At 59.6% G+C, this 97,245-nt stretch carries 98 protein-coding genes, 4 tRNA genes and 1 riboswitch (1 of these 103 cut by a window edge); of the genes, 45 read left to right on the plus strand and 57 right to left on the minus strand.

Translation table 11 applies throughout. From position 1 onward, the window contains the following. Positions 1-2,662, plus strand: the 3' portion of a protein-coding gene (gene rne / locus JFU58_RS01885; RefSeq protein ID WP_201139752.1) for a ribonuclease E. It extends 587 nt beyond the left edge of the window; the window shows 2,662 of its 3,249 coding nt (coding positions 588-3,249); the start codon falls outside the window, past its left edge; its stop codon occupies positions 2,660-2,662. Positions 2,663-2,729: 67 nt separating this feature from the next. Here the strand turns inward: rne and JFU58_RS01890 are convergent, their stop codons facing one another. The 10 genes from JFU58_RS01890 to JFU58_RS01935 all read right to left on the minus strand — a co-directional run bounded on the left by JFU58_RS01890 (position 2,730) and on the right by JFU58_RS01935 (position 11,296). Continuing rightward, the gene (locus tag JFU58_RS01890) at positions 2,730-3,317 is read right to left on the minus strand and encodes a nucleotidyltransferase family protein (RefSeq protein ID WP_063027922.1); all 588 of its coding nucleotides are present in this window, start codon (positions 3,315-3,317) and stop codon (positions 2,730-2,732) included. After that, complete coding sequence (locus tag JFU58_RS01895; RefSeq protein ID WP_201139753.1) at positions 3,314-4,300, minus strand: XdhC family protein; 987 nt, start codon at positions 4,298-4,300, stop codon at positions 3,314-3,316. The genes JFU58_RS01890 and JFU58_RS01895 overlap by 4 nt, the downstream gene beginning before the upstream one ends. A gap of 151 nt (positions 4,301-4,451) precedes the next feature. Continuing rightward, on the minus strand, positions 4,452-5,471 hold the full coding sequence (gene murB, locus JFU58_RS01900) for a UDP-N-acetylmuramate dehydrogenase (RefSeq protein WP_201139754.1): 1,020 nt from the start codon (positions 5,469-5,471) through the stop codon (positions 4,452-4,454). Then, entirely contained in the window at positions 5,468-5,932 is a 465-nt protein-coding gene (locus tag JFU58_RS01905; protein ID WP_017475823.1) for a low molecular weight protein-tyrosine-phosphatase, read from the minus strand. The genes murB and JFU58_RS01905 overlap by 4 nt, the downstream gene beginning before the upstream one ends. Then, positions 5,932-6,696 (minus strand): 3-deoxy-manno-octulosonate cytidylyltransferase, encoded by a 765-nt coding sequence (gene kdsB, locus JFU58_RS01910; protein ID WP_201139755.1) that lies wholly within the window; start codon positions 6,694-6,696, stop codon positions 5,932-5,934. Before kdsB ends, JFU58_RS01905 begins: the two co-directional genes overlap by 1 nt. Further along, complete coding sequence (locus JFU58_RS01915) at positions 6,693-6,878, minus strand: Trm112 family protein (RefSeq protein WP_003174668.1); 186 nt, start codon at positions 6,876-6,878, stop codon at positions 6,693-6,695. The genes kdsB and JFU58_RS01915 overlap by 4 nt, the downstream gene beginning before the upstream one ends. A 24-nt stretch (positions 6,879-6,902) precedes the next feature. Beyond that, positions 6,903-7,913 (minus strand): tetraacyldisaccharide 4'-kinase, encoded by a 1,011-nt coding sequence (gene lpxK, locus JFU58_RS01920; protein WP_201139756.1) that lies wholly within the window; start codon positions 7,911-7,913, stop codon positions 6,903-6,905. Next, complete coding sequence (locus JFU58_RS01925) at positions 7,913-8,341, minus strand: ExbD/TolR family protein (RefSeq protein ID WP_004371361.1); 429 nt, start codon at positions 8,339-8,341, stop codon at positions 7,913-7,915. The genes lpxK and JFU58_RS01925 overlap by 1 nt, the downstream gene beginning before the upstream one ends. Continuing rightward, positions 8,338-8,973, minus strand: coding sequence for a MotA/TolQ/ExbB proton channel family protein (locus JFU58_RS01930; protein ID WP_063033914.1), 636 nt, complete (start codon positions 8,971-8,973; stop codon positions 8,338-8,340). Before JFU58_RS01930 ends, JFU58_RS01925 begins: the two co-directional genes overlap by 4 nt. A 31-nt stretch (positions 8,974-9,004) precedes the next feature. After that, a complete protein-coding gene (locus JFU58_RS01935) occupies positions 9,005-11,296 on the minus strand; it encodes a DNA internalization-related competence protein ComEC/Rec2 (protein WP_093207261.1) in 2,292 nt (763 codons plus the stop codon). A 147-nt stretch (positions 11,297-11,443) separates the two neighbouring features. On the opposite strand from JFU58_RS01935, the gene JFU58_RS01940 reads away from it, so the two are divergent. After that, the gene (locus JFU58_RS01940) at positions 11,444-11,959 is read left to right on the plus strand and encodes a DUF2062 domain-containing protein (protein WP_017475829.1); all 516 of its coding nucleotides are present in this window, start codon (positions 11,444-11,446) and stop codon (positions 11,957-11,959) included. A gap of 3 nt (positions 11,960-11,962) precedes the next feature. Here the strand turns inward: JFU58_RS01940 and JFU58_RS01945 are convergent, their stop codons facing one another. Further along, positions 11,963-13,333, minus strand: a complete 1,371-nt coding sequence (locus JFU58_RS01945; RefSeq protein ID WP_063027912.1) for a sensor histidine kinase — start codon at positions 13,331-13,333, stop codon at positions 11,963-11,965. Next, positions 13,320-14,048 carry a response regulator transcription factor gene (locus tag JFU58_RS01950; protein ID WP_017475831.1) on the minus strand — a complete coding sequence of 243 codons (729 nt, stop codon included), beginning with the start codon at positions 14,046-14,048 and terminating at the stop codon, positions 13,320-13,322. The genes JFU58_RS01945 and JFU58_RS01950 overlap by 14 nt, the downstream gene beginning before the upstream one ends. 205 nt (positions 14,049-14,253) lie before the next feature. Between JFU58_RS01950 and JFU58_RS01955 the strand changes: the two genes are divergently transcribed. The 4 genes from JFU58_RS01955 (at position 14,254) to JFU58_RS01970 (ending at position 19,069) form a co-directional block, all read left to right on the plus strand. After that, entirely contained in the window at positions 14,254-17,007 is a 2,754-nt protein-coding gene (locus JFU58_RS01955; protein WP_063027910.1) for a response regulator, read from the plus strand. 159 nt (positions 17,008-17,166) lie between these two features. Continuing rightward, the gene (locus JFU58_RS01960) at positions 17,167-18,156 is read left to right on the plus strand and encodes a 2-hydroxyacid dehydrogenase (protein WP_201139757.1); all 990 of its coding nucleotides are present in this window, start codon (positions 17,167-17,169) and stop codon (positions 18,154-18,156) included. Positions 18,157-18,227: 71 nt separating this feature from the next. Beyond that, positions 18,228-18,668 carry a hypothetical protein gene (locus tag JFU58_RS01965; protein ID WP_004371378.1) on the plus strand — a complete coding sequence of 147 codons (441 nt, stop codon included), beginning with the start codon at positions 18,228-18,230 and terminating at the stop codon, positions 18,666-18,668. After that, positions 18,665-19,069, plus strand: a complete 405-nt coding sequence (locus tag JFU58_RS01970) for an META domain-containing protein (protein WP_004371380.1) — start codon at positions 18,665-18,667, stop codon at positions 19,067-19,069. Before JFU58_RS01965 ends, JFU58_RS01970 begins: the two co-directional genes overlap by 4 nt. A 115-nt stretch (positions 19,070-19,184) precedes the next feature. Here the strand turns inward: JFU58_RS01970 and JFU58_RS01975 are convergent, their stop codons facing one another. After that, positions 19,185-19,646 (minus strand): TlpA disulfide reductase family protein, encoded by a 462-nt coding sequence (locus JFU58_RS01975; RefSeq protein ID WP_004371382.1) that lies wholly within the window; start codon positions 19,644-19,646, stop codon positions 19,185-19,187. 115 nt (positions 19,647-19,761) lie between these two features. Between JFU58_RS01975 and arsC the strand changes: the two genes are divergently transcribed. The 3 genes from arsC to JFU58_RS01990 are packed head-to-tail and all read left to right on the plus strand — an operon-like array spanning position 19,762 to position 21,129. Continuing rightward, positions 19,762-20,115, plus strand: a complete 354-nt coding sequence (arsC, locus tag JFU58_RS01980) for an arsenate reductase (glutaredoxin) (protein ID WP_093207235.1) — start codon at positions 19,762-19,764, stop codon at positions 20,113-20,115. Next, positions 20,112-20,726: an NAD(P)H:quinone oxidoreductase gene (gene wrbA, locus JFU58_RS01985; RefSeq protein WP_017475837.1), complete on the plus strand. Its 615-nt coding sequence runs from the start codon at positions 20,112-20,114 to the stop codon at positions 20,724-20,726. The genes arsC and wrbA overlap by 4 nt, the downstream gene beginning before the upstream one ends. After that, positions 20,710-21,129 carry a DUF2069 domain-containing protein gene (locus JFU58_RS01990; protein ID WP_063027902.1) on the plus strand — a complete coding sequence of 140 codons (420 nt, stop codon included), beginning with the start codon at positions 20,710-20,712 and terminating at the stop codon, positions 21,127-21,129. The genes wrbA and JFU58_RS01990 overlap by 17 nt, the downstream gene beginning before the upstream one ends. 107 nt (positions 21,130-21,236) lie before the next feature. Here the strand turns inward: JFU58_RS01990 and JFU58_RS01995 are convergent, their stop codons facing one another. After that, positions 21,237-21,908, minus strand: a complete 672-nt coding sequence (locus JFU58_RS01995) for a DNA-3-methyladenine glycosylase I (RefSeq protein ID WP_063027900.1) — start codon at positions 21,906-21,908, stop codon at positions 21,237-21,239. 67 nt (positions 21,909-21,975) lie between these two features. Beyond that, the gene (gene ttcA, locus JFU58_RS02000; RefSeq protein WP_177025734.1) at positions 21,976-22,800 is read right to left on the minus strand and encodes a tRNA 2-thiocytidine(32) synthetase TtcA; all 825 of its coding nucleotides are present in this window, start codon (positions 22,798-22,800) and stop codon (positions 21,976-21,978) included. 362 nt (positions 22,801-23,162) lie between these two features. On the opposite strand from ttcA, the gene JFU58_RS02005 reads away from it, so the two are divergent. Both JFU58_RS02005 and JFU58_RS02010 read left to right on the plus strand, forming a co-directional pair. Then, entirely contained in the window at positions 23,163-23,765 is a 603-nt protein-coding gene (locus JFU58_RS02005) for a Yip1 family protein (protein WP_063027896.1), read from the plus strand. Between the two features lie 128 nt (positions 23,766-23,893). Further along, positions 23,894-24,388, plus strand: a complete 495-nt coding sequence (locus JFU58_RS02010) for a SprT family zinc-dependent metalloprotease (protein WP_026077778.1) — start codon at positions 23,894-23,896, stop codon at positions 24,386-24,388. A gap of 123 nt (positions 24,389-24,511) precedes the next feature. On the opposite strand, the gene JFU58_RS02015 is transcribed toward JFU58_RS02010, so the two are convergent. Beyond that, on the minus strand, positions 24,512-25,693 hold the full coding sequence (locus JFU58_RS02015) for a CaiB/BaiF CoA transferase family protein (RefSeq protein ID WP_063027894.1): 1,182 nt from the start codon (positions 25,691-25,693) through the stop codon (positions 24,512-24,514). 149 nt (positions 25,694-25,842) lie between these two features. Then, on the minus strand, positions 25,843-27,177 hold the full coding sequence (locus JFU58_RS02020) for a dicarboxylate/amino acid:cation symporter (protein ID WP_017475844.1): 1,335 nt from the start codon (positions 27,175-27,177) through the stop codon (positions 25,843-25,845). A 338-nt stretch (positions 27,178-27,515) separates the two neighbouring features. Between JFU58_RS02020 and JFU58_RS02025 the strand changes: the two genes are divergently transcribed. Further along, positions 27,516-28,514: an AraC family transcriptional regulator gene (locus JFU58_RS02025; RefSeq protein WP_063027892.1), complete on the plus strand. Its 999-nt coding sequence runs from the start codon at positions 27,516-27,518 to the stop codon at positions 28,512-28,514. Positions 28,515-28,643: 129 nt separating this feature from the next. Here JFU58_RS02025 and JFU58_RS02030 read toward each other — a convergent pair whose 3' ends face one another. Genes JFU58_RS02030 through JFU58_RS02040 form a run of 3 tightly spaced genes read right to left on the minus strand, consistent with a single transcriptional unit; the run spans position 28,644 to position 30,991 of the window. Further along, on the minus strand, positions 28,644-29,990 hold the full coding sequence (locus tag JFU58_RS02030) for an ATP-binding protein (RefSeq protein ID WP_093207214.1): 1,347 nt from the start codon (positions 29,988-29,990) through the stop codon (positions 28,644-28,646). Next, positions 29,987-30,664 carry a response regulator transcription factor gene (locus JFU58_RS02035; protein ID WP_003214228.1) on the minus strand — a complete coding sequence of 226 codons (678 nt, stop codon included), beginning with the start codon at positions 30,662-30,664 and terminating at the stop codon, positions 29,987-29,989. The genes JFU58_RS02030 and JFU58_RS02035 overlap by 4 nt, the downstream gene beginning before the upstream one ends. A gap of 18 nt (positions 30,665-30,682) precedes the next feature. Beyond that, entirely contained in the window at positions 30,683-30,991 is a 309-nt protein-coding gene (locus tag JFU58_RS02040) for a hypothetical protein (RefSeq protein WP_177025732.1), read from the minus strand. Positions 30,992-31,170: 179 nt separating this feature from the next. Between JFU58_RS02040 and JFU58_RS02045 the strand changes: the two genes are divergently transcribed. Next, positions 31,171-31,896, plus strand: coding sequence for a 4'-phosphopantetheinyl transferase family protein (locus JFU58_RS02045; protein WP_177025731.1), 726 nt, complete (start codon positions 31,171-31,173; stop codon positions 31,894-31,896). 87 nt (positions 31,897-31,983) lie between these two features. On the opposite strand, the gene JFU58_RS02050 is transcribed toward JFU58_RS02045, so the two are convergent. Then, positions 31,984-33,600, minus strand: a complete 1,617-nt coding sequence (locus JFU58_RS02050; protein WP_063027886.1) for an ATP-binding protein — start codon at positions 33,598-33,600, stop codon at positions 31,984-31,986. Further along, positions 33,597-34,322 carry a response regulator gene (locus JFU58_RS02055; protein ID WP_177071175.1) on the minus strand — a complete coding sequence of 242 codons (726 nt, stop codon included), beginning with the start codon at positions 34,320-34,322 and terminating at the stop codon, positions 33,597-33,599. The genes JFU58_RS02050 and JFU58_RS02055 overlap by 4 nt, the downstream gene beginning before the upstream one ends. Positions 34,323-35,051: 729 nt before the next feature. Here JFU58_RS02055 and JFU58_RS02060 point away from each other — a divergent pair. Further along, positions 35,052-37,949, plus strand: coding sequence for a ribonucleoside-diphosphate reductase subunit alpha (locus tag JFU58_RS02060; RefSeq protein WP_063027882.1), 2,898 nt, complete (start codon positions 35,052-35,054; stop codon positions 37,947-37,949). A 93-nt stretch (positions 37,950-38,042) separates the two neighbouring features. Here JFU58_RS02060 and JFU58_RS02065 read toward each other — a convergent pair whose 3' ends face one another. The 7 genes from JFU58_RS02065 to JFU58_RS02095 all read right to left on the minus strand — a co-directional run bounded on the left by JFU58_RS02065 (position 38,043) and on the right by JFU58_RS02095 (position 44,314). Beyond that, positions 38,043-39,140, minus strand: a complete 1,098-nt coding sequence (locus JFU58_RS02065) for a hypothetical protein (protein ID WP_201139758.1) — start codon at positions 39,138-39,140, stop codon at positions 38,043-38,045. A 172-nt stretch (positions 39,141-39,312) separates the two neighbouring features. Next, positions 39,313-40,635 carry a flagellar hook protein FlgE gene (gene flgE / locus JFU58_RS02070; protein WP_063027880.1) on the minus strand — a complete coding sequence of 441 codons (1,323 nt, stop codon included), beginning with the start codon at positions 40,633-40,635 and terminating at the stop codon, positions 39,313-39,315. 31 nt (positions 40,636-40,666) lie between these two features. Further along, on the minus strand, positions 40,667-41,395 hold the full coding sequence (flgD, locus tag JFU58_RS02075; protein ID WP_063027878.1) for a flagellar hook assembly protein FlgD: 729 nt from the start codon (positions 41,393-41,395) through the stop codon (positions 40,667-40,669). 16 nt (positions 41,396-41,411) lie between these two features. Then, the gene (flgC, locus tag JFU58_RS02080) at positions 41,412-41,864 is read right to left on the minus strand and encodes a flagellar basal body rod protein FlgC (RefSeq protein ID WP_017475856.1); all 453 of its coding nucleotides are present in this window, start codon (positions 41,862-41,864) and stop codon (positions 41,412-41,414) included. A 3-nt stretch (positions 41,865-41,867) separates the two neighbouring features. Continuing rightward, on the minus strand, positions 41,868-42,275 hold the full coding sequence (gene flgB, locus JFU58_RS02085) for a flagellar basal body rod protein FlgB (protein ID WP_003214246.1): 408 nt from the start codon (positions 42,273-42,275) through the stop codon (positions 41,868-41,870). A 235-nt stretch (positions 42,276-42,510) separates the two neighbouring features. Next, complete coding sequence (cheR, locus tag JFU58_RS02090; RefSeq protein WP_010165768.1) at positions 42,511-43,338, minus strand: protein-glutamate O-methyltransferase CheR; 828 nt, start codon at positions 43,336-43,338, stop codon at positions 42,511-42,513. Between the two features lie 43 nt (positions 43,339-43,381). Continuing rightward, on the minus strand, positions 43,382-44,314 hold the full coding sequence (locus JFU58_RS02095; protein WP_063027876.1) for a chemotaxis protein CheV: 933 nt from the start codon (positions 44,312-44,314) through the stop codon (positions 43,382-43,384). 80 nt (positions 44,315-44,394) lie between these two features. Between JFU58_RS02095 and flgA the strand changes: the two genes are divergently transcribed. From flgA to JFU58_RS02115, 4 genes are all read left to right on the plus strand, one after another. After that, positions 44,395-45,159 carry a flagellar basal body P-ring formation chaperone FlgA gene (gene flgA / locus JFU58_RS02100; RefSeq protein WP_063027874.1) on the plus strand — a complete coding sequence of 255 codons (765 nt, stop codon included), beginning with the start codon at positions 44,395-44,397 and terminating at the stop codon, positions 45,157-45,159. Between the two features lie 142 nt (positions 45,160-45,301). Further along, the gene (gene flgM, locus JFU58_RS02105) at positions 45,302-45,625 is read left to right on the plus strand and encodes a flagellar biosynthesis anti-sigma factor FlgM (RefSeq protein WP_003214254.1); all 324 of its coding nucleotides are present in this window, start codon (positions 45,302-45,304) and stop codon (positions 45,623-45,625) included. Positions 45,626-45,673: 48 nt separating this feature from the next. Next, positions 45,674-46,141, plus strand: a complete 468-nt coding sequence (flgN, locus tag JFU58_RS02110; RefSeq protein WP_063027872.1) for a flagellar protein FlgN — start codon at positions 45,674-45,676, stop codon at positions 46,139-46,141. A 95-nt stretch (positions 46,142-46,236) separates the two neighbouring features. Beyond that, positions 46,237-46,986 carry a flagellar brake protein gene (locus JFU58_RS02115; RefSeq protein ID WP_017475861.1) on the plus strand — a complete coding sequence of 250 codons (750 nt, stop codon included), beginning with the start codon at positions 46,237-46,239 and terminating at the stop codon, positions 46,984-46,986. A gap of 60 nt (positions 46,987-47,046) precedes the next feature. On the opposite strand, the gene JFU58_RS02120 is transcribed toward JFU58_RS02115, so the two are convergent. Next, positions 47,047-48,429, minus strand: a complete 1,383-nt coding sequence (locus tag JFU58_RS02120) for an MFS transporter (RefSeq protein WP_177071172.1) — start codon at positions 48,427-48,429, stop codon at positions 47,047-47,049. A gap of 513 nt (positions 48,430-48,942) precedes the next feature. Between JFU58_RS02120 and JFU58_RS02125 the strand changes: the two genes are divergently transcribed. Continuing rightward, entirely contained in the window at positions 48,943-50,154 is a 1,212-nt protein-coding gene (locus JFU58_RS02125) for a site-specific integrase (protein WP_201139759.1), read from the plus strand. 3 nt (positions 50,155-50,157) lie between these two features. Here JFU58_RS02125 and JFU58_RS02130 read toward each other — a convergent pair whose 3' ends face one another. After that, on the minus strand, positions 50,158-50,652 hold the full coding sequence (locus JFU58_RS02130; RefSeq protein ID WP_201139760.1) for a hypothetical protein: 495 nt from the start codon (positions 50,650-50,652) through the stop codon (positions 50,158-50,160). Between the two features lie 185 nt (positions 50,653-50,837). Between JFU58_RS02130 and JFU58_RS02135 the strand changes: the two genes are divergently transcribed. From JFU58_RS02135 to JFU58_RS02145, 3 genes are all read left to right on the plus strand, one after another. After that, positions 50,838-51,041 carry a helix-turn-helix domain-containing protein gene (locus JFU58_RS02135; protein ID WP_065950537.1) on the plus strand — a complete coding sequence of 68 codons (204 nt, stop codon included), beginning with the start codon at positions 50,838-50,840 and terminating at the stop codon, positions 51,039-51,041. A 118-nt stretch (positions 51,042-51,159) separates the two neighbouring features. Beyond that, positions 51,160-51,396: a helix-turn-helix domain-containing protein gene (locus tag JFU58_RS02140; RefSeq protein ID WP_242488183.1), complete on the plus strand. Its 237-nt coding sequence runs from the start codon at positions 51,160-51,162 to the stop codon at positions 51,394-51,396. A 157-nt stretch (positions 51,397-51,553) separates the two neighbouring features. Continuing rightward, entirely contained in the window at positions 51,554-52,312 is a 759-nt protein-coding gene (locus JFU58_RS02145) for a hypothetical protein (protein ID WP_342215200.1), read from the plus strand. A 105-nt stretch (positions 52,313-52,417) separates the two neighbouring features. On the opposite strand, the gene JFU58_RS32140 is transcribed toward JFU58_RS02145, so the two are convergent. Then, complete coding sequence (locus JFU58_RS32140) at positions 52,418-52,783, minus strand: hypothetical protein (protein ID WP_242488185.1); 366 nt, start codon at positions 52,781-52,783, stop codon at positions 52,418-52,420. A 496-nt stretch (positions 52,784-53,279) separates the two neighbouring features. Between JFU58_RS32140 and JFU58_RS02155 the strand changes: the two genes are divergently transcribed. The 4 genes from JFU58_RS02155 (at position 53,280) to JFU58_RS02170 (ending at position 55,543) form a co-directional block, all read left to right on the plus strand. Then, the gene (locus JFU58_RS02155) at positions 53,280-53,528 is read left to right on the plus strand and encodes a YodC family protein (protein WP_242488187.1); all 249 of its coding nucleotides are present in this window, start codon (positions 53,280-53,282) and stop codon (positions 53,526-53,528) included. Further along, complete coding sequence (locus JFU58_RS02160; protein ID WP_201139762.1) at positions 53,528-53,794, plus strand: DUF6953 family protein; 267 nt, start codon at positions 53,528-53,530, stop codon at positions 53,792-53,794. Before JFU58_RS02155 ends, JFU58_RS02160 begins: the two co-directional genes overlap by 1 nt. Before the next feature lie 84 nt (positions 53,795-53,878). Beyond that, positions 53,879-54,541 carry a DUF4145 domain-containing protein gene (locus tag JFU58_RS02165; protein WP_201139763.1) on the plus strand — a complete coding sequence of 221 codons (663 nt, stop codon included), beginning with the start codon at positions 53,879-53,881 and terminating at the stop codon, positions 54,539-54,541. A gap of 54 nt (positions 54,542-54,595) precedes the next feature. Next, positions 54,596-55,543 carry a toll/interleukin-1 receptor domain-containing protein gene (locus tag JFU58_RS02170; protein WP_201139764.1) on the plus strand — a complete coding sequence of 316 codons (948 nt, stop codon included), beginning with the start codon at positions 54,596-54,598 and terminating at the stop codon, positions 55,541-55,543. 316 nt (positions 55,544-55,859) lie between these two features. On the opposite strand, the gene JFU58_RS02175 is transcribed toward JFU58_RS02170, so the two are convergent. Then, entirely contained in the window at positions 55,860-56,720 is an 861-nt protein-coding gene (locus JFU58_RS02175; protein WP_201139765.1) for a restriction endonuclease, read from the minus strand. 756 nt (positions 56,721-57,476) lie between these two features. On the opposite strand from JFU58_RS02175, the gene JFU58_RS02180 reads away from it, so the two are divergent. From JFU58_RS02180 to JFU58_RS02215, 8 genes are all read left to right on the plus strand, one after another. Beyond that, complete coding sequence (locus JFU58_RS02180; protein WP_201139766.1) at positions 57,477-57,848, plus strand: hypothetical protein; 372 nt, start codon at positions 57,477-57,479, stop codon at positions 57,846-57,848. 706 nt (positions 57,849-58,554) lie between these two features. Continuing rightward, entirely contained in the window at positions 58,555-58,971 is a 417-nt protein-coding gene (locus tag JFU58_RS02185; protein WP_017529439.1) for a DUF5681 domain-containing protein, read from the plus strand. After that, on the plus strand, positions 58,968-59,399 hold the full coding sequence (locus tag JFU58_RS02190) for a hypothetical protein (protein ID WP_201139767.1): 432 nt from the start codon (positions 58,968-58,970) through the stop codon (positions 59,397-59,399). Before JFU58_RS02185 ends, JFU58_RS02190 begins: the two co-directional genes overlap by 4 nt. Next, the gene (locus tag JFU58_RS02195; RefSeq protein ID WP_201139768.1) at positions 59,386-59,604 is read left to right on the plus strand and encodes a hypothetical protein; all 219 of its coding nucleotides are present in this window, start codon (positions 59,386-59,388) and stop codon (positions 59,602-59,604) included. Before JFU58_RS02190 ends, JFU58_RS02195 begins: the two co-directional genes overlap by 14 nt. After that, positions 59,601-60,434: a hypothetical protein gene (locus tag JFU58_RS02200; protein WP_084379470.1), complete on the plus strand. Its 834-nt coding sequence runs from the start codon at positions 59,601-59,603 to the stop codon at positions 60,432-60,434. Before JFU58_RS02195 ends, JFU58_RS02200 begins: the two co-directional genes overlap by 4 nt. A gap of 68 nt (positions 60,435-60,502) precedes the next feature. Then, the gene (locus JFU58_RS02205; protein ID WP_193864088.1) at positions 60,503-60,847 is read left to right on the plus strand and encodes a hypothetical protein; all 345 of its coding nucleotides are present in this window, start codon (positions 60,503-60,505) and stop codon (positions 60,845-60,847) included. Between the two features lie 8 nt (positions 60,848-60,855). Next, positions 60,856-61,452: a tail assembly protein gene (locus JFU58_RS02210; protein ID WP_201139769.1), complete on the plus strand. Its 597-nt coding sequence runs from the start codon at positions 60,856-60,858 to the stop codon at positions 61,450-61,452. After that, the gene (locus JFU58_RS02215; RefSeq protein WP_201139770.1) at positions 61,449-62,033 is read left to right on the plus strand and encodes a tail assembly protein; all 585 of its coding nucleotides are present in this window, start codon (positions 61,449-61,451) and stop codon (positions 62,031-62,033) included. Before JFU58_RS02210 ends, JFU58_RS02215 begins: the two co-directional genes overlap by 4 nt. Before the next feature lie 10 nt (positions 62,034-62,043). On the opposite strand, the gene JFU58_RS02220 is transcribed toward JFU58_RS02215, so the two are convergent. Beyond that, the gene (locus tag JFU58_RS02220) at positions 62,044-62,736 is read right to left on the minus strand and encodes a hypothetical protein (RefSeq protein WP_201139771.1); all 693 of its coding nucleotides are present in this window, start codon (positions 62,734-62,736) and stop codon (positions 62,044-62,046) included. Between the two features lie 148 nt (positions 62,737-62,884). Here JFU58_RS02220 and JFU58_RS02225 point away from each other — a divergent pair, with 148 nt between their 5' ends. Continuing rightward, positions 62,885-63,502 carry a recombinase family protein gene (locus JFU58_RS02225; protein WP_201139772.1) on the plus strand — a complete coding sequence of 206 codons (618 nt, stop codon included), beginning with the start codon at positions 62,885-62,887 and terminating at the stop codon, positions 63,500-63,502. Between the two features lie 29 nt (positions 63,503-63,531). Further along, the gene (locus JFU58_RS02230; protein ID WP_201139773.1) at positions 63,532-64,176 is read left to right on the plus strand and encodes an HNH endonuclease signature motif containing protein; all 645 of its coding nucleotides are present in this window, start codon (positions 63,532-63,534) and stop codon (positions 64,174-64,176) included. Positions 64,177-64,343: 167 nt separating this feature from the next. On the opposite strand, the gene JFU58_RS02235 is transcribed toward JFU58_RS02230, so the two are convergent. Next, positions 64,344-64,420: transfer RNA gene (locus JFU58_RS02235), tRNA-Arg, on the minus strand. A gap of 337 nt (positions 64,421-64,757) precedes the next feature. Here JFU58_RS02235 and JFU58_RS02240 point away from each other — a divergent pair. The 3 genes from JFU58_RS02240 (at position 64,758) to JFU58_RS02250 (ending at position 65,949) form a co-directional block, all read left to right on the plus strand. Next, positions 64,758-64,985, plus strand: a complete 228-nt coding sequence (locus tag JFU58_RS02240; protein WP_063027868.1) for a hypothetical protein — start codon at positions 64,758-64,760, stop codon at positions 64,983-64,985. A gap of 20 nt (positions 64,986-65,005) precedes the next feature. Then, positions 65,006-65,185 (plus strand): PA3371 family protein, encoded by a 180-nt coding sequence (locus JFU58_RS02245; protein WP_017475886.1) that lies wholly within the window; start codon positions 65,006-65,008, stop codon positions 65,183-65,185. Between the two features lie 437 nt (positions 65,186-65,622). Next, positions 65,623-65,949, plus strand: a complete 327-nt coding sequence (locus JFU58_RS02250; RefSeq protein WP_003193592.1) for an Arc family DNA-binding protein — start codon at positions 65,623-65,625, stop codon at positions 65,947-65,949. A 109-nt stretch (positions 65,950-66,058) separates the two neighbouring features. Here JFU58_RS02250 and mgtE read toward each other — a convergent pair whose 3' ends face one another. From mgtE to ltaE, 8 genes are all read right to left on the minus strand, one after another. Beyond that, complete coding sequence (gene mgtE, locus JFU58_RS02255; protein WP_063027866.1) at positions 66,059-67,501, minus strand: magnesium transporter; 1,443 nt, start codon at positions 67,499-67,501, stop codon at positions 66,059-66,061. A gap of 339 nt (positions 67,502-67,840) precedes the next feature. Next, positions 67,841-67,917: transfer RNA gene (locus JFU58_RS02260), tRNA-Arg, on the minus strand. Positions 67,918-67,989: 72 nt separating this feature from the next. Beyond that, a tRNA-Arg gene (locus JFU58_RS02265) sits at positions 67,990-68,066 on the minus strand. Positions 68,067-68,174: 108 nt separating this feature from the next. Beyond that, a tRNA-Ser gene (locus JFU58_RS02270) sits at positions 68,175-68,265 on the minus strand. A gap of 62 nt (positions 68,266-68,327) precedes the next feature. Beyond that, entirely contained in the window at positions 68,328-68,516 is a 189-nt protein-coding gene (csrA, locus tag JFU58_RS02275; RefSeq protein WP_002554426.1) for a carbon storage regulator CsrA, read from the minus strand. Positions 68,517-68,701: 185 nt separating this feature from the next. Next, entirely contained in the window at positions 68,702-69,943 is a 1,242-nt protein-coding gene (locus JFU58_RS02280) for an aspartate kinase (protein WP_003214308.1), read from the minus strand. Between the two features lie 95 nt (positions 69,944-70,038). Beyond that, positions 70,039-72,657, minus strand: a complete 2,619-nt coding sequence (gene alaS, locus JFU58_RS02285; protein WP_063027864.1) for an alanine--tRNA ligase — start codon at positions 72,655-72,657, stop codon at positions 70,039-70,041. A 146-nt stretch (positions 72,658-72,803) separates the two neighbouring features. Continuing rightward, complete coding sequence (gene ltaE / locus JFU58_RS02290; protein ID WP_032899380.1) at positions 72,804-73,808, minus strand: low-specificity L-threonine aldolase; 1,005 nt, start codon at positions 73,806-73,808, stop codon at positions 72,804-72,806. A 190-nt stretch (positions 73,809-73,998) separates the two neighbouring features. Further along, positions 73,999-74,168, plus strand: a riboswitch (FMN riboswitch). Positions 74,169-74,279: 111 nt separating this feature from the next. On the opposite strand from ltaE, the gene JFU58_RS02295 reads away from it, so the two are divergent. Further along, positions 74,280-74,789 carry a 6,7-dimethyl-8-ribityllumazine synthase gene (locus JFU58_RS02295; protein WP_017475890.1) on the plus strand — a complete coding sequence of 170 codons (510 nt, stop codon included), beginning with the start codon at positions 74,280-74,282 and terminating at the stop codon, positions 74,787-74,789. 146 nt (positions 74,790-74,935) lie between these two features. Here JFU58_RS02295 and astE read toward each other — a convergent pair whose 3' ends face one another. The 14 genes from astE to acs all read right to left on the minus strand — a co-directional run bounded on the left by astE (position 74,936) and on the right by acs (position 91,161). After that, positions 74,936-75,940, minus strand: coding sequence for a succinylglutamate desuccinylase (gene astE / locus JFU58_RS02300; protein ID WP_201139774.1), 1,005 nt, complete (start codon positions 75,938-75,940; stop codon positions 74,936-74,938). Between the two features lie 11 nt (positions 75,941-75,951). Beyond that, positions 75,952-76,242: a hypothetical protein gene (locus JFU58_RS02305; RefSeq protein WP_003214319.1), complete on the minus strand. Its 291-nt coding sequence runs from the start codon at positions 76,240-76,242 to the stop codon at positions 75,952-75,954. A 23-nt stretch (positions 76,243-76,265) separates the two neighbouring features. Continuing rightward, a complete protein-coding gene (gene astB / locus JFU58_RS02310) occupies positions 76,266-77,612 on the minus strand; it encodes an N-succinylarginine dihydrolase (protein ID WP_063027858.1) in 1,347 nt (448 codons plus the stop codon). Between the two features lie 177 nt (positions 77,613-77,789). Continuing rightward, complete coding sequence (astD, locus tag JFU58_RS02315) at positions 77,790-79,256, minus strand: succinylglutamate-semialdehyde dehydrogenase (protein ID WP_177071169.1); 1,467 nt, start codon at positions 79,254-79,256, stop codon at positions 77,790-77,792. After that, positions 79,257-80,282, minus strand: a complete 1,026-nt coding sequence (gene astA, locus JFU58_RS02320) for an arginine N-succinyltransferase (RefSeq protein WP_003214325.1) — start codon at positions 80,280-80,282, stop codon at positions 79,257-79,259. It lies immediately after the preceding gene. A 49-nt stretch (positions 80,283-80,331) separates the two neighbouring features. Beyond that, on the minus strand, positions 80,332-81,351 hold the full coding sequence (gene aruF / locus JFU58_RS02325; protein ID WP_063027854.1) for an arginine/ornithine succinyltransferase subunit alpha: 1,020 nt from the start codon (positions 81,349-81,351) through the stop codon (positions 80,332-80,334). Between the two features lie 245 nt (positions 81,352-81,596). Continuing rightward, complete coding sequence (locus JFU58_RS02330; RefSeq protein ID WP_088426877.1) at positions 81,597-82,817, minus strand: aspartate aminotransferase family protein; 1,221 nt, start codon at positions 82,815-82,817, stop codon at positions 81,597-81,599. 309 nt (positions 82,818-83,126) lie between these two features. Continuing rightward, a complete protein-coding gene (locus JFU58_RS02335) occupies positions 83,127-84,107 on the minus strand; it encodes a GlxA family transcriptional regulator (RefSeq protein WP_003214334.1) in 981 nt (326 codons plus the stop codon). 246 nt (positions 84,108-84,353) lie between these two features. Continuing rightward, the gene (locus JFU58_RS02340; RefSeq protein WP_003214336.1) at positions 84,354-85,118 is read right to left on the minus strand and encodes an ABC transporter ATP-binding protein; all 765 of its coding nucleotides are present in this window, start codon (positions 85,116-85,118) and stop codon (positions 84,354-84,356) included. A gap of 27 nt (positions 85,119-85,145) precedes the next feature. Then, the gene (locus JFU58_RS02345) at positions 85,146-86,258 is read right to left on the minus strand and encodes a succinylglutamate desuccinylase/aspartoacylase family protein (RefSeq protein WP_201139775.1); all 1,113 of its coding nucleotides are present in this window, start codon (positions 86,256-86,258) and stop codon (positions 85,146-85,148) included. Position 86,259: 1 nt separating this feature from the next. Further along, positions 86,260-86,958 (minus strand): ABC transporter permease, encoded by a 699-nt coding sequence (locus tag JFU58_RS02350; RefSeq protein WP_010165618.1) that lies wholly within the window; start codon positions 86,956-86,958, stop codon positions 86,260-86,262. Then, positions 86,955-87,644, minus strand: coding sequence for an ABC transporter permease (locus tag JFU58_RS02355; RefSeq protein WP_003214341.1), 690 nt, complete (start codon positions 87,642-87,644; stop codon positions 86,955-86,957). Before JFU58_RS02355 ends, JFU58_RS02350 begins: the two co-directional genes overlap by 4 nt. 91 nt (positions 87,645-87,735) lie before the next feature. Beyond that, positions 87,736-88,521 (minus strand): ABC transporter substrate-binding protein, encoded by a 786-nt coding sequence (locus JFU58_RS02360; RefSeq protein ID WP_063027848.1) that lies wholly within the window; start codon positions 88,519-88,521, stop codon positions 87,736-87,738. A gap of 684 nt (positions 88,522-89,205) precedes the next feature. After that, positions 89,206-91,161, minus strand: a complete 1,956-nt coding sequence (acs, locus tag JFU58_RS02365; protein WP_177025723.1) for an acetate--CoA ligase — start codon at positions 91,159-91,161, stop codon at positions 89,206-89,208. Between the two features lie 394 nt (positions 91,162-91,555). Between acs and JFU58_RS02370 the strand changes: the two genes are divergently transcribed. The 5 genes from JFU58_RS02370 to JFU58_RS02390 form a co-directional block, all read left to right on the plus strand. Continuing rightward, complete coding sequence (locus JFU58_RS02370; protein ID WP_008435250.1) at positions 91,556-91,825, plus strand: DUF2790 domain-containing protein; 270 nt, start codon at positions 91,556-91,558, stop codon at positions 91,823-91,825. A gap of 133 nt (positions 91,826-91,958) precedes the next feature. Next, positions 91,959-92,822, plus strand: a complete 864-nt coding sequence (locus JFU58_RS02375; protein ID WP_063027846.1) for a helix-turn-helix domain-containing protein — start codon at positions 91,959-91,961, stop codon at positions 92,820-92,822. A gap of 128 nt (positions 92,823-92,950) precedes the next feature. Next, a complete protein-coding gene (locus JFU58_RS02380) occupies positions 92,951-94,207 on the plus strand; it encodes a DUF1479 domain-containing protein (protein WP_201139776.1) in 1,257 nt (418 codons plus the stop codon). A gap of 37 nt (positions 94,208-94,244) precedes the next feature. After that, positions 94,245-95,528 carry an ABC transporter substrate-binding protein gene (locus tag JFU58_RS02385; RefSeq protein WP_063027842.1) on the plus strand — a complete coding sequence of 428 codons (1,284 nt, stop codon included), beginning with the start codon at positions 94,245-94,247 and terminating at the stop codon, positions 95,526-95,528. Positions 95,529-95,998: 470 nt separating this feature from the next. Continuing rightward, a partial coding sequence (locus JFU58_RS02390) for a ribonucleotide-diphosphate reductase subunit beta (RefSeq protein ID WP_201139777.1) occupies positions 95,999-97,245 on the plus strand: 1,247 nt, incomplete at its 3' end.

The following is a 97,245-nucleotide window of genomic DNA, read 5'->3' on the forward strand; positions in this document are numbered from 1 at the left end:
CTCCGCGCCGTTCCTGATCTATCAGGAAAGCAACGTGATCATCCGCGCCATCCGCGACTACCTGCGCCAGGACATCGGCGAAGTGCTGATCGACAGCGTTGAAGCCCAGGACGAAGCCCTGACTTTCATCCGCCAGGTGATGCCGCAGTACGCCAGCAAGATCAAGCTGTACGAAGACAGCGTTCCGCTGTTCAACCGTTTCCAGATCGAAAGCCAGATCGAAACCGCTTTCCAGCGCGTAGTCGAACTGCCTTCCGGCGGCTCCATCGTGATCGACCCGACCGAAGCCCTGGTGTCCATCGACATCAACTCGGCGCGCGCCACCAAGGGTAGCGACATCGAAGAAACCGCCCTGCAGACCAACCTGGAAGCGGCTGAAGAAATCGCCCGCCAGTTGCGCCTGCGTGACATCGGCGGCCTGATCGTGATCGACTTCATCGACATGACCCCCGCCAAGAACCAGCGCGCCGTGGAAGAGAAAGTCCGCGAATGCCTGGAAGCTGACCGTGCCCGCGTACAGGTCGGCCGCATCTCGCGCTTCGGCCTACTGGAAATGTCCCGTCAGCGCCTGCGTCCATCCCTGGGTGAAAGCAGCGGCATCGTTTGCCCGCGTTGCAACGGCACCGGCATCATCCGTGACGTTGAATCGCTGTCCCTGGCGATCCTGCGCCTGATCGAAGAAGAAGCCCTGAAAGACCGCACTGCCGAAGTGCGCGCCCAGGTGCCGATCCCGGTGGCTGCGTTCCTGCTCAACGAAAAACGCAACTCGATCACCAAGATCGAACTGCGCACCCGTGCCCGCATCGTCATCCTGCCGAACGATCACCTCGAGACGCCGCACTTCGAAGTGCAGCGCCTACGGGATGACAGCCCGGAAGCCCACGTCAATCAGTCCAGCTACGAAATCGCTGCTGCCGCTGCCGAAGTGGAAGAAGTCCAGCCAGCCGCCGCGACCCGCACCCTGGTTCGCCAGGAAGCCGCCGTCAAGACCGCGCCTGCCCGTGCCAACGCACCGGTTCCGGTTGAAGCTGCCGCGCCGGTTGCCGCGCCTGCAGCCCTGCCTGAGCCAAGCCTGTTCAAGGGCCTGGTGAAGTCGCTGGTCAGCCTGTTCGCCACCAAGGAAGAGCCAGTGGCTCCAGTTGTGGTCGAGAAGCCTGCCGCTGAACGCCCTGCACGCAATGAAGAGCGTCGCAACGGTCGCCAGCAGAGCCGCAATCGCAACGGTCGCCGTGACGAAGAGCGCAAGCCTCGTGAAGAACGTGCGCCACGCGAAGATCGCGCCCCACGTGAAGAGCGCCAGCCGCGCGAAGCCCGTGAAGAAACGCCAACCGTAGCCCGTGAAGAGCGTGCACCACGGGAAGAACGTGCGCCGCGCGCTCCACGCGCCCCGCGTGAAGACCGCAAGCCACGTGGCGAGCGTGAAGAACGCGTGCGTGAACTGCGCGAGCCGCTGGATGCCGCTCCAGCCGTAGCCGCTGCTGCTGCCACCACTGCCGTTGCTGAAGAGCGTCCAGCTCGTCAGCCCCGTGAAGAACGCGCGCCACGCCCTCCTCGTGAAGAGCGTCAACCACGTGCCGAGCAAGCGGCTCCAGCCGGTGAAGAAGAAGAGCTGCTGTCCAACGAAGATCAGCAACAGGAAGACGGCCAGGACAACGCCGAAGGCGATCGTCCACGCCGCCGCTCCCGTGGCCAGCGTCGTCGCAGCAACCGTCGTGAGCGTCAACGTGATGCCAACGGCAACGAAATCGAAGGCTCGGAAGAGACCGGCGAAGCTACCGCGACTGGCGAACCGACTGGTGCCGAACTGGCTGCCGGCCTGGCCGTGACCGCTGCTGTTGCCAGCTCGGTCATCAGCGCACCTGCTGAAGCCCAGGCCAACGAGCAAGCTGAAGCCGCTACCGCTGCCATTCAGGAAACCCCTGTTGTAGAGACGCCTGCCGTCGAAGCACCTGTGGTTGAAGCGACGACTCCAGTCGAAGCCCCGGTTGTTCCGGAAGTGGAAGTAGCGCCAGCTCGTCACGTGCGTGAAGTTCGCGAAGTTCGCGAGCCTAAGCCTGAAGCTGAAGTGGTTGCCGAGCCTGCCGCTGTTGTTGAACAACAGCCCGTGGTTGAAGCCGCCGTTGAAGCACCGGTTGCCGAGCCGACCCCTGAAGTGCGTGAAGTTCGCGAAGAACAGACCGCCTTCCAGTGGACTGCCGAACCTGCCCCAGTGGTCGAAGCGGTTGAAGCACCAGCGCCTGCTCCAGTGGTCGAAGAAGCTCCAGCGCCAGTCGCTGAAGTGGTTGTCGCCCCTGAACCTGTAGCCGTGGTTGCCGAGCCTGCTCCAGTGGTTGAAGCACCAGTGGTTGCCGAAGTGGCAGCACCGGTGGTTGAAGCCGCTCCGGCCAGCGCCCTGACCGAAAACGGCCGTGCGCCGAACGACCCGCGTGAAGTGCGTCGCCGTCGCAAGGAAGCTGAAGCGGCCGCCGCTGCTGCCAAGGCCGCTGCCGAAGCCGCTCCAGCCGTCGCTGAAGTGATCGAAGCAGCCCCTGCTCCGGTCACCGAAGCCGTGGTTGAGCACACTGCCCCTGCTATCGACGAGAACCAACGTTCCGTTGAAGAAGTGGTAGAGCACCACCCTAAGGCCCTGGAAGAAGAGCACGAGCCTAAACCCCTCGTCTGATTCCATCTGCCACTAAAAAGCCCCGCCTGAGTGATCAGGCGGGGCTTTTTTATGCCTGCGCTATCCGCTAGCGGAAGTTCAACAACGCCGGCACATCCACATCCCACAACACGCCGGGATCATCGACTGCTACTTCCTGCACCGAAGCCAGGGCCAACAATGGCTTTGCTCCACGATCTCCCGTGAGCGCCATCAAGGCAGGGCCGAATGAACGGCCAAATCCCACGGGATGCCCATACTGACCGGCATGCACCGGGACGCTGATACCGTCGATCTCAAGGCCTGCCATCACCTGCTCGATACTCGCAGGCAGGATGAACGGCATATCCCCCAGCACCACCAGCCAGCCATCGGACGTGCCACTAGCCGCCACTGCCGCCGCGATGCTGTCACCCATTCCAGGCGAGCGCAGCAAGAGCACTTCACAGCCATGCAACTGCGCCAGCCGAATAACTTCGGTGCGATCCGGCGACGTCACCAGCCAGCGCTTGGCAACCGCCGCCGGAAAATTCACCAATACCTGCTCAATCACTGGCCGTGTGATGCCATCCCGACCCACGCAGGGCGCCAGCAACTTATCCTGATCCACACCTGCTTCGGCCCGAAAACGACTGCCCTGCCCCGCCGCCAGGATGATCGCGGTGATGCTCGTCAACTGACCGCTGCCTGCAACGGCTTTTTCTGCAACAGATCAATCCCGTTCTTGATGGCAACGATTTCCGCCATCAACGACAGGGCGATCTCCGCTGGCGTATGGCTGCCGATATGCAGGCCAATCGGCCCATGCAGCCGCTCAATGGCCTCCGCACTCAACCCCAGCGCCGCGAGATTTTCCCGGCGCTTCTGGCTGTTGGCCCGCGAGCCCAAGGCACCAATGTAGAACGCCCGGGAGTTGAGGGCCGTCAGCAGCGCCATGTCATCCAGGCGCGGGTCATGGGTGAGCGCGACAATAGCGGTGCGTTCATCGGTCTGGATATTCAGCACGGCCTCATCGGGCATGCCCGGCACAAAGCGCCCATGCTGTTCTTCCCAGCCGTAGACAAACTCCTGGCGTGGGTCGCAGATCAGCACTTCGAAATCCAGCAGCCGGGCCATTTCTGCCACATAGCGTGACAGCTGGCCTGCGCCGATCAACAGCAAGCGCCAGCGCGGACCATAAATCGCCCGCAAGCGCTCGCCGTCGAAGCTGACCACATCGGTCTTGCTCGCACCGCTTAACTCCACTTTACCGGTGGTCAGGTCCAATTCACGGGCGACAATCTCGTGAGCCTCGCAGCGCGCCAGCAGTTCAGCGACCCAACCTGGATCACCCACCCGCTCTTCGGTCAGGCGCAAGGTGCCGCCGCACGGCAGACCAAAACGCGCCGCTTCGTCCCGGGTGACGCCATACGTTACAAGCTGCACCGGCGGCCCGTCTTCTGGCAACCGGCCATCCTGCAAACGGGCGATCAAGTCGTCCTCGATACAGCCGCCAGACACCGAGCCAATCACCACCCCGTCGCCGCGCAAGGCCAGCATGGCCCCCGGCGGACGCGGCGCACTGCCCCAGGTCTGGACCACGCTGTACAGCACCACCCGCTGCCCGGCGCGGCGCCATTCCAGCACGCTGCGCAACACATTCAGATCAACACTGTCCATCAGGCCTTCGCCTCCTGCCAAACACGTAGCTGGTTTTGATAAACAGCATCTATGAGTTGATTAAAAAATATCGGTAGTCAGCTAAGTTAACTCAGCGGCAATAAAAAAGCCCCGCTATGCAGGGCTTGGTGCGTCAAAAAACCAGCTTAGTTCAATAGCGGTTGGGCTCCATCTCCAGCACAACCTTGAAACGCTTTTCGATGTCCTGCTGGATGCGTAGCGCGAGCCCGGCAATCTCCTGGCCGGTGGCCGCGCCATAGTTCACCAACACCAGCGCCTGCAAGCGATGCACACCGGCATCGCCATCACGAAAGCCTTTCCAGCCCGCCTTGTCGATCAGCCAGCCGGCGGCCAGTTTCATCTGCCCGTCAGCCTGGGGGTAAGCCACCAGGTCCGGGTATTCCAGCTGCAATTCGGCGGCCAGCGCCTGGGACACCAGCGGATTCTTGAAGAAACTGCCGGCATTGCCGAGCACCGCCGGGTCGGGCAGTTTCTCGCTACGAATGCTGCAAATCGCCCGACTGACATCGCTGGGAGTGGCCTGCACGATGCCTTGCTCAGTCAGGCGCTGTTGCACCGGCCCGTACTCAAGCTTCAGGTGCACGGCGCGACTCAAGGCAAAACGCACCCGCAGGATCAGCCAGCGCCCGACTTCATGCTTGAACAGGCTGTCGCGGTAGGCAAAGTTGCATTCGGCCAGGCTGAAATCCCGCAGCTCGCCGGTGTGGCGATCAAGGGCGGTCAGGCCGGCGAACACGTCCTTGATCTCCACACCGTAGGCGCCAATGTTTTGCATCGGTGCGGCGCCGACCGTGCCAGGAATCAGACTGAGGTTTTCCAGGCCGGAAAAGCCCTGGGCCAAGGTCCACAGCACAAACGGATGCCAGGCTTCGCCAGCTTCGGCCTCCACCACCACATTCACGCCATCATCATGCACTACCCGGATGCCCTGGCTGGCCATGCGCAGCACCAGCGCGTCGATATCCTGGGTCAGCAACAAATTGCTGCCGCCACCAATCACCAGCAACGGCAGTTGTTGCCCGGCGGCGTAGGCCAAAGCCTCACGCACGTCAGCGTCGTTGCGGGCCTCGGCAAACAGCCGGGCACGCACGTCGATGCCAAAGCTGTTGAACGGTTTGAGCGAAACCTGTGCCTGCACCTGCAATGTCATAACCGGCCCTTCAATTCAATCACCAACAGGTCACAGGCGCGCTCGATCAGGTCGAGCACGGTTTCGAAGCCCTGGTCGCCTTCGTAATAGGGGTCCGGCACTTCATCCACCACCGAGTCATAACGGCGCAGGAACAAGTCCAGGTCCGCCTTACCTTGAGCCGGCTGCATGGCCTTGAGGTTGCGCAGGTTGCTCTGGTCCATGGCGAGGATCAGGTCGTAACGGGAAAAGTCGGCACGGGACACCTGCTGCGCACGCTGGGCCGACAGGTCGTAGCCCCGTTGCAGTGCTGCCCGCTGGCTGCGCTTGTCTGGTGGATTGCCAACGTGCCATTCACCGGTGCCGGCGGAGGCCACCTCGACCCGATCAGCCAGGCCGGCTTCACGCAGCTTGTGGCGCAACACACCTTCAGCCGTCGGGGAACGGCAGATATTGCCCAGGCAGACAAACAGAACCTGCATCAGGCCCCCAGCAGGCGACGGACGCGCTCGAGGTCTTCAGGCGTGTCAACACCCGCCGGTGGCGCTTCCAGGGCATCGCCCACATGAATGCGCACGCCGTGCCACAGGGCACGCAGTTGTTCCAGGGATTCGGTGTTCTCCAGCCAGCACGGGCCCCAGCTGACGAAGTCATGCAGGAACCCGGCACGGTAGGCGTAGATACCGATATGGCGGCGATAAGGCACGCCCGCCGGCAGTACGTCGGGCTGCTTGGCGAATGCATCCCGCGCCCACGGCAAGGTGGAGCGGCTGAACGTCAGCGCCAGGCCATTGATGTCGCTGACCACTTTCACCACGTTGGGGTTGAACAGGGTCTCGATGTCTTCAATCGGCTCGGCCAGGGTTGCCATGCCGGCTTCGCCATGGGCCGCCAGGTTGGCCGCCACCTGGTCGATCACGCTGGGCGGAATCAACGGCTCGTCGCCTTGCACGTTGACCACGATGGCGTCCGCCGCCAGCCCCAGTTTGGTGGCCACTTCGGCCAGGCGGTCGGTGCCGGAATTGTGGTCTTCACGGGTCAGCACCGCTTCGGCGCCAAAGCCTTTGCAGGCCTCGATAATGCGCGGATCATCGGTGGCCACCACCACCCGTTCGGCGCTGCTTTTGCAGGCCTGTTCCCACACCAGCTGGATCATCGGCTTGTTGCCGATCAGCTGCAGCGGTTTGCCGGGCAGGCGGGTGGAGGCGTAGCGGGACGGGATGACGACGGTGAAGGCAGTGGTCATTTATCCAGGCGCTCGTCGGTGGTCAGGGTACGGGCTTCGCTTTCGAGCATTACCGGAATGCCGTCACGGATCGGGTACGCCAGGCCGGCGCCCTTGCTGATCAGCTCGGTTTTGTCGGCGCTGAGCTTGAGCGGACCTTTGCAGATCGGGCAAGCGAGGATATCGAGCAGTTTGGTGTCCATGAGTATGTCCTGGAGAGCAGCGTTTTAAGGCAAAAGGCGAGCGGGCAGCAAACGCATTAACTGCGTGTCGAACCAGGCGATAAACGCCGGTGACGGTGCCGCGTCCACCGCAAGGTACCACCAGTCGGGCCTGGCAAAGGCGCGGCACTTCACCGCGTCCTTTTCAGTCATGACCAACGGCAGCGCCGGTGTGAAATTCAAGACCTCGGCGCTGTAGGGCGCGTGGTCGGCAAAAGCATGAGGTATTGGGCGCCAGTGTAGCGTCTCGAGGGTATTGAAGAAACGTTGCGGGTTTCCGATGCCGGCCACCGCATGCACCTGCTGACCTACCGGGAAGTGGTCGACAGGTTGGCGCTCGCCGGTGTGCAGATTGACCAATGCGGTGGGCAGCAGGCGGAAGGCAAAGCCATCCTCACGGTCTGAACCGGCGCCGTTATAAAGCAGCGCATCGACGCTTTGCAGACGCTCGACCGGCTCGCGCAACGGGCCCGCCGGCAAGCAGCGATGGTTGCCGAGCCCACGGGCGGCATCAATCAATACCAGTTCCAGGTCTCGGGCCAGGCGGTAATGTTGCAGGCCGTCGTCGGAGAGAATCAGGTCCAGGGTTTCGCTGGCCAACAACGCCTTTACGGCGCGGCTGCGGTCAGGGTCGATCATCAGGGGTACGCCGCTGCGTTGCACGATCAACAAGGGTTCGTCCCCCGCCTCCGCAGCGGTGTGACTGGCTTCGACACGCCACGGAAACTCCGGCGGTTTGGCGCCATAACCGCGGCTGACCACTCCGACGCGCAAACCGCTGCGCTGGCAATGGTCGATCAGCCAAAGAATCAAGGGGGTCTTGCCGGTGCCTCCGACGGTGATGTTACCGACGACCACGACCGGCACCGGCGACTGGTAGATCTCGCCCTCGCCCGCCAGGAACCGCGCGCGCTTGCGCTGCACCACCCGGCGATAGAGGGATTCCAGCGGCTGCAACAACGCAAGCGCCGGATGGCCTTCGTACCAGGCCTTGAGCAAACGATCAGTCATGGCCATCAGGGTTGGCTCGCCGCCTCGACCGTGGTCATGCGCAAATGGCTGAAGCCGAGCTTGCCGGCAGCGTCCATCGCAGTGATCACGGCCTGGTGCTTGGTGTTGCCATCGGCGCTGATGGACAGTGGCAAGTTAGTGTCGCCACCGGACTCCTTCTGCAGTGCTTCCATCAGGCTGGCCAGGTCGTTTTTCTCCAGCAACTGGTTATTCACCGAGAACACGCCATCGGCGCTGATGGCGATGTCCAGCTGCTTGGCCTGCTGGTCTTCCGCCGGAGAGCCGCTTACGGCTTCCGGCAAGTCGACGCGCAGCTGGGTTTCCCGGGTAAAGGTGGTGGTGACGACAAAAAACAGCAGCAAGATAAACACCACGTCAATCAACGACGCCAGGTTGATATCGACGTTTTCCCGTTGCTTGCGGCGAAATTTCACGCTTTGCCCTCAACCAGGTCCACGTCACGGTCGCCCTGCACCACTTCCACCAGCTTGATGGCTTCCTGCTCCATGCCCACCACCAGCTCGTCGATGCGCCGTTGCAGAAAACGGTGGAAGAACACCGACGGAATACCGACCATCAGGCCCGCCGCCGTGGTGATCAACGCCTTGGAAATACCACCGGCCAGCACCGCAGCGTTGGTGGTCATGCCCGAGCCCATGAAGGAGCTGAAGATATCGATCATGCCCAACACCGTACCGAGCAGGCCGAGCAACGGTGCCATGGCGGCAATGGTGCCCAAGGCATTGATGTAGCGCTCCAACTCATGGATGACCCGGGCGGCGGCCTCTTCGATGCATTCCTTCATGATCTCGCGACCATGCTTGGAGTTGGCGAGGCCGGCGGCGAGGATTTCACCCAGGGGCGAGTTGGCGCGCAGTTCCTTGAGCTTTGCCTTGTCCAGTTGCTTGTTCTTGATCCAGCCCCAGACCTGGCCCAGCAGGTGGTCAGGTGTTACACGGCTGGCACGCAGGGTCCACAGGCGTTCGGCGATGATGCCGAGTGCGGCGATGGAACTCAAAATGATCGGCAACATCATCCAGCCGCCGGATTTGACCAATTCCCACACAGTGAATGTCCCCTCGAAAAAGTGCGCCACTTTACCATAAGGGTCCGGCGGAAGGGCTGGCCGGCCCCAGAGCATCCTGTCGCAGGAGCCAGTCTTTGGTAACGCTGTTTTGCGGCGGGGGCTCGCGCCAGAAACGCCGCTGGCTGCGCACGGCCTGCGGCGGCTGGAAGGTGCCCAGTTGCAGACGGAGTGCGCCTTGCTCGGCGCTGTCATAAATCAGGCTGCCCACGGCCTGGTAACGCTCCAATACGTGGGGATGGGGATGGCCGAAGGCATTGCTGCGGCCACGGGAAATCAGCACTGCCTTGGGTGCAAGGCGCTGGAGAAACGGCCAGGACGACGAGCTGCGGCTGCCATGGTGCGGCGCCTGCAACCAATCGACAGGAGCCCCCAGGGGGGTGGCCAGCAATGCCCGCTCGGCTTCACGGTCAATATCACCGGTCAGCAGCAACCGTTCGCCATTGGCCTGCACCAGCAACACACAGGACATCTGATTACCGTCCGTCGCATCAGGCCATTGCCACAGCTCGAAGGTCACGCCATCCCAATGCCACCGCTCGCCACTGACGCAGGCTTGAGTACCGAGTGCCGCCGGCAGCCGTTCGGTCTCGCCGCCCACCACGCGCTTGATCGGCAGCCCGTGGGCAACCGCCAACGCACCACCGGCATGATCGGCATCGGCATGACTGAGCAGCATCATGTCCAGCCCCGCGACACCCAGTTTGCGCAACGCAGGCAATACCACGCGCGCGCCAAGGTCGAACTCACCGGAGCGCGGCCCGGCGTCATAGAGCAGAACGTGGTTGCGGGTACGCAGGATGATCGCCAACCCTTGGCCCACATCCAGTTGCACCACCTCGACGCGTCCGTGAGGGATCGACTCCCGAGGCGGAAACACCGCCAGCAGCAACATCGGCCAGCCCAGCAGCCGAAACGGCACGCCCTTGGGTAGCAATAACAGCACCGCCCCCAGCAGGCTCACCAGCCAATAGCCCATGGGCACGTGCGCCGGTATCCAGGCCGGCACGTACTGCGCCAGCAACGCCAAGGCCTTGAACAGCCAGTCCAGTGTGCCGCCCGCCAGCCATAACAAACCTTCACCTATATAAGGCAGCGGCAATAACACCGTACCCAGCAAGGCCAGGGGCAACACCACCAGGCTGATCCACGGCACCGCAACCAGGTTGGCCAGCGGCCCGCTCAGGCTGATGGGCAAACCGAGCACCAGCAGCAGCGGAAACAGGCCGATGGCAATCAACCACTGGGCCCGGGTCCAGGCCTGCCAGGCACGCCAGGGGCCCAGTCGGCCACTGAACGCCAGGATCAGCACCGCCACCGCCGCAAAGGACAGCCAGAACCCCGGTTGCAGGCTGGCCAGCGGTTCGAGGATGAGCACCGCGTTCAGCGCCAGCAACAGCGGCCACCAGATCCCCAAGTGACGAAACCGCAGGCGCCATAGCAGGACCAATCCCACCATCACGCAGGCCCGTTGCACCGGCACTTCAAAACCGGCCAGCAAGCCATAGCCCAGCGCCGCAGCAAACCCCAGGCCGCAGGCCCAGGGCAGCCACGGTAAGGGTTTCGGCCAACACCCGAAGCGCGCCAGGCCGGCGACCAGGCCATAGATCAACCCTGCCAGCAGCCCAATGTGTTGCCCGGAAATCACCAATAAATGCACGGTGCCGGTGTCTTGCAGAACCCGCCAATCCTCGGCGGCCAGCCCGGAACCATCCCCGAGCACCAGCGCCGCCAGGCCCGCCTCTCGCCCTTGGGCATCCACTGCCAACAGCCGCTGGCGAATTCCGTCGCGCCAGGCATGCCGCGCAGGCGCCAGCTTCTGGCCATCCTTGACCGAACCCGTGGCGCCAATCCGCTGGGCCAGCAGCCAGGCTTCATAGTCAAACCCCTCGGCATTAAGCAAACCGGAGGGACGCTTGAGGGTCACGGCCAACCGCCAGCGCTCACCGCTCTGAACCGCTGGCCCGCCACGCCAGGACACACGGATGCGCTTCGGAAGCAGGTCCTTGCGTGACCGGCTGTCGGTCAGTTCAAAGCGAACACCGTCGCCTGTCTGCTGCGGCAACCCGCTGACACGCCCCTCCACCCAGCGGGTCTGGCCATCCAGACGCGGTGCCAACCGGTCGTCCAGCGCCCACTGCGCACTCAGGCACGCCCAGCCCAGCCCGAGCAGGAAAAACGCCAGCGGATAGGTGCGAAAAGGCAGCAGCATCAGGGCCAACACCGGCATCAGCAGCAGCCAGCCGCTGGACGGCAACGCAGGTAAAAAACGCAGGGCGAGCAGCCCCAGCGCGAGTGCGAACATCCCTGTTCTCATGGCTCGTTCCTTGAAAGCGACCCGTTGAGTCTTAGCCGGGCTACCGACGCGGCCTATTATTATTTGTCACAAAGTCTGAATTTACCGTTCTTGGAATGCGGGCATACTTGCCCCTCGAACTGACCTGGACCCCTTATGCCACGGCGCTTATTCAAACGGTACATGCCCGATCCGACCAGCATCCGGGAACACAAATCCTTACGCTTTCTCGGCAAGTTGCTGCATGACCCGAACCTCTGGCACCTCAATCGCCACTCGGTTGCCCGGGCGATGGCCGTTGGTCTGTTCGCGGCATTTATCCCCATTCCCTTGCAGATGCTGCTGGCGGCGATCCTCGCCATCAGCGTGCGCGGCAACATGCCGATTGCCGTGAGCCTGGTGTGGCTGACCAACCCGATCACCATGCCGCCGGTGTTCTTCTGCACCTATATGACCGGCGCCTGGCTGATGAACGTGCCACCCCGCAGCATGCCCGACGAGTTGACCTGGGAATGGATCAGCGGGCAGTTGTCGACGTTGTGGCAACCCTTCCTGCTGGGTTCGGTGGTACTGGGGCTGGTGATGGCAGCGCTGGGGTATTGCCTGACCATGGGCTACTGGCGCTGGTGGGTGGCCCGCCAGTGGAAGAAACGCAAACAGCGCAGGTTGTAGGCGTCAGCGGGCCAGCAAGCGCATGTGCACGCGCAAACCCTGGCCGGTGTTTTCCGCCCACAAGCTGCCGTCCTGACGCTGCACAGCGTTGCGCGCAATGCTCAAGCCCAGGCCAAAGCCACCGTCGCCGGGCCGTGAGCCGTCCAGCCGGGTGAATGGCGCAAAGATCCGTTCCAGCTCCCCCTCATCGATCCCGCCGCCCTGGTCTTCCAGCCACAAGTGCCAGTGATCCCCCTCACGCTGCCCGCCCAATTGCACTGTGCCGTATTGCGGAGAGTGCCGGATGGCATTGCGCAGGATGTTTTCCAACGCCTGGGCCAGCAGGTTCAGATGCCCACGCACCCAGCAGTCAGCCCCCAGCTCGCACTGCAAACGTGAAGCCGGCCAGCCACTTTCAAAACAGGCGTTTTCCCGCAGCATGTCCCACAGCGCCTGCACCTGGATGTCTTCCTTGGGCAGCGGCGCACGTTCAGTGTCGAGCCAGGCCAGTTGCAGGGTGTCTTCCACCAGGCGCTGCATGCCGTCGATTTCCCTTCCCAGGCGTTCGCGCAGTTGGATCAGGTCCTGCTCGCTGTCACAGGCGACGCGCAAACGGCTCAGCGGTGTGCGCAGCTCATGGGACAAATCCCGCAGCAGTTGCTGTTGCAGCGCCACGGTGCCTTGCAGGCGTTCCGACATCTGGTCAAACGCGCGGCCCAACTCTCCCAATTCATCCTGGCGGCTGGTGGTGTCGAGGGAAAGCCGGGTACTCAATTGATCGGCACGCCAGGCGTTCGCCTGCTCCCGCAGGTGGTTGAGGGGCATGATCAACAGCCGGTAAAGGCCGATGCAGAGCAACAGGGTGAACAGGCCGGGAATCACGCCATTGGTGACGATCCGCCAGAACAGCTGGTTTTGCCCAGGCATGAAACGCCGGGGCAATTCGATCACCAGGGACCCCGCCCCCGGGTCGAGCGGGAACGGGATTTTCAACCACGGCAAGCCCTTGGCGTGCCGGCTGACGGGCCAGTCCAGGCCACGCAGGAAGGTCAGGCGCTGGCTTTCCTTGTCCGTCAGCGGGTAGCTGCTCAGGGATTGCAGGTCGTTACCGATAACACCCACCCAGGTGCGCTCGCGCTGGCCCAGGGTGTGCAGCCATTCGTCCACACCGGCGTTGCCGCCCTTGTTCCAGGCCAGCTCCGCACCGGCTGCATAACCGCTCAAGGTGGCGCGAGCCTCGTTGGACAGAAAGGCATTCTGCTCTTCCATGTACCGGCCCCAGGACCAACTGAGCCAGATCATCAACAAACAGAAAGCGATCAGCAGGCACGCCAGTTTCCAGAATAACGAATGCTTGCCCGGCAGCCGTGTGAGGGCGGCCCTAAAGCCCGTCATCGTGACCGCTCAACACATAGCCCTTGCCCCACACCGTGCGCACTTCCCGCTCGCTGTAGCCGATGGCCTTGAGCTTGCGACGAATCTGGCTGATGTGCATGTCCAGGCTGCGGTCATGGGGCGCGTAGCCGCGCTGAAAGACATGCTGATAGAGGAAAGCCTTGCTGAGGACTTCTTCGCCGTTGCGGTGCAGGGTTTCCAGCAGGCGATACTCGCTGCGGGTCAGGCCGGCCCACTGCTCCCGGTGAAACACATCACACTGCTCATCATCGAAACGCAGGCTACGGGCATCGTCGCGCACCGCCGCCAGGGCCGGCAAAGGCCGCCGATCCAGGGCGACCCGGCGCAGGATCGCCTCGATGCGCACCCGCAACTCGACCATGCTGAACGGCTTGGGCAGGTAATCGTCCGCCCCCAGGCGAAAGCCGCTGATGCGGTCGGCTTCAGCCCCCAGGGCCGACATCAGAATCACCGGGATCGAATGGCTCTGGCGCAGATGCGTGAGCACCGACAAGCCGTCCATGCCCGGCAACAGAATGTCCATCAACACCACGTCGAAGCGTTGATCGCGGGCCATTTGCAGGCCCTGCTGGCCGTTCTGGCACCAGGTCACCTGGAAGCCACAGCGGCCCAACTGCTCATGGACATAGGCGCCAAGCACAGGATCGTCTTCAATCGCCAGGATACTGGGTAAGCCAGGTGCTACAGGATTCATTAGCGTCTGCAAGTCATTCTCAATGACTGATTATTCAAGATTGCCCCCCTATGAGCAACCGCCGCCGGGCGTCCAGGGGCCCAAGGTTTGCCTCAGGTCATTAATTTTGCAAGATTCCACGCCGCGCAAATGGCTACACTGCGCAGGTGGCGCGGGCCGGATGCCTGCGTGGAATTCGACAACAGTGTGGTAGCAGGAGAGTGGCGTGCTTACGAAAATGGGAATAAAAGGCCGCGTACTGTTGCTGACCTTATTGCCTACCAGCCTGATGGCGTTGCTGCTGGGCGGCTATTTCACCTGGATGCAGCTGTCGGAGTTGCAGTCGCAATTGCTGCAACGGGGCGAGATGATCGCCGAGCAGCTGGCACCGTTGGTCGCCCCGGCCCTGGGCACCAAAAACACCGACCTGTTGGAGCGCATCGCCACCCAGTCCCTGGAGCAAACCGACGTACGCGCCGTGTCATTCCTGGGGCCTGACCGCACACCCCTGGCCCACGCCGGCCCGACCATGCTCAATCAACCGCCGATCGGCAACAGCTCACACCTGTTGCAGCGCACCGGCAATGACGCAACCCGCTATCTGCTGCCGGTATTCGGCCGCCATCGCAACCTCGCCGGCGAACTGATCCCGGACGAATCCGACCGCCTGCTGGGCTGGGTCGAATTGGAGCTGTCCCACAACGGCATGTTGCTGCGGGGCTACCGCAGCCTGTTCGCCAGCCTGCTGCTGATCGCCATCGGCCTGATCTGCACGGCGGCCCTCGCCTTGCGCATCAGCCGTACGATCAACTCACCGATTGGCCTGATCAAACAGGCCGTGGCGCAGCTCAAGGACGGCAACCTGGAAACCCGCTTGCCACCGCTGGGCAGCCAGGAACTGGATCACCTGGCCTCGGGCATCAACCGCATGGCCGAGACCCTGCAAAACGCCCAGGAAGAATTGCAACACAGCATCGACCAGGCCACCGAAGACGTGCGGCAAAACCTGGAAACCATCGAGATCCAGAACATCGAGTTGGACCTGGCCCGCAAGGAAGCCCTGGAAGCCAGCCGCATCAAGTCGGAGTTTCTGGCCAACATGAGCCATGAGATCCGCACGCCGCTGAATGGCATCCTTGGCTTCACCCATTTATTGCAGAAAAGCGAGCTGTCGCCCCGGCAGCTGGATTACCTGGGCACCATCGAAAAATCCGCCGACAACCTGTTGGGCATCATCAACGAAATTCTCGACTTCTCGAAAATCGAGGCCGGCAAGCTGGTGCTCGACAGCATCCCGTTCAACCTGCGGGACTTGCTGCAAGACACCCTGACCATCCTCGCCCCGGCCGCCCACGCCAAACAGCTGGAGCTGGTGAGCCTGGTCTACCGCGATACACCGCTGTCCCTGGTGGGTGACCCGCTGCGGCTCAAGCAGATCCTCACGAACCTGGTGAGCAACGCGATCAAGTTCACCCGCGAAGGCACCATCGTTGCCCGCGCCATGATTGAAGACGAACAGGAAGACAGCGTGCAACTGCGCATCAGCGTGCAGGACACTGGCATCGGCCTGTCGAACCAGGATGTACGGGCGCTGTTCCAGGCCTTCAGTCAGGCGGACAACTCGCTGTCCCGCCAACCCGGTGGCACCGGCCTGGGCCTGGTGATTTCCAAGCGCCTGATCGAACAGATGGGCGGTGAGATTGGCGTCGACAGCACGCCGGGAGAAGGCTCGGAATTCTGGATCAGCCTGAACCTGCCAAAAACCCGTGACGATATCGAAGACCTGCCCTCCGCGCCGCTGCTGGGCCGGCGCGTGGCTGTGCTGGAAAACCACGAGCTGGCGCGCCAGGCCCTGCAACACCAGTTGGAAGACTGCGGCCTGGAAGTCACGCCGTTCAACAGCCTGGAAAGCCTGACCAATGGCATCACCAGCGCCCACCAGACCGAACAGGCCATTGACCTGGCGGTGCTGGGCATCACCGCCAACGACATCCCGCCGGAGCGTTTGAACCAACACCTGTGGGACCTCGAACACCTGGGCTGCAAGGTACTGGTGCTGTGCCCGACCACCGAACAGCTGCTGTTCAACCAGTCGGTGCCGAACCCCAACAGCCAGTTGCAGGCCAAACCCGCCTGCACCCGCAAACTGCGCCGTGCCCTGGCCGACCTGATCAGCCCGCGCCCGTTGCGCAGCGAACCGGGCGAGCCACTGTCCAGCCGCGCGCCGAGGGTGCTGTGTGTCGACGACAACCCGGCCAACCTGCTGCTGGTGCAAACCCTGCTGGAAGACATGGGCGCCAAGGTCCAGGCGGTGGAAAGCGGTTACTCGGCCATCGAAGCGGTAAAGCAGGAAGCCTTCGACCTGGTGCTGATGGACGTGCAGATGCCCGGGATGGACGGCCGCCAGAGCACCGAGGCGATCCGCACATGGGAAAGCGAACGCCATGGCACACCGCTGCCCATCGTCGCGCTGACTGCCCATGCGATGGCCAACGAAAAACGCGCCCTGCTGCAAAGCGGCATGGATGACTACCTGACCAAGCCCATCAGTGAACGGCAACTGGCCCAGGTGGTGTTGAAATGGACCGGGCTGGCCCTGCGCAACCAAGGCCCGGAACGCGGCACCGAAAGTTTTGGGCACGCCGCGCAATTGCCGGTGCTGGACCACGAAGAAGGTCTGCGCCTGGCAGCCGGCAAGGCTGATCTGGCAGCGGACATGCTGGCGATGCTACTGGCTTCGCTTGAGGCCGACCGTGAAGCGATTCGCGTCGCCCGGGACGCCAACGACCGCAACGCCCTGATCGAGCGGGTGCACCGCTTGCACGGCGCCACCCGGTATTGCGGCGTGCCGCAACTGCGCGCGGCCTGCCAACGGGCCGAGACCCTGCTCAAACAGGACGACGCCAAGGCCATGCCGGCCTTGGATGAACTGGACATGGCGATTGCCCGGCTGGCCAGCGAGGCGCGGGTCAGCGCGTAAACTTTCGAGGTAATGTGGCGAGGGAGCTTGCTCCCGCTGGGCTGCGCAGCTGCCCCAAAATCCTGGGAGCGCTTCGCACTCCAGCGGGAGCAAGCTCCCTCGCCACAGCAAGCTCCCTCGCCACAAAATCAGCTTTCCATCATCAAGAAGGAATATTTGATGCGCATCATCCTCTTCAGCAGCCAGACCTACGACCGCGAGAGCTTTCTCGCCCAACCGTTGCCCGACGGTATGCAACTGCAATTCCAGCCGGCCCGGCTGAACCTCGACACCGTGGCCCTGGCCGAACACCACGAAGTGGTCTGCGCCTTTATCAACGATGACCTCAGCGCCCCGGTGCTGGAGCAGTTGGCCAACGGCGGCACCCGCCTGATCGCCCTGCGCTCGGCCGGTTACAACCATGTCGACCTGTCCGCCGCCAAACGCCTGGGCCTGACTATCGTGCGGGTGCCGGCCTATTCGCCCCATGCGGTGGCCGAACATGCGGTCGCACTGATCCTGGCCCTCAATCGCCGCCTGCACCGCGCCTACAACCGTACCCGCGACGGTGACTTCAGCCTGCATGGCCTGACCGGTTTCGACCTGGTGGGCAAGACCGTCGGCGTGGTCGGCACCGGGCAGATCGGCGCCACATTCGCCAAGATCATGGCCGGGTTTGGCTGCCAGTTGCTGGCCTACGATCCTTACCCCAACCCGCAGGTCGAGGCCCTTGGTGCCCGGTATGTGAGCCTGCCGCAGTTGCTGGGCGAATCGCAGATCATCAGCCTGCATTGCCCGCTGACGGCGGACAGCAAACACCTGATCAACGCCCAAAGCCTCGCTCATATGCAGCCCGGCGCGATGCTGATCAATACCGGGCGCGGCGGCCTGGTGGACACCCCGGCGCTGATCGACGCACTCAAGGACGGCCAGCTCGGCTATCTGGGGCTGGATGTGTATGAAGAAGAGGCCCAGCTGTTTTTCGAAGACCGCTCGGACTTGCCCCTGCAAGACGACGTATTGGCGCGCCTGCTGACCTTCCCCAACGTGATCATCACCGCCCACCAGGCCTTCCTGACCCGCGAGGCCCTGGGGGCGATTGCTGGCACGACCCTGGCCAACATCGCGGCGTGGGCTGGCGGGCAGGCGCAAAACCTCGTCGAAGGATGATCAGCGGTCACATAGCCGCGCCATGATAGGTGGCGGCCCGTGATAGGATGCCGCGCCTATTTGGAGGATCCATGGCCGAACACGATTTCCGCTTCAGCTTGCTGAGCCCGCAACACACCCTGATCGAATGCCGCGCCCTGGTGCCGGGCCGTTATCAAGTCACCGGCAACGGTGGCTCGATCAAGAACGGCGACGTTCTGATCGTCACTCTGCGCGGCAGCAAAACCCTGTCGATGCGCCTGACCGTCGAAGGCGATGCGCGCTACTCCATCCGCCCGGCGGGCCAGTGGGTCGCCATGGCCCAGGGGCCGAAGTTCGGCGAGTTGGAGATTCACACTTGGAAGGTCAACTGCGACAGCTGCGACAACGTGCTGGAGTTTGAATTCGCGGTGGAAACCAAGCTGACCAAGGAACCGCTGCAACCGGCCGCCACTGCGCGGGTCACCGAGTTGGGCTGGGCCACCCTGGGTGACAAACACCGTTGCCCTAAATGCCAGCAGGCTGCGCAATGAAAGCCCTGCTGATGCTGGCCGTGCTGGGTGCAGGCCTTGCGGGCTGCGCCAGCGACGAGGTCAAGCTCAAGCAGGATCACAGCTACGTGGTGGAATGGATCGGTGAGCGGCCGCTGATGGATTACGCCCACCTGACCGTCACCCTCGGCGCCGATGGCCGGGCCTACGGCAATGGTGGCTGCAACCATTGGTTCGCGCCCTATACCCTGGATGGCGACAAGCTGAGCTTCGGCAAGGTCGGCAGCACCCGCAAACTCTGCGCCGAAGCGCTGATGGAGCAGGAACACCGCTTCTTCCAGGCCCTGCAAGGCGTGCAGCGCTGGGACATCTCGCCGATCGAACAGACCCGTTTCTGGCCGGCTGACGGCAAGCCGTTGCGGTTGTGGCTGGAAGAAGGCTGATCCAGCCGTATGGCAATCCGGCTCTTCTGTGGGAGCTGGCTTGCCTGCGATTGTATCGCCTCGGTCTGGCTGACAGACCGAGTTGCCCGCATCGCAGGCAAGCCAGCTCCTACATTTAACCGCGCAACGCTTTGAGCTTGGCCAACACCCCTTCCGCCGTCTGCTCACCCATCAGTTGCTCGCGCACCTTGCCCTTGTCATCAATGATGTAGGTCACCGGCAAGGCTTCACTGCGGGGAATGTCGAAGATCCCGTCCGGGTTCTGCGCCAATACAGTGAACTTGATGCCCAGTTTCTCACTGGCGCTCTTGAGTTCTTCACCCTGGACGTTGTCGAAGTTCACGCCGAACACCCCCACCGACTGGCCCTTGAGCTGTTCAGCCAAAGCGTTGAGTTCAGGGATTTCGGTACGGCACGGGCCACACCACTCGGCCCAGTAGTTGACCACCAGCCATTGCTTGTCCAGGCGTTCGGCGGCCACTTTCTGACCGTATTGGTCAACGCCATAATCATTGCCACAGCCACTGAGCAGCAGTGTGCCGATGATTGCCAATGCGCCTAACAGTCGCCTCGTCATGGGGTAATCCTTCGTAAAAATGAACATTGGCTGCGGCCTATCGCCTCTCATGGTTTAAGGACGTGACGCAGCGCGGGTAGAATACCCGCCACCTTACGCAAGATGCGACCCGCACATGACCGATCTGACGCTTTATCACAACCCGCGCTGCTCGAAATCCCGCGGTGCGCTCGAATTGCTGGAAGCCCGTGGCCTGACACCCACCGTAGTGCGCTACCTGGAAACCCCGCTCGACGCCGTGCAATTGCAGGCCTTGCTGGGCAAGCTGAAGCTCAGCGCGCGGCAACTGCTGCGTACTGGCGAAGACGAATACAAAACCCTCAATCTGGCTGACACCCGCCTCAGCGAAGCGCAACTGATTGCCGCCATCGCCGCTCATCCGAAACTGATGGAACGCCCGATCCTCGAAACCGCCGACAAGGCTGTGATTGGCCGCCCGCCAGAGAACATCCTGGAGCTGGTTTCGTGAGTGCGCCGTATGTGCTGGTGTTGTATTACAGCCGCAACGGCTCGGTGAGCGAAATGGCCCGGCAGATAGCCCGGGGCGTCGAGCAAGCCGGGCTTGAGGCGCGGCTGCGCACCGTGCCGGCCATCTCCAGCGAGTGCGAAGCCGTGGCGCCGGACATTCCGGTGGACGGCCCGCTGTACTGCAGCCTCGACGACCTGAAGAACTGCGCCGGCCTGGCGCTGGGCAGCCCGACCCGTTTCGGCAACATGGCCGCGCCGCTCAAGTACTTTCTCGATGGCACCAGCAACCTGTGGCTGACCGGCGCCCTGGTCGGCAAACCGGCGGGTGTGTTCACCTCCACCGCCAGCCTGCACGGTGGCCAGGAGACCACGCTGATGTCGATGCTGCTGCCGCTGCTGCACCACGGCATGCTGATCACCGGCCTGCCCTACAGCGAACAAGCCCTGCTCGACACCAAGGGCGGCGGTACGCCTTATGGCGCCAGCCACCATTCCGGTGCCGACGGCAAGCGCGCACTGGATCAACATGAAATCGCCTTGTGCCGCGCCCTCGGCCTGCGCCTGGCGAAGACCGCCGCGCTACTGGAGAACGGCCGTGGCCAGGAAGCCTAAGGTACTGCCGCCCCAGGCGTGGCTGGAGCCACGGGTCAAGGCGGCGCGGGTGTTGAGCCTGCTGGCGTTTTTGGGTTTGGTGGGGTTGCTGTGTGCCTACTACCTGGTGTTCGCCGACCTGCACGGCGCCCGACCGTGGGTGATTCTGCTGATCGAGCTGGTGCCGCTGCTGTTGCTGGCGCCGGGGATGATCCTGGGCAGCGCGCGCGGGCATTCGTGGATGTGCTTTGTGGTGAACTTGTACTTCATCAAGGGCGCACTGGCGGCGTATGACCCGAACCGGCAGTGGTTTGGTGTGCTGGAGATGCTGGCGAGCCTGGCGGTGTTCTGCACGGCGCTGATGTATGTGCGTTACCGGCATCAACTGAATCGGCGGTTGGCGGGGGAAGGTTTGCCTGCCTGATGCTTTTGTAGTGCCTGACCTGCCGCTATCGCAGGCAAGCCAGCTCCCACAGAGGAATGCATTCCACGTGTGGGAGCTGGCTTGCCTGCGAAGGCATCAACCCGGTATCAATGATTCACGGTGTAAGCCAACATCATCGACAACTGGCACATCGGCCGCCCGCTCTCGGCATGCCACTGGTTGAACGCGCCTTGCACCGTGGCCAGGTCCCGCAGGCTGGTGGGTACCTTGTCGACAATCTTCTGCGCATTCAGCGCCGCCACCACGTCATAGCTCGGCACGAACGTGTCCTTGCCCACCATCCGCAAAAAGCGCGGCGCCGACAGGCCGCCCAACTGGTGGCCGTGCTTGCTCAGGTATTTCCACAGGCCGACGATATCGGTCACCGGCCAGTCGGCAATCAGCGCACCGAAGCTGCCTTTTTCCTTCTCGATATCCAGAATCATCTGCGCATTGCGCGGCACGCTTTTGAGCTTGCCCAGGTGGCGGATGATGCGTGTGTCCTGCATCAGCCGCTCCAGGTGCTCGGCGCCCATCAGCACGACTTTTTCCGGGTCAAAGCCAAAGAACACTTGCTCGAACGCCGGCCACTTGGCGTCCACCACACTGTGTTTGAGCCCGGCGCGAAACACTCGCAGCGACAGGGTCGACAGGTAACGGTCATCGCTGATCTTGCGCAGTTTCGCCGGGGTCAGGGGCACAGGCAGGTGGGCTTCCAGCTCGGCCGCCGAACCAAACCGGTTCAGACAATATTCGTGCAGCCACTTGTAATCGCGCATGCCCTCTCCTAAGGATTGAAATGAAAACGGCGCCCAGGAGCGCCGTCTGTCAGAGCAGTGAAACGGCTCAGAGGTTCACTACGTTGACGAAGCGCGACGCCGCACTTTCGTCGATACGCAGGCTGGTGAAGTCGAACAGGTTACGGTCAGCCAACTGCGACGGCTGCACGTTCTGCAGACTGCGGAAGATGCTGTCGACGCGGCCCGGGGTCTTGCGGTCCCAGTCCTGGAGCATGTCCTTGACCACCTGGCGCTGCAGGTTTTCCTGGGAGCCGCAGAGGTTGCACGGGATGATCGGGAATTGCTTGAGGTCGGAGTACGCCTGGATGTCCTTCTCATGGCAGTAGGCAAGTGGGCGGATCACCACGTTGCGCCCGTCATCGGCCCGCAGCTTGGGCGGCATGGCCTTGAGGCTGCCGTTGAAGAACATGTTGAGGAAGAAGGTTTCGACGATGTCGTCGCGGTGATGACCCAGGGCCATCTTGGTCGCGCCGATCTCGTCGGCAAAGGTGTAGAGCGTGCCACGGCGCAGGCGCGAACACAGCGAGCAGGTGGTCTTGCCTTCCGGGACCAGTTCCTTGACCACCGAGTAAGTGTCTTTCTCGACGATGTGGTACTCGATCCCCAATGCCTTGAGGTAGGCCGGGAGCACATGCTCGGGAAAGCCCGGCTGCTTCTGGTCCATGTTCACGGCGACAATGTCGAACTTGATCGGCGCGACCTTTTGCAGGTGCATCAGCACGTCGAGCATGGTGTAGCTGTCTTTGCCGCCAGACAGGCAGACCATGACCTTGTCGCCCTCTTCGATCATGTTGAAATCGGCGACTGCCTCACCGGCCTGGCGACGCAGGCGTTTTTGCAGTTTGTTCTGGTTGACCGTAAGAGTGCCCATGGCGCTTGGATCCGCGAAAGGTGTGTGACGAAAAGCCGGGTATTTTACCGGGATGGACCACCGAGTTCCAATGTGGGAGCGGGCTTGCTCGCGAATGCGAAGTGTCATTCGCCAGGTATTTCGCTGACCCACCGCATTCACGAGCAAGCCCGCTCCCACATTTGACCGCAATCCAATCAACAGACCCCGCCGCGATTAAGCCCAATGTTTACAGCGCAATTTGCTCTAAAGCCCCACACTTTTTCCGGTCATGACTTCCTATACTGCGACATAAGGTCGCACATATATCCAGACCTTTCAGGCCAATTGGCCCGTGGGCGCTCCACTGGGGGGCGATGGTAATAACGACAGGAGTGACTGGCATGATCCATCACGTCGTGGGACTTTTCACCCACCCCGATCAGGAATGGCGGGAAATTCGTGGCGATAAAGAAGAAAGCATCGGCCATATGTACCTCACCCACACGCTGATTCTCGCGGCGATCCCCGCTGTATCAGCGTTTATCGGTACCACTCAGGTAGGTTGGGTCATCGGCAGCCGCGCGCCGGTGATGCTGACGGTGGAAAGCGCGTTGTGGATGACCATCATGTCCTACGCGGCGATGCTCGGCGGCGTGGCGGTGATGGGCGCTTTCATTCACTGGATGGCACGCACCTATGACGCCAACCCCAGCATGGCGCGCTGCGTGGCGTTTGCCACCTATACCGCGACACCGCTGTTTGTCGGCGGGCTGGCGGCACTGTACCCGCACATGTGGCTGGGGATGGTCGTTGGCACGGCCGCCATTTGCTACACGGTGTACCTGCTGTACGTAGGATTGCCGACCTTCATGAACATCCACCCGGACGAGGGCTTCCTGTTTTCGAGCTCGGTACTGGCGGTAGGCCTGGTGGTACTGGTGGCGATCATGGCCTTCACCGTGATTGTCTGGGGGCTGGGCGTAGGCCCGATCTACACCAACTGACGCGGTTTACCCGCAGGAAAAGCCACCGCAAGGTGGCTTTGTGCGTTATGCATGACCATTCGGCGCCTGACAGATTCGGATACACCCTTGTTTGCGGCATACTGGACGTCTCTGGAGATATGTACAGCATGCCCGAGCAACTCAATACCCGCGTCGAAGATTGTTTCCTGCAAGCCGAATCCTTTTTCAAACGAAGCTTCAAACGCCCCCAGGTCAGCCTCAAGCTGCGGGGCCAGAAGGCCGGTGTCGCGCATTTGCACGAGAACCTGCTGCGCTTCAACCCGCAGCTGTACCGTGAAAACAGCCAACACTTCCTTAAACAGACGGTCGCCCATGAAGTGGCGCACCTGATTGCCCACCAATTGTTTGGCGAGCGCATCCAGCCCCATGGCGAAGAATGGCAGTTGATCATGCGTGGGGTTTACGAACTGCCGCCGGATCGCTGCCACACCTATGAAATCCAGCGGCGGCGCGTGACGCGGTATATCTACCGCTGCCCGTGTGCGGACAGTGACTTTCCGTTTTCGCCACAGCGTCATGGGCTGGTGAGCCAGGGGCGGCGGTATTTGTGTCGCAGGTGTCGGCAGACTTTAGTATTTACCGGGGAAACCCGCGTCGAGTGAGGTTTGTGGTGCTTGTAAGGCCCTCTTCGCGAGCAAGCCCGCTCCCACATTTGACCGAGTTCCACCTTTGGAATGCGGTTGAATGTGAGAGCGGGCTTGCTCGCGAAGGGGCCGGCCCAGGCGCTACTGAATCACCTTGGCACGCCGCAAATCATCTATCTGCTGAGCACTGAAGCCCAACTCCACCAACACCTCATCCGTGTGAGCGCCCACCGCCGCGCCTATATGCCTGGCCGCCGGCAAGCCCTCGGAAAACTTCAGCGGGCAGGCGATTTGCGCCTGGCTGGAACCATCGCCCCGCGGCACCTGGCTGACCAGCTCCCGGGCTTTCAACTGCGGGTGCTCAACGGCCTCGCTCAGATTCAGGACCGGCTCGACACACGCATCAAGCCCGGCAAACAGCTCACACAGCTCATCAAAGCTGCGTTTCTCGAACTCGACCTGCAGCGCCAGCTTGAGGGCTTTCTGCTGCTCGAGTTTGGGCGACAAGCCCTGCGCCGCCAACTCGGGGCACCCAAGGGCCGTACACAGCTGCTGCATAAAGCCCGGCTCCAGGCTGCCCACCGACAACCACCGCCCTTCCCGCGAGCGGTAATAGTCATAGAAGCTGCCGCCATTGAGCACCTGGTTCTCCCACGCCGGCTCCACGCCGCACGCCAGGTAACCCGCGCCGGCCATGGCATTCAGGCTGAAGGCGCAGTCGGTCATGCTCACGTCCAGGTATTGCCCCACCCCGCTCTGCTGCCGGGCAATCACCGCCGCCAGCAAGCCGATCACCGCATGCAACGAACCTCCGCCCACGTCGGCCAACTGCACGCCCAGGGGCAACGGCCCGCTGTCCTGGCGCCCGGTGTAACTGGCGACACCCGCAAGGGCCAGGTAGTTGATGTCATGGCCGGCACGGTCCTTGTAGGGCCCGGTCTGGCCGTAGCCGGTAATGGAGACGTAGATCAGCTTCGGGTTGATCGCCCTCAATGCCTCGTAACCCAGGCCCAGGCGCTCCATCACCCCGGGCCGAAACTGCTCAAGGACGATGTCATGGTCCGCCACCAACTGCCGCACGATCGCCACCGCCTCGGCCTGCTTGAGGTCCAGGGCCAGGCTACGCTTGTTGCGGTTGAGGTAGGCATGGCTGGCCGACACGCCCTGGTCATGGGGCGGCAATACCCGCAGCAGGTCCATGCGCGTGGGGGATTCGATGCGCAACACCTCGGCGCCCATGTCGGCCAGCAGCAACGAGGCGAACGGCCCCGGCAGCAAGGTGGAGAAATCCAGTACTTTGAGGGACGCCAAGGGACCTGACATGGGGACTCCGATTCCGATTCGATTGGCCACAGAGTAGGCAAACCTGGCGCTCAGCAGCAATCACATAAACCATCATCCGGAGTGACTGATGTTTTGCGCAGGCATAAAAAAACCCATCCGAAGATGGGTTTTTCACACAGGGTGCAGCCTTACTTGACGGCGGTTGGAGCCGGGCCTTCGGCCACGCCCAGATCGTCTTCTTCACGGGTGTCGGAGATACCGCGACCACCGGAAGCCAGTTCGACTTGCAGCTTGTCTTCGTCCAGTTCCTTGACCCACTTGGCCACAACCAGGGTGGCAACCGCGTTGCCTACCAGGTTGGTCAGTGCGCGGGCTTCGGACATGAAGCGGTCGATACCCAGGATCAGCGCCAGGCCGGCAACCGGCAGGTGGCCAACAGCCGACAGGGTAGCGGCCAGTACGATGAAACCACTACCCGTCACGCCAGCAGCGCCTTTGGAGGACAGCAGCAGTACCAGCAACAGGGTGATCTGGTGGGTGATGTCCATGTGGGTGTCAGTCGCCTGGGCGATGAACACGGCGGCCATGGTCAGGTAGATCGAAGTACCGTCCAGGTTGAAGGAGTAGCCAGTCGGGATAACCAGGCCGACGACCGACTTTTTGGCGCCCAGGCGTTCCATTTTGATCAGCATGCGTGGCAGTGCGGATTCGGACGAGGAAGTACCCAGTACGATCAGCAGTTCTTCACGGATGTAGCGGATCAGTTTCAGGACGCTGAAGCCGTGTGCGCGGCAGATGGCGCCCAGCACCACGACCACGAACAGGATGCAGGTGATGTAGAAGCAGATCATCAACTGACCGAGCTGCACCAGCGACCCTACGCCGTAGGCACCGATGGTGAACGCCATGGCGCCCAGGGCACCGATTGGCGCGAGCTTCATGATCATGTTGATGATGTTGAACATCACGTGGGCAAAGCGATCGATGAAGTCCAGCACCGGCTTGCCGTAGGCACCCAGGCGATGCAGGGCGAAACCGAAGATCACCGAGAACATCAGGACTTGCAGGATGTCACCGGTCGCGAACGCACCGACGATGGTGTTCGGGATCACGTTCAGCAGGAAGCCAACGATGCTCTGGTCTGCACCGGCAGTCACATAGGCAGCGACTTTAGAGGCGTCCAGGGTAGCCACGTCGATGTGCATGCCGGCGCCCGGTTGCACAACGTTGACCACGATCAGGCCGATCAGCAGGGCAATGGTGGAGACGACTTCGAAGTATAGCAGCGCGTAGCCGCCGGTTTTGCCGACCGATTTCATGCTTTGCATGCCAGCGATGCCGCTGACAACGGTGCAGAAGATGATCGGGGCAATGACCATTTTGATCAGCTTGATGAAGCCGTCACCCAGTGGCTTGAGGGCCACGCCGGTCTGCGGGTAGAAGTGACCGAGCAAAATACCGATAACGATTGCAACGATCACCTGGAAATACAGGGATTTGTACAGTGGCTGACGAGTCGTCATTGCAAAGTTCCTCAATCGTCCCGTGTGGCAAATATCCGCCATTGCCCACGACACTTGAATTGCGAACCCTCCTGCACTGGAGGGATTTGTTGTTTGAGAGCCCGCTCAAGGCCGGTCTCCCTGCGCTCTCTATCGCAAGCGTCGTGCCACTTTTACTGAAAACCGCTGAAGGCCTTTAGACATCAGCCCTTGGGCGATTTTCATTTTGAGACAACGCCTACAGACAGTGGCGGATTTCCGCCTACTCATCTGATCTCGTCCTACAATTTGGCGGATATCCGCCTTGTTGCACCCCCACAGGATGGCTAACATCCGCCACTCAATGGACGAGGCCCCTCATGCGTGAACGTACCATCGCCAGTCATTACGCCCGGGCCGCTCTAGGCGGTGCTCGTCGAGCCGGCTACGACTATTCGGGCCTGCTGCAGCAAGTGGGCATTACCCCGGAACTGCTGAGCGAACCCCGCGCCCGCATCGCCCCGGAGCAATTCACCCGGCTGTTGCAAATGCTGTGGCTGGCGCTGGATGACGAATACCTGGGTTTCGCCGAAGGCCCGAGCAAGCGCGGCACCTTCGCCATGATGTGCCACGCGCTGATTCACTGCCGCACCCTCGAGAAGGCTCTGGAACGCGGCTTATTATTTTATAGCCTATTCCCGCAGGGTCCGCGCTGGCGCCTGACCCGTGAAGGGGAAATGGCCCGCTTGAGCCTGGACGACTCGCAGCTGTGGGACCCGGATCACTTCCTCAGCGAATGCCTGCTGGTAATCTGGCATCGCCTCGGCAGTTGGCTGATTGGCCAGCGCATCCGCCTGGACCAGGCCACCTTCAGCTACCCGATGCCGCCCCACGCCGGTGAGTACGACTTGCTGTTCCCCTGCCCACAGGTGTTCGCCGCGCCCACCAGCAGCCTGGTATTTCCCAGTCGCTACCTGAGCCTGCCGCTGCTGCAGGACGAACGCACCCTCAAGCACTTCCTTGAACGCTCACCGGCCGACCTGCTGTCACGGCCGGATGAAGGCGACAGCCTGAGCAGCCAATTGCGCCGCTTATTGAGCCGCGACCGCACGCCGTGGCCCGACCTGGAAGCCGTCGCCCAGCACCTGCATATCAGCCCGCAGACCCTGCGTCGGCATTTGCGGGAGGAAGGCACCAGCTTTCAGGCGCTCAAGGATGAATTACGCCGGGACATTGCGATTTACCATTTGGGGCGGGCGGATTTGTCGTTGCAGGAGATCGCCGAGCAGCTGGGGTTTTCCGAGCCGTCGGCGTTTCATCGGGCGTTCAAGAAATGGACCGGGCTGACGCCGGGGGCCTATAGAGCGCAGGAAAGCTAGGTGTGTATTGATGCGACTGGCCTCTTCGCGAGCAAGCCCGCTCCCACATTTGACCGAGTTCCACCTTGGGAATGCCATCGAATGTGGGAGCGGGCTTGCTCGCGAAGAGGCCGGCACAGCCAATAAAGATCAAACAGCCGGGAAGTGGATCTTGAACGCCGCGCCACCCAGCGGTGAATCCCCAAGGGTCAACCGTGCGCCGTAGCTTTCAATGATGTCCTTGACCACCGCCAGGCCAATGCCCTGCCCCGGATGCTGGCGGTCCAGGCGTTCGCCCCGTTGCAGGATGCGCGCACGCTGGTCCGGTGGCACGCCGGGGCCGTCGTCTTCAATGCACAGTTCGGTGCCTTCCAGGCTTTCCTGCAAGGTGATGCGCACTTCGCTCAGGCACAGGCGATAGGCGTTTTCCAGCAGGTTGCCGAGCAGCTCCAGCAAGGCCCCCTTCTCAATGGGCACGTCGCATTCTTCCGGCAGTTCAAAGGCGACCTTCACACCCTTATCGCGGTAAACCTTGTCCAGCGTGTCGCACAGGCTTTGCAGCACCGGTTCCAGCCGCACCTGGTGACGCACCAGGCCGCTTTTACGCAGGCTGGCGCGCTGCAATTGGTAGCTGATCTGCTGGCTCATGCGCTCGATCTGCGATTGCAGCACCCAGGCCTGGTCCCGATCTTCGGGGCGCTGGGCCATGTCTTCGCTCACGCCTTGCAGCACCGCCAACGGAGTTTTCAGGCTGTGGGCCAGGTCATCCAGGGAATCGCGGTAACGGGTGCGTTGCTCGCGCTCGCTGTGGAGCAGACGGTTGAGGGAGCCGGTCAGACGCAAAAGTTCGCGAGGATGTTGTTCACTGAGACTTTCCCGCGTGCCGCCTTCGATTTCATCCAGTTCCTGGCTCAGCCGCCGCAACGCTTGCAGGCCCCAGGTCAGGCCCAGCCACAACAGGGTCAGCAGCACCAGCAAGGCGGCGCCGAAGCCCAGGTAGAGGTTTTCCCGCAGGCCTTCGAGGGTCAGTTGGTATTCGCGCACCGGTTGCAGGGCGACAATACTGAACGCCGCGCTCTTGCCGCCCAGCAGCTTGACCTCGACGTCGTAGACAAAAAATTCCTGGCCGTTGGCCTCGCGGATCCGTGCAAACTCGTTGCCGCGCCCGTCATAGCGCGGCTTGTAGTTGATGTTCTCTTCCTGGGTCGCGCGCGAACGCCAGACCAGATGGCCTTCGCGGTCATAGATGTAGCCCAGCAAACGGCTGTCGGTGAGGTTGAAGCGCTCATCCGGCAACTGCGCAGGCATCAACAGGCGATTGTTTTCAACCCGGGCCGCCGAAATCAGCGTGGTGACATCCGACGCCAGGCGCTGCTCGATGGAGTCCTGCAGAGCCAGGCTGAAGGCGCCCTGCATGGCGGGCAACAAGGCCAGCATAAACAGCACGGCCAGAGTGGTGGCCGCGAGCATCAAACGCACACGTAACGAGCGAATCAACGGCAGCGCTCATTAAACAGGTAGCCCAGACCGCGCACGGTGTCGATCGGCTTGAACCCCGCCGGGCCTTCCAGCTTGCGGCGCAGGCGGCCTACCAGCACTTCGATGACGTTCGGATCGCGCTCGTCGTCATCGGGGTAGAGCTGTTCCATCAGGCGGTCCTTGGCAACCACCTGTTGATGGTGACGCATGAGATATTCGAGGATGCGGTATTCGTAGGCGGTCAGCGCCAGCGGCTGTTCGTCGAGGGACGCCTGCTTGCGATTGAGGTCCAGCAGCAAGGGCCCGGCGACGATGGTCGACTGGGTGAAACCGCTGGAGCGGCGCAGCAGTGCGTTCATCCGCGCTTCCAGCTCTTCGAACTGGAACGGCTTGACCACATAGTCGTCGGCACCCGCAGCCAGGCCTTCGACCTTGTCCTGCCAGTTGCCGCGAGCGGTCAGGATCAGGATCGGGAACGTCTTGGCCTGGGCGCGCAGTTGGCGGATCAGGTCCAGGCCGCCCATACCGGGCAGGCCCAGGTCGATGATCGCCAGGTCGTGGTTGAATTGCCCGGTCTGGTACAGCGCCTCTTCGGCGTTGGCGACGGCCTCGACCACGTGACCGCTGTCGGTGAGGCGGGTCAACAGGTGATGACGCAGCAACGCCTCATCTTCGACAACCAGCAATTTCATAAAGCTCTCCAAGGCAAATCAACTTTCCAACTGGGGTATATCATAGCGGCCTTGCAGGTCTTGCTGGCGCAGTTTACTGCCGTTGAAGTGACCTGACAGGTTTTCATTGCCCACGCGATAGTCCGACTGCGGGCTGTGCTGGCCCAGGGACTGGCCCCATGGAGCCGCCTGCTCGCCGGCATCCTCGAAGCTCACCCGCTGGAGAAGGCTGTAGGGCTTTTTGCTCTTCTCTTTGGAGAAACCCGCGAAGCTGGCATCAGAGGCCTGGACGCCAGCAGTGGCGCTGAGCATGGTTAACGCCAACATCAGCTTCTTGATCGCAGTCATGGTCTACCTCATACGCTTTGGCTTTGGGTACGGGGCCAGACTACGCAGCCCCCGCTGAACTCCCCCTGAACACTCTCTGAACCTGGGCTGAACCGAGGCCGGCTACTGTGTAAAGAGTTATTTACGTATCCCCCGCCCCAGGCTATCCAGCGGCCCTCCAACTCGGCAAAATACCTGGCATGAATTCCCTACCCGCCTGCTGCACCCCACTTGATGCCCATTGGCCGCTGCCCGTTGCCTTGCCCGGCACGGTCTTGCTGAGCACCCGTTTTGACCCGGCGCTGCTGGCCATCGGCGACTTCCAGCGCAGTGCCGTGTCGCCGCCCGCGAGCATCCAGCGGTCGGTGGCCAAGCGCCAGGCGGAGTTTCTGGCCGGTCGCCTGTGTGCCCGCGCGGCCTTGCAACAGTTGGACGGGCTGGATTGTGTGCCGGCGATCGGCGAGGACCGCGCGCCGATCTGGCCTGCCAATATCAGCGGCTCGATCACCCACAGCACCGGCCACGCGGCAGCCATCGTCGCCCACAAGACACAATGGCGCGGGCTGGGGATGGACCTGGAGAACCTGCTGACCCTGGAGCGCGCGGAGCGCCTGGCCGGGGAAATCCTGACACCGGATGAATTGCAGCGCATGGGCGCCGGCCCGCGAGAGCAGATCGCGCAACTGGTGACGCTTACGTTTTCGGCCAAAGAGAGCCTGTTCAAGGCGCTCTACCCGATCGTGCAGAAGCGCTTCTATTTTGAGCATGCCGAGTTGCTGGAATGGTCGGATACCGGCCATGCGCGGCTGCGGTTGCTGACAGACCTGTCGGCAGAGTGGTGCCATGGCAAGGAGCTGGAGGCGCAGTTTGCGGTGGATGATGGGCAATTATTGACCCTGGTGGCCGTAGCAGCTGTCGAGCCTTAGCGAGGCTGCGTCGGGAGCGCCGCCGATGTAGAGCCAGGCGCGAAACCGAGTTGGGGCCAACGCAGCCTCGCCAGGGCTCGACAGCTGCTACGGGCGGGGTTTCTCTTGGTCCCGTGGCCAACTCAGACTGAAACACGCGCCACCCAGGTTGTTGCTCTTGCTGATCAACGCCCGGCCGCCGTGCCAATAAATGATCCGCCGCACAATCGACAATCCCAACCCGTGCCCACCCGACGCGCGAGTACGGCTGTCATCCAGGCGCAGGAACGGGGTGAAGATCCGCTCCCAGGCGCTTTCCGGTACGCCCGGGCCGTCGTCTTCCACGTCGATGCGGCAACGCACCTGACCCACCTGGTAACTGATCAGCACCCTCCCCTGGGCATGGCGCATGGCGTTGCTCACCAGGTTTTGCAGCGCTCGATGCAGGTAACGCGGTTCGGCCTCCACCCACGCATCATCCCAATGGGCAGAAGACAGGCAGATGCCCCGCGCCACGTTGATTTCCGGGCGCAGCGGCGACAGTTCATCAATCACCTGATCAAGCAACGCGCTGAGGTCGACCCGCTGGAAATTCAGTGCCGGCGAACCCTGCTCCAGTCGCGCATAAGTCAGCATTTCATCTACCAGGCCGTCAAGGTCCTGGATGTCGCTGTCCATGCCTTCCATGTACTTGCGCCGCGCTTCAGGCGTGGCCGCGTCGCCAATCATCTCCAGACCGAACCGCAGGCGCGCCACCGGGGTGCGCAACTCATGAGATACCGCGCGCACCAGTTCGCGCTGGATCGCCAACAGACGTTGCAGGTGTTCGGCCATGCCATTAAACGCCGCCGCCAGGCGCCCCACCGAATCGGCGCCCCGGGCCGGCACCCGCACTTCCAGGCTGCCCTTGGCGATGCGCGTGGCGGCAGCTTCCAGGCCACTCAAGCGCCGCTCCAGTTGGCGCACCAGTAAATAGACGATCAAGCCGATCAGGGTCAGGCTGATCAACGCGATCAGGATCAGCCACTGCGGTGGGTACGGGTTCATCTGGTACAGCGGGCCGATTTCCAAGACCCACGGCGTGCCGACCATCCCGGCAAACACCCGGATCGAATCACCGCCCTTGCCCAGGGCCATCACCGTATCGCCCTCGGACACGCGGCGGCGCTGGTCTTGGTCCATGTCCGCCTGATCGAGCATCACCAAGTGCATCTCGAAACCAAAGCCCTTGGCCTCTTTCAGGTCCGCAAGTTTTTGCGGTTGCTCGGCCACCGGGAAACGCACCAGCTCATCGGCCAGCAGGTAAATGGTCGCACGGGCCAGTTGTTCGCTGATTTGCTGGACTTCGCCGGTGAGTAACAGTTGCTCCTGATCACTGACCAACCGCAGCACCCTGGCCGCGTGGGGGCCGGTTTGCTCCACCAACACCTGGCCGCGTTGCAGTCGGGTGCGCTGGCTCAGGTCCAGATGCGCCTCGGCCACGGTCTGCAATTCCAGCGGGATGCCCAGCAAGCGCTCCCACACTGCCAGGGCGCGGCGGCGTTCGATGGCGCTCATGGGTTGCAGGTTGTCGCCCATCAGCGCGAAGGTGCCATGGGCCAGGCGCTCGCGGTACTGGCCGCTGCGCACTTCATTGAGCAGGTGCAGGGCCAGTACGCCGAGCAACGCCACCAGAATCAGCGCCGCGCACATGCCGCCGTAGATGCGCAGGAAGATCGAGTTCACGGCGTAAGTTCAGCAGCGGCTTCGGGGACGAACAGGTAGCCTTTGCTGCGAATGGTCTTGATCAGGCGCGGGTGGATCGGGTCGTCGCCGATTTTCGGGCGGATCCGCGAGATGCGCACGTCGATGGAGCGGTCCTGGCCGTCGTAGCCAATACCGCGCAAGGCAGTGAAGATTTCTTCCCGGGACAGGATCCGGCCGGCATTCGCCACCAGCAGCCACAGCAGGTCGAATTCGGCGCTGGTCAGTTCAATGCCACCGTCGTGCAACCAGGCTTCACGCAGGGCGTTGTCCACCACCAGCGGGCCGAATTGCAGGCGCCGCTGTTTTTCGGGGATGGCCGGTTCAACGCTTTCGCTGCGCCGCAGCAGGGCCTGGATGCGTGCCAGCAACAGACGCGGGCGTACGGGTTTGCACACGTAGTCGTCGGCGCCCATGTCCAGGCCCAGCACCTGGTCCATGTCGTCGGTGCGCGCAGTCAGCATCAGGATCACCCCGTCGTAGTCCTCGCGCACCTTGCGGCAAATGCTCAGGCCGTCTTCGCCGGGCAACATCAGGTCGAGGATCACCAGGTCCGGCTGTTCGGCAATAATCCGCGCGGCCGCCAGGGCCCCGTTACCCTCCACCGACACCCGCAGGCCGTTGCTCTCCAGATAGTCACGGGTCAACTCGGCCAATCGCTCGTCGTCCTCGACAATCAATACCTGCCAGGCTTCATGCTCCACGGGTGACCTCGATGTCCATATAGAAAGGAAGATGCCCCCCGTATTTTTGTCATGTTGGGGGTGCATAACACAGCGTGTATCCGGGCCGATTGTAGCAACGGGCCAGCCCTCTGGCACAAGCGCGCAAATGCGTTCGGACATCGTATTTTTTTGTGATAGGGTTCGCGCCCGCAAAAATCCAACCGGATGTTTTTACCTCGGAATATTCGGTGACAAACGGCGCGATGCAGCAGTACTGCGGCCTACACGCCTGTTCCACGTTTCATACACATTTTACCCACAGCGTTATCCACAGGTAGTGCGTTGCCATACCCCCGAAAACGCATTATCTTGTAGGTCGTCGCCAAAAAAACCCTACATGTAGGGTTTTTGAGCGAAAAGACCAAACACAAATCAGACAAGAAACTCAAGTTCTTTCTTGCTCCTGTTTGGTTGAACTTAAGCCTTTTTCAGAAGACCAAACCGCGCACGCGGATGGCAGCCGTTTTTAGCCCCGATCAGGCAGAAACGGTACGGGTGTTGCAGTACGAAGCAGTCACCCACCAGGAATACGGTAAAGAGCCCCAAGCTTGTACCGAAGACTTCGGCATGGAAGCGGCGCGAACAGCTCCCTTCCTCCTGTCCCGAAGTTGTTATGCCAGGCCCTTGGCCTGTTGTAAGTGCTTCAGGACGGAACGGTGGGCACCGTGATGGTGCCCAAATAAATATAGAATGTGGAGACAACCCCCCATGCAAACCGACACAACTCGCGAGAACCCGCAAGGCTCCGTGCCGCAGGCCGCCGATTCGAACCTGGATCTGTCCGCCACCGCGCCCGGCCAACTGCGTGTGATCAAGCGTAACGGCACTGTCGTTCCTTACACCGATGACAAAATCACCGTCGCGATCACCAAAGCGTTTCTTGCAGTTGAAGGCGGCACCGCTGCTGCCTCGTCGCGCATCCACGACACCGTTGCGCGCCTGACCGAACAGGTCACCGCAACGTTCAAGCGTCGCATGCCATCGGGCGGCACCATCCACATCGAAGAAATCCAGGACCAGGTCGAACTGGCCCTGATGCGTGCCGGCGAGCAGAAAGTTGCCCGCGACTACGTGATCTACCGTGACTCCCGCGCCAAGGAACGTGCCGTACGTTCCCCGGCTGAAGAAGCTGCCGTACAAGCTCACCCGTCGATCCGCATCACCCTGGCCGACGGTACGTTTGCACCGCTGGACCTGGGCCGCCTGAACACCATCATCACCGAGGCCTGCGAAGGCCTGGAAGAAGTCGATGGCGACCTGATCCAGCGCGAAACCCTGAAGAACCTGTACGACGGCGTGGCCCTGACCGACGTCAACACCGCCCTGGTGATGACCGCCCGTACCCTGGTTGAGCGTGAGCCGAACTACTCGTTCGTGACCGCGCGCCTGCTGATGGACACCCTGCGTGCCGAAGGCCTGGGCTTCCTCGGCGTCGCCGACAGCGCCACGCACCACGAGATGGCCGACCTGTATGCCAAGGCCCTGCCGGCGTACATCGCCAAGGGTATCGAATTCGAATTGCTGAACCCGATCCTGGCCACCTTCGACCTGGAAAAACTCGGCAAGGCGATCAACCACGAGCGCGACCAGCAGTTCACCTACCTGGGCCTGCAAACCCTGTACGACCGTTACTTCATCCACAAGGACGGTATCCGCTTCGAACTGCCGCAAGTGTTCTTCATGCGCGTGGCCATGGGCCTGGCGATCGAAGAGAAGCAGAAAGAAGACCGTGCCATCGAGTTCTACAACCTGTTGTCGTCCTTCGACTACATGTCGTCGACCCCGACCCTGTTCAACGCCGGCACCCTGCGTCCACAGCTGTCGAGCTGCTACCTGACCACCGTGCCGGATGACCTGTCGGGCATCTACCACGCGATCCACGACAACGCCATGCTGTCCAAATTCGCGGGCGGCCTGGGTAACGACTGGACGCCGGTGCGTGCACTGGGTTCCTACATCAAGGGCACCAACGGCAAGTCCCAAGGCGTTGTACCGTTCCTCAAAGTAGTGAACGACACCGCTGTAGCCGTGAACCAGGGTGGCAAGCGCAAAGGCGCTGTGTGTGCCTACCTGGAAACCTGGCACATGGACATCGAAGAGTTCATCGAACTGCGCAAGAACACCGGTGATGATCGTCGTCGCACCCACGACATGAACACCGCCAACTGGATCCCAGACCTGTTCATGAAGCGTGTCTTCGATGACGGCCCGTGGACCCTGTTCTCGCCATCCGAAGTGCCCGACCTGCACGACCTGACCGGCAAGGCCTTCGAAGAGCGTTACGAGTACTACGAAGCCCTGTCCCAGTACCCAGGCAAGATCAAGCTGTTCAAGACCATCCAGGCCAAAGACCTGTGGCGCAAAATGCTGTCCATGCTGTTTGAAACCGGCCACCCATGGCTGACCTTCAAAGACCCGTGCAACCTGCGCAGCCCGCAGCAGCACGTGGGCGTGGTCCACAGCTCGAACCTGTGCACCGAGATCACCTTGAACACCAACAAGGACGAGATCGCCGTTTGCAACCTGGGCTCGATCAACCTGCCGAACCACATCGTCAACGGCAAGCTGGACACCGCCAAGCTGGAACGCACCGTGAACACCGCCGTTCGCATGCTCGATAACGTTATCGACATCAACTACTACTCGGTACCACAGGCGCAGAACTCCAACTTCAAGCACCGTCCGGTCGGTCTGGGCATCATGGGCTTCCAGGACGCGCTGTACCTGCAGCACATTCCTTACGGTTCGGACGCTGCAGTCGAGTTCGCCGACAAGTCCATGGAAGCGGTCAGCTATTACGCGATCCAGGCTTCCTGCGACCTGGCCGACGAGCGCGGCGCCTACGAGACGTTCCAGGGTTCGCTGTGGTCCAAAGGCATCCTGCCGCTGGATTCGCAACAGATCCTGATCGAGCAGCGTGGCCAGAAGTACATCGACGTTGACCTGAACGAATCCCTGGACTGGGCACCGGTACGTGCCCGTGTACAGAAAGGCATTCGTAACTCCAACATCATGGCCATCGCACCGACCGCGACCATCGCCAACATCACCGGCGTATCGCAGTCGATCGAACCGACCTACCAGAACCTGTATGTGAAATCGAACCTGTCGGGCGAATTCACCGTGATCAACCCGTACCTGGTTCGCGACCTGAAAGCCCGCGGCCTGTGGGACTCGGTGATGATCAACGACCTGAAGTACTACGATGGTTCGGTGCAGCAGATCGAGCGCATCCCGCAAGAACTCAAAGAGCTCTACGCGACTGCCTTCGAAGTGGACACCAAGTGGATCGTCGACGCCGCCAGCCGTCGCCAGAAGTGGATCGACCAGGCTCAGTCGCTGAACCTGTACATCGCCGGCGCATCGGGCAAGAAGCTGGACGTGACCTACCGCATGGCTTGGTACCGTGGCCTGAAAACCACTTACTACCTCCGTGCCCTGGCCGCCACCAGCACCGAGAAGTCGACCATCAACACCGGCAAGCTGAACGCTGTTTCCAGCGGCGGCAACCACGGTGATGATTCGGTTCTCGCCGCACCTGCCGGTCCAGCGCCAGTGCCAAAAGCCTGCGCGATCGACGAGCCGGATTGCGAAGCTTGCCAATAAGCTGAGCCGGTCCCGGGCTTGAATGCCCGGGATTGAAAAGCCCGATAAACCCCGACTGCATAGGGTTTATCGGGCTTTTTTCGTTTATCGCCCTTAAATAAAAGCGTATGCAATACCCTGCTTTGGCGAGCCGCCTCGCCGCCCCCACAACTCGACTTGCCCACCAATCACCGCCATTGAATGACGATCATAGGCGACGACACCCAGCTTGCCGCTCGCCAGCTCACTGCTTGAAGAGTTCCTATAGAGCCCCTTCAGCCCAAGGCGATCCAGCGCCTCGTGGGGCATTTCGCCATTGTTCAGGCTCTGCATCGCATGGGCAAAACTTCTTTGCGCCTCACCTGGCCTGTCGTCCAGACCATTTCCTTCAATCTGTGCACGCTTGGCACTCGCTGCGAACATGAAATTGGCATCCGTCAGCATCGCCGGATCATCGCCTTTAAATCGTGCATATTTGGCCGCATCCTCGAGGTCCTTCTTAGACAGGTCAAGCTCAAAGCCGTCACGCATTTTCACGTGATAGCCGTCCCCCGTCTCTTTCACTTCCTTGAAAACGTCCGTGGGTTTCTGACCGTAACGCATCATCGCCCCCTTTATCGCGGAAACGGTGACGCAGTTACCATCAGGGCCCTGGCTGAAGCCACTCCAGATATTGTCCGGCTTCTTTCCAGGATTGCTGTTGTCGGGCTTGTAGTTGAAATGCCTTGAACCTTCGGTCAGCGGCTTGTTGTTCATGGGCTCGCTGGGGCCAAAATCATTTCTATTGGCCCCACCACCACCACCACCACCACCACCACCACCACCACCACCTGGCGATGGTGGTGGTGGTGCCGGGGATGGCGCAGGAGAGGGCGGCGTGTCGTCCGAGTCCGGAAACAATATCTTCAGCAATTGTTTGAGGAACTCAAGCCATTGCCCGGAAGCCTCTTCAATCAGCTTGCTGAGGATTTCCTTGAATTTCTCGTCACCGATCTCCCCTCGCACTTCGTTGAGCTTGTCTCGCAGATCCTGCGCGAGCTGGCTCTTGGAGGTTTTCTCGGCATCATCCAACGCCGTGAGCAGTTTTTTGAGCGTTTCCTCGTTAGAAACACCCTTGTTTTTTCCATCGCCCAGCGGATCCGACGTCGCAACACCCCGACCTGAAAAAACCGCGCCCCCGATGACACCACCTGAAACCGCCACACTCGCCATAGCCTGCTCTCCACCCGTTGACCTCAGCCTTCTTGGCTTCGTAGGTGGAAAAACAGGCGTAGGGCGTTCCGCCAAAACCATGTCATCCAGTGACTGCCCTGGACAATCGACAGGCAAAAAAAAGCCCCTCGACCGAGGGGCTTTTCCAGTGATGCGGCTTAAGGCGACAACATCAGGTCATCTGAATGATGGTCTGCATGATGGTGCTTTGGGTGGAGATGGTCTTGGCGTTCGCCTGATAGTTGCTCTGGGCCTTGATCAGGTCCACCAGCTCGTTGGTCAGGTTGACGTTGGAGTTCTCCAGGGAGTTGGCCACGATCGAACCCAGGGTCCCGACTTGCGGGGTATCAAAACCCGGCTGGCCCGACGCGAAGGTTTCTTTCCAGGTGGTGCCGCCCGCTGGCTGCAGGCCCTGCTCGTTGTTGAAGCTGGCCAGGGAGAGCTGGCCGATGGCCTTGCTCTGCTGGTTGCTGAAAGTGGCGAACAACACACCGCTGCCGTCGATTTTCAGCCCGGTGATTTGACCGGTGGCGTAACCGTCGGTGGTGGGCGGGTTGCGGTAGGTAGCCGAGTTGAACTGGGTGATGTTCGCCATGTTGACGGCCACGCCGTCTGTGTTGGCGGCCGCGCCGTTAGACGTCCAGACACCATTGACCAGGGCGCCCGGCTTCCAGTCGGAAATGGTCAGGGTGGTGTTCGAAGCAGTGGCTGGCGGGGTGATGATGCCCGAGAGCTTGCCGGCGGTGTCAAACGACAGCGTCGAGGCAACAGGTGCCTTGACGTCAGTACCGGTGCCACTGATCGGCGAGCCGTCAGGATTGCGCCCATCGATCAGGGTGTAGGACTTCCAGGTGTTGGAGTCCGTCTTCACCAGGTACTGCACCATCGGATGCGCGTTGCCCTGAGTATCGTAGAGCGTGGTGGAGTATTGAGTGGTGAAGGTCTCCGACTTGGTCGGATCAAACGGGGTCTTGGTCTGGTCGATCACCGGCGAGGACGAGTTCAGGTTACTGGTGGAGTCCACCTTGCTCGAAGCCTTCGGCGGCAGGTACGACAGGTTGAGCTGAAGGTCGGTCAAGGCGCCCTTCTGGATGTTGCCATCGGCGTCCGCCGCGTAGCCTTGCAAGCGCGAGGTGCCGGTGTTGTTGGTGATGTAGCCGTCTTTGTCGGCACGGAAGGCACCGTTACGGGTGTACTCCAGCGAACCGTCGCTGCCCTTCTGCACGAAGAAGCCGCCGCCCTGGATCGCCATGTCCAGCGTGCCGCCGCTGTTGTTGACGTCACCCTGGGTGAACTGCTGGGACACTGCCGCCAGGTTTACGCCGTTGCCGATGCTGTTCTGGCCGGTGCCCAGCTTGGACGCCGCGTAGATATCCGAGAATTCGGCACGGGACGATTTGAAGCCGGTGGTCGCGACGTTGGCGATGTTGTTGCCGGTCACGTCCAGTTGTTTGTTGGCCGCATAGAGGCCGCTAAGGCCGATGTTAAAAGACATTGTTCTCTCCTTTTGCCGTATTTAGCCGGCTCTATGTACCGATAGTCTGAATTTGCGACAGCTTGATACTGCCCATGCCGCCCGCCAGGTTGAGCAGCATTTCGCCGCCGGTCTGGCTCAGGGTCACGCTGGTCACCGTTGCCGGCAGCGAGGTGAGCAGGGCAACCGAGTCGCCCTTGTCATTCTTGGTGGTGGCATTGAAGGTGTAGGTGCCGGGAGCCGCCGTCTCGCCCGCATCGTTCTTGCCGTCCCAGACAAAGCTGGAATTGCCGGCGCTCTGGGCGCCCATGTCGATGGTGCGAACGACGTTGCCGTCCTTGTCGGTGATCTTGACCGAGACGTTGCCCGTTGCCGCCGTCACCGCCACGGAACCGGTCATGCTTTTGCTGGTGTCGACCATGGCCTTGTCGGTCTGGGTGATCACCGAGCGGCCCACCAGCGACGACGCCTGCAGCGCCTGGGAAGAGCTGAAGTTGCTGGAGATCGCATTCACCGAGTCGTTCAGGGTGTTGATGCCTTCCAGGCTGCTGAACTGAGCCAGTTGTGCCACGAACGCGCCGTTGTCCTGAGGCGACAGCGGGTTCTGGTTTTTCAGCTGGGTGACCAGCAGTTGCAGGAACGCGTCCTTGCCCAACGACTGGTTGCCCGTCGCCGACTTGGCTGCGTCGCCGACGCTGCTGTTATCTGTCGCCGTCTTGACCTTGGAATTGAAAAGGTCCTGGACCGCGGTGTTCGTCGAGCTGGTATCAACAATGGCCATTATTTGGCGCCCCTTATCACTGACCCAGGGTCAGGACCTTCTGCATCATGGTTTTGGCGGTGTTCATCATTTCCGCGTTGGTCTGGAACGAGCGGCTGGCGGAAATCATGTCTGCCATTTCCTCGACCACGTTGACGTTGGGGTAGTACACGTACCCTTTGGCATCAGCGGCGGGATGATTCGGCTCGTAGCGGGCATCCAGGTTGCTCTGGTCTTCGACCACACCGAGCACCTGCACGCCCTGGCCCGCGGCATCCTGGTTCTGGAACAGCGAATCGCCGCTACCGCTCTGGCCGCCTTGGCCGCCCTGGAACATGGTGGCGAACACCGGGTGGCGGGCACGGTAGGTCTGGTCAATGCTCGAGGACACGGTCTCGGCGTTGGCGATGTTACTGGCGACGGTGTTGAGGCGCGTGGTCTGGGCGCTCATGCCACTACCGGCAATATTGAAAACACTGGCGAGGGACATGGCTTATTCTCCACGCAGGGCTGACATCAGCCCTTTGAATTTGCTGTTGAGCAGGGTGAAGCTGGCCTGGAAGTTCACCGAGTTCTCGGCGTAGGCCGATTGCTCCAGTTGCGCGTCCACGGTGTTCTGGTCGATCGACGGTTGCATCGGCGTGCGATACAGCAGCGACTCGTCACCATTGCCCAGGCCTTGCGCTTCGATATGACGGCTGTTGGTCATGTTCAGGGCGAAGGTGCCGTTCTTGGTCTTGTCTTGCTGTGCGGCGAGCACGGCAGAGAAGTCCAGGTCCCGAGCCTTGTAGTTCGGGGTGTCGGCGTTGGCGATGTTGTTGGCCAGGACTTCGGCACGCTGGGCGCGGAAGCCCAGGGCTTGTTCGTGGATACCGAGCGCTTTATCGAAGCTGATGCTCATGGCGGAAACCTTTAGGGGCTGACCTGCTTTTCGTAACTAGGATTTAGCAAGGGCCATGCCAAGTTGCTTGGGCGCCGTAAATCAAGGGGTTGCGGGGCAATTGCCGGCGGCAATGCCAGAAAAGCGGCAAAGGGTTTCCGCGAAACGCCAGTAAAGCGGCAATGCGGGCTTGCCGCTTTGCGGCCATAAAAAAAGGGAGGCCTGTGCAGGCCTCCCTTTTTTGCTCAAGCATTCATCACTTGGCCTGGTAAATGATCCCAGGGCTGCACTGCACCATTTGGTAATGATCCGGCAAACCGTTCAACGCCTCGGAAGCACCCAGGAACAGATAACCACCGCGCTTGAGGGTGCCGTGGATGCGCAACAGAATGTCCTTCTTCACCTCGGCCGAGAAGTAGATCAGCACGTTGCGGCAAAACACCATGTCGAATTTGCCCAGGCTGGCATAACTGTCCAGCAGGTTGAACGAGCGAAACTCCACCCGGCTCTTGATCGGCGCCTTGACCGCCCAGCGCCCCGCGCCCTTAGGATCGAAGAAACGCTGCAAGCGCTCCGGAGACAACCCCCGCCCCAATGCCAGGCTGTCGTACTCACCGGTCTTGCAGTTGGTGAGCATGGTGCCGGACAAATCCGTGGCCACAATTTGCGCCCCGGCCTTCAACTGGCCCATGTTGGTCCGCTCGAACTCATCGATGGACATCGAAATCGAATACGGTTCCTGCCCCGACGAACAGGCCGCCGACCAGATGCGCAGGCGCTGTCCCGGTGCGGCCTTGATCGCCTCAGGCAGCACCTTGTTCTTGAGCACTTCAAACGGATAGGTATCGCGAAACCACAAGGTTTCGTTGGTGGTCATGGCATCGACCACCATCTCCTTGAGCCCGCTGCGCGGCTGACCCTGGATCCGTTGCACCAACTCCCCGAGGGACTTGATGCCTTGCTGCTCCATCAGTTTGTTGAGACGGCTGGATACCAGGTACTGCTTGTTTTCACCGAGCAATATGCCACAGGCTTTTTCCAGGAAGACCCGGAACTGTTCGAAATCCAAATTACCCGTAGACAATGATACCGCCTCTTAAATCGTGTGACCGCCAGGGAAAAGGCCCCTAGCCGTGATCTGCTGCCTTGATCCGGTCGACTACCCGGGATGCCAGGTCATCAGGGCGGAATTTGGCCAGGAAGTCATCGGCACCGACCTTCTTGACCATCGCCTGATTGAATACACCCGACAACGAAGTATGCAGGATGATATGTAGTTTTTGCATGCGTGGGTCGTTGCGTATCTCGGCCGTGAGGGTGTAGCCGTCCATTTCCGGCATCTCGATGTCGGAAATCATCATCAGGAATTCTTCTTCCGGCTTCTTGCCCTCATCCACCAGCTTGCGCAGGTAATCCAGGGCCTGTCGACCGTCATTGAGCGCCACCACTTCAACGCCAACCGTCTGCAGGCAACGGGACACCTGTTTGCGCGCCACCGAGGAGTCGTCCACCGTCAGCACCCGCAGCGAGATCGCCTTGTGCGCAGTTTCGGCGTCTACCACGCCCACCGATATTGCCTCCGAGGTCGGAGCCACTTCGGCGAGGATTTTCTCCACGTCGATGATTTCCACCAACTGGTTGTCGACCCGCGTCACTGCCGTGAGGTAGTGATCGCGGCCGGTGCCCTTGGGCGGCGGATGGATCTCTTCCCAGTTCATGTTGACGATGCGTTCCACCGAGCGCACCAGGAAACCCTGGGTCTTGGTGTTGTACTCGGTGATGATCACGAACGGACTCTCGCGATCCTGCAAACCCGACGAGCCGGTGGCCATGGCCAGGTCAAGAATCGGGATGGTCGCGCCACGGATATTGGCCACACCGCAAACCACCGGGCTGGACTTGGGCATGATTGTCAGCTTGGGGCACTGCAGTACTTCCCGAACCTTAAAGACGTTAATCCCGTAAAGCTGCTTGCCGTCCAGACGAAACAGCAGCAACTCCAGGCGATTCTGCCCCACCAGCTGTGTGCGCTGGTTCACTGAATCCATTACACCGGCCATGCACAGACTCCTACGCTAAAACTTAGGGGTACGACGCGTACCCAACACTAAACGGCACGAGCTTTGCTTTTTTATTGGCCATGGACATCAAAACGACAGTTTCCCGACGCCTCCGATCCCCACAGTACCGCAGATTGCTCTGCGTCTCGATGGCGTTGCTTGCCTTGGCTACGGGCCAGCCGGCCCGCGCCGATAACGTCACCTTGCCTGATCTACTTATCGGCGTCACTCAAGGCTTTCTTGAGTTCACTGTAGAAGATTATCTGGCGACGACGCAGACACCGGGCCGCTATGAAATCCAGGTCAACCAGTTGGATCCGCGCCTGCGCATGCCCATGTGTGACAGAGAATTGACAGCTTCGCTGGAAAGTCCTGCCCAGCCCATCGGGCGCGTGACCGTGAAGGTGCGCTGTGAAGGCGCCTCGCCCTGGACGGTGTTTGTGCCGGCCCAGGTCAAATTGTTCCGCGATGTCGTGGTGGTGACACGCCCGCTGAAACGCACCGGAATCATTGGTGATGAGGACATTGCGATGCGCGAGCGGGACATCAGCCTGATCAATCAGGGCTATCTCACGTCCCTGGATCAGGCGCTCGGGCAGAAACTTACCCGACCAATGGTCACCGACCAGGTGATTACCCTGGTCCATCTTGAACAGGCCGAAGTGGTGCGCAAAGGTGACCAGGTGGTGATCTCCGCCAGCAGCGGCGGCCTGAATGTAAAAATGCCCGGGGAAGCCCTCTCCAATGGCGGCATGAGTGAACAGATTCGCGTGAAGAACCTCAACTCCAACCGCGTGATCAAGGCCCGGGTGACGGCGCCGGGGCAAGTTGAGGTGGCTTTATAGATCACTGGCATCGGACGCCGGCTTTTCCTACACTGTGTGCAACGCGGCATCGCGTATAGGTTTATTGTCAATCGAGCCTAAAGTTTGTCCGGGTATGGCCGAAAACATGGCAAGCGTCCAAATACCCAGAGGTTTTTTTAACATGGTCATCGATTTCAGTCGTTTGAATAACGCCCTGCCAACGCCCGGTTCTTCGCGCACCAACGGTGCCAAAGACAGCGTTGAAGCCAAGTCCCAGCCTCTGCCTGCCAAGACAGAACAGGCCGGCGCGAGCCAAAGCGGGGAATCGGTACACCTGAGCAATGAGGCTCAACAGTTGCAGAAGGTCACTGACTCGCTGAGCGATCAGCCAGTTGTCAATAAAGCCCGCGTGGCTGAATTGAAGCAGGCGATTGCGGATGGCAGCTATAAGGTCGACAGCAACCGTGTAGCCAGCAAGCTGCTTAACTTCGAAGCCGAGCGCTAGGCAAAGGCCTGCGCCAGGCTTTTGGACGCTTAAAACCCAAGGCCAGCCATGCACGACGAAAACTTGCTACAACTGATCATTGAAGACCTGCCTCCCGCACAGCAGTTGCTGGAGCTACTTCGGGAAGAGTCCCTGGCCCTGTTCGGGCGGGACATGCGCATGCTGGAAGAAATTCTGGCGCGCAAGCAATCGCTGATCGTCCTGCTGGAACAGCACGGCAAGAAGCGCAGCCAGATTCTCGTCAGCCTGGGCCTTTCGGCCGACCACAAAGGCCTGGAGCAACTCGCCAGCCACTCTACGGTGGGCGACCAGTTGCTGGCCCAAAGCAAAGAACTCAACCAATTGCTGACCCTGTGCCAGGAAACCAACCTCCTCAACGGCCAGGCGATCCAGCTGCAACAAGCCACCACCGCCAACCAGTTGCGTATCCTCCACGGCGGCGAGCCTCCGGCCCTCTACAACGCTCAAGGCTCCACCTCACGCCTGGCCAAGCCAAGCACCCGCAGCCAAGCCTGAAACCAGCTCACGCGCGCCCTATCCAAGGCGCGTCACATGCTGGCAAAATGAAAGCACTTGCGTGTAGTCGTATTTTGTCTGGAGATGGAAGAACCGTGTTCAACGCCCCTAACGCGGAAGATGCTCCGCAGCCACCCAAGGTACTTACCACGCCGCTGGAAATCGCGGGCACCTTGCGGATGCTACAAGAGAGCCATGATCCGCTGATCATCACCTTCCACGAACGCAACCAGCGCTTTCAAAGCTACCTGGTGGAAATCGACCGCGACAGCAAGACGCTAGCCCTGGACGAAATGATCCCGCGGGACGGCGAACGCTACCTTGAGAATGGCGAAGCTTTCCGTATCGAAGGTTTCCACGATGGCGTGCGAGTGGCCTGGGAAAGCAACGGCACCCTGACCATCGACGAAGCTGGCGGCCACCGCATCTACCGCGGCAGCATGCCCGACGAAGTGATCTACCATCAGCGTCGCAATGCCTTCCGCGCCGCCCTGAAGCTGGCGCAACTGGTCAGCGTCGAACTGGGTGGCGAGAAACTCAAGGCCCCCATCAGTGGCAAGTTGCTGGACATTTCCGCCACCGGCTGCAAATTGCGTTTCGAAGGGGACATCTCCGAGCGCCTGCAACTGGGCCAGGTCTACGACCGGTTTATCGCCGCCCTGCCCTTTGGCAGCATGACCACCTCGGTGGAACTGCGTTACCTGCACTTCGAAGAAAGGATCAACACCACCTTCGCCGGCGTACGCTTTCATAACATGAGCGGGCTGGTGCAGCGTCAGGTCGAGCGGTTTGTGTATCAACTGCAGCGTGAAGCTCGCCGCTTCGACAAGGACGATGATTTTTAAACACTAAAGATCGCGATAGAAAAACGGGCAGTTCCTCAAGGGAACTGCCCGTTTTTGCTTTCAGGGGCGCGCCCTGCTCAAGTCGTGAGGGTGATCATCCGGGTCCGGATGCTCCGGGGGCTCGGTGACGGGTGATGGCTCCTCCACCTCGGGATCGACTTCAGGCTCAGGGTCCGGAACCGCGGTCTGCATCTGCTCCTGCACCACCTGCTCGTCCACTCGCGGGTCGAGACACGCCACCAGCGGCGAACTGGACATGCTGTCAGGCATCGCCACGTGATGCAGCGGTGCATCGTCCACCTGATGCAGGTTGGTGACGGCCTTGGGCCGGATGCGCCACACCAGGATCAACGCACACAGGCTGAAAAACGCATACAGCATGTGGCTGCCGAACAGCTTCATCACCACACCGGCCAACAGCGGGCCGACACTGGCGCCGATACCGTAGGTCACCAGCAACATTGCCGTAAGCGACACCCGCCGATCACCCTCGACGTGGTCGTTGGAAAACGCCACGGCCAGCGGGTAAAGGCAGAACTGCACCAGAGAACAGAGAAAGCCTGCGACAAACAGCACTTCCAACGGCACCTGGGTCATGATCGCCAACGGCAACGCAGCCACCGCCAGGCACAAGGCAAAGCAGCGAATCAACAGCGCGCGGTCATACCGATCGGACAACCAGCCCAACGGCCACTGCACCAGCAGCCCGGCGAAAATACAGCTACCCATGAACAGACCGACCTGCTCCGTAGTCAGCCCCTGCTGGGACGCGTAAAGCGGCGCCAAACCATAGAAGGAACCCACAATCAGCCCGGCCCCCAACACCGTACTGAGGGACTGCGGCACCCGCTTGATAAAGAAGCGCGGCTCCATCGGCGCCGGATGCAGAGGTGCCGGGTGAATACGGCGAGTCATGGCCACCGGCACCAGGCACAGCGCAAAACACAGCGCGACCAGCATCAGCAACTCAAGGCCCAACTCAGGGTGCATCACAAGGATCAGTTGGCCCAGCACCAGGCCCAGGTACGACGCAATCATATAGCCGCTGAACACCGCACCGCGTTGCTTGGCTTCAGCCTGCTCGTTAAGCCAACTTTCGATGACCATGTACTGGCACATCATGCCCAGGCCGACAATCATCCGCAGCACAATCCAGGCTGGCAGCCAGTTGATCAGCCCGTGGCCCAACACCGCCGCGCCGACGATCCCTGCACAGGTGGCGTAGGCACGGATATGCCCGACGCGGCCAATCAGGCGGTGACCGATCTTGCCCCCCAATACCAGGCCAAAATAGTTGGCAGCCATCAACGCACCCACCCACAGGCTGTCGACGTGATCTGCCGCCAAGCGCAAGGCCAGGTAAGTACTGAGCAGGCCAGAGCCGATCAGCATCATCAGGGAAGCAAAATAAAGGGCTCGAAAAGGTTTCCAGATCTGGCGCATCGGCGTTCCGAGCGGCTCCTTGCAGTGGGTGTCAGGACTACCGGAATGATAGTCCCGGGTCGTCGGGTCCGGACAGCCAAAACACGCGGTTGCCGGGGAATATTTTGCTCATGCCAATTGGCTACGTGTCAGACGCTCGACAGTGACCTGCGAGGTACACGATGCAGACGAATACCTGCTCCGCCCCACCCATGCCTCCCGTGTGAACCTCAAACGCGGGCAAGGTTCGGTTGGTGTTTGAAAAGACTGCCGCACTCAAACGCCCGGCCACAAAAAAGCCCCGCCAGATAAATCTGATCGGGGCTTGCTGACGTTCCGGCCGCGGGGGCAGGAACGATTATGTGGTGTCCCAGGGCCGGTTCGAACGGCCAACCTTCCCCTTAGGAGGGTCAATTTAGACCCAATAGGTACAGCCACAAGCCCAGTATTACTGGGCCTTTTAGTCCCATTGAGTCCGTGAACATCGAGCGGTATAGTGCGTTTTGCTGCCACCCCGCTGTCACGGACGAACCCTTGAAATCCAAAATCACTCAGAAGCTAATTGGCAGCCTAGCCGCCGAGGCGAAAGCATACCGCGTGCATGACACCGTGCAACCCGGCTTCTTCATTCGCGTGCTGCCCAGCGGTCACAAGTCCTACATGGTCACTTGGGGCCGAAACAAAAACGCCACCCTCGGGCGTGTCGGCGTGCTTACTCTAGACCAAGCCCGAACCGAGGCCGCCCAGTACTTAGCCGATGCGCACGCCCACGGCGAGCCCCTGGCCATCGCCCAGGGCCGCAAGGGGTCAGCCCTGCCCTCGCTGCGCGATTTCATCGACGACACCTATATGCCGTGGTTCAAAGCTCATCACAAAGGCCACGAGAAGACACAACACACCCTAAGCAATAACTTTGATCCAATCATGTCCCAGCGCCTGGACGCGATCACCGGGCGAGACCTGGAGCAGATCCGCACCGGATGGATGCAAGCCGGCAACAAGGCATCGACGGTGAATCGAAAAATGGGCTCGATCAGTGGTGTTTTCAGTCGCGCCGTTGAATGGGAGTACATCGACACACACCCGCTGGCCAAGCTGAAACAGCTCAAAGTCGATTCAAAGGGGGTGATTCGCTACCTGGCTGCTGACGAGACCAAGCGCCTGCGCGACGCCCTGGACGCTCGACAGGATGAAATGAGAGCTGAGCGCGAGAGTGCAAACACCTGGCGAACGGACCGCCATAGAGAGCCGATGCCAAGCCTGCTGGAACTGCCCTTTACCGATCACCTGAAGCCAATGGTGTTGATATCGTTGAATACCGGCATGAGGCGCGGAGAGCTGTTCGACCTGAAATGGTCAGCGGTGAACTTCGATACAAAGACAATCACAGTCGCCGGGGCCACCGCCAAGACAAGCGATACGCGCCACATCCCGATGAACAAGGAGACCATCGGTGTGCTGGAAGCCTGGAAAAAGCAGGTGAGCGAGTCGCCGTATGTCTTCCCTGGCCAAGGCGGCGGTCGTTTTGAGGACGTGAAAAGCGCCTGGCTCAAATTGCTTGAGCGGGCGCAGATCGTCGGGTTCCGCTGGCACGATATGCGTCACGACTTCGCTTCACGCCTGGTAATGGCTGGCGTACCGCTCAACACGGTGCGGGATCTGCTGGGGCACGCCGATATCAAAATGACGCTGCGCTACGCGCACTTGGCGCCAGGCACCAAGGCGGCGGCGGTGGAGCTCATTTAGACTCTAGAACGGAATATCAACGATGATGTCATCGGGCGTCATCGCAACTATTGTTGGAGATGACTTATGTTTTTCAACATGATCCAAAGTCTCTTTCCAGGCCCCCCTGACACGGGATAAGACCAATCGGTTGAAGTCATTTCCAAAAGAACCGTCCGGGTAGGTGTGCCAGAAATAATCGGAGGCCTTAATTGTTTCCCAAATCCTGAGCTCGTCATAAGTGAGAGCCTCAGGTAGGTGGTGAGCGAGCATTACCAGCCTTGCAGACTCGTCGGTAGACCAGACCTTATCGAGAACAGAGGACAGAGTATTGCCGTCGAAATCCAAACTCTGCTGAGCAATAGCGTTCGATATTGCCCACTCAATCACTGCAGTAAGCGAGCGCTTCTGTAGGCGCCCCATGATATCCAGCGCGAACTTAATTTTAGGGTCAATCCTAATGCCCACGGCTACCGTGGTGCTCGATTCGCCAGTCCGCTTACTTGTCTTAGTGGCCATACATTTCCATCTACTCTGATGAGGTCAGCCTGACTGACCTGATTGCCACAGCTTGCGCGACGCGCAAACCCCTGTCAATCCATGCGAGTACGAGTCAATTTAGCTTTTGCTTGCAAATATAGTTTTGTGCGATGTAGGCTAGCGAAACACGACGCCTCTCTGGCTTCGTTTTTTGGGAGACCACCATGGAACAAGCACAGCAACAAATGGCGCCGCTATCGGTGAGCGTCGAAGAATCTGCCCGCATTCTAGGTATCTCGCGCTCGGCCACCTACGAGCTGATCGCTCAAGGTGAACTCAAAACTTTCAAAATCGGCCGCCGACGCCTGGCACTGGCATCCGAGCTGAAGGCTTTTATCGAGCGCGCAGCAAAGGTCGGCGCACGGTGAAGTGCGAAAAGAATAAGGATTGGGGGTTGCGCAGGGCTGCGCGGAAGATTGCCAAGGCGGTGTTCGAGCACCGCCTTAGCGAAAACACACTGGATAGCACCAACGTGAAGGGCAAACTATGACACGTCATTCTTCAACAGAGCAAGACTGCAAGATGATGGAGGCCCTGCGAAACGGGCCGGTATCGACCATCGAAGCCGCCAAGGACCTGGATATCGTCCAGCCCCCCAACACCATCCGCCGCCTCAGGAAAAAGGGTCATGAGATCCGCACCTATTGGACGCACGAGTCCACCGAGCCAGGCCGGCCACCTCACCGCGTGGCCAAGTACATCCTGATGCGCGAAGCGTCGTAATCCAGAGTTCGCAGAGGTCTCCGCAGTTTTGCGGCGACCTCTTGCGTCTTCCTGTGAGCTGCTTGTGGGCTTCGGCCCGCTGGTTATCCAGCAGAGTTACGCTGAGGTCGATTCAGTGGAATGCCTAGCCACAAAACTACTTCGCCGTGGCGACGCGGTGAGCATTGAGCGTGGGCAGCTCGCCATTCAACCGGCGAGCGGCAAGCCCGTGCCGGCTGAGTGGATGAATGCCAATGCGCGAGAGATCTGCCGATCGGTATTGGTTGCGGCCGGCATTGACGCCTACGAGTACGTGGGACACCGCACTGGTCACTACGGGAAGCGCAGAGCTGCGGGCCTGACTCTAATTTTCGCATCGGTGATCACAGGTGAACCCGCATACGCCATCTTCAACGTGGACCTGGCTCGAAAGCGGACCACGGCGGGCGGCAAGGCCGGTGATCCTCTTCCTGCTGGCGAGTTCCGCGTAGGTGAGCGGAGCCACTTCTACAAGTTCTGGGCGTCCATGGGTTTGCAGATGCCAGATCGGATGCAGCGGTTCCACAAATGCATGGGCAAACTATCCAGTTTCTTACTGACGGGCAGCGTAACCAATGAGCGCCTTGATGTGCAGTCAATCCGGCACGTGACCATCGCTGCTGATCAAGCTCGATCGGCGATTCTAGGGCACAAGGAGGGCACAACTAAGTCACAAGGAGGGCACAAGGAGGGCACAATCTCAGGGCACAAGGAAACTGCTACAGACCACGAGCTACAAGGGTTTCAGCCGAATTCAACTACGTGCGCTGAAAACCACGGAAACAAGGTAATAAGGGAGTACGGTAATAAGATAAGTATTTGCTCCCCCATACACACCCTTAAGCCACCCCAGGAGCAAAGTGTTGATGAGTGGTTGGAGGCATACAGCTCCACATGATCTACCTTGCCGAAAAGGCCCCCGCCGCCAGCAAATGAAAAAAGGGCACCACCCTGTTTCGGGGTAGTGCCCTTGATGCTGCGAAGGTTTCGTAGTTTGCCAGCCCTACTCCAGCACCACCGCGCGGTATTGCTGATCGCCGCCCAGGTCATCCGATCCGAACAAAGCCTGATTGACAGCTTTCCTACTCTCAAGCAGACGGTCATGCTCATCATGAGTGCCAATGTCCGCCGCAACCCACTCAGGGAGCTCCTTACGCCGCCGCAACTCGCTTAGGTGTGTCCACCACCGGGTAGCGTGACGGCGCTCTGCCAGGATTAGCTCCATCACCAAGGTTCGCTGGTTCTCGGTGAAGAAAGGCAAGTCTACGGAGCTAGAGCCGTACACCTCAGTGCCTACCGCCCCCTCCCCTTCAGATTCGGACTTATCTTGGCCTTTCAGGGCGTTACTGATATTTTGGTAAAGTTGCATGACGTCTACCTTCAAGTTTCGTCGTGTGATCGCCAGGCCGCTGTTAGCGCAGCGGCTTGGCACCTCTTCTGAGATGGCCCAAATCTGGACCATCGAACCGATCGGCTAAATTTTCAGCCGATTGCTGGGGTAAACAATCAGTTCACCTACTGCTTACCCTTCTCGCTTATCCAGCCTGCCGCCCAGCTCAAGGGGTCTTTCGACTCCATCGGCTCAAGTGGCTTTCCTGCCCTTGCCGCTCTGATCCCCTCCTTTGCTGTCTCTTCGTGAATCCAGACAGTTGTCCGTTTGTATCCTGCTGTTTTCTGCCGCTCCGCGAATTCTCGCTGCCGGTCCGCCCCGGTTCGCTTGCTTGGCGCGCTGCCCGAATCTTCCATATCACCCTCCTGTTAGTGCTGACACAAAAAGATAATGTCACGCTGTTAGTGCTGACGCAACAGAGAGTGAAAAATAATTGCAGGCCCATCGACTGCAGCCATGAGTCACTTGAAAGCAAATGGCCAGCCCCCATATCGAAATCACAGGGATGCCCCCTGCCTACGAGGATTTGGAAATCATGGCTACAGGAAAAGAATTTAAGGTCGGCGACATCGTCAAATTGAAGTCAGGCGGCCCTGACATGACAGTGGAAGGCTGGAGTGAGTACTACAAAAGCTACGATTGCCAATGGTTTGCAGGAAAAAAACTGGATACGGGACGCTTCAAACTCGAGTCTCTAGAGCTCGTAAAACCCGAGAAAAGCTAATGGATACTGACTCTGTTGCTCAGTGGATGCTAGCTGAGATCGAACGAGATTCGTGCATCTATCAAGACGACGTTGTGGACTTTCTTGTCAAATCAGGCCGGGAAGATTTGCTGGTTGAAAACTCCGACGGTAACCAGGTGATTGGCAAGGCCGTGCTGGCCGCCTTTCGTAAGTTAACGCCGGAAAATGTGGTTTGGGTAAAACCAGATCGGTATTGGCGTTTCCGGGTAGCTGAGGATGAACCAGGGCGAGACGCTAGAGGTTAATATCACGCGACAGGCCGCCGGCGATCGGTGGCCTGTTTCCACTTGCAGCGTGTCAAGCCAAACGATTAGAAAAAGGAATTCGAAATGACGAAGCTTTTCGATAAGCGATTCGCCGAGCTTGTAGCCCAGGTTGAGAGTATCGCCTCCGCTAAAACGACCTCCAGAAACGCACTGACTGGCCGTCAAGCCGACTACGTCGACCAGAATGACTTACTCAATTGGCAGATCAAAGCAAAGACCCTATTGCTCGGGGTGTGCGGGGAAAAATCTCACCATCTGGAAAGCTTGAAAAACGCTGTTAACGTAGCGGGCGGAAACACAAACTACGACATTCTCAAACGGCAACGAGCGATATTTCTGGCGGCGAAAGATGATTTTGAAGGCGGCTACCTCAATACGGTCCGCAATCTTGTTCAGGCAGAGCTGTTCACCATAGAACTAGAGCAATCGGAAGAGCTCCTCAAGTCGGGTTACGCAACAGCTGCGGCAGTTATTGCTGGAGTTGTGCTCGAAACCACTTTGCGCGATCTGTGTACTACCCATGAGCTAGAGCACGGTAGCCTCAACAAAATGAACGATGACCTGGCTAAGGCCGGCGCATATAACGCCAGTCAGAAAAAACGGATCACCGCTTTGGCTGCAATCCGCAACAGCGCCGCGCATGGTAAACCAGAGGAGTTCACGGCTGGGGATGTGAAAGGCATGATTGATGATGTGGAGCGTTTCCTTGCGATGACTCTCCAATGATACGAGTTAACATTTTAAGAAATGCCATTTGATTTTGACTTACGGAAAACATCAATGAAAAAGGAAGGCAATATCTTCATCTCTTATGCGTGGGGCGGCACACTAGAAAAAAAGGAGTGGATGAGAAACAATATAATTTCTCACTTATCTTGGCAGTACGAAGTATTCTGGGATAGAGATAGTATTCCCTACGGAAAAACTATTGACAGCACGATATCTAAAGCACTCAGCAAAAGACCAATAACAATATTTTGCATTTGCGACAATGAATATATAGTCTCATCACAAAAAGTTGACTCCGGCCTATACCGAGAGCTTTCTATGATGGATAACCTTGCAGATGATGACGAAGTAAATATAGTTCCAATCATAATCGACGCCGACTGCAAAAATAGCCTACCTAAACTACTCAGCAGCAGGACTTACTTAGATCTATCTGACCACCACCGAAGAGGCCTCACACTTGGCCCTGTCATACTTCAGGTGGCGAATGGTGCTACTCAAGCTGATATTACACTTTGTCTGGCGGAGCAAATCAGAGTTGCAAACATCCGCGACAGAGCAGAGTCATACTTTAGTGATTTACCTATGACACTAATCGGCAACGCCAGCACCCACGAAGTGCTTGACCCGTTAAGAAAAGCACTTACCCCGCCGCAGTGGATGTGGGATAGCAAAGAATGGGGGTATATGCTGGGCGACGAAAACGAAAACGAAACATACTGCCCTTCCAAAGGGATCTGGCATTGGGATCATTGGTCACCTTCTAAAGGGATGCGCGCGCTAGGAACGGCGGCTTTAGCCGCATTCTTCCCCCACCGAACAGACATTGATCATATTGAGGCAATTGAACAAGGTGGAGCAATAATAGCGAAGAACTTTTTTGCCATGACAAAAAAAACGGAATTCTTTATCTTTGACGCGAACGACATTATCGTTTCATTATTCGCAAACGAATATGGAATCAAAGTACTAGATACATTGCTTCCACCGAAAGGTTAGTTGCACTAAACCCCATCGACACTCTGAGCCAGCTAGCAAATTTGTCTCAAACTCTAGATAAGGGTCGGATCTCAACTCTGCCCCTCCGAGTTCAAATCCAGAAAGTGAGACTGGCCGAAACTAGGCCAACGTCGGAGGACTTAAACTTGAATGCACTAGATCTTTTGGCAAGATGCGAGCGGTACTGCGCGCATCTGGCTAACGCCCACAGCGATATTCCGCGCCCATAGTGAAATGTTAAAATACGTGTAGTTTTGGTCTCGCTGACTGGAATAGTTTGCAGGATCGGTAAATAAACACTCTCTTTCGAGCTCCCCTATTTCCAATCCCTTACTATTTTATCCCTAAAAATCGCAGTCGAAGACCCTTTATGTATATATTCAATCACCCCAATCAGCTCTTTTGAAAAGTCAATTTCCACTAACTCACTATGTGGTTTAGACCTTTGATAATCCACCTCATAGGAGACCAACTTCATCCTAAGGCCGTCGTTAATAAAATAAGCTTCCTCAAAAACCTCAGCATACATTAAAGCACCATATTTACCGTCTGCCTTCCCATCCAGTCGGTATGCGAGATCATATAGCGAGTAAGTTTCACCACGAAAAACATCTTCTATGAAAATATCGGTATTCAAACCAGTCGTAGTGAGTTTAACCCCTTCAGCAAAGTCCAAATTCTTTTTAAGCCATGCACCGTCGACCCTAGGCCTAAAGTCGGTAATCCTTGGGCAAGACTCCACATCTATATTGATATTCACCATTCGAATAAGAGAATTTCCGTCTTTATCAACCCAGTCATCATCTCTCTGCTCTCGAACAATCAACAGATCAATGCGATTGTTTTTAGCCTTTTGCTCGGCACCACTTTGATAGCCCGTACGAGTCGCGAAGACTGGCTTTAAATCTGGTATATCTCGAATTTTCCCAATTAGAGCATCTATTTTCTCTATTGATACTCTCGACGCATAATCCTTGCATTCAATTACGGTCTTATATAAAACCCCGGCGAGCTCATACTCCCAATACAGGTCAAACTCCCGCACAATACCAAAATTATCTTCTATTTTTTTATTGCGCTCGATCTTTATAGTCTTCTGATCAGAAAACCGCTCAGAATCCAGCATGGCTTGCTGAAGGCTCTGAACAAAAACCTCATAAGCTTTCCCATCGGACATCAACGAAACTCCTAGAATTAGTATGGGCGCTTGAATCCCACCCTTCCGGCGTAGAATTTTTAGCCATCGAAGACGGCAGTAATTTATAGCCCCATATGCCGTTTCATCATCTGCAAATCAACTCCGGCACACTCACAGCCTTGAGTTGTGACTACGGCGCATTTGGAGCTCTTGGTAAGGGTAGCCCACCCACAACTTCAGGTGACATCAAATTGATAGCCTTCGGCAATGAGGAGCAAATTGATAAATGTGCCGAATCTCTCTCACTGAGACGATTTGGTCTCACTGAGCATGGCGGAAAGGCCACAAAGTGTGGACAACAATAGACGGAGGGGTGGTCAACATCACCATACCTTTGCCGCAAGCCCAGGGACGGCGCCCTCTCCCTTTCCCTTCGAGACAGACCATATGAGCCGAATCGGACCGTACGGCCTAACTGCGGGACGATCCAAAAATGGCGACTCCGCAAAAAGTGTGGAGCCAGAAGTGTCGGATATCCCGACAGATCCTCGGTAACGCTCCTAACGTTAGTTCGCCGTTACCTAACGTTTCAGGGCGGGGCTTGGAGAGGCGGTGCCGCAGAGTGATGGTCATCATGACCACGCCCTCGAAACCTGACAGCAGGCCGGAGCAGGTGTTCGCCGGGAGGTGCCCCACTTGTAGAAGATGCGCTTAAAACTGCGCGCATCGGCACTCGGTGCCAGCTGTGGGAAAGCTGATAGTCTTTCGAATCGATTGGGCATATGGAGGCCTGAAATGAGTAAAATATTTGAAACGAACGGCAAAACTTACGAGATTGAGATCGAGGATGACACGCACAAAATTCATGTGAGAGAAGCTGGTGCACTTGTAGGCACGATCGAACTTGATGAGCGGGAGGACGACTATTCGGGCACAACTTACTTCCACATTTGCCATCTAGCGTTAGATGCTTGCAAGGGTCAGGGCATTGGACAAGCCTGTCTTGAGTACCACAAAGAAGTTTACGGAGCCCCGTTAACCGCAGCCAAGCCGAACAGTGGAACGTTGCCCGACGGAAGTCACCTCACCGGTGACGGCGTACCTTTCATAGCACGAATGCGTGCGAAGGGAATTGTCGCAGCTGCTGATAGTTGGCAGGATGAATAGGCAGTCCTGCGTTAGGGTTGAAGCAGGTAGTAGGGATCCTGGCTCACCTGTAGGCGGTGAGGTGGTGAAGCGCCGCCTCATGCAATTCTGTCCGTAGGCCAGAGTTGAGCCAGGCCAGCACAAGCCTCCCAAAGCAGGAAATCCTGCTTTCACAAATGCCCGTAGTCAGAGGTATTGCCCCGTTTGGGGAAGATCGGTCCAAATTTGGACACATTGAATCCGCGCCACGTTTTCAAATCTCGCAAAACGTGGCACGGAAACCCGACATACCGAAACGGTAGGTCAGCCCTCCCCGCCCCACCCTCAATCTGAGGCCGGACTGAGCTGAAATCCCAGCCCTGTATCACTTTGACTATCCTCGATTTACTGCAACAAAAACACCCTCTCCAATCCCGCCAAAACCAACTATTTCAATCCCGTTTAATCCGGTTATGTGTATCACCTAGAGTGCACCTAAAAAGCACTGGATAAATGATCAGATCATGCCTAATGTGAGTTTTTGAGCCACTCAAAACCCATTCGAGGCAGCACCTATGAACACAGCTAAGCCCGCCCGAGGACGCCAGCACAAACCAACTCGCTCCGAAGTTGCTGCCGCCTGGGGCCGCCTTCGCGAAGCCGCAGCAGACGGAAGCGTTCAAGCATCCGCCCTGCTAATAGCGCTCGCTGAAAACAAACCGGTCATCGCTATGGAATCGCCCGCCGCATGACTGATCGCGATAAAGCCGGCAAATGGAAGCCCGGACAGTCGGGTAATCCCGGCGGCCGATCCGGCCAGACGCAAGAGCTGCGCGCCCGACTCGCGGAAGGTGCAGACGCCGTGACAAAGAAGGTTCTGACAGCAGCCAAGAAGGGCGATATGCAGGCTTGCCGGCTGATCCTTGAGCGCCTGGTGCCGCCAATCAAGCCAACTGCCGAGACAGTGTGCTTCGACCTGGACGACACCGACTTGCCCAGCGCAGCCAAATCAATCCTTCGCGCAGTTGCCGCCGGCGAGCTACCGCCCGACCAGGGCAAGGCATTGATCGAAGGGCTAGGCGCTGTTGCCCGAGTCATCGAGGTTGCCGAGCTACAGAAGGCCGTCGAAGAACTCCGCGAACAGATGGAGGGAATGCGGCAATGAGCATTAAGTGGATGCGGGCCGAGCTCAAGCGAATTGCAGAAAAGATCGGCGCCGACGACGAAGAGACAGTTCTCGTTATGTTGACGGTGGTGGACTGCAGGGTTGACGCGGTTGAGGACGAGATGGACTACCCAAAGACCGTGGGCCATTCATTCAACTATCCAGTCCTGGGCGCGCAAACGGTGATGCACTTCCCACTGTGCACCATGAATAGCAACGACGCGGCCAATCTGGCAGAGGCGTTCATTCTCCACGTCCGCTCAACTGAAAGCCTCCGCCGCCCCGCTCCGGTAGGTGTGATGGATATGCGGCCATTCCCAAGTTCTGGTGCCTGGATCTTCCCGCCGCTGGCTGATGGGCAAAACATCAAAGAGCACGTCGCAGAACAGTACCAACTGATCATCGAGGCCCGGCATGAACATCCGTAACCAGGTGGCAAAGCTGCGTCAGCAATCCGGGCTCACTCAGTTCAATCGAGACGTGCAAGAGATAAGCGCCCTTATGGACGAGTTGCACGCCGCAGCAGCCGGCGGCGGCAACCAAGAGAGCGTGTCCCTATTCGAGATCCTGAGCGAAGCCTCAGACCAAAAAACGGCCGAACCACGGCCAGACAATCAAAAGGTAACCCAATGAAAATCGGCAAACGATCCGTCCTCAAAGTTGGCTTGGCCAACCTCCATTACTCCGAATACGAGCACTCCCAGGTAGAGGCAAGAACATTCAATATTCAGCGACCCGATGGCACCAAAGGCACCTGGCAGGCCGGTGGCTTGCTGAAGTCTGTTCGCCATTTGCAGGGTTTGTCGCTAGAGGCGTTCAAAGACCTCGGAGAGGAAATTCTCTCGATTCGCGAGAACAAGGACCTCAACGCCGCTGCCATTGAGCGCAAGGGCAAGGAGCAGATTGATGGAATCATCCCCGCCCTGATGCCGGCGATGGAGAAGGCAGCAAAAGATATGCTCACGTTGGCCCAGACAGTGGCCAGCGGCTTCGCAGCGGTCACGCCGCGCGCTAGCTCGGACGTTGTTGGTTTCCTGGCTGATCAGGAGCTGCGAGCCATCGTGCGAGGCCTCAAGCCGGAGGAGCGTCAGCGCCTAGTGGCTGAAGCGCGCGCAGGCAGTCACCCCGACGTTGTAGAGGCGGTGCTCAGGGCAAACCCAATGCTCTCCGGGTTATCGCCAGAGGCGGCTGACAGCCTTTCGCGCGCAGGCATTGCCGCGTCGCGCGCCGAAGACATTGAAGGGCTCAAGCAGATGCTAGCAATCTACGATGACGTGCTGGCCACGGCCTCCAATGCCGGTGTTGCACTGAGTGGCATGGTTGCCAATTCGAATGGGTACACCGGCCGGTTTGAGAAGTGGAGATCGGGCTGCGAAGGCTCCGAAGCGCTTCGCGAATGGCTGGCGAAAATGCCCACTCGCACCACCGCAAAAGCGTCTCCTGATCAATCCGAAGCGGCCTAACTGCCCCTCCGTGCGCTACGCAAGTATTGGTAGCGCCGATCAACGGCAGACTCTGTGAGTGTGAAGACATGACCTTTCAAGAGCGTTTTACCGAAGCGTGCAAAACGCAGAAATTCAAACCCTACGAACTGATCCAGGGGCCGGACGCCGGCTACACGGTGTGGGAGGTCCAGCACGTCAGTGGTGGCCAACAAGTGACAGTCGACGGCCCCTTCTTCACTGAGGAAGAGGCCAGGGTTTCCGCCGACCTGCTGAGGGGGACATTCCGAGGCGCCCGGGCCAGCGATGCGATCTACAACCGGGTGTGGAACTACGACCCGCGCCAGGAGCAGTTGACCATCGATCAGGCGCATATGTCGCGCGCAGTGCTCGCCATTCGCCTTGGGCTTCCAGCCCCGTCCACCAATCCATAGGAGGCTCCATGGCCGCTACAGCAATCGAATACGCCCCGCTCACCACCATCAAACTGTACGGGCAGCTACGGCAGTTCGGTAAGTCCTACCAGTTCTCCGTCCGCACGACGGCCGAGGCCATCAAAGCACTGTCAGTGCAGATCCCAGGGTTTGAACGGTTTCTGTCTAACGCAAAGTCTCGCGGACTCGTGTTTGCCGTGTTTCGAGGCAAGAAAAATATCGGGGAGAGCGAGCTCACCTACCAAGGACAAGGCGACATCATCATCGCGCCTGTGATCGTTGGCAGTAAGCGCGCTGGGGTTTTGCAAACGGTCGTCGGTGCGCTGCTTATAGCTGCTTCATTCTTCACGCTCTGGGCGCCTCCAGTATCAGCCGGCCTGTTTGCATCTGGCGTGGGTATGGTCGCCGGCGGCGTAATCCAAATGCTCAGCCCCCAGGCTGGCGGCCTCAAGATGAGCTCAGCGCCAGAAAACACGCCGGGATATGCGTTTGGCTCCGCTCGGAATACCACAGCCTCCGGCAACCCGGTACCGCTTTGCTGCGGCCACCGCCGCTGGGGTGGCGCGATCATCAGCGCTGCTATTTACGCTGAGGATCGGGTATGACTACCATCGAATATGCACCGCGCACGACCATTCTGCTCAGTGGCTCACTGGCCAAAAAATACGGCCGTCGACACACCTATGCCCTATCCGCTCATGGAGACACCAGGGAGGCACTTAGGGCAATCGATGTGAATCACCCGGGATTCCTGAGCGACATCGCGCGAGCAAGGTCTATCGGCCTGGAGTTCGCAATTTTCCGCAACAGGAAGAACGTCGGCGAATCCGAATTGACTCTCGGCGGAGCCAGGGAAATACGGGTGGTTCCAGTGATCACCGGAAGCAAGCGCGCCGGGATACTCCAGACCATCGTTGGTATCGTATTGATCGTGGCCAGCGCATTTACCACCGGCGCAACGCTTGCCCCGGGGATTGCGCTTGTTGCTGGCGGCGTTATCCAAATGCTCAGCCCGCAAGCCGGCGGCCTCAAGACCAGCGCGGCACCGGAGAACACCCCGGGCTATGCCTTCGGCAGCGCCAAGAACACCACGGCATCCGGTAACCCGGTACCGCTGTGCTACGGCAAGCGGCGGGTGGGTGGCGCGATCATCAGTGCCGCGATCTACGCCGAAGACCAGATGTAGCTTACCGAAACTACTCAAGCGCAAGAATACGAGCGTCAACCGGGTAATTCAAAAGAATAACTCTGCGGAAGCCGCGCGTAACTAGGGATGCAGTCTGCGGGACAGTAAAGCGTCCCGCCGCGGTGGTTCTATCTATCACAAGCAGGAGATCGACACTGTCTGCCTTCTTCCTGTAATCATCTAGGCGAAGAGCTTTTTTCTCGATCTCCAGCTCCACCGCCTCTACCCTAATTTCCCGCAAATATCCTGCATCTGCCACCTGCCATCTCTCATACTGATGAAGCCCTTTCTCATCACCTGGCAGTGGTCGCACCCACATCTTTACTTTCTCTGTCTCGATGATGAACAAGCCGAGGCCGGCAGCTGCACACTCACGCAAAAGACAATTGGCGATGGTTTCGGGATCGGACAAATCACCTAGGAAAGTTACACTCACCGAACGTCCACCACAGTCGTAGTATTTTTTGACAATCTCGCGCAGATTCCTCTGCTGCCTACCTCGCGCCTCCATGAGCGATGAGCCTCCACCGTCAAGCGGGCTATCGTGCAGCTCCGTAATCTCAAGTCCAAACACTTCACCGGCTGCGTGAACGATGAAGTCCAGGGGCTCAGAGATATCCTCTAGGCACCAAACTTCACCCAGTGCTTTTGAAGCGGCCTCAGCGAAAAAGCGCTCCCGGTTTTTTTTGTACAGTTGAGTCATTTGGCCGGCCGTGAAGTTAAAGCGTCAGGTTAGCGTATGCCTATCCAGATACAGGCTTATTTTGCCTTTTTCGGGCTTTCCGCTTGATAAGTAACACCCAAAGTGCAACAGTATTAGTAGAACGCCCTAACTGATACAGGCACCCATCATGTTCATCCGCGCATACCTCCGAGCATCCACCGAAGAGCAAGACGCCGGCCGCGCCCGCGCCTCGCTCGAGCAGTTCGCCAGCGACCATAACAAGGTCATCGCCAGCGTATACCTGGAGAACGCCAGCGGCGCCACCGCCGACCGGCCGGAACTGCTGCGCCTGCTGAAAGATGCGCGCAATGGTGACGTGCTGCTGGTGGAGTCGATAGATCGCCTATCCCGCCTCCCGGTGGAGGACTGGCAAAAGCTCAAGACGGCTATCGACTCCAAGGGCCTGCGCATTGTCGCGCTCGACCTGCCGACCAGCCACCAGGGAATGCAGGACACCAAGGGCGACGAGTTCACCGGCCGAATGCTGGGCGCCATCAACTCAATGCTGGTGGAAATGATGGCAGCTATCGCCCGCAAGGATTACGAACAGCGCCGTGACCGGCAGGCCCAAGGCATCGAGAAGGCCAAGGCAGCCGGAAAGTACCAGGGGCGACCTGTAGACACGGATCTCCACAAGCGAGTGAGGGAACTGTTGGCCGCCGGCCTGGGCATCCGCGCGACAGCCCGGCACGCCGACTGCTCCACTACAACCGTTTTGCGTATCCGAGACACGCCAACGTGTTGAATGCCTCAATTTAACGGAAGGAACCAGAAATGAAGTTATGCGCAATTTGCGGCATCAGACCGGGAAAGACCTCAGATCACATTCCGCCCAAGGGGCTATACACGAAACCCTATCCTAAAAATATGCATACGGTTCCAGCCTGCGCGAAATGCAATCAAGGCGGCTCCACGGCAGATGAGATTGTAAAAATTATGATCGGCCTCAGCACTGGAGAGGCGAGGAAGGATGCTCCACTGGTGATCGAATCGATGCGCCGGACCTTAGGCGGGAACAAAAAGCTTTTTCGTAAGGTTTTGAAATCAGCCCAGCACACCTTTCACCCAATGGATGGAAGCGTCCTGCGCCCAGCCATAGCTGTGCGCTTTGACGGGAGGCCATACCGTGAAGTTGTGACGAGGATCGTTAGGGCGCTGTACTGGGTCGAAAAAGGGTCAGCTCTCGGGCTGGATGCAAACGTAACCGTGGAGGCATTCGACCAGATAAAAGACCCTGGACGGATAGCTTTGATACAAACCTTGATGGATAGCTTAGAACCTCGACATCTGAATGAATCAACATTCATCTACAAGGTTGCGTTCGATAAGTCCGGTAGCTCGGTTTGGGGTCTCATGTTTTTCGGAGCCCACCTCGCAATAGCCATGGCTGAGGCGCCAGCGGATTCTGTAGTTCCGTAAAAATAGGCCTGGGACCTGCCAAGGAATGATCAGGGCACATGAATTTAATACGAAAAAGCCCCGCCGGAGCATTGCCTGGCGGGGCTTTTTGTTGGCTTGCTGCTGTCACCCTGCTGTCACGTGAAAAGTAAGCTAGCAGCGGATCGGCGCGAGAGGCCCTGTTTATATGGTGTCCCAGGGCCGGTTCGAACGGCCAACCTTCCCCTTAGGAGGGGGATGCTCTATCCAATTGAGCTACTGGGACTAATGACAGCCAACCGGCAAGGAGCACGGCGACGGACGGCGTGCATGTTAACGGCGCAGGTCAATTTTGTCATGTCGTCCGTGGGCTTTTTGAGTGTAGGCCTATGCCCGTGACTTTAACGCGTGTTCCACTCAACGATTACGGGCAGTTCGCCGTCATCGTGCAAAATGCACTCCGCCAAAATGCCATCATTGCAAATTGCAACATCACGATAACATGGACCAGATATAACTATCTGATTTAAAAGGATTTATTGTCAAATAAAGACTGGCACGGCACCTGCAATCCTTTATCCTACAAATACAGTCCGGCCCAGCCACCTGCGGAGAACATACCCATGAACAGCGCACTTCTACTAGCCCTCAATACCGTTGCATTGGCTGCGCTGGTGATGTTCCATTTTCAATCCACCACCGCTGATGATGCCGCACAGGTCAGCCAGGCGATTCCCCATCACCTGCAGCAACGTCCGCAGTTGGCAGTCATGAAACCGAACATGCAATCACCGCTCCAACTGACCCAGGGCACTCAGGCCGCTCCCGCCACTGAACACTGGGTTTTCTGAACCGCTTACCGGAGTTTTCCATGACCAAGTCTGCCTGGCTGTTTCTGACCCTGGCCCTGGCCGCCGTCGGCCTCGGCTTGAACGTATTGTCGCAAGACGTACAGACCGTCGCTTTCGTCGCCGCAGCTGTATTCGGCAGCTTGTGGTTGCTGGCAATCATCATTGGCCGCCGCATCAAATTCGATCCTGTACTGCGCTGAATCCTCCCCGCTCGTCGCCCTCTTTGCACAAGACAGTCAACCTCAGGCTCCCCGTCAGAGCGACTGACCATATGTCGCTCCGCCCTCGTAAATTGGCAATTTGCCACTAATCTTAAAGTTAAGGGCAAAAGGCCATATTGCTATAGGATGTGCGCCCGAAAAGCCTTTTGCGCCTAGGGCCTGCGGCCTCGACACCTATTTGGGTGCAACCGTGGAAAAGTTTTCCAACCAGTCCGCAAATTTTGAAATGAGTACTGGCATAAAGCCGGTAGCCGGTTCAATATTTGTCACAGAATTGACGCCAAGGAACTGGCAAAACTGAGGCATGATGCGGCCTCTTTGCAATTCAGGTTGAACATTTGGCAGCAAGCCTTGTCCTAACATGCATCTTGCGGCCAATTCCAAAAACCGCTCCCCTGAACTAACCGGTTAAATATATGCGCCCATTGAAACAGGCAATTTATTCCAGCCGTACGGCTGACAAGTTCGTCGTACGTCTGCCAGACGGAATGCGGGAACGCATTGCCGAGGTGGCTCGCAATCATCACCGCAGCATGAACTCCGAAATCATCGCACGCCTGGAACAAAGCCTGATTCAGGAAGGTGCGCTGGGCGAAGAGCTGAGCATGCGCCTGGACAGCCCCGAGCTGTCACTGCACGAACGCGAACTGCTGCAGCGTTTTCGTCAGCTCTCCCACCGCCAGCAAAATGCTCTCGTCTCGCTTATCGCTCACGACGTTGAGGCAGCTGCAGAAGCCAACTGATTGGCAACCGAAAGCTGAAAGCCAGCCATGGGCTGGCTTTTTTTTGCCTGGGATTTGGTAAAGAAAAGAAAGGGTCAAGGGGCATAAGCCCCCTGACCTATAGAAGGGATCAAAGCAGGAAGATGGTTGCCAGGCCCAGGAAGATGAAGAAGCCACCACTGTCGGTCATGGCGGTGATCATCACACTGGCACCCATGGCCGGATCTCGCCCAAGGCGCACCAGGGTCATTGGAATCAGAACCCCCATCAAGGCCGCCAGCAGCAGGTTGAGCGTCATCGCCGCCGTCATGACCACACCGAGCGACCAACTGCCATACAGCAGGTACGCCACGATACCGATGACGCCACCCCACACCAGGCCGTTGATCAGCGCGACCGCAAGCTCCTTGCGCATCAAACGCTTACCGTGCCCGGTACCCACCTGATCCAGCGCCATGGCACGCACGATCATGGTAATGGTCTGGTTACCCGAGTTACCGCCAATCCCGGCCACGATCGGCATCAGCGCAGCCAAGGCCACCAGCTTCTCGATGGAGCCTTCAAACAGGCCAATCACCCTTGATGCAATAAACGCGGTAATCAAATTGACTGCCAGCCAGGCCCAGCGGTTACGCAGGGACTTCCACACCGACGCAAAAATATCTTCTTCTTCTCGCAGACCGGCCATGTTGAGGACTTCGCTTTCGCTCTCCTCACGAATCAGGTCGACCATTTCATCGATGGTCAGACGGCCGATCAGCTTGCCGTTCTTGTCGACCACCGGGGCCGAGATCAAGTCATAACGCTCGAACGCCTGGGCAGCGTCGTAAGCGTCTTCGTCCGGATGGAAACTCACCGGGTCGCTGGCCATGACGTCCGCGACTTTCTTGTCCGGGTCATTGACCAGCAGGCGCTTGATCGGCAGCACGCCCTTGAGAATGCCTTCGTAATCGACCACGAACAGTTTGTCGGTGTGGCCTGGCAGCTCCTTGAGGCGGCGCAGGTAACGCAGTACCACTTCCAGGCTGACGTCTTCGCGGATGGTGACCATCTCGAAGTCCATCAACGCACCGACCTGCTCCTCGTCGTAGGACAACGCCGAGCGCACACGCTCACGCTGTTGGGCGTCGAGGGTTTCCATCAGCTCATGGACGACGTCACGCGGCAGCTCGGAAGCCAGGTCAGCGAGTTCGTCGGCATCCATGTCCTTGGCGGCAGCCAGGAGCTCGTGATCGTCCATGTCGGCGATCAGGGTTTCACGGACCGAGTCGGATACTTCAAGGAGGATGTCGCCGTCGCGATCAGCCTTGACCAACTGCCAAAGCGTCAGACGGTCATTAAGCGGCAAGGCTTCGAGGATGTAGGCAACGTCGGCAGAGTGCAGATCATCGAGCTTGCGTTGCAGCTCGACAAGGTTTTGCCGGTGGACCAGGTTCTCGACCCGGTCATGATTCGCGCCTTCCTGGCGATGCGTCAGGTCTTCGACCACACGCTGGCGCTGCAGCAGCTCGACGACTTGAGCCAGGCGATCCTGCAGGCTTTCTTGTGTTTTCTTTACTTCAACTTCGGTCATAGGCGAACTCCACTCCCAGCAGCGGGGCACGCCGGAAGGATCAATCAGTCAATTCATGATTGGTAAAACGGGGTACTGAGTAACTACTGGGTAAGTCCATGGAGGTGTTCCACAAGCCCCGGCGGGGCTGACGGGCGCAATGATACACCGGGCGGCCGCTTTTAACGTCAAAAAACTGGAAAGAACAAGCGCTTGCGACACAAAGCTGAGCATTGGCCACACATATGAACTGCGACGACGCCGCTTGAAAGGAAAACACATGGGCGGGAGAAAAAGGCGCCACGGGAAATAAAAACCCCAGACGGCAAAAAGCCCGCACTAGGCGGGCTTTTTGTTGTTTGGTGCACTCGACAGGATTCGAACCTGTGACCGCTCGGTTCGTAGCCGAGTACTCTATCCAGCTGAGCTACGAGTGCAGATTGTGTTTTTAGACCAGATCACAACTGGTTGAAGCCAAGTTACCTGCATTGCTGCAACTAACTCTTAAATGGTGCACTCGACAGGATTCGAACCTGTGACCGCTCGGTTCGTAGCCGAGTACTCTATCCAGCTGAGCTACGAGTGCATTTGTTGCCGCGCATTATAGGCCGTTCAATCTCTATGTAAAGCTATTTTTTCGTTTAATTTCAACAACTTAGCGAAAAAACCAGATTGCAACGTACTAAGCAAATAATGGCGGAGAACGGGGGATTCGAACCCCCGACACCCTTTTGAGGTGTACTCCCTTAGCAGGGGAGCGCCTTCGGCCACTCGGCCAGCTCTCCGCAACACGGGGCGTATATTAACCAGCTTCATCCCCGTTTGCAAACATAAAAAACGATAAAAATTAATGGCTTGGTTCTTCGTCCTTCTCTTTCTTGATCCGCAGGTAAATTTCCTCGCGGTGGACAGCCACCTCTTTCGGAGCGTTAACCCCGATACGCACTTGATTGCCTTTGACGCCGAGCACGGTCACGGTGATTTCGCCATCACCAATAATCAGGCTTTCTGCGCATCGACGAGTCAGAATCAACATACCTTTCTCCTCACGCATTTCATTTCGGGAACAACAGTCTGCAAAAAAAAGGCATTCGACCTACAACCAAATGGCCGTAGCCCTACCGCCTAAGTATTGTCGAGCGCAGGCAAAAGAACAGGCCTTCACCACGTGCCCGGCAAAAAAATGAAAGGCGCGGATCACCGCGCCTTCCTGGCAACGCATCACTCGCCCTGTCGGGCCGGAGCGTCCAGCTCAAACGCGGTATGCAATGCGCGTACAGCCAGCTCCAGGTACTTCTCTTCGATCACCACCGACACCTTGATTTCCGAGGTGGAGATCATCTGGATGTTGATGCTTTCCTTGGCCAGGGCTTCGAACATGCGGCTGGCAACGCCCGCATGGGAGCGCATGCCCACACCCACGATCGACACCTTGGCAATCTTGGTATCGCCGACCACTTCACGGGCGCCGATTTCCTTCGCGGTGTTCTGCAGGATCCGCTCCGCCGCATCGTACTCGTTGCGGTGCACGGTGAAGGTGAAATCGGTGGTGTTATCGTGCGAAACGTTCTGCACGATCATGTCGACTTCGATGTTCGCGCCACTGATAGGGCCCAGAATCTTGAAAGCCACGCCCGGGGTGTCTGGCACGCCACGGATAGTCAGCTTGGCTTCATCACGGTTGAAAGCGATACCGGAAATGATCGGCTGTTCCATGGATTCCTCTTCATCAATAGTAATGAGGGTGCCCGGACCCTCCTTGAAGCTGTGCAGTACGCGCAGCGGAACGTTGTACTTGCCGGCAAACTCAACGGCACGGATCTGCAATACCTTGGAACCGAGGCTGGCCATTTCCAGCATCTCTTCGAAGGTGATCTTGTCCAGGCGCTGGGCCACGGACACAACCCGCGGGTCAGTGGTGTAGACGCCATCCACATCGGTGTAGATCTGGCACTCATCAGCCTTCAGGGCTGCCGCCAGGGCCACGCCGGTGGTGTCGGAACCGCCACGACCCAAGGTGGTGATGTTGCCGTGCTCGTCGACGCCCTGGAAACCGGCGACAACTACCACACGACCGGCCTTCAGGTCAGCGCGAATCTTCTGGTCATCAATCTGCAGGATGCGGGCTTTAGTGTGCGCGCTATCCGTAAGAATGCGGACCTGGTTGCCAGTGTAGGACACCGCTGGCACACCACGCTTGTTCAGCGCCATGGCCAGCAACGCGATGGTCACCTGCTCACCGGTGGAAATGATCACGTCCAGCTCACGGGGAACCGGTTGCTGATCGCCACTGATTTGCTTGGCCAGATCGATCAGGCGATTGGTCTCGCCGCTCATGGCCGACAGCACCACCACCAGGTCATCGCCGGCATCGCGGAATTTCTTAACCTTGTCGGCGACCTGCTCGATTCTTTCGACAGAGCCGACCGAGGTGCCTCCAAATTTCTGTACGATCAAAGCCATTTCTAAGCCGCCTCAGCCCGTAAAGGGGCGCCTGTTATTCAATCAACCCGCACTGACTGAGCCCGCGACTAGACCACGGGCTCATTAACAGCGTCTTAAATACCTGCCTCGACAAACGGCACGGTCAGGGCCAGGGCCGCGTCCAGGGCGCCAGCGTCAACACCACCGCCTTGCGCCATGTCCGGACGACCACCGCCCTTCCCGCCCACTGCCGCGGCGGCTTGCTTCATCAAATCACCGGCCTTGAGTTGGCCAGTCAGGTCTTTGGTTACACCGGCAACCAGAACGACCTTCTCCTCATGGACACTGCCGAGCAGGATCACTGCGCGGCCGAGCTTGTTCTTCAACTGATCGACCAAGGCCAACAGCGCCTTGCCGTCCTGACCGTCCAGGCGCACGGCCAGCACTTTCACACCCTTGACGTCCAGGGCGGAAGCCGACAGATCGTCGCCCGCCGCGCTGGCCGCCTTGGCCTGCAACTGCTCCAGCTGTTTCTCCAGCTGACGGTTGCGCTCCAGTACGCCGGAGAGCTTGTCGATCAGGTTGTCGCGGCTGCCCTTGACCAGGCCGGCCGCTTCCTTGAGTTGTTCTTCTGCCGCATTGAGGTAGGCCAGGGCCGCAGCACCGGTGATCGCTTCAATACGACGCACGCCGGAAGCCACACCGCCTTCGCTGATGATTTTCAGCAGGCCGATGTCGCCGGTACGGCTGGCGTGGATACCGCCACACAGCTCCACCGAGAAGCTGCCGCCCATGCTCAGTACGCGCACTTCGTCGCCGTACTTCTCGCCAAACAGCGCCATTGCGCCTTTTTGCTTGGCGGTCTCGATGTCGGTTTCTTCGGTTTCCACCGGGGTGTTCTTGCGAATCTCGGCGTTGACGATGTCTTCCAGGGCCTTCAACTGCTCAGGCTTGATCGCCTCGAAATGACTGAAGTCAAAACGCAGGCGCTGGCTATCCACCAACGAACCCTTCTGCTGCACATGCTCACCCAGTACCTGACGCAACGCGGCGTGCAGCAAGTGAGTGGCCGAGTGGTTCAAAGCAGTTGCATGCCGTACGTCGGCATCTACCTGAGTGTCCACCGGCGCGCCGACGGTCAGGTTACCCAGCACCAGCACGCCGTGATGCAGGAACGCACCGCCGGTCTTGGTGGTGTCGCGCACTTCAAAGCGACCGGAGGTGGAGCTCAGGAAACCGCAGTCACCGACCTGGCCGCCGGACTCAGCGTAGAACGGGGTCTGATCCAGGACTACAACGCCCTCGTCACCTTCGTTCAGCACGTCGACCGACTTGCCGTCCTTATAGATAGCCACGATCTTGGCCGAGCCAACGGTAGCTTCATAACCAATGAACGAAGTCGCTACATCAACCTTTACCAGGGTGTTGTAGTCCAGGCCAAAGGAGCTGGCGGAACGGGCACGTACACGCTGGGCTTCCATCTCACGCTCAAACCCGGCTTCGTCGATGGTCAGCTCGCGTTCGCGGGCGATGTCGGCGGTCAGGTCCATCGGGAAACCGTAGGTGTCGTACAGCTTGAACACCACGTCGCCCGGCACCACGGTGCCTTTGAGTTCAGCCAGGTCCTGCTCGAGGATCTTCAGGCCGTGCTCCAGGGTCTTGGAGAACTGCTCTTCTTCAGCCTTGAGCACGCGTTCGATGTTGGCTTGCTGCTGCTTGAGTTCCGGGAAGGCATCGCCCATCTCGGCCACCAGCGCGGCAACGATCTTGTAGAAGAAGCTGCCGGTGGCGCCCAGCTTGTTACCGTGACGGCAGGCGCGACGGATGATGCGGCGCAGCACATAGCCACGGCCTTCGTTCGACGGCAGTACGCCGTCGGCGATCAGGAAGCCGCAGGAACGGATGTGGTCCGACACCACCTTGAGCGACGACTGATTGTCGTTGGCACAGCCAATGGCCGCGGCCGAAGCGCTCAGCAGGTTGGTGAACAGGTCGATCTCGTAGTTGGAGTGAACGTGCTGCATCACCGCACTGATCCGCTCCAGGCCCATGCCGGTGTCCACCGACGGCGCTGGCAACGGGTGCAACACGCCATCGGCGGTGCGGTTGAACTGCATGAACACGTTATTCCAGATTTCGATGTAGCGGTCGCCATCTTCTTCCGGCGAGCCCGGTGGGCCGCCCCAGATGTCGGCGCCGTGATCGTAGAAAATCTCGGTGCAAGGGCCGCACGGGCCGGTATCGCCCATGGTCCAGAAGTTGTCGGAGGCGTAAGGCGCGCCCTTGTTGTCGCCGATGCGAATCATGCGCTCGACCGGCACCCCGATTTGCTGGGTCCAGATGTCGTAGGCTTCGTCATCGGTGGCGTAGACGGTCACCCAGAGTTTTTCCTTCGGCAGCTTCAGCACGCCGGTCAGGAAGGTCCAGGCAAAGGTGATCGCATCTTTCTTGAAATAGTCGCCGAAGCTGAAGTTACCCAGCATCTCGAAGAATGTGTGGTGGCGGGCGGTGTAGCCCACGTTTTCCAGGTCGCTGTTCTTGCCGCCGGCGCGTACGCACTTCTGGCTGCTGGTGGCGCGGGTGTAGGCGCGCTTTTCCTGGCCCAGGAAGCAGTCCTTGAACTGGTTCATCCCCGCGTTAGTGAACAGCAGGGTTGGGTCATTGCCTGGGATCAAGGAGCTGGAGGCGACACGGGTGTGACCTTGCTCTTCGAAGAAGCGAAGGAAGGCTTCACGGATTTCTGCGCTTTTCATTAGGTTCTTCCACGGAGGCTGCGGCCAAAGGCCAGTGCTAAACGTCATCAGACGGAGCGACGGCAAAGGGCCGCATTATATCGGCCCTTTGCCCGTGGTACAGCGTGTTTATGTGATAGAAACAGTCAATTAGACGGTCTGCACTGTCATTTCCGGGAAAACTCGACAAATGTCGCGAGCACTTGCTCGATCTGTGCCCGGCTGACGTCCAGGTGAGTGACCATGCGCAAACGCGGCGCGGCACTCAACTTGATCCCGCGCTCGGCAGCAAACGCCTTCAAGGCCTGGGCCCGATCACCGATATCAACGTAGACCATATTGGTCTGCACCGGCTCCACCGTATAACCCGCCTTGCGCAGTTCATCCCCCAGCCATTGGGCGTTGGCGTGGTCGTCGGCCAGGCGCTGCACCTGGTGATCCAGGGCGTACAGCCCCGCCGCCGCCAGCGAACCGGCCTGACGCATGCCGCCACCGACCATCTTGCGCAAACGGCGGGCCTTGGCGATCAATGCCGTGGAGCCGCACAACACCGAGCCGATGGGCGCGCCCAGACCTTTGGACAGGCACACCGACACCGAATCGAAGTGCCGGGCAATCTCCCGCGCATCCACTCCCAGCTTGACCGCCGCGTTGTAGAGCCGCGCGCCGTCCAGGTGCAAGGCCAGGCCGTGCTCCCGGGTAAACGCCCGCGCGGCCGCCAGGTATTCAAGGGGCAGGACTTTGCCCTGCATGGTGTTTTCCAGCGCCAGCAAGCGGGTGCGGGCGAAGTGGAAGTCGTCCGGCTTGATCGCCGCCAGCACGTGCTCCAGGTTCAGGGAACCGTCGGCCTGCACTTCCAGGGGTTGTGGCTGGATCGAGCCGAGAACCGCCGCACCGCCGCCTTCGTATTTGTAGGTGTGAGCCTGCTGACCGACGATGTATTCCTCGCCACGCTCACAGTGCGCCATCAATGCCAGCAGGTTGCTCATGGTGCCGGTGGGCACGAACAACGCGGCGGCAAAACCCAGGCGCTTGGCCAGTTCGGCTTCCAGGCGATTGACGCTCGGGTCCTCGCCGTAGACGTCGTCGCCGCTGGCGGCAGTGGCCATCGCCTCGAGCATGCCAGGGGTCGGTTGGGTCACTGTGTCGCTGCGCAGGTCAATCACGTTCATCAAACTAGCCTCTAGCGGATTGGAGCGTTTCTTGTGTTAACGATTACTGCGGGCAAACCCGCGGAATATCAAGCCCCGTGCTTGCACAATCGAATACCAACCAAACAAACCGATATAGGTTATCGATAAACCAACCGTGCAGTTTCTGAAAAACCATGATAAAAACTCTCCGCCGCCAGGGTTCTGGCGGCAACGTTCTCAGGGCGGGGTGTAATTCCCCACCGGCGGTAATTGCACGCAATGTGCATAGCCCGCGAGCGCTTGGCGCCTCGAACTGCCTCGGCAGGACGGCGACAAGGTCAGCAGACCCGGTGTGATCCCGGGGCCGACGGTCATAGTCCGGATGAAGAGAGAACGGGATTGGCACCTAAGGGCCGCGCTGACGTCATGTTCACATGAGCCAGCTGTGCGTACCCTTAAATCCCATTCGATTCATAACGCCCTGTTTTTTTCTTAAACAGGAGTCAGAACATGCAACCCACCGCAATCGACAGCAAAAGCAAAAACCATCACGGCGAGCGCGTCGCGTTTATCCAGGCCTGCTGGCACAAGGATATTGTCGATCAGAGCCGTAAAGGTTTCCTCGCCGAAATGATCGCCCAGGGCTACCAGGAATCGGACATCGATTTCTTCGAAGTCGGCGGCGCCTTTGAATTGCCCCTGCACGCCAAGCTGCTGGCCAAGTCCGGCCGTTATGCCGGTATCGTCGCGGCCGCCCTGGTGGTGGACGGCGGGATCTACCGTCACGAGTTCGTGGCCCAGTCCGTAGTCAGCGGCCTGATGCAGGTCCAGCTGGAAACCGAAGTGCCGGTGTTCTCGGTATCCCTCACCCCGCACCACTTCCACGCGGGCAGCGAGCACCATACGTTCTTTTATGAGCACTTCGTCCACAAAGGCCAGGAAGCGGCACGCACCTGCGCCGACACCCTGCACAAGGTTCGCGCACTGCGTCGCAATGAGCCACGGGCGGTAGCGGTTTAAGCAACACCACCAAGCCCAGTCTCAGAGCTGGGCTTGTGTGGGAACTGGCTTGCCTGCGATAGCATCGCCTCGGTGTATCTGGCAGACCGAGTTGATCCTATCGCAGGCAAGCCAGCTCCCACATTTGACCGAGTCAGTCTCGGGTTTCAGGCCAGGCCAGCATCCGTGGTCGGCACAATCAATATCCCTGCGCGCAAGCCATTCTTGACCTTCGGGTTCGGGAAGATGATGCGTGCGCCCTCCTCCTCGATTACCCAGCGGGTCTTGGCAATGTCCTCGGCCAACAGATACCCCTTCTCCAACTCCGAAAAGTTTTCCACGTCCGCCGGCAAATGCAGGACGAAGGTATCGCTGTGCTTGATCACTTCCCGGGAAACACTGAACAGCTTCAAGCCGTCCAGGCTCTCGGTGGCCGGCTCGCTGCCTTCGATGATCTGCTTGAGGCGGGTTTCCAGGCGCGATACGTCCACGCCCTGGTTCTGCCCGAACGGCCGGGCCTTGCCCAACTCCAGGGTGAAGGACTCGGCCTCAAGCTGCTCGTAGGTAAACGCGGTGAAAGTGATCGAGGTCTTGTTCTGCAGCAGCACCGCTTCCATGCCGGCGGCTCGCAAGCGCGCCAGCTCGGCACGCGAATGCTGGCGACCGTCTTTCCACGGGTACAGCGCGAACTGCTCGATCTTCGAGCCACGGATGGCGGTGTGCAGGTCGTAGTGCAAACGGCTACGCCCCGGCACGCTGAAGAAGGTGCGGGCCAACTGCTCAAGCTCGGCGGCGCGCATGGCTTCGGGGCCGATGTTTTGTTCATGACGGCCATTGAACAGCCGGTTGACGTCCAGTTCGAGGTAACGCTCGCCGCGGCGCATGGCCTCGGGGTTACCGAACAGGAACAGAATACGGGTACGGGGCTTGATCTCCCCGCGGGCAATGCCCTGCAGCAAGCGGTCGGCCAATTCGATCGGCGCGGTTTCGTTGCCATGGATGCCGGACGACAGCAGCACGTCGCTGCCGTTATCCCGCGCCTCAGGAGGACGCACTTCCAGCGCGCCCTCACTGAGCCAGCGCAGTTGCACGCCGTCGACAGTCAGTTGAATTTTTTGCGCCGGTTCGCGACCGGCGAGGGTCAGTTCAAGCAGTTTGCCGAGGGCGAGCATAAGCAGCTTCCTTAGTGGTTGCAGCCAGGACCGTGGACGTGATCGTCGTCATCACCTTCAACGTCGGCCGGTTCCATTTCCAGTTGCAGGCTCATCAGGTTGGTGGCCAATGGGCGCATCAGCAGGTTGGCGTATTCCGCGTCGCCCTCTTCCACGTCAACGCCGATCAACAGTTGGCCACGGCCGTCGTGCTGGATCCAGATCTCCTTGCCCTGCCACACCACGGCGACGCGGGTGCAGGACGTTTCCAGCTGGGTGCCGTCGGTGTCTTCAAGGATCAGTTTCAGGGTGTCGGTGGTCATAAATAGTTCTCAGCCGTGCGGCGTTAATTGATCTGGAAAGGATAAACCGAGCCCAGTTTAAGGATTTGCGTCAGTTCATCCAGTGCCGTCCGGCACTCAAGCAGCAATTGCGGGTCAGCCAGGTCGGTTTCCCGCAGGCTGTCGCGGTAGTGCTTGTCGACCCATTGGGTCAGCGTGTCGTACAACGGCGCCGTCATGATAACCCCTGGGTTGACCGCCGCCAGTTCGGTTTCATTCAACGCGACGCGCAAGCGCAGGCACGCCGGGCCACCGCCGTTCTGCATGCTTTGCTTGAGGTCGAAGACTTTGACTTCGCGGATCAACCCGCCGGAAGACGTCAGGCCTTGCAGGTACTGCCAGACGCGTTCGTTGGCGCGGCATTCTTCCGGCACGATCAGCAGCATCGAACCGTCGGCGCGGCTCAGCAACTGGCTGTTGAACAGGTAGGAACGCACCGCATCTTCAACGCCGACCTGGGCACGGGGCACGCAGATCGACTGGAAATTGCCACCGAGCTTGCCGAGTTTGCCCTGCAATTCGCCGAGCATCTGATCGGTATTGAGGAACGCGTCCTCGTGATAGAACAGCACCTCGCCGTTGCCCACTGCGATGACGTCGTTGTGAAACACACCGGCATCGATCACCGCCGGGTTCTGCTGGGCGTAGACCACGCCGTCATCCCGCAGGCCGTGCAGGCGAGCGACTGCCTGGGAGGCCTCGAGGGTCTGGCGCGCCGGGTACTTTTGCGGCGCCGGGTAGCGGGTGTCGAACGCACTGCGGCCGAATACGAAAAACTCTACGCCCGCCTCGCCATAGTCACGGCAGAAACGCGTGTGGTTGGCCGCGCCTTCGTCGCCGAACTGCGCCACTGCCGGTAATGCGGCGTGGTGGGCGAAGTGCTTCTGATCAGCGAACATCGCCCCCAGCACGCGGCTGGTGGTCGGGTGCTCGATGCTGCGGTGGTATTTGCAGTTGAGGTTGGCGGCAGTGAAATGTACGCGGCCATCGGCGGTGTCGGCGCTCGGGCTGACGGTGGCGGCGTTGGCCACCCACATGCTCGACGCCGAGCAGCTGGCAACCAGCAGCGGCATGGCTTGCTTGGCGGCCTGCTGGATGACTTGTGCGTCGGTGCCGGCAAAACCGAGGCTGCGCAAAGCGGCCACATCCGGACGTTCCTGGGGCGCCAGCACACCTTGCACAAAGCCCATTTCCATCAGGGCTTTCATCTTCGCCAGGCCTTGCAGCGCCGCTTCCTTCGGGTTGGAGGACTGCTGGCTGTTGCTCTGGGACGCGACGTTGCCGTAGGACAAACCGCCGTAGTTATGGGTCGGCCCCACGAGACCGTCAAAATTGACTTCACAGGATTTCATCGGCGAGGCTCCACGAACATCTGTATTTTTTATAGGCATCAAGTGCAGATCTGTATCTGTTAACCCGATCAAGTGTGGGAGCTGGCTTGCCTGCGATGCGGGCAACTCGGTCATTCAGATACACCGAGGTGATGCCATCGCAGGCAAGCCAGCTCCCACATTAGATCAGTGTCACTTTCACTTAAGCGTTACGCCCGGGGTCAGTGTTGCTGGCAACACCAGGCTCGGGGTCTCAAGGGAGGCCACCGGGTACGCGCAATAATCCGCTGCGTAATAGGCGCTGGCGCGATGGTTGCCCGAAGCCCCTACCCCGCCAAACGGTGCGCTGCTCGCAGCCCCCGTCAGCTGTTTGTTCCAGTTGACGATCCCGGCACGGCTTTCCAGCCAGAACTGCTGGTAACGCGCTTCGGAATCCGACAGCAACCCGGCCGCCAAGCCGTATTGGGTGTTGTTGGCCTCGGCAATCGCCGCCTCGAAATCGGTGTAGCGGATCACTTGCAGCAGCGGGCCGAACAGCTCTTCGTCAGCGCGATCCGTCACCTCGCTCACATCGATAATCCCCGGCGTCAGCAACGCAGCCTGGGCCTGGGGTTGGGTCATTTCCAACAGCGCCACGGCGCCATTAGCCAGCAGCAATTCCTGGGCATCCATCAATGCCTTGGCGGCACCGAGGGAAATCACCGAGCCCATGAACGGCGCCGGTTGTTGGTCAAACGCGCCGACTTCAATGGTCGAACTCACCGCCACCAGGCGTGCGAGCAACGCATCACCCCAGGCGCCTTCCGGCACCAGCAGGCGACGGGCACAGGTGCAGCGCTGGCCGGCCGAGATAAATGCCGACTGGATAATGGTGTACACCGCCGCGTCCACGTCGGCCACTTCGTCCACCACCAGCGGGTTGTTGCCGCCCATTTCCAGCGCAAGGATCTTGTCCGGGCGCCCGGCGAATTGCTGGTGCAGATGGTTGCCGGTGCGGCTGGAGCCGGTGAAGAACAAACCGTCGATACCCGGATTGGCCGCCAGGGCGATCCCGGTTTCCCGCGCGCCTTGCAGCAGGTTCAACACGCCCGCCGGCAGGCCGGCGTCGATCCAGCATTGCACGGTCAGCTCGGCGACTTTCGGGGTCAGTTCGCTCGGTTTGAACAGTACGGTATTACCCGCCAGCAAGGCCGGCACGATGTGGCCGTTAGGCAGGTGACCCGGAAAGTTGTAAGGGCCAAATACCGCCACCACACCGTGGGGCTTGTGACGCAATACGGCAGTGGCGTCGCCCAGTGGGCCGCTCTTCTCGCCGGTACGTTCGCGGTAGCTTTGCACCGAGATCGCTACCTTGTTGACCATGCTCGTGACTTCAGTCGCCGATTCCCACAAAGGCTTGCCGGTTTCCTCACCGATGCAGCGGGCGAGTTCGTCGGCACGGCTTTTCAGGTTGGCGGCGAAGGCTTCCAGCACGCTCAGGCGTTCTTCCAGGGAGCGCTTGGCCCAGGCCGGAAACGCCTGGCGTGCAGCCTGAACGGCGGATTCGACCTGCTCGGTGGTAGCGCCATTACCCGACCACACGACCTGCTGGGTCACCGGGTTCAGCGACTCAAACACTTCACCCTGGCCAGCCAGCCACTCACCTGCGATGTATAGCGAATTCATTTATTTCGACTCCCGGGCAGCGGACAACGGTACGGCACGCACTTGATCACCAGCGATCAGTTGCAGGCGCTTGGCGGTCTGTTGATCGACCACCAGGGTGCCCGCAGCCAACCGCGCCGGTGCGGCGGTAATGCGGCAATCTTCGCGTTTACGGTTATGGATCAGGAACGGCGTGGCGTCGTCGCCCGGCGTACCAATCGCCAGCACCAGCGCTTCGCTGTCGCGCACGGCGCGGATCTTGGTGGTTTCACATTCCACCGCCGGGCCCGCGTCGAAGATGTCGACGTAGCCCTGGTAGCTGAAGCCTTCGCTCTTGAGCATGCTCAGGGCCGGCTCGGTGTCGGTGTGGACCTTGCCGATCACGTTGCGTGCGTCTTCAGACAGGAAGCAGGTGTACAGCGGAAACTTCGGCATCAGCTCGGCGATAAACGCCTTGTTGCCCACGCCGGTGAGGTAGTCGGCCTGGCTGAATTCCATCTTGAAGAAGTGTCGGCCCAGGCTTTCCCAGAACGGCGAACGCCCGGCTTCGTCAGACATGCCACGCATTTCGGCGATGATCTTGTTGCCGAACAGCTGCGGGAATTCCGCGATAAACAGCATGCGCGCCTTGGCCAGCATGCGACCGTTAAGGCCGTTGCGGTAATCGGCGTGCAGGAACAACGAGCACAACTCGGAGTTGCCGGTCAGGTCGTTGGCCAGAAACAGCGTCGGGATTTCACGGTAGATGTTCAGCTCCTGAGAGGCGCTGACCGTCAGGCCGACCCGGAAGTTGTACCAAGGCTCACGCAGGCCGACGGCACCGGCGATGGCGGAAATCCCCACCACGCGGCCTTCGTCGTTTTCCAGCACGAACAGGTAGTCCGCATCACCACGCCCGGCTTCGCCGCGAAAGGTCTTTTCAGCCCAGCCGACCCGGTGGGTCAGGCGCTCTTCGTTGGCCGGCAAGGTGGTGAGGCCGGTGCCGGTGCTGCGCGCCAGATCAATCAGGGCCGGTAAATCGCTGCTGCGTACGGGACGAACGATCATGCTATCTCCTCAAACGGGCCGCCTTGCAAGCCACCCGCGAAACTCATTCTTAAACCGCTACCAGTCGAACGCTGGCACCTTCGCCGACGCCCAGGGCTTCGGCGGTTTCCAGGTCCAGGGTCACTGGCTTGCCCGGTGCGTAGTCCAGTTCCAGCATCACCGCGCGGTAATCCTGCAACTGGCCGTTGCTCACCAGGTACTGGCGGCCGACACCCTTGACCATCTCACCGATCTTCACCGGTACCACACGGCTCTGGGCGATCGAGCGAATACCCGAGACCCGCGCGTGCAGGGTTGGGCCGCCGTCGAAGATGTCGATGTAATGGTCAGTCTCGAAGCCTTCACGCATCAGGATGTCGAAGGTGATCTGCGCCCGTGGGTGCACCTGGCCCATGGCTTCCTGGGCGGCGTCCGGCAACAACGGCACGTAGATCGGGTAATGCGGCATCAGTTCGGCCAGGAAGGTCCGGCTCTTCAACCCGCACAGGCGCTCGGCAGCGGCGTAGTTGAGGTCGAAGAAGTTGCGGCCGATGGCGTCCCAGAACGGCGAATCACCGTTCTCGTCGCTGTAGCCCACAATCTCGGTGACCACGGAATCCGCGAAGCGCTCCGGGTGACCGGCCACGAACAGCAGGCGGCCACGGGAGTTGAGTTCCGACCACGGCGAACCCACCAGCTCCGGCACCACGTAGAAGCTGGTCAGCAGGCTGTTGCCGGTGAGGTCATGGCACTGCGAGAGCACGTGGATCTTGTTGTGGATCTTCAGCTCGCGGGAAGCGTGCACGAAGGTCTCGTTACGGAAGCTGTAGAACGGTTCCGAGTAGCCCGCCGAAGCGACGATGGCCGAGCAGCCCACCAGCTTGCCGGCGTCGGTGTCTTCAAGCACGAAGAAATAGCTTTCTTCGCCGTTGAAGCTGACCTCGGCGGCGAAGGACGCTTCGCTCGCGGCGATCTTGTCGCTCAGGCGTTCGACATCATCCGGCAAGGAGGTGACACCAATCGGGCTGTCCGCAGCCAGACGCTGTACCTCGCCCAGATCAGCCATTTGCGCGGGGCGCATCACCAGCATGGTGTCACTCCTTAACTCGAAAAACTCACAGGAAAAAATGCCGGACACGATCTTGAAATCAGTGAGGTCAAGTGTGGGAGCGGGCTTGCTCGCGAAAGCGGTGTGTCATTCAACATTTCAGGTGACGGAGCCACTGCATTCGCGAGCAAGCCCGCTCCCACATTTGATCTTCACAGCTTCAACTAAAGAGTCCGGCATACAAAATTTGTGTTGGGCGCCCGACTCGCCGGGCACCCAACGGTCTATCAGGCTTGCGTCAGCTTTTTAACAGCACGCTCGAAGCGGTCCAGGCCTTCCTGGATATCGGCATCTTCCACCACCAGGCTCGGGGCGAAACGCACCACATCCGGGCCGGCTTGCAGGATCATCAGGCCTTCACGCTCGGCGGCGTTGAAGATGTCCTTGGCCTTGCCTTTCCAGGCATCGCTCAGCACGCAACCGAGCAACAGGCCCAGGCCACGCACTTCGGTGAAGATGCCGTATTGCTGGCCAATCTTCTCCAGACGGGAAACGAACAAGTCGTGCTTGGCATTAACGCCCGCCAGCACTTCCGGCGTATTGATCACGTCGATCACCGCTTCCGCCACCGCGCACGCCAGCGGGTTGCCGCCGTAGGTGGTGCCGTGGGTGCCGACCACCAAATGCTTGGCCAGGTCTTCGCGGGTCAGCATGGCGGCGATCGGGAAACCACCGCCCAGGCTCTTGGCGCTGGTGAGGATGTCCGGCACGACGCCGTAATGCTGGTAGGCGAATAGCTCGCCGCTGCGGCCCATGCCGGTTTGCACTTCGTCGAACACCAGCAGCGCGTTGTTCGCGTCGCACAGGTCGCGGGCACCTTGCAGGTACGAAAGTTCTGCCGGCAGCACGCCGCCTTCGCCCTGGATCGGCTCCAGCACCACAGCGCAGGTCTTGTCCGAAATGGCCGCTTTCAGCGCATCCAGATCGTTGTAAGGCACGTGGGTGATGCCGACGATCTTCGGACCGAAGCCGTCGGAATACTTCGACTGGCCACCCACGTTCACGGTGAACAGGGTGCGGCCGTGGAAGCTGTTCAGGGCGGCGATGATTTCGTATTTCTCGGTGCCGAAGCGGTCGAACGCGACGCGACGGGCCAGCTTGAAGGCGGCCTCGTTGGCTTCGGCGCCGGAGTTGCAGAAAAACACACGCTCGGCAAACGTGGCGTCGATCAGCTTATGGGCCAGGCGCAAGGCCGGCTCATTGGTGAAGACGTTGGACACGTGCCACAGCTTGTTGGCCTGTTCGGTCAGTGCACCGACCAGCGCCGGGTGGGCATGGCCCAATACGTTTACCGCGATGCCGCCGGCAAAGTCGATCAGCTCTCGGCCCGCCTGGTCCCATACGCGGGAACCTGCGCCACGCACGGGGATGAAAGCGGCAGGTGCGTAGTTGGGAACCATGACCTGGTCGAAATCGGCACGTTGCACCGGGGCTTGCTCAACGGACATCGGAGTCTCCTGAAGAGGAACGCCTGCCTGAAACTGGCGGGCGATGCAGGGATTGTAAGGACAGTTTTCAGCGCGGCCTTGCCGCCAAGCGACAACTTCTTATAGCGCCAACCCGCGATTTTCGCGGGTTTACGCCAATGCGACAAATAGCATCGCAATGGCGCAGTTTAAACCGCCCGGGCCGGTTTTGGGCGGTCGTTGAGGCACAACTATCTAATGCCGTCGCCGATGGCCGTTTTGTTCTGCTGTTGATCTCATCCGCGCACAGGAACAGCGCCATGCCTGGAGATGCCAGCCGAGCACTGATGCCTAGCCGCGCTCGGACGGCACCGACGACAACTCGAACGGGCTGCTACTGCGGCGCTGGTTGCGGTCTTCACGAGGGGTGGCGCCGAAGAAGTTGCGGTAGGCGCTGGAGAAGTGCGGCCCCGAGGAGAAGCCGCAGGACAGGCCGATCTGGATGATCGACTTGCTGGTTTGCATGAGCATCTGGCGGGCCTTGTTCAGGCGCAGTTCCAGGTAGTACTGGCTGGGGACGCGATTGAGGTATTGCTTGAAGATCCGCTCGAGCTGTCGTCGGGATACGCACACGTGCTGGGCGATTTCGTCGGTGGTCAGCGGTTCTTCGATGTTGGCTTCCATCAGCAACACGGCCTGGGTCAGCTTTGGATGGCTGGAACCCAGGCGGTTTTGCAGCGGGATGCGCTGGCGCTCGCCGCCTTCGCGGATGCGCTCCACCACCAGCTCCTCCGAGACGGCACCGGCCAATTCGGCACCGTGGTCACGGGCCAGCACCGCCAGCAGCAGGTCGAGTACCGACATGCCACCGCAGGCGGTCAGGCGGTCACGGTCCCAGTCGAACAGATGGCTGGTGGCGATGACCTTGGGGAAACGCTCGGCGAAATCGTCCTGCCAGCGCCAGTGCACGGCGGCGCGATAGCCGTCGAGCAAACCGAGTTGGGCCAGCGGGTAAACACCGGCCGACAGACCGCCAATCACGCAGCCGGCGCGCACCAGTTGCTTGAGGGCGGTGCTGAGCTGGGAAGCAATGACGGTCGGTGGTTCATCCGCCAGCAGGAACAGCTTTTGAAAGCCTTCCAGCTTGCCGGCCCAGGGTTCGCCCGGCAGTTGCCAGGCACCGTCGATTGGCGGTTCGGCCTGCAAAAACGAAAGTTCGTACACCACGTCCGGATGCACCCGCTGAGCAACGCGCAAGGCCTCCTCAGCCAGCGCAAGCGTCAGTGCTTTAGTGCTGGGCCAAATCAGGAAACCAATTCGATGGGCAGTCATGGAGTGCTATCCGAAGCGAGTAACAGTAATGAAGACAAAGGCCAATGCTAGCCCGTAAACCGACACAAATCTCAAACCATATGGAGATCTAATGTGGGAGCTGGCTTGCCTGCGATGGCGGCGTGTCTGTGCCAGAGAGGCAAACTGACCCACCGCTATCGCAGGCAAGCCAGCTCCCACAGGGGATCGGGGTCAGCCTTAAAGCTGTGAAGCTTGCACTAATTCAGTGCATAAAAGCAGTCCTGATTACTTCAAGCTGCCGGAAAGAAACTGCTGCAAACGCTCGGACTGTGGGTTAACCAGCACTTCGCGCGGGTTGCCACGTTCTTCAACGATGCCTTTGTGCAGGAACACCAGCTGGTTGGAGACTTCACGGGCAAAGCCCATTTCGTGGGTCACCACCACCATGGTCCGGCCTTCCTGGGCCAGGTCCTGCATTACCTTGAGCACTTCGCCCACCAGCTCCGGGTCGAGGGCCGAGGTGGGTTCGTCGAACAGCATCACCTCAGGCTCCATCGCCAGGGCACGGGCAATCGCCACGCGTTGCTGTTCACCGCCGGACATGTGGCCAGGGAACGCATCCTTACGATGGCCCACACCGACTTTAGCCAGGTAGTGCTCGGCCTTTTCCCGGGCGTCTTTTTTCGACATGCCCAAGACGTGCACCGGTGCTTCCATGACGTTTTCCAGCGCGGTCATATGGGACCACAGGTTGAAGTGCTGGAACACCATCGACAGTCGCGAACGCATGCGTTGCAGCTGTTTCGGGTCTGCAGCCTTCATGGCGCCGTCTTTGTTGGCCACCAGTTTCAGCTCTTCGTTATTGAGCAGAATCTTGCCGGCGTGGGGTTGCTCCAGCAGGTTGATGCAGCGCAAAAAGGTACTTTTGCCCGAGCCACTGGACCCGATGATGCTGATCACATCACCGGCCGCAGCGGCCAGGGACACACCTTTGAGCACTTCATGACTGCCATAGCGTTTATGCAGGTCTTGGACTTCAAGTTTGTACATGCGGTCGGTTCTCACAAAAACAGTTGGTCAGTCGTTGAGCAAGCGCCCGTGCCGCAGCGCTTCGCGCCCCGCCACCTTGGCCAGCCAGAAACCCGCTTGGGCATAACGTAGCCGTTCAACGGCAAACAACACCCCAGACGTGCCCGCGCAAACAATGCTCACGCGGTCGGACAAGGGATCGATCACTTCAAATATCGGGTCGCCGGCTTCGACTACGTCACCGGCTTTACGCAGGTAGCTGATCACGCCGGCGTGGGGCGCGAACAACAACTCGGTGCCTTCAAAGGGCAAGCCTTCGCAGGCTTCGTATTGCGGCGCGGGCCATTCACCACGGATCAGGCCTTGCTCGGCAAGGAATGCCAGGATGCCTTCGGCGTGGAAAATCGCCTCGTCACGACCGGTATCGGCCTGGCCGCCCAACTCCAAGGTCGTCGCCAGGCACGCCAATGGAATCTGCGCCTCGGGAAATGCCCGGGACAGACGCAGCCACGGCAGCGAACAGGCCTCGTCAAACGAACTGCCGCCGGAATCTTCCGCCAGCAGGCCGACCTTCACATTCAGGTGCGCCGACAGCGAACGCCACTGCGGCCAGTGTTGCGGCAGCGCGTACATGTGCAACGCGGCCTCGGCATCGCAATGCAGGTCGAGGACCACGTCGGCGGTGCAGGCATGGCTCAGCAACACCCGCTGCATGCCTTGCAGCTGGCTGCTTGGCGCCGGCAAGGCGTTCAGCGCGTCGCTCATGGCCTGGCGGATCAAGCGCACATTGGCGTGAGGATCATCCCCCAGCTTACCGTTGAGCAACTCGGTAACCGGCTCGCTCAACTCAACGAAATCGCGGTTGAAATTCTTGCCGCTGCCGACCTCGAAGCGGCCCTGGTGGCTGCCTTGCAGCAACTGCCCCAGGCCCATTGGATTGGCGACAGGGACCAGCTCGATCACGCCGTTGAGGGCGCCTTGCTGTTCCAGTTCCGTCAGGCGCTTTTTCAGCTCCCAGGCGGCGCGCATGCCGGGCAATTCATCGGCGTGCAGGCTGGCCTGGATATAGGCCTTGCGCTCGCCGCTGCCGAAACGGAACACCGTCAGCTGGCGTTCGCAGCCCAGGTGACCCCAGGGCAACAGGTGATCGATACGCTCCATATCAATGCTTCCGTGGAGCCAGGTAGCTCAGCCAGCGGCCTTCGGCCAACTTGAACAGGCGCACCAGGATGAAGGTCAGGCACAGGTAGAACGCACCCGCAGTGATATAGGCTTCGAACGGCAAGTAGTACTGAGCGTTCACCGTGCGCGCGGCACCGGTGATGTCGATCAGGGTGACGATGGAGGCCAGGCTCGTGGTCTGGAGCATCATGATCACTTCGTTGCTGTACTGCGGCAGCGCGCGGCGCAGGGCCGATGGCAGCAGGATCCGGCGATACAGCTTGTAGCGCGACATGCCCATGGCCTTGGCCGCTTCGATCTCACCATGGGGCGTGGCCTTGAGGCTGCCGGCGATGATTTCGGCGGTGTAGGCGCTGGTATTCACGGCAAACGCCAGGCACGCACAGAAGGTGGCGCTGGACAGCAGTGGCCACAGGAAGCTTTCGCGCACCGCTTCGAACTGGGCCAGGCCGTAGTAGATCAAGAACAGCTGCACCAGCATCGGCGTGCCGCGAATCACGTAGGTGTAGAGCCAGGCAACACCGTTGACGATCGGTTGCTTGGACACGCGCATCAGGCCCAGGGGCAAGGCCGCGAGCAAACCGAAGAACAGCGAAATGGCCAGCAGTTTCAGGGTGGTCAGCAAGCCGCCGAGGTACAGCGGCATGGCCTCCCAGATGACGTTGTAGTCGAAGATCATAGATCAGCCGCCTTTACGCCTACCGAGTAGCGCTTCTCAAGATGACGCAGGGCCAGCAACGACACGCTGGTGATCACCAGGTACATCGCCGCCACTGCGAGGAAGAAGGTAAAAGGTTCGCGGGTGGCGTCTGCCGCCTGCTTGGCCTTGAACATCATGTCTTGCAGGCCCACCACCGAAATCAGCGCAGTAGCCTTGGTCAGTACCAGCCAGTTGTTGGTAAACCCGGGGATCGCCAGCCGAATCATCTGCGGCACCATCACCCGGAAAAACACCTGGAACGGGCTCATGCCATACGCCAGGCCGGCTTCGGCCTGGCCCTTGGGAATGGCCATGAAGGCGCCACGGAAGGTTTCCGAAAGGTAGGCGCCAAAGATGAAACCCAGGGTGCCGATACCGGCGGCCAAGGGGTTCAAGTCAATGTAGTCGTTGTAGCCGAGCAACGGCGCAACGCGGTTAAGCAGGTCCTGACCGCCGTAGAAAATCAGCAGGATCAGCACCAGGTCGGGGATCCCGCGGATCACCGTGGAGTACAGGTCGCCCAGCCAGGCCAACCAGCGCACCGGCGAGAGGCGCAACGCGACCCCGATCAGACCCAGAACAATGGCCAAGGCCATGGACGACAAGGCGAGCTGAAGCGTCAACCATGCGCCATCGAGGATGACAGCCCCGTAGCCTTTCAACATGATTCAGGTCCTCGAAAAGGGGGATGAAAAAATGGCGCAAACTTCAGAGATCCTGGTGCTTGCGCCATTCTGGACAGACAGCTGCGACGAGTTACTTAGGGTCAGCGCCGTAAATATCGAAGTCGAAGTACTTGTCCTGGATCTTCTTGTATTCGCCGTTGGCACGGATCGCTGCGATGGCCGCGTTGATCTTGTCCAGCTCGGCCTTGTCGCCTTTACGTACTGCGATGCCTACACCGTCGCCGAAGTATTTGACGTCGGTGAACTGTGGGCCCACGAACGCGTAGCCTTTACCGGCTGGAGTCTTCAGGAAACCGTCTTGCAGCAGGGTGGCGTCAGCCACGGTGCCATCGAGGCGACCGGCTTCCACGTCCAGGTAGATTTCGTTCTGCGAGCTGTAAGGAACAACCGTGGCGCCTTTAGGGGCCAGGACTTCCTTGGCGAAACGATCGTGGATCGAACCGCGCTGCACACCGATCTTCTTGCCTTTGAGTTCGTCCAGGCTTTCGCTGACGGTGGTGCCTTCCTTCATCACCAGGCGCGCTGGGGTCAGGTAGTAGCGGGTGGTGAAGTCCACGGACTTCTTGCGATCTTCAGTGATGGACATGGACGACAGGATCGCGTCGATCTTGCGCACTTTCAGCGCCGGGATCAGGCCGTCGAACTCTTGCTCGACCCATACACACTTGACCTTCATCTCTGCACACAGGGCGTTGCCGATGTCGTAGTCAAAACCCACGATGCTGCCATCCGGCGCCTTCGAGGCAAACGGAGGGTAAGCCGCTTCGATACCAATCTTCAGGGGCTTTTCATCAGCGAAAGCCTGCATGGACAGCACGGACAGCGCCAGGGCGCCCAACAGCACGAGTTTCTTCATCTTGGGACTCCATCGGTATAGGGCAAAACAGCAGTATGAGCCAGGGCCCACGATGCGAATGAGTGAAACCGAATAGCGGTGCTGCGTCCTGCGCCAGTTCAGCATCGGCGACGACGAGCGAGTGATCGGCATTCTAACGACAGGCCGGAAGCCGATATTTCCTCAATGCGACAACAATTTACAGAAGCACCGAGAAAGCGGTTCCAGCACATTGACAGCCTCTGGATTTTATGCAGAGGCAAAAGATATTAAACCTGTTAGCGCTGCAAGTTGCGGGCCTATTATTCGCAAACCCTTCTAGCACGGCAAGTGTAGCGTTGGATCTAATTTTTCGGGGCGTCTAAAACGCGGGTTTTCGGGGCAACGGCGTAGCACTTTGCCTCATGTTTGGGCGTGGGGTTACACATTTACCGGGTTCGGTAACATTCAGAAACTTCCTACGAGCAACACCGATATTTATTGGCCTCGTGTAAGTCGCCCCACTGTAATGACCAATTTTGGAATGCAATCAAAATGTGGGAGCGGGCTTGCTCGCGAAGGCGGCGTGTCAGCCAGCACACCACTAACTGATACACCGCCTTCGCGAGCAAGCCCGCTCCCACAGGGGTTATAGGTCGCCTGTCCGATCGCACAAAAAAGCCCCATCCGGCCTACGCCGGATGGGGCTTTGTCCCACAAACCGCCTTACGCGACGTTCATGGTCTTGTGCGTTTCGATCAGATGCGCCACCACACTTGGATCCGCCAGGGTGGAGATATCCCCCAACCCGTCGTATTCAGCGGTGGCAATCTTGCGCAGGATCCGGCGCATGATTTTCCCCGAACGGGTCTTCGGCAAGCCCGGCGCCCACTGGATCACATCCGGTGAAGCAATCGGCCCGATCTCTTTACGCACCCAGTTTTTCAACTCCAGGCGCAACGCTTCATTCGGCTCTTCGCCGTTTTTCAACGTGACATACACATAGATGCCCTGGCCCTTGATGTCGTGGGGCACACCCACCACTGCCGCTTCCGCAACTTTCGGGTGGGCAACCATGGCGCTTTCAATCTCGGCGGTGCCCATACGGTGGCCGGACACGTTCAACACGTCGTCCACCCGACCGGTGATCCAGTAGTAGCCATCCTCGTCACGACGCGCACCGTCGCCGGTGAAGTACATGCCACGGAAGGTCTTGAAGTAGGTGTCCACAAACCGGTCATGGTCGCCATACAGGGTACGTGCCTGGCCCGGCCACGAATCCAGAATCACCAGGTTTCCCTCGGCCACACCTTCAATCAGGTTGCCCAGGTTATCCACCAGCGCCGGTACCACACCAAAGAACGGGCGTGCCGCCGAACCTGGCTTGAGCGCATGGGCGCCCGGCAGCGGGCTCATCATGTTGCCGCCGGTCTCGGTCTGCCACCAGGTGTCCACGATCGGGCAACGGGATTGGCCGACGTTCTTGTAGTACCAGTCCCACGCTTCCGGGTTAATCGGCTCACCCACCGAACCCAGCAGGCGCAAGCTGCTGCCATCGGCGCCTTCGCAGGCAGCGGTGCCGGAAGCCATCATGGCGCGGATCGCGGTCGGTGCGGTGTAGAGGATGTTGACCTTATGCTTGTCGACGATCTTCGCCACCCGGGTAATGTCCGGGTAGTTCGGCACGCCTTCGAACATCAGCGTGGTCGCGCCGTTGGCCAGCGGACCGTAGACGATATAGGTGTGACCGGTGACCCAGCCAACGTCGGCGGTGCACCAGTAGATTTCACCCGGGCGGTAGTCGAACACGCGCTCGTGGGTCAGGGCTGCGTACAACAGGTAGCCACCGGTGGTGTGCTGCACGCCCTTCGGCTTGCCGGTGGAGCCGGAGGTGTAAAGGATGAACAGCGCTTCTTCGGCGCCCATCTCTTTCGGCGCACACACGGTGCCCGCCACTTTCATCAGGTCTTCGTACCAGATGTCGCGATGCTGGTTCCACTTGATGTTGCCACCGGTGCGCTTGCACACGATGACTTTCTGGATGCTGCTGGTTTCCGGGTTGGTCAGGGCGTCGTCGACGTTGGCCTTCAGGGAAATTTTCTTGCCGGCACGAATGCCTTCGTCGGCGGTGATCACCACCTTGGATTTGCAGTCGATGATTCGACCGGCCAGGGCCTCTGGCGAGAACCCGCCAAACACCACCGAGTGAATCGCACCGATCCGGGCACAGGCCAGCATGGCGACCGCGGCTTCGGGAATCATCGGCATATAGATAGTCACCACGTCGCCGCGGTGCACATCCTGGCCGCGCAGGGCGTTGGCGAACTTGCAGACTTCTTCATGCAGCTCGCGGTAGGTGATGGTGCGGCTTTCGGTAGGGTCGTCGCCCTCCCAGATGATTGCCGGCTGGTCGCCACGCTCGGCGAGATGGCGGTCCAGGCAGTTGTAGGAAACGTTGAGGGTGCCGTCGGCAAACCACTTGATGTCGACATGGTGATCGTCGAAGGAGGTCTGCTTCACCGTGGTGAAAGGCTTGATCCAGTCAAGGCGCTTGGCTTGCTCGCGCCAGAAACCGTCGGGGTTGACCACCGACTGCTGGTACATGGCCTTGTAGGTCGCCTCGTCGGTCAGCGTGTTGGCTGCTACTTCGGGGCGAACGGGGTACAGAGAAGCCGCACTCATCTTTCTTACCTCGGTGACATAGTTGTTGTTGTATGGCCCTGTTGTAGCCGGGCCGGCCCTATAGAACCATTCGACGATGGTAGTAACAAGCCCCTACAAATTGCCCACCTATCCCCCGGCACCGCTCTGGCCCGTGGCCTGTGGCGCTTTGCAGGTTTCTGAAAAAACCTTCATCTCGGGATTGTTACAAAAACCACCAATAGTGTTTATCAAAAGCACGGGTATATGAATATAACTCGCACGCCTAAAATCAACCTCGCCATCAAGGCACTGTGATTAACAACGTAACAGCCCCCACGAAGGCAACGTTAATCCGAACTTCCCAATCAAGTTACACACGTGGCCTCACAAGGGCCCCGTGACCCCTTTCGACCGCCAAAAGGTAAATAGTCAAATGAAAGCGTTATTAGTTATGGCCCTTAGCAGCTTGTGCGCCACCGCCGCCCTGGCCGACGAAGCCCCGACTGACGTAGCCAGCCAGAGCACCCCGATTGTTGAAGATTACACTTACAGCACCCATCTGGACGTCGCCAAAGTAGTGTCCATGAGTGAAGTCCCGGATGTATGCAAAGTTGTACCGGTAAAAATGGAATATGAAGATTCACAAGGTCAGCGTCATATTCTTCAATATCAGGTCATGGGTAACGGTTGCTCTAACGGATAATAACTTCGTTAGTTTGAACTGAACCTGATCTTATTCGCCGCAAGAAATCGTTCTTGCGGCAAAGAGCCCTCCCCCTCGAATCGAATGCTACGATTGTGGCGCCGCCACCTCACCTGCAAGGCAGGATGCATTCATGCGAGCCAGTTTCGAAAAAATCCCCACCGAGGCGAACACCTCCTGGACCCTGCTGAACAGGCGTCTACCGGAGGCGATTCCGTTTGAATGGCATCACCATCCCGAATACGAACTGACCCTGACCCTCAACAGCCGCGGGCACCGCTATATCAGCAACGATGTGGCGCTCTACGATGATGGCGACCTGGTGCTGGTGGGCCCGAACGTGCCCCATAGCTGGTCTTCCGCCGAGCTGATCGACCCCGCCAAACCGCACATTGCCCTGGTCATCTGGTTTTCCGAGGCCTGGGCGGACTCGCTGGTGCAACTGTTTCCGGAGATGGGGTCGACGCGCGCGCTATTGGCTGCAGCGCGACAGGCGCTGAGTTTCAGTGACGCTACGTCCCAGGCGCTGCGCCCGGTGATCGAAGCCATGGTCGAGCAAGACGCTTCCCAGCGCTTGATCTCGTTGCTCACCGTACTCAACACATTGTCCCGGGATATCGCCGCGCAGCGCATCGCGACGGAAAACGCCGCCCCTCATATCGTTGAAGACGCTCGCATCCGCCGCGTTCTGGACTACCTGCACGGCCACTATGCGCAACCTGTCGGCATTCCCGAGCTGGCGCAGATGGCCTGCGTCAGCGTTTCAGCCTTCCATCGCATGTTCCGCAAACACACACGCTGCACGGCGCTGGACTACATCGTCCGGCTACGCATCGGACATGCCTGCGCTTTATTGATGCAGGGAAATCTGGCGGTCAGCGCGATTTCCGAACAGGTCGGCTATGCCTCCCAGGCGTTGTTCAATCGGCAGTTCAAGGGGCACAAGGGCATGACGCCGTCACAGTTTCGGCTTCAGCACGGGCATCACTTCCAATAAGCCGATTCTTCTATACGCTTCGCAACAAACGCCACAATCGTACTGCTCAACGCTCCAAATCAGGCTGCCGCCCAAGCGGGCCGGGGTGATTCCATACCTGTACGCACAACAACAAGACAGGTCCCCTCATGAGCAACTACCACGCCTTCGAATGCGCCGAGCTGCCGGACGACTACAAGCGCAGCATCGTCGCGATGAAAAAGGCCCTGCGCGCGCAGATCGGCGATGTGCCTGGGCTGTTTGACGAGGTCAGCGAGTTCATCAGGGCTGAAATCGCCTCGATCAAGGCCGAGCAGTGCGCCTGGCCCGAGCTCGACTTTGAAACCATCGCCAACGGCCAAGTCAGCGAAGCACAACGGGCACTCATCAAGCGCCGGGGCTGCCTGGTGATCCGCAACCACTTCCCCAGGGAACAGGTGCTGGGGTGGGACAAGAGCCTGCTGGACTACCTCGACCACAACCATTTCGACGAGGTGTATCGCGGCCCGGCCGACAATTTCTTCGGCAACCTCGAAGCCTCGCGCCCGGAGATATTCCCGATCTATTGGTCGCAAGCCCAGATGCAACTGCGCCAACACGAACGCATGGGCGCTGCACAGTCGTTCCTGAACCGCCTGTGGACCATCAATTCCCAAGGCCGGCAATGGTTCGACCCGGACATCAATGCGCTGTACCCCGACCGCGTCCGCCGCCGCCCACCGGGCACCACCTCCAAAGGGCTTGGCCCGCACACCGACTCGGGCGCCCTGGAACGCTGGCTGCACCCGGCCTACCTCAAGGTGTTCGACAAGATCTACCGCAACGACTTCAAGTCCTACGACCCCTGGGACGCTGCATATCGCACAGAAGTCGATGAATACGCCTACAAGGACACGGTGAAATGCTCCGCCTTCCGCACCTTCCAGGGCTGGACCGCACTGTGCGACATGCAGGCCGACCAGGGCGTGCTGCATACCTTGCCGATCCCCAAAGCCATGGCCTACATGCTGCTGCGCCCGCTGCTGGACGACGTCCCCGAAGATGAGTTGTGCGGCGTTGCGCCGGGCAAGGTGCTGCCAGTTTCAGAGAAATGGCACCCGCTGCTGGTCCAAGGCATGACCCCGATTCCGGACGTGCAGGCCGGCGATTCGGTGTGGTGGCACTGCGACGTGATCCACAGCGTCGCCCCCGTCGAAAACCAGCAAGGCTGGGGCAACGTGATGTACGTACCCGCCGCGCCCATGTGCCCGAAAAACCTGCGGTACGCCAAGGATGTGCTCAGGGCGTTCGAGCAAGGGGCCTCACCGGATGATTTCGCCCGGGAGGACTACGAGAAAGAGTGGAAAGACCGCTTCATGACGCCGCAACTTAACACCCTCGGCCGCAAAGGGCTGGGGCTGGAATAAGCACCGCTCCCCATAACAACAAAAAGGGTTATCCCACATGAAAATCACCCATCGCCTTGCCGTTGCCATCTCCCTCGCCAGCCTTTGCACGTTCGCCGCTCACGCAGCCGACAGCAAAGGCACTGTTGAAGTCGTCCACTACTGGACCTCGGGCGGGGAGGCCAAGTCTGTACAGGTGCTGCAACAACTGATCGAGAAAGACGGCTTCACCTGGCAAAACAGTGCCGTGGCCGGCGGCGGTGGCGCTGCTGCCATGACCGTCCTCAAGAGCCGCGCCGTCTCCGGCAACCCGCCCTCTGCCGCGCAGATCAAAGCTCCGGACATTCAGGAGTGGGGCAAGCTGGGCCTGCTGACCAGCGTCGACAACGTCGCCAAGGCCAATCACTGGGACAGCCTGCTGCCCGAAAGCATTGCGCAACTGATGAAATTCGACGGCCACTACGTCGCCGTACCGCTCAACATCCACCGCATCAACTGGTTATGGATCAACCCCGAGGTGCTCAAGAAAGCCGGCGTGTCCAAAGCCCCGGCCACCCTGGAAGAACTCTACGCCGCCGGCGACAAACTCAAGGCCGCCGGCTATATCGCCATCGCCCACGGCGGCCAACCCTGGCAGGACACCACCGTATTTGAAGGCCTGGTGCTCAGCATCCTGGGCGCCGATGGCTTCCAGAAAGCCTTTATCGACAACGACGAAGCCACCTTCACCGGCCCCAAAATGACCGAAGTCTTTGTCGCGCTGCGCAAGCTGAAGACCTACATGGACCCCAACGGCGCAGGCCAGGACTGGAACATGGAAACCGCCAAAGTCATCAATGGCCAGGCCGGCATGCAAATCATGGGGGACTGGGCCAAGAGTGAGTGGACCGCGGCGGGTAAAAAAGCCGGGGCCGATTATGAATGCGTGCCCTTCCCCGGCTCACAAGGCATTTATAGCTACACCATCGACTCACTGGCCATGTTCAAACCGTCCAGTAAAAATGATACGCCGGGCAACAACGCGGCTCGCGACGACTTGGCCAAGATCGCCCTGGAGCCGCAGTTCCAGACGGTGTTCAACCAGAACAAAGGCTCCATCCCGGTGATCAAGGGCCTGGACATGAGCCAGTTCGACAGCTGTGCCCAAGCTTCTGCCAAGGACTTCGCCGAAGCCGAGAAAGCCGGCACGCTGGAGCCGAGCATGGCCTTCAACATGTCCACGTCCCAGGCGGTGCAAGGGGCGGTGTTTGATGTGGTCAGCAACTTCATGAGCAATAAAGACGCGGACCCCGCCAAGGCTGGCAAGCAGATGTTTGCCAGCATCAAAGCCGCAGCCCAGTAACCCCCCGCAACCCGTTCTTGCGCCAAACGGCGCAAGAACTTCCAGACCGAATCTGCCCCAGTTCGGCGCGCTGAAACAAACGCCTACCGCCCGTCAAAAAAATCCAAGCCAGGCAAAGCCTTGTAAACCCGGACCTTGGCTGCAAACACCACCATTTTGGCCGCTCACCGAGACCATCCGCCGCAACACAAAGTCGAATTTTTCCCTATAATGCGCGGGTAAATCGGGCCTGCAATATCCCTTTACACTGGGATGAAGAGCCAGACCTGAGGCCCCCGCTGGAGCCAGCAAGCATTGCTCCGCCCCTCAAGCCTCAAGCAGAACACCCGTAACCCTGATTCCGTTTAATGCGTGCGTTAGCTGCAACAAACGATTCCTTAAGATCCACCGCGGCCTTTGGGCCGTGTGAACACCCAACCATCCGGTTTCACACGGGCACCTTAGAGCCCTCACGCAGGAGACGACACGTCATGCTGAGCTGGGACGAATTCGACAAAGAAGAAGACGGCGAAGTAGTTGCCAAAGGCGCCAACGCCGGCCACGCCACCGAAGCCAACATGGACCGCCTCGACGGTGCCGGCGCTGCTGCCGCCATCGAAGCCCGCGCCGTCACCGCCGCTGACTCCGCCGCGATCATCCGCGCCAAGGCCGCCCTCGACAAACTCGACGTCGCCGAAGGCCTCGCCGAGCTGGAAGGTTCCGCTGCCCGCGTCGCCGTAGACGAAAAGCGCATGATCAACTGCCGCGCCGACCTCAACCAACTCGTGCCGTTCAAGTACGACTGGGCCTGGCAAAAATACCTCGACGGCTGCGCCAACCACTGGATGCCGCAAGAGGTCAACATGACCGCCGACATCGCGCTGTGGAAAAACCCTGAAGGCCTGACCGACGACGAGCGCCGCATCGTGATGCGCAACCTCGGCTTCTTCTCCACTGCTGACTCCCTGGTTGCCAACAACCTGGTACTGGCTGTTTACCGCCTGATCACCAACCCGGAGTGCCGCCAGTACATCCTGCGCCAGGCCTTCGAAGAAGCGATCCACACCCACGCCTACCAGTACTGCATCGAATCGCTGGCCATGGATGAAGGCGAGATCTTCAACATGTACCACGAGATTCCATCGGTCGCGAAGAAAGCGGCTTGGGGCTTGAAGTACACCCGTTCGATCTCCGATCCGAAGTTCGAAACCGGCACCGTTGAGACCGACAAAGAATTGCTGCGTAACCTGGTCGCGTACTACTGCGTCCTGGAAGGCATCTTCTTCTACTGCGGCTTCACTCAGATTTTGTCCATGGGCCGTCGCAACAAAATGACCGGCGTGGCCGAGCAGTTCCAGTACATCCTGCGGGATGAGTCGATGCACCTGAACTTCGGTATCGATGTGATCAACCAGATCAAAATCGAAAACCCGCATTTGTGGGATGCCGAGATGAAGGAAGAAGCGACGCAGATGATCCTGCAAGGGACTCAGCTGGAGATTGAATACGCTCGCGACACCATGCCGCGTGGGGTGTTGGGGATGAATGCGGCGATGATGGAGGATTACCTCAAGTTCATCGCCAACCGTCGTCTGTCGCAGATTGGTTTGAAAGAAGAATACCCAGGCACCACCAACCCGTTCCCGTGGATGAGTGAGATCATGGACTTGAAGAAAGAGAAGAATTTCTTTGAGACTCGTGTGATCGAGTACCAGACCGGCGGCGCGCTGAGCTGGGA

Source organism: Pseudomonas sp. TH34 (assembly GCF_016650865.1).
Lineage (GTDB): Bacteria > Pseudomonadota > Gammaproteobacteria > Pseudomonadales > Pseudomonadaceae > Aquipseudomonas > Aquipseudomonas yamanorum.

Excerpts from the sequence above, each read along its gene's own strand:
- mgtE (WP_063027866.1), bottom strand. The coding sequence starts at position 67,501 with ATGACCGAAGTTGAAGTAAAGAAAACACAAGAAAGCCTGCAGGATCGC.
- JFU58_RS02385 (WP_063027842.1), top strand. The coding sequence starts at position 94,245 with ATGAAAATCACCCATCGCCTTGCCGTTGCCATCTCCCTCGCCAGCCTT.
- JFU58_RS02210 (WP_201139769.1), top strand. The coding sequence starts at position 60,856 with ATGGCCGCTACAGCAATCGAATACGCCCCGCTCACCACCATCAAACTG.
- JFU58_RS02370 (WP_008435250.1), top strand. The coding sequence starts at position 91,556 with ATGAAAGCGTTATTAGTTATGGCCCTTAGCAGCTTGTGCGCCACCGCC.
- JFU58_RS02010 (WP_026077778.1), top strand. The coding sequence starts at position 23,894 with ATGCCCGAGCAACTCAATACCCGCGTCGAAGATTGTTTCCTGCAAGCC.
- JFU58_RS01945 (WP_063027912.1), bottom strand. The coding sequence starts at position 13,333 with ATGACGGGCTTTAGGGCCGCCCTCACACGGCTGCCGGGCAAGCATTCG.
- JFU58_RS01960 (WP_201139757.1), top strand. The coding sequence starts at position 17,167 with ATGCGCATCATCCTCTTCAGCAGCCAGACCTACGACCGCGAGAGCTTT.
- JFU58_RS01935 (WP_093207261.1), bottom strand. The coding sequence starts at position 11,296 with ATGTTCGCACTCGCGCTGGGGCTGCTCGCCCTGCGTTTTTTACCTGCG.
- csrA (WP_002554426.1), bottom strand. The coding sequence starts at position 68,516 with ATGTTGATTCTGACTCGTCGATGCGCAGAAAGCCTGATTATTGGTGAT.
- JFU58_RS02035 (WP_003214228.1), bottom strand. The coding sequence starts at position 30,664 with ATGAAATTGCTGGTTGTCGAAGATGAGGCGTTGCTGCGTCATCACCTG.
- JFU58_RS01950 (WP_017475831.1), bottom strand. The coding sequence starts at position 14,048 with ATGAATCCTGTAGCACCTGGCTTACCCAGTATCCTGGCGATTGAAGAC.
- flgN (WP_063027872.1), top strand. The coding sequence starts at position 45,674 with ATGCACGACGAAAACTTGCTACAACTGATCATTGAAGACCTGCCTCCC.
- JFU58_RS02350 (WP_010165618.1), bottom strand. The coding sequence starts at position 86,958 with ATGATCTTCGACTACAACGTCATCTGGGAGGCCATGCCGCTGTACCTC.
- astE (WP_201139774.1), bottom strand. The coding sequence starts at position 75,940 with ATGCTCGCCCTCGGCAAACTGCTTGAACTGACCCTCGCCGGTCGCGAA.
- JFU58_RS02155 (WP_242488187.1), top strand. The coding sequence starts at position 53,280 with ATGGCCAGCCCCCATATCGAAATCACAGGGATGCCCCCTGCCTACGAG.
- arsC (WP_093207235.1), top strand. The coding sequence starts at position 19,762 with ATGACCGATCTGACGCTTTATCACAACCCGCGCTGCTCGAAATCCCGC.
- JFU58_RS02120 (WP_177071172.1), bottom strand. The coding sequence starts at position 48,429 with ATGCGCCAGATCTGGAAACCTTTTCGAGCCCTTTATTTTGCTTCCCTG.
- JFU58_RS02345 (WP_201139775.1), bottom strand. The coding sequence starts at position 86,258 with ATGGAGCGTATCGATCACCTGTTGCCCTGGGGTCACCTGGGCTGCGAA.
- JFU58_RS02250 (WP_003193592.1), top strand. The coding sequence starts at position 65,623 with ATGCGCCCATTGAAACAGGCAATTTATTCCAGCCGTACGGCTGACAAG.
- JFU58_RS02280 (WP_003214308.1), bottom strand. The coding sequence starts at position 69,943 with ATGGCTTTGATCGTACAGAAATTTGGAGGCACCTCGGTCGGCTCTGTC.
- JFU58_RS32140 (WP_242488185.1), bottom strand. The coding sequence starts at position 52,783 with ATGCAACTTTACCAAAATATCAGTAACGCCCTGAAAGGCCAAGATAAG.
- JFU58_RS02175 (WP_201139765.1), bottom strand. The coding sequence starts at position 56,720 with ATGTCCGATGGGAAAGCTTATGAGGTTTTTGTTCAGAGCCTTCAGCAA.
- JFU58_RS02025 (WP_063027892.1), top strand. The coding sequence starts at position 27,516 with ATGCGTGAACGTACCATCGCCAGTCATTACGCCCGGGCCGCTCTAGGC.
- JFU58_RS02095 (WP_063027876.1), bottom strand. The coding sequence starts at position 44,314 with ATGGCCGGTGTAATGGATTCAGTGAACCAGCGCACACAGCTGGTGGGG.
- JFU58_RS02225 (WP_201139772.1), top strand. The coding sequence starts at position 62,885 with ATGTTCATCCGCGCATACCTCCGAGCATCCACCGAAGAGCAAGACGCC.
- lpxK (WP_201139756.1), bottom strand. The coding sequence starts at position 7,913 with ATGGCCATGACTGATCGTTTGCTCAAGGCCTGGTACGAAGGCCATCCG.
- acs (WP_177025723.1), bottom strand. The coding sequence starts at position 91,161 with ATGAGTGCGGCTTCTCTGTACCCCGTTCGCCCCGAAGTAGCAGCCAAC.
- JFU58_RS01975 (WP_004371382.1), bottom strand. The coding sequence starts at position 19,646 with ATGACGAGGCGACTGTTAGGCGCATTGGCAATCATCGGCACACTGCTG.
- aruF (WP_063027854.1), bottom strand. The coding sequence starts at position 81,351 with ATGCTGGTGATGCGCCCCGCGCAAATGGCTGATCTGGGCGAGGTACAG.
- kdsB (WP_201139755.1), bottom strand. The coding sequence starts at position 6,696 with ATGACCACTGCCTTCACCGTCGTCATCCCGTCCCGCTACGCCTCCACC.
- ltaE (WP_032899380.1), bottom strand. The coding sequence starts at position 73,808 with ATGAACGTGATTGACCTGCGCAGCGACACAGTGACCCAACCGACCCCT.
- JFU58_RS02245 (WP_017475886.1), top strand. The coding sequence starts at position 65,006 with ATGACCAAGTCTGCCTGGCTGTTTCTGACCCTGGCCCTGGCCGCCGTC.
- JFU58_RS02015 (WP_063027894.1), bottom strand. The coding sequence starts at position 25,693 with ATGTCAGGTCCCTTGGCGTCCCTCAAAGTACTGGATTTCTCCACCTTG.
- JFU58_RS02185 (WP_017529439.1), top strand. The coding sequence starts at position 58,555 with ATGACTGATCGCGATAAAGCCGGCAAATGGAAGCCCGGACAGTCGGGT.
- astA (WP_003214325.1), bottom strand. The coding sequence starts at position 80,282 with ATGATCGTTCGTCCCGTACGCAGCAGCGATTTACCGGCCCTGATTGAT.
- flgD (WP_063027878.1), bottom strand. The coding sequence starts at position 41,395 with ATGGCCATTGTTGATACCAGCTCGACGAACACCGCGGTCCAGGACCTT.
- JFU58_RS02205 (WP_193864088.1), top strand. The coding sequence starts at position 60,503 with ATGACCTTTCAAGAGCGTTTTACCGAAGCGTGCAAAACGCAGAAATTC.
- JFU58_RS02040 (WP_177025732.1), bottom strand. The coding sequence starts at position 30,991 with ATGACTGCGATCAAGAAGCTGATGTTGGCGTTAACCATGCTCAGCGCC.
- JFU58_RS02170 (WP_201139764.1), top strand. The coding sequence starts at position 54,596 with ATGAAAAAGGAAGGCAATATCTTCATCTCTTATGCGTGGGGCGGCACA.
- JFU58_RS01895 (WP_201139753.1), bottom strand. The coding sequence starts at position 4,300 with ATGGACAGTGTTGATCTGAATGTGTTGCGCAGCGTGCTGGAATGGCGC.
- JFU58_RS02005 (WP_063027896.1), top strand. The coding sequence starts at position 23,163 with ATGATCCATCACGTCGTGGGACTTTTCACCCACCCCGATCAGGAATGG.
- flgE (WP_063027880.1), bottom strand. The coding sequence starts at position 40,635 with ATGTCTTTTAACATCGGCCTTAGCGGCCTCTATGCGGCCAACAAACAA.
- flgB (WP_003214246.1), bottom strand. The coding sequence starts at position 42,275 with ATGAGCATCAGCTTCGATAAAGCGCTCGGTATCCACGAACAAGCCCTG.
- flgM (WP_003214254.1), top strand. The coding sequence starts at position 45,302 with ATGGTCATCGATTTCAGTCGTTTGAATAACGCCCTGCCAACGCCCGGT.
- JFU58_RS02195 (WP_201139768.1), top strand. The coding sequence starts at position 59,386 with ATGAACATCCGTAACCAGGTGGCAAAGCTGCGTCAGCAATCCGGGCTC.
- JFU58_RS02190 (WP_201139767.1), top strand. The coding sequence starts at position 58,968 with ATGAGCATTAAGTGGATGCGGGCCGAGCTCAAGCGAATTGCAGAAAAG.
- JFU58_RS02160 (WP_201139762.1), top strand. The coding sequence starts at position 53,528 with ATGGATACTGACTCTGTTGCTCAGTGGATGCTAGCTGAGATCGAACGA.
- JFU58_RS02060 (WP_063027882.1), top strand. The coding sequence starts at position 35,052 with ATGCAAACCGACACAACTCGCGAGAACCCGCAAGGCTCCGTGCCGCAG.
- JFU58_RS02305 (WP_003214319.1), bottom strand. The coding sequence starts at position 76,242 with ATGACCACCGACACCCTGAAACTGATCCTTGAAGACACCGACGGCACC.
- ttcA (WP_177025734.1), bottom strand. The coding sequence starts at position 22,800 with ATGGGCACTCTTACGGTCAACCAGAACAAACTGCAAAAACGCCTGCGT.
- JFU58_RS02355 (WP_003214341.1), bottom strand. The coding sequence starts at position 87,644 with ATGTTGAAAGGCTACGGGGCTGTCATCCTCGATGGCGCATGGTTGACG.
- JFU58_RS02180 (WP_201139766.1), top strand. The coding sequence starts at position 57,477 with ATGAGTAAAATATTTGAAACGAACGGCAAAACTTACGAGATTGAGATC.
- JFU58_RS02240 (WP_063027868.1), top strand. The coding sequence starts at position 64,758 with ATGAACAGCGCACTTCTACTAGCCCTCAATACCGTTGCATTGGCTGCG.
- JFU58_RS01905 (WP_017475823.1), bottom strand. The coding sequence starts at position 5,932 with ATGCAGGTTCTGTTTGTCTGCCTGGGCAATATCTGCCGTTCCCCGACG.
- JFU58_RS02140 (WP_242488183.1), top strand. The coding sequence starts at position 51,160 with ATGACACGTCATTCTTCAACAGAGCAAGACTGCAAGATGATGGAGGCC.
- JFU58_RS01915 (WP_003174668.1), bottom strand. The coding sequence starts at position 6,878 with ATGGACACCAAACTGCTCGATATCCTCGCTTGCCCGATCTGCAAAGGT.
- JFU58_RS01970 (WP_004371380.1), top strand. The coding sequence starts at position 18,665 with ATGAAAGCCCTGCTGATGCTGGCCGTGCTGGGTGCAGGCCTTGCGGGC.
- JFU58_RS02135 (WP_065950537.1), top strand. The coding sequence starts at position 50,838 with ATGGAACAAGCACAGCAACAAATGGCGCCGCTATCGGTGAGCGTCGAA.
- JFU58_RS01995 (WP_063027900.1), bottom strand. The coding sequence starts at position 21,908 with ATGCGCGATTACAAGTGGCTGCACGAATATTGTCTGAACCGGTTTGGT.
- JFU58_RS02215 (WP_201139770.1), top strand. The coding sequence starts at position 61,449 with ATGACTACCATCGAATATGCACCGCGCACGACCATTCTGCTCAGTGGC.
- JFU58_RS02360 (WP_063027848.1), bottom strand. The coding sequence starts at position 88,521 with ATGAAGAAACTCGTGCTGTTGGGCGCCCTGGCGCTGTCCGTGCTGTCC.
- astD (WP_177071169.1), bottom strand. The coding sequence starts at position 79,256 with ATGAATTCGCTATACATCGCAGGTGAGTGGCTGGCTGGCCAGGGTGAA.
- JFU58_RS02130 (WP_201139760.1), bottom strand. The coding sequence starts at position 50,652 with ATGGCCACTAAGACAAGTAAGCGGACTGGCGAATCGAGCACCACGGTA.
- JFU58_RS02230 (WP_201139773.1), top strand. The coding sequence starts at position 63,532 with ATGAAGTTATGCGCAATTTGCGGCATCAGACCGGGAAAGACCTCAGAT.
- JFU58_RS02020 (WP_017475844.1), bottom strand. The coding sequence starts at position 27,177 with ATGACGACTCGTCAGCCACTGTACAAATCCCTGTATTTCCAGGTGATC.
- JFU58_RS02220 (WP_201139771.1), bottom strand. The coding sequence starts at position 62,736 with ATGACTCAACTGTACAAAAAAAACCGGGAGCGCTTTTTCGCTGAGGCC.
- murB (WP_201139754.1), bottom strand. The coding sequence starts at position 5,471 with ATGACATTGCAGGTGCAGGCACAGGTTTCGCTCAAACCGTTCAACAGC.
- JFU58_RS02200 (WP_084379470.1), top strand. The coding sequence starts at position 59,601 with ATGAAAATCGGCAAACGATCCGTCCTCAAAGTTGGCTTGGCCAACCTC.
- JFU58_RS02375 (WP_063027846.1), top strand. The coding sequence starts at position 91,959 with ATGCGAGCCAGTTTCGAAAAAATCCCCACCGAGGCGAACACCTCCTGG.
- alaS (WP_063027864.1), bottom strand. The coding sequence starts at position 72,657 with ATGAAAAGCGCAGAAATCCGTGAAGCCTTCCTTCGCTTCTTCGAAGAG.
- flgA (WP_063027874.1), top strand. The coding sequence starts at position 44,395 with ATGGACATCAAAACGACAGTTTCCCGACGCCTCCGATCCCCACAGTAC.
- JFU58_RS01940 (WP_017475829.1), top strand. The coding sequence starts at position 11,444 with ATGCCACGGCGCTTATTCAAACGGTACATGCCCGATCCGACCAGCATC.
- JFU58_RS02335 (WP_003214334.1), bottom strand. The coding sequence starts at position 84,107 with ATGACTGCCCATCGAATTGGTTTCCTGATTTGGCCCAGCACTAAAGCA.
- JFU58_RS02165 (WP_201139763.1), top strand. The coding sequence starts at position 53,879 with ATGACGAAGCTTTTCGATAAGCGATTCGCCGAGCTTGTAGCCCAGGTT.
- JFU58_RS01965 (WP_004371378.1), top strand. The coding sequence starts at position 18,228 with ATGGCCGAACACGATTTCCGCTTCAGCTTGCTGAGCCCGCAACACACC.
- astB (WP_063027858.1), bottom strand. The coding sequence starts at position 77,612 with ATGAAATCCTGTGAAGTCAATTTTGACGGTCTCGTGGGGCCGACCCAT.
- JFU58_RS02045 (WP_177025731.1), top strand. The coding sequence starts at position 31,171 with ATGAATTCCCTACCCGCCTGCTGCACCCCACTTGATGCCCATTGGCCG.
- flgC (WP_017475856.1), bottom strand. The coding sequence starts at position 41,864 with ATGTCCCTCGCCAGTGTTTTCAATATTGCCGGTAGTGGCATGAGCGCC.
- JFU58_RS02340 (WP_003214336.1), bottom strand. The coding sequence starts at position 85,118 with ATGTACAAACTTGAAGTCCAAGACCTGCATAAACGCTATGGCAGTCAT.
- JFU58_RS02065 (WP_201139758.1), bottom strand. The coding sequence starts at position 39,140 with ATGGCGAGTGTGGCGGTTTCAGGTGGTGTCATCGGGGGCGCGGTTTTT.
- JFU58_RS02380 (WP_201139776.1), top strand. The coding sequence starts at position 92,951 with ATGAGCAACTACCACGCCTTCGAATGCGCCGAGCTGCCGGACGACTAC.
- JFU58_RS02330 (WP_088426877.1), bottom strand. The coding sequence starts at position 82,817 with ATGTCCGTTGAGCAAGCCCCGGTGCAACGTGCCGATTTCGACCAGGTC.
- JFU58_RS02295 (WP_017475890.1), top strand. The coding sequence starts at position 74,280 with ATGCAACCCACCGCAATCGACAGCAAAAGCAAAAACCATCACGGCGAG.